The 115,343-nt window shown below is 50.0% G+C and carries 108 protein-coding genes, 4 tRNA genes and 1 pseudogene (2 of these 113 cut by a window edge); 37 read left to right on the forward strand and 76 right to left on the reverse strand.

Annotation, left to right across the window (positions count from 1 at the left end):
* The 9 genes from sthA to GILYN3_RS05665 all read right to left on the reverse strand — a co-directional run.
* Nucleotides 1-1,354, reverse strand: the 5' portion of a protein-coding gene (sthA, locus tag GILYN3_RS05625; protein ID WP_049721934.1) for a Si-specific NAD(P)(+) transhydrogenase. It extends 62 nt beyond the left edge of the window; the window shows 1,354 of its 1,416 coding nt (coding positions 1-1,354); it begins with the start codon at nt 1,352-1,354; its stop codon lies off the left edge, out of view.
* Between the two features lie 66 nt (nt 1,355-1,420).
* Complete coding sequence (gene nqrM / locus GILYN3_RS05630; protein ID WP_049721935.1) at nt 1,421-1,672, reverse strand: (Na+)-NQR maturation NqrM; 252 nt, start codon at nt 1,670-1,672, stop codon at nt 1,421-1,423.
* A 35-nt stretch (nt 1,673-1,707) separates the two neighbouring features.
* Nucleotides 1,708-2,625 carry an FAD:protein FMN transferase gene (locus GILYN3_RS05635; protein WP_232305511.1) on the reverse strand — a complete coding sequence of 306 codons (918 nt, stop codon included), beginning with the start codon at nt 2,623-2,625 and terminating at the stop codon, nt 1,708-1,710.
* A gap of 145 nt (nt 2,626-2,770) precedes the next feature.
* On the reverse strand, nt 2,771-3,991 hold the full coding sequence (nqrF, locus tag GILYN3_RS05640; protein WP_049721937.1) for an NADH:ubiquinone reductase (Na(+)-transporting) subunit F: 1,221 nt from the start codon (nt 3,989-3,991) through the stop codon (nt 2,771-2,773).
* Nucleotides 3,992-4,006: 15 nt separating this feature from the next.
* On the reverse strand, nt 4,007-4,615 hold the full coding sequence (nqrE, locus tag GILYN3_RS05645) for an NADH:ubiquinone reductase (Na(+)-transporting) subunit E (RefSeq protein WP_049721938.1): 609 nt from the start codon (nt 4,613-4,615) through the stop codon (nt 4,007-4,009).
* 2 nt (nt 4,616-4,617) lie between these two features.
* Nucleotides 4,618-5,280, reverse strand: a complete 663-nt coding sequence (locus GILYN3_RS05650) for an NADH:ubiquinone reductase (Na(+)-transporting) subunit D (protein WP_049721939.1) — start codon at nt 5,278-5,280, stop codon at nt 4,618-4,620.
* A gap of 4 nt (nt 5,281-5,284) precedes the next feature.
* Nucleotides 5,285-6,067, reverse strand: coding sequence for a Na(+)-translocating NADH-quinone reductase subunit C (locus GILYN3_RS05655; RefSeq protein ID WP_049721940.1), 783 nt, complete (start codon nt 6,065-6,067; stop codon nt 5,285-5,287).
* Nucleotides 6,060-7,265 carry an NADH:ubiquinone reductase (Na(+)-transporting) subunit B gene (locus GILYN3_RS05660; protein WP_049721941.1) on the reverse strand — a complete coding sequence of 402 codons (1,206 nt, stop codon included), beginning with the start codon at nt 7,263-7,265 and terminating at the stop codon, nt 6,060-6,062. The genes GILYN3_RS05655 and GILYN3_RS05660 overlap by 8 nt, the downstream gene beginning before the upstream one ends.
* A 2-nt stretch (nt 7,266-7,267) precedes the next feature.
* On the reverse strand, nt 7,268-8,611 hold the full coding sequence (locus GILYN3_RS05665; RefSeq protein ID WP_049721942.1) for a Na(+)-translocating NADH-quinone reductase subunit A: 1,344 nt from the start codon (nt 8,609-8,611) through the stop codon (nt 7,268-7,270).
* Between the two features lie 448 nt (nt 8,612-9,059).
* Here GILYN3_RS05665 and mfd point away from each other — a divergent pair, with 448 nt between their 5' ends.
* Together mfd and GILYN3_RS05675 are read left to right on the forward strand one after the other, a co-directional pair.
* Nucleotides 9,060-12,524 carry a transcription-repair coupling factor gene (gene mfd / locus GILYN3_RS05670; protein WP_049722580.1) on the forward strand — a complete coding sequence of 1,155 codons (3,465 nt, stop codon included), beginning with the start codon at nt 9,060-9,062 and terminating at the stop codon, nt 12,522-12,524.
* Nucleotides 12,525-12,606: 82 nt separating this feature from the next.
* Nucleotides 12,607-13,515: a peptidoglycan binding protein CsiV gene (locus GILYN3_RS05675; RefSeq protein ID WP_049721943.1), complete on the forward strand. Its 909-nt coding sequence runs from the start codon at nt 12,607-12,609 to the stop codon at nt 13,513-13,515.
* Between the two features lie 96 nt (nt 13,516-13,611).
* Here the strand turns inward: GILYN3_RS05675 and GILYN3_RS05680 are convergent, their stop codons facing one another.
* Together GILYN3_RS05680 and GILYN3_RS05685 are read right to left on the reverse strand one after the other, a co-directional pair.
* The gene (locus GILYN3_RS05680) at nt 13,612-14,172 is read right to left on the reverse strand and encodes a hypoxanthine-guanine phosphoribosyltransferase (RefSeq protein WP_049721944.1); all 561 of its coding nucleotides are present in this window, start codon (nt 14,170-14,172) and stop codon (nt 13,612-13,614) included.
* Nucleotides 14,169-15,299, reverse strand: a complete 1,131-nt coding sequence (locus GILYN3_RS05685) for a mechanosensitive ion channel family protein (RefSeq protein WP_049721945.1) — start codon at nt 15,297-15,299, stop codon at nt 14,169-14,171. The genes GILYN3_RS05680 and GILYN3_RS05685 overlap by 4 nt, the downstream gene beginning before the upstream one ends.
* A gap of 214 nt (nt 15,300-15,513) precedes the next feature.
* On the opposite strand from GILYN3_RS05685, the gene lexA reads away from it, so the two are divergent.
* A complete protein-coding gene (lexA, locus tag GILYN3_RS05690; RefSeq protein WP_049721946.1) occupies nt 15,514-16,116 on the forward strand; it encodes a transcriptional repressor LexA in 603 nt (200 codons plus the stop codon).
* The gene (locus GILYN3_RS05695; RefSeq protein WP_049721947.1) at nt 16,109-16,528 is read left to right on the forward strand and encodes a hypothetical protein; all 420 of its coding nucleotides are present in this window, start codon (nt 16,109-16,111) and stop codon (nt 16,526-16,528) included. Before lexA ends, GILYN3_RS05695 begins: the two co-directional genes overlap by 8 nt.
* Before the next feature lie 207 nt (nt 16,529-16,735).
* On the opposite strand, the gene GILYN3_RS05700 is transcribed toward GILYN3_RS05695, so the two are convergent.
* The 4 genes from GILYN3_RS05700 to GILYN3_RS05715 form a co-directional block, all read right to left on the reverse strand.
* On the reverse strand, nt 16,736-16,996 hold the full coding sequence (locus GILYN3_RS05700) for a hypothetical protein (protein WP_049721948.1): 261 nt from the start codon (nt 16,994-16,996) through the stop codon (nt 16,736-16,738).
* A gap of 272 nt (nt 16,997-17,268) precedes the next feature.
* A complete protein-coding gene (locus GILYN3_RS05705) occupies nt 17,269-17,787 on the reverse strand; it encodes a DUF6586 family protein (protein ID WP_049721949.1) in 519 nt (172 codons plus the stop codon).
* Between the two features lie 20 nt (nt 17,788-17,807).
* Nucleotides 17,808-20,432, reverse strand: a complete 2,625-nt coding sequence (gene topA, locus GILYN3_RS05710) for a type I DNA topoisomerase (RefSeq protein WP_049721950.1) — start codon at nt 20,430-20,432, stop codon at nt 17,808-17,810.
* Nucleotides 20,433-20,906: 474 nt separating this feature from the next.
* On the reverse strand, nt 20,907-21,377 hold the full coding sequence (locus tag GILYN3_RS05715) for a hypothetical protein (RefSeq protein ID WP_049721951.1): 471 nt from the start codon (nt 21,375-21,377) through the stop codon (nt 20,907-20,909).
* Between the two features lie 80 nt (nt 21,378-21,457).
* On the opposite strand from GILYN3_RS05715, the gene GILYN3_RS05720 reads away from it, so the two are divergent.
* Nucleotides 21,458-21,901: a universal stress protein gene (locus GILYN3_RS05720; protein ID WP_049721952.1), complete on the forward strand. Its 444-nt coding sequence runs from the start codon at nt 21,458-21,460 to the stop codon at nt 21,899-21,901.
* A gap of 45 nt (nt 21,902-21,946) precedes the next feature.
* Here GILYN3_RS05720 and GILYN3_RS05725 read toward each other — a convergent pair whose 3' ends face one another.
* Nucleotides 21,947-23,893: an ATP-binding cassette domain-containing protein gene (locus tag GILYN3_RS05725; RefSeq protein WP_049721953.1), complete on the reverse strand. Its 1,947-nt coding sequence runs from the start codon at nt 23,891-23,893 to the stop codon at nt 21,947-21,949.
* Nucleotides 23,894-24,227: 334 nt separating this feature from the next.
* On the opposite strand from GILYN3_RS05725, the gene GILYN3_RS05730 reads away from it, so the two are divergent.
* A complete protein-coding gene (locus GILYN3_RS05730; protein ID WP_084005135.1) occupies nt 24,228-26,222 on the forward strand; it encodes a transglycosylase SLT domain-containing protein in 1,995 nt (664 codons plus the stop codon).
* 188 nt (nt 26,223-26,410) lie between these two features.
* Nucleotides 26,411-27,643, forward strand: coding sequence for an EAL and HDOD domain-containing protein (locus GILYN3_RS05735; protein WP_049721954.1), 1,233 nt, complete (start codon nt 26,411-26,413; stop codon nt 27,641-27,643).
* Nucleotides 27,644-27,710: 67 nt separating this feature from the next.
* On the opposite strand, the gene GILYN3_RS05740 is transcribed toward GILYN3_RS05735, so the two are convergent.
* Nucleotides 27,711-27,959, reverse strand: coding sequence for a glutaredoxin family protein (locus GILYN3_RS05740; protein ID WP_049721955.1), 249 nt, complete (start codon nt 27,957-27,959; stop codon nt 27,711-27,713).
* Between the two features lie 71 nt (nt 27,960-28,030).
* On the reverse strand, nt 28,031-28,906 hold the full coding sequence (locus GILYN3_RS05745) for an FHA domain-containing protein (RefSeq protein ID WP_049721956.1): 876 nt from the start codon (nt 28,904-28,906) through the stop codon (nt 28,031-28,033).
* Between the two features lie 295 nt (nt 28,907-29,201).
* Between GILYN3_RS05745 and cmoA the strand changes: the two genes are divergently transcribed.
* Both cmoA and cmoB read left to right on the forward strand, forming a co-directional pair.
* On the forward strand, nt 29,202-29,936 hold the full coding sequence (gene cmoA / locus GILYN3_RS05750; protein WP_049721957.1) for a carboxy-S-adenosyl-L-methionine synthase CmoA: 735 nt from the start codon (nt 29,202-29,204) through the stop codon (nt 29,934-29,936).
* Nucleotides 29,933-30,904 (forward strand): tRNA 5-methoxyuridine(34)/uridine 5-oxyacetic acid(34) synthase CmoB, encoded by a 972-nt coding sequence (cmoB, locus tag GILYN3_RS05755; protein WP_049721958.1) that lies wholly within the window; start codon nt 29,933-29,935, stop codon nt 30,902-30,904. Before cmoA ends, cmoB begins: the two co-directional genes overlap by 4 nt.
* Nucleotides 30,905-30,932: 28 nt before the next feature.
* Here the strand turns inward: cmoB and GILYN3_RS05760 are convergent, their stop codons facing one another.
* Nucleotides 30,933-31,466: a flavodoxin gene (locus GILYN3_RS05760; RefSeq protein ID WP_049721959.1), complete on the reverse strand. Its 534-nt coding sequence runs from the start codon at nt 31,464-31,466 to the stop codon at nt 30,933-30,935.
* A gap of 217 nt (nt 31,467-31,683) precedes the next feature.
* On the opposite strand from GILYN3_RS05760, the gene GILYN3_RS05765 reads away from it, so the two are divergent.
* The 3 genes from GILYN3_RS05765 (at nt 31,684) to GILYN3_RS05775 (ending at nt 35,025) form a co-directional block, all read left to right on the forward strand.
* Entirely contained in the window at nt 31,684-32,409 is a 726-nt protein-coding gene (locus tag GILYN3_RS05765; RefSeq protein ID WP_049722582.1) for a response regulator, read from the forward strand.
* Complete coding sequence (locus GILYN3_RS05770) at nt 32,406-33,818, forward strand: ATP-binding protein (RefSeq protein WP_049721960.1); 1,413 nt, start codon at nt 32,406-32,408, stop codon at nt 33,816-33,818. The genes GILYN3_RS05765 and GILYN3_RS05770 overlap by 4 nt, the downstream gene beginning before the upstream one ends.
* 253 nt (nt 33,819-34,071) lie before the next feature.
* Complete coding sequence (locus GILYN3_RS05775) at nt 34,072-35,025, forward strand: GGDEF domain-containing protein (protein ID WP_049721961.1); 954 nt, start codon at nt 34,072-34,074, stop codon at nt 35,023-35,025.
* Between the two features lie 63 nt (nt 35,026-35,088).
* Here the strand turns inward: GILYN3_RS05775 and rluB are convergent, their stop codons facing one another.
* From rluB to GILYN3_RS05800, 5 genes are all read right to left on the reverse strand, one after another.
* The gene (gene rluB, locus GILYN3_RS05780; protein ID WP_084005137.1) at nt 35,089-36,006 is read right to left on the reverse strand and encodes a 23S rRNA pseudouridine(2605) synthase RluB; all 918 of its coding nucleotides are present in this window, start codon (nt 36,004-36,006) and stop codon (nt 35,089-35,091) included.
* Nucleotides 36,007-36,041: 35 nt separating this feature from the next.
* Nucleotides 36,042-37,022: an SMC-Scp complex subunit ScpB gene (scpB, locus tag GILYN3_RS16455; protein ID WP_084005139.1), complete on the reverse strand. Its 981-nt coding sequence runs from the start codon at nt 37,020-37,022 to the stop codon at nt 36,042-36,044.
* Nucleotides 37,022-37,858, reverse strand: a complete 837-nt coding sequence (locus GILYN3_RS05790) for a segregation and condensation protein A (RefSeq protein ID WP_049722584.1) — start codon at nt 37,856-37,858, stop codon at nt 37,022-37,024. Before GILYN3_RS05790 ends, scpB begins: the two co-directional genes overlap by 1 nt.
* Nucleotides 37,859-38,068: 210 nt before the next feature.
* Nucleotides 38,069-38,695: an L-threonylcarbamoyladenylate synthase gene (locus GILYN3_RS05795; protein WP_049721962.1), complete on the reverse strand. Its 627-nt coding sequence runs from the start codon at nt 38,693-38,695 to the stop codon at nt 38,069-38,071.
* A 100-nt stretch (nt 38,696-38,795) separates the two neighbouring features.
* The gene (locus tag GILYN3_RS05800) at nt 38,796-39,650 is read right to left on the reverse strand and encodes a PHP domain-containing protein (protein ID WP_232305512.1); all 855 of its coding nucleotides are present in this window, start codon (nt 39,648-39,650) and stop codon (nt 38,796-38,798) included.
* Between the two features lie 207 nt (nt 39,651-39,857).
* Here GILYN3_RS05800 and GILYN3_RS05805 point away from each other — a divergent pair, with 207 nt between their 5' ends.
* The 6 genes from GILYN3_RS05805 (at nt 39,858) to GILYN3_RS05830 (ending at nt 44,055) form a co-directional block, all read left to right on the forward strand.
* Nucleotides 39,858-40,616 (forward strand): VC0807 family protein, encoded by a 759-nt coding sequence (locus tag GILYN3_RS05805; RefSeq protein WP_049721964.1) that lies wholly within the window; start codon nt 39,858-39,860, stop codon nt 40,614-40,616.
* A 16-nt stretch (nt 40,617-40,632) separates the two neighbouring features.
* A complete protein-coding gene (locus GILYN3_RS05810; RefSeq protein WP_049721965.1) occupies nt 40,633-40,932 on the forward strand; it encodes a YciI family protein in 300 nt (99 codons plus the stop codon).
* A gap of 82 nt (nt 40,933-41,014) precedes the next feature.
* A complete protein-coding gene (locus GILYN3_RS05815) occupies nt 41,015-41,716 on the forward strand; it encodes a TIGR04211 family SH3 domain-containing protein (protein WP_049721966.1) in 702 nt (233 codons plus the stop codon).
* 53 nt (nt 41,717-41,769) lie between these two features.
* Nucleotides 41,770-42,405, forward strand: coding sequence for a peptidylprolyl isomerase (locus GILYN3_RS05820; protein ID WP_049721967.1), 636 nt, complete (start codon nt 41,770-41,772; stop codon nt 42,403-42,405).
* A complete protein-coding gene (locus GILYN3_RS05825; RefSeq protein ID WP_049721968.1) occupies nt 42,402-43,187 on the forward strand; it encodes a pyridoxine 5'-phosphate synthase in 786 nt (261 codons plus the stop codon). The genes GILYN3_RS05820 and GILYN3_RS05825 overlap by 4 nt, the downstream gene beginning before the upstream one ends.
* Nucleotides 43,188-43,290: 103 nt before the next feature.
* Nucleotides 43,291-44,055 (forward strand): TrmH family RNA methyltransferase, encoded by a 765-nt coding sequence (locus tag GILYN3_RS05830; RefSeq protein WP_049721969.1) that lies wholly within the window; start codon nt 43,291-43,293, stop codon nt 44,053-44,055.
* 86 nt (nt 44,056-44,141) lie between these two features.
* Here GILYN3_RS05830 and GILYN3_RS05835 read toward each other — a convergent pair whose 3' ends face one another.
* From GILYN3_RS05835 to leuC, 21 genes are all read right to left on the reverse strand, one after another.
* Complete coding sequence (locus GILYN3_RS05835) at nt 44,142-45,449, reverse strand: ammonium transporter (RefSeq protein ID WP_049721970.1); 1,308 nt, start codon at nt 45,447-45,449, stop codon at nt 44,142-44,144.
* Between the two features lie 277 nt (nt 45,450-45,726).
* On the reverse strand, nt 45,727-47,718 hold the full coding sequence (locus tag GILYN3_RS05840; protein ID WP_049721971.1) for a transglutaminase TgpA family protein: 1,992 nt from the start codon (nt 47,716-47,718) through the stop codon (nt 45,727-45,729).
* A complete protein-coding gene (locus GILYN3_RS05845) occupies nt 47,715-48,686 on the reverse strand; it encodes a DUF58 domain-containing protein (RefSeq protein ID WP_049721972.1) in 972 nt (323 codons plus the stop codon). Before GILYN3_RS05845 ends, GILYN3_RS05840 begins: the two co-directional genes overlap by 4 nt.
* Before the next feature lie 57 nt (nt 48,687-48,743).
* On the reverse strand, nt 48,744-49,616 hold the full coding sequence (locus GILYN3_RS05850) for a hypothetical protein (RefSeq protein ID WP_049721973.1): 873 nt from the start codon (nt 49,614-49,616) through the stop codon (nt 48,744-48,746).
* A 94-nt stretch (nt 49,617-49,710) separates the two neighbouring features.
* Nucleotides 49,711-50,640, reverse strand: a complete 930-nt coding sequence (locus GILYN3_RS05855) for an AAA family ATPase (protein ID WP_049721974.1) — start codon at nt 50,638-50,640, stop codon at nt 49,711-49,713.
* A 29-nt stretch (nt 50,641-50,669) separates the two neighbouring features.
* Nucleotides 50,670-51,878, reverse strand: a complete 1,209-nt coding sequence (locus GILYN3_RS05860; protein ID WP_049721975.1) for an O-succinylhomoserine sulfhydrylase — start codon at nt 51,876-51,878, stop codon at nt 50,670-50,672.
* A gap of 31 nt (nt 51,879-51,909) precedes the next feature.
* Nucleotides 51,910-53,451 (reverse strand): amidophosphoribosyltransferase, encoded by a 1,542-nt coding sequence (gene purF, locus GILYN3_RS05865; RefSeq protein WP_049721976.1) that lies wholly within the window; start codon nt 53,449-53,451, stop codon nt 51,910-51,912.
* Between the two features lie 30 nt (nt 53,452-53,481).
* Nucleotides 53,482-53,976, reverse strand: coding sequence for a CvpA family protein (locus GILYN3_RS05870; RefSeq protein WP_049721977.1), 495 nt, complete (start codon nt 53,974-53,976; stop codon nt 53,482-53,484).
* A 70-nt stretch (nt 53,977-54,046) separates the two neighbouring features.
* Nucleotides 54,047-54,679 (reverse strand): SPOR domain-containing protein, encoded by a 633-nt coding sequence (locus tag GILYN3_RS05875; RefSeq protein ID WP_049721978.1) that lies wholly within the window; start codon nt 54,677-54,679, stop codon nt 54,047-54,049.
* Nucleotides 54,676-56,016 (reverse strand): bifunctional tetrahydrofolate synthase/dihydrofolate synthase, encoded by a 1,341-nt coding sequence (gene folC, locus GILYN3_RS05880; RefSeq protein WP_049721979.1) that lies wholly within the window; start codon nt 56,014-56,016, stop codon nt 54,676-54,678. Before folC ends, GILYN3_RS05875 begins: the two co-directional genes overlap by 4 nt.
* A 14-nt stretch (nt 56,017-56,030) precedes the next feature.
* On the reverse strand, nt 56,031-56,897 hold the full coding sequence (accD, locus tag GILYN3_RS05885; protein ID WP_049721980.1) for an acetyl-CoA carboxylase, carboxyltransferase subunit beta: 867 nt from the start codon (nt 56,895-56,897) through the stop codon (nt 56,031-56,033).
* Nucleotides 56,898-56,965: 68 nt separating this feature from the next.
* On the reverse strand, nt 56,966-57,775 hold the full coding sequence (gene trpA / locus GILYN3_RS05890; RefSeq protein ID WP_049721981.1) for a tryptophan synthase subunit alpha: 810 nt from the start codon (nt 57,773-57,775) through the stop codon (nt 56,966-56,968).
* Between the two features lie 25 nt (nt 57,776-57,800).
* On the reverse strand, nt 57,801-59,027 hold the full coding sequence (gene trpB, locus GILYN3_RS05895) for a tryptophan synthase subunit beta (RefSeq protein WP_049721982.1): 1,227 nt from the start codon (nt 59,025-59,027) through the stop codon (nt 57,801-57,803).
* An 8-nt stretch (nt 59,028-59,035) separates the two neighbouring features.
* Nucleotides 59,036-59,683: a phosphoribosylanthranilate isomerase gene (locus GILYN3_RS05900; RefSeq protein WP_049721983.1), complete on the reverse strand. Its 648-nt coding sequence runs from the start codon at nt 59,681-59,683 to the stop codon at nt 59,036-59,038.
* Nucleotides 59,684-59,757: 74 nt separating this feature from the next.
* Nucleotides 59,758-60,657: a tRNA pseudouridine(38-40) synthase TruA gene (gene truA, locus GILYN3_RS05905; RefSeq protein WP_049721984.1), complete on the reverse strand. Its 900-nt coding sequence runs from the start codon at nt 60,655-60,657 to the stop codon at nt 59,758-59,760.
* A gap of 130 nt (nt 60,658-60,787) precedes the next feature.
* On the reverse strand, nt 60,788-63,727 hold the full coding sequence (locus GILYN3_RS05910; protein ID WP_049721985.1) for a FimV/HubP family polar landmark protein: 2,940 nt from the start codon (nt 63,725-63,727) through the stop codon (nt 60,788-60,790).
* A gap of 339 nt (nt 63,728-64,066) precedes the next feature.
* On the reverse strand, nt 64,067-65,176 hold the full coding sequence (asd, locus tag GILYN3_RS05915; protein ID WP_198147326.1) for an aspartate-semialdehyde dehydrogenase: 1,110 nt from the start codon (nt 65,174-65,176) through the stop codon (nt 64,067-64,069).
* Between the two features lie 116 nt (nt 65,177-65,292).
* Complete coding sequence (gene leuB / locus GILYN3_RS05920; RefSeq protein WP_049721987.1) at nt 65,293-66,375, reverse strand: 3-isopropylmalate dehydrogenase; 1,083 nt, start codon at nt 66,373-66,375, stop codon at nt 65,293-65,295.
* 42 nt (nt 66,376-66,417) lie between these two features.
* Complete coding sequence (locus tag GILYN3_RS05925) at nt 66,418-66,729, reverse strand: VOC family protein (RefSeq protein ID WP_049721988.1); 312 nt, start codon at nt 66,727-66,729, stop codon at nt 66,418-66,420.
* 36 nt (nt 66,730-66,765) lie between these two features.
* On the reverse strand, nt 66,766-67,416 hold the full coding sequence (leuD, locus tag GILYN3_RS05930; RefSeq protein WP_049721989.1) for a 3-isopropylmalate dehydratase small subunit: 651 nt from the start codon (nt 67,414-67,416) through the stop codon (nt 66,766-66,768).
* Nucleotides 67,417-67,428: 12 nt separating this feature from the next.
* Nucleotides 67,429-68,856: a 3-isopropylmalate dehydratase large subunit gene (leuC, locus tag GILYN3_RS05935; protein ID WP_049721990.1), complete on the reverse strand. Its 1,428-nt coding sequence runs from the start codon at nt 68,854-68,856 to the stop codon at nt 67,429-67,431.
* Nucleotides 68,857-69,013: 157 nt separating this feature from the next.
* Between leuC and GILYN3_RS05940 the strand changes: the two genes are divergently transcribed.
* Both GILYN3_RS05940 and GILYN3_RS05945 read left to right on the forward strand, forming a co-directional pair.
* Nucleotides 69,014-69,892, forward strand: coding sequence for a LysR family transcriptional regulator (locus GILYN3_RS05940; protein ID WP_049721991.1), 879 nt, complete (start codon nt 69,014-69,016; stop codon nt 69,890-69,892).
* 79 nt (nt 69,893-69,971) lie between these two features.
* Complete coding sequence (locus tag GILYN3_RS05945) at nt 69,972-70,676, forward strand: TIGR04219 family outer membrane beta-barrel protein (protein WP_049721992.1); 705 nt, start codon at nt 69,972-69,974, stop codon at nt 70,674-70,676.
* Between the two features lie 60 nt (nt 70,677-70,736).
* On the opposite strand, the gene GILYN3_RS05950 is transcribed toward GILYN3_RS05945, so the two are convergent.
* The 8 genes and pseudogenes from GILYN3_RS05950 to prmB all read right to left on the reverse strand — a co-directional run bounded on the left by GILYN3_RS05950 (nt 70,737) and on the right by prmB (nt 78,130).
* Nucleotides 70,737-72,086: an ATP-binding protein gene (locus GILYN3_RS05950; RefSeq protein WP_049721993.1), complete on the reverse strand. Its 1,350-nt coding sequence runs from the start codon at nt 72,084-72,086 to the stop codon at nt 70,737-70,739.
* A gap of 5 nt (nt 72,087-72,091) precedes the next feature.
* Nucleotides 72,092-72,796, reverse strand: coding sequence for a response regulator transcription factor (locus GILYN3_RS05955; RefSeq protein ID WP_232305513.1), 705 nt, complete (start codon nt 72,794-72,796; stop codon nt 72,092-72,094).
* Nucleotides 72,781-73,236, reverse strand: a complete 456-nt coding sequence (locus GILYN3_RS16460) for a DUF3019 domain-containing protein (protein ID WP_084005141.1) — start codon at nt 73,234-73,236, stop codon at nt 72,781-72,783. The genes GILYN3_RS05955 and GILYN3_RS16460 overlap by 16 nt, the downstream gene beginning before the upstream one ends.
* Entirely contained in the window at nt 73,184-74,182 is a 999-nt protein-coding gene (locus GILYN3_RS05965; protein ID WP_049721995.1) for a MipA/OmpV family protein, read from the reverse strand. The genes GILYN3_RS16460 and GILYN3_RS05965 overlap by 53 nt, the downstream gene beginning before the upstream one ends.
* 146 nt (nt 74,183-74,328) lie before the next feature.
* Nucleotides 74,329-75,090 (reverse strand): rhamnogalacturonan acetylesterase, encoded by a 762-nt coding sequence (locus GILYN3_RS05970; RefSeq protein WP_049721996.1) that lies wholly within the window; start codon nt 75,088-75,090, stop codon nt 74,329-74,331.
* A gap of 51 nt (nt 75,091-75,141) precedes the next feature.
* Nucleotides 75,142-75,939, reverse strand: a complete 798-nt coding sequence (locus GILYN3_RS05975) for an amidohydrolase (RefSeq protein ID WP_049721997.1) — start codon at nt 75,937-75,939, stop codon at nt 75,142-75,144.
* 54 nt (nt 75,940-75,993) lie between these two features.
* Nucleotides 75,994-77,094 carry a chorismate synthase gene (gene aroC / locus GILYN3_RS05980; RefSeq protein WP_049721998.1) on the reverse strand — a complete coding sequence of 367 codons (1,101 nt, stop codon included), beginning with the start codon at nt 77,092-77,094 and terminating at the stop codon, nt 75,994-75,996.
* 144 nt (nt 77,095-77,238) lie between these two features.
* Nucleotides 77,239-78,130, reverse strand: a pseudogene (prmB, locus tag GILYN3_RS05985) (50S ribosomal protein L3 N(5)-glutamine methyltransferase).
* A gap of 200 nt (nt 78,131-78,330) precedes the next feature.
* On the opposite strand from prmB, the gene folE reads away from it, so the two are divergent.
* A complete protein-coding gene (gene folE, locus GILYN3_RS05990; RefSeq protein WP_049721999.1) occupies nt 78,331-78,870 on the forward strand; it encodes a GTP cyclohydrolase I FolE in 540 nt (179 codons plus the stop codon).
* A gap of 59 nt (nt 78,871-78,929) precedes the next feature.
* On the opposite strand, the gene GILYN3_RS05995 is transcribed toward folE, so the two are convergent.
* The 6 genes from GILYN3_RS05995 to GILYN3_RS06020 form a co-directional block, all read right to left on the reverse strand.
* The gene (locus GILYN3_RS05995; RefSeq protein WP_084005143.1) at nt 78,930-79,568 is read right to left on the reverse strand and encodes a DUF4892 domain-containing protein; all 639 of its coding nucleotides are present in this window, start codon (nt 79,566-79,568) and stop codon (nt 78,930-78,932) included.
* Nucleotides 79,555-80,400, reverse strand: a complete 846-nt coding sequence (locus GILYN3_RS06000) for an alpha/beta fold hydrolase (RefSeq protein ID WP_049722001.1) — start codon at nt 80,398-80,400, stop codon at nt 79,555-79,557. Before GILYN3_RS06000 ends, GILYN3_RS05995 begins: the two co-directional genes overlap by 14 nt.
* Nucleotides 80,401-80,494: 94 nt before the next feature.
* Nucleotides 80,495-80,953: a phosphohistidine phosphatase SixA gene (sixA, locus tag GILYN3_RS06005; protein ID WP_049722002.1), complete on the reverse strand. Its 459-nt coding sequence runs from the start codon at nt 80,951-80,953 to the stop codon at nt 80,495-80,497.
* 55 nt (nt 80,954-81,008) lie between these two features.
* Nucleotides 81,009-81,428, reverse strand: a complete 420-nt coding sequence (locus tag GILYN3_RS06010) for a DUF4389 domain-containing protein (protein WP_049722003.1) — start codon at nt 81,426-81,428, stop codon at nt 81,009-81,011.
* A 181-nt stretch (nt 81,429-81,609) separates the two neighbouring features.
* Nucleotides 81,610-82,647: an NAD(P)H-dependent glycerol-3-phosphate dehydrogenase gene (locus tag GILYN3_RS06015; protein WP_049722004.1), complete on the reverse strand. Its 1,038-nt coding sequence runs from the start codon at nt 82,645-82,647 to the stop codon at nt 81,610-81,612.
* Nucleotides 82,648-83,212: 565 nt separating this feature from the next.
* Entirely contained in the window at nt 83,213-83,713 is a 501-nt protein-coding gene (locus GILYN3_RS06020) for a flavin reductase family protein (RefSeq protein WP_049722005.1), read from the reverse strand.
* Nucleotides 83,714-83,995: 282 nt separating this feature from the next.
* Between GILYN3_RS06020 and GILYN3_RS06025 the strand changes: the two genes are divergently transcribed.
* From GILYN3_RS06025 to GILYN3_RS06060, 8 genes are all read left to right on the forward strand, one after another.
* Nucleotides 83,996-84,072 (forward strand) — tRNA-Pro (locus GILYN3_RS06025).
* Nucleotides 84,073-84,107: 35 nt separating this feature from the next.
* Nucleotides 84,108-84,184, forward strand: a tRNA-Arg gene (locus GILYN3_RS06030).
* A 141-nt stretch (nt 84,185-84,325) separates the two neighbouring features.
* Nucleotides 84,326-84,401 (forward strand) — tRNA-His (locus GILYN3_RS06035).
* A 268-nt stretch (nt 84,402-84,669) separates the two neighbouring features.
* Nucleotides 84,670-85,521, forward strand: a complete 852-nt coding sequence (gene folD / locus GILYN3_RS06040) for a bifunctional methylenetetrahydrofolate dehydrogenase/methenyltetrahydrofolate cyclohydrolase FolD (RefSeq protein WP_049722006.1) — start codon at nt 84,670-84,672, stop codon at nt 85,519-85,521.
* A gap of 70 nt (nt 85,522-85,591) precedes the next feature.
* A complete protein-coding gene (locus GILYN3_RS06045) occupies nt 85,592-85,888 on the forward strand; it encodes a hypothetical protein (protein ID WP_049722007.1) in 297 nt (98 codons plus the stop codon).
* 5 nt (nt 85,889-85,893) lie between these two features.
* Nucleotides 85,894-86,685 carry a pseudouridine synthase gene (locus GILYN3_RS06050; RefSeq protein WP_232305514.1) on the forward strand — a complete coding sequence of 264 codons (792 nt, stop codon included), beginning with the start codon at nt 85,894-85,896 and terminating at the stop codon, nt 86,683-86,685.
* Nucleotides 86,672-87,397, forward strand: a complete 726-nt coding sequence (rsuA, locus tag GILYN3_RS06055; RefSeq protein WP_049722008.1) for a 16S rRNA pseudouridine(516) synthase RsuA — start codon at nt 86,672-86,674, stop codon at nt 87,395-87,397. Before GILYN3_RS06050 ends, rsuA begins: the two co-directional genes overlap by 14 nt.
* A complete protein-coding gene (locus tag GILYN3_RS06060; protein WP_049722009.1) occupies nt 87,394-88,467 on the forward strand; it encodes a methyltransferase in 1,074 nt (357 codons plus the stop codon). The genes rsuA and GILYN3_RS06060 overlap by 4 nt, the downstream gene beginning before the upstream one ends.
* A gap of 6 nt (nt 88,468-88,473) precedes the next feature.
* On the opposite strand, the gene GILYN3_RS06065 is transcribed toward GILYN3_RS06060, so the two are convergent.
* Nucleotides 88,474-89,199, reverse strand: coding sequence for a methyltransferase domain-containing protein (locus GILYN3_RS06065; protein WP_049722010.1), 726 nt, complete (start codon nt 89,197-89,199; stop codon nt 88,474-88,476).
* The gene (locus tag GILYN3_RS06070) at nt 89,186-89,785 is read right to left on the reverse strand and encodes a DNA-J related domain-containing protein (RefSeq protein WP_049722011.1); all 600 of its coding nucleotides are present in this window, start codon (nt 89,783-89,785) and stop codon (nt 89,186-89,188) included. Before GILYN3_RS06070 ends, GILYN3_RS06065 begins: the two co-directional genes overlap by 14 nt.
* A 233-nt stretch (nt 89,786-90,018) precedes the next feature.
* On the opposite strand from GILYN3_RS06070, the gene GILYN3_RS06075 reads away from it, so the two are divergent.
* Both GILYN3_RS06075 and ppnP read left to right on the forward strand, forming a co-directional pair.
* Nucleotides 90,019-90,094: transfer RNA gene (locus GILYN3_RS06075), tRNA-Asn, on the forward strand.
* A 196-nt stretch (nt 90,095-90,290) separates the two neighbouring features.
* Nucleotides 90,291-90,572, forward strand: a complete 282-nt coding sequence (ppnP, locus tag GILYN3_RS06080) for a pyrimidine/purine nucleoside phosphorylase (protein WP_049722012.1) — start codon at nt 90,291-90,293, stop codon at nt 90,570-90,572.
* A gap of 39 nt (nt 90,573-90,611) precedes the next feature.
* On the opposite strand, the gene GILYN3_RS06085 is transcribed toward ppnP, so the two are convergent.
* Entirely contained in the window at nt 90,612-92,126 is a 1,515-nt protein-coding gene (locus GILYN3_RS06085; RefSeq protein WP_049722013.1) for an alpha/beta hydrolase, read from the reverse strand.
* On the reverse strand, nt 92,111-92,785 hold the full coding sequence (locus tag GILYN3_RS06090; protein WP_049722014.1) for a pseudouridine synthase: 675 nt from the start codon (nt 92,783-92,785) through the stop codon (nt 92,111-92,113). Before GILYN3_RS06090 ends, GILYN3_RS06085 begins: the two co-directional genes overlap by 16 nt.
* A gap of 413 nt (nt 92,786-93,198) precedes the next feature.
* On the opposite strand from GILYN3_RS06090, the gene GILYN3_RS16615 reads away from it, so the two are divergent.
* Complete coding sequence (locus tag GILYN3_RS16615) at nt 93,199-93,381, forward strand: hypothetical protein (RefSeq protein WP_198147289.1); 183 nt, start codon at nt 93,199-93,201, stop codon at nt 93,379-93,381.
* A 26-nt stretch (nt 93,382-93,407) separates the two neighbouring features.
* Here GILYN3_RS16615 and GILYN3_RS06095 read toward each other — a convergent pair whose 3' ends face one another.
* From GILYN3_RS06095 to cysM, 4 genes are all read right to left on the reverse strand, one after another.
* Nucleotides 93,408-94,187: a general secretion pathway protein GspB gene (locus GILYN3_RS06095; RefSeq protein WP_049722015.1), complete on the reverse strand. Its 780-nt coding sequence runs from the start codon at nt 94,185-94,187 to the stop codon at nt 93,408-93,410.
* A gap of 2 nt (nt 94,188-94,189) precedes the next feature.
* Nucleotides 94,190-95,803, reverse strand: coding sequence for an ExeA family protein (locus tag GILYN3_RS06100; RefSeq protein ID WP_049722016.1), 1,614 nt, complete (start codon nt 95,801-95,803; stop codon nt 94,190-94,192).
* Nucleotides 95,804-95,919: 116 nt separating this feature from the next.
* Nucleotides 95,920-97,299 (reverse strand): 23S rRNA (uracil(1939)-C(5))-methyltransferase RlmD, encoded by a 1,380-nt coding sequence (gene rlmD / locus GILYN3_RS06105; RefSeq protein ID WP_049722017.1) that lies wholly within the window; start codon nt 97,297-97,299, stop codon nt 95,920-95,922.
* Nucleotides 97,296-98,198, reverse strand: a complete 903-nt coding sequence (cysM, locus tag GILYN3_RS06110; protein ID WP_049722018.1) for a cysteine synthase CysM — start codon at nt 98,196-98,198, stop codon at nt 97,296-97,298. Before cysM ends, rlmD begins: the two co-directional genes overlap by 4 nt.
* A gap of 224 nt (nt 98,199-98,422) precedes the next feature.
* Here cysM and GILYN3_RS06115 point away from each other — a divergent pair, with 224 nt between their 5' ends.
* Nucleotides 98,423-101,134, forward strand: coding sequence for a response regulator (locus GILYN3_RS06115; RefSeq protein ID WP_198147290.1), 2,712 nt, complete (start codon nt 98,423-98,425; stop codon nt 101,132-101,134).
* On the opposite strand, the gene recO is transcribed toward GILYN3_RS06115, so the two are convergent.
* The 6 genes from recO to lepA all read right to left on the reverse strand — a co-directional run bounded on the left by recO (nt 101,109) and on the right by lepA (nt 106,593).
* The gene (gene recO / locus GILYN3_RS06120; RefSeq protein WP_049722020.1) at nt 101,109-101,804 is read right to left on the reverse strand and encodes a DNA repair protein RecO; all 696 of its coding nucleotides are present in this window, start codon (nt 101,802-101,804) and stop codon (nt 101,109-101,111) included. The genes GILYN3_RS06115 and recO overlap by 26 nt on opposite strands.
* A 4-nt stretch (nt 101,805-101,808) precedes the next feature.
* Nucleotides 101,809-102,711 carry a GTPase Era gene (era, locus tag GILYN3_RS06125; protein WP_049722021.1) on the reverse strand — a complete coding sequence of 301 codons (903 nt, stop codon included), beginning with the start codon at nt 102,709-102,711 and terminating at the stop codon, nt 101,809-101,811.
* Between the two features lie 2 nt (nt 102,712-102,713).
* Nucleotides 102,714-103,391, reverse strand: a complete 678-nt coding sequence (gene rnc, locus GILYN3_RS06130) for a ribonuclease III (protein ID WP_049722022.1) — start codon at nt 103,389-103,391, stop codon at nt 102,714-102,716.
* A 4-nt stretch (nt 103,392-103,395) separates the two neighbouring features.
* On the reverse strand, nt 103,396-103,785 hold the full coding sequence (locus tag GILYN3_RS06135) for a DUF4845 domain-containing protein (RefSeq protein ID WP_198147292.1): 390 nt from the start codon (nt 103,783-103,785) through the stop codon (nt 103,396-103,398).
* 94 nt (nt 103,786-103,879) lie between these two features.
* Nucleotides 103,880-104,773, reverse strand: coding sequence for a signal peptidase I (gene lepB / locus GILYN3_RS06140; protein ID WP_049722024.1), 894 nt, complete (start codon nt 104,771-104,773; stop codon nt 103,880-103,882).
* 17 nt (nt 104,774-104,790) lie between these two features.
* The gene (gene lepA / locus GILYN3_RS06145) at nt 104,791-106,593 is read right to left on the reverse strand and encodes a translation elongation factor 4 (protein WP_049722025.1); all 1,803 of its coding nucleotides are present in this window, start codon (nt 106,591-106,593) and stop codon (nt 104,791-104,793) included.
* Nucleotides 106,594-106,750: 157 nt separating this feature from the next.
* Here lepA and dapE point away from each other — a divergent pair, with 157 nt between their 5' ends.
* Nucleotides 106,751-107,893, forward strand: a complete 1,143-nt coding sequence (gene dapE / locus GILYN3_RS06150) for a succinyl-diaminopimelate desuccinylase (protein ID WP_049722026.1) — start codon at nt 106,751-106,753, stop codon at nt 107,891-107,893.
* Here dapE and GILYN3_RS06155 read toward each other — a convergent pair.
* Entirely contained in the window at nt 107,882-108,754 is an 873-nt protein-coding gene (locus GILYN3_RS06155; RefSeq protein WP_049722027.1) for a substrate-binding periplasmic protein, read from the reverse strand. The two genes, dapE and GILYN3_RS06155, sit on opposite strands and share 12 nt — an antisense overlap.
* Nucleotides 108,755-108,958: 204 nt before the next feature.
* Between GILYN3_RS06155 and GILYN3_RS06160 the strand changes: the two genes are divergently transcribed.
* From GILYN3_RS06160 to GILYN3_RS06170, 3 genes are all read left to right on the forward strand, one after another.
* Nucleotides 108,959-110,173, forward strand: coding sequence for an MFS transporter (locus GILYN3_RS06160; RefSeq protein ID WP_049722028.1), 1,215 nt, complete (start codon nt 108,959-108,961; stop codon nt 110,171-110,173).
* Nucleotides 110,174-110,237: 64 nt separating this feature from the next.
* A complete protein-coding gene (locus GILYN3_RS06165) occupies nt 110,238-110,984 on the forward strand; it encodes a lipoprotein intramolecular transacylase Lit (protein WP_049722029.1) in 747 nt (248 codons plus the stop codon).
* Between the two features lie 9 nt (nt 110,985-110,993).
* Nucleotides 110,994-111,731, forward strand: a complete 738-nt coding sequence (locus tag GILYN3_RS06170; RefSeq protein WP_049722030.1) for a dienelactone hydrolase family protein — start codon at nt 110,994-110,996, stop codon at nt 111,729-111,731.
* Between the two features lie 285 nt (nt 111,732-112,016).
* Here the strand turns inward: GILYN3_RS06170 and GILYN3_RS06175 are convergent, their stop codons facing one another.
* Nucleotides 112,017-112,352 carry a DUF805 domain-containing protein gene (locus tag GILYN3_RS06175; protein ID WP_049722031.1) on the reverse strand — a complete coding sequence of 112 codons (336 nt, stop codon included), beginning with the start codon at nt 112,350-112,352 and terminating at the stop codon, nt 112,017-112,019.
* Between the two features lie 543 nt (nt 112,353-112,895).
* Nucleotides 112,896-115,343, reverse strand: partial view of an efflux RND transporter permease subunit gene (locus tag GILYN3_RS06180; RefSeq protein WP_049722032.1) — the 3' portion only. Its footprint extends 621 nt past the window's final position; the window shows 2,448 of its 3,069 coding nt (coding positions 622-3,069); the start codon falls outside the window, past its right edge; its stop codon occupies nt 112,896-112,898.

The following is a 115,343-nucleotide window of genomic DNA, read 5'->3' on the forward strand; positions in this document are numbered from 1 at the left end:
GATATGCCTCGGCCATCGTTGGGTAGTTAAAGGTGGTGTTTAAAAAGAAACTGATATTATTGTTTTCACCCGGCTGGCTCATAATCGCCTGACCAATATGAATAATCTCAGCCGCCTCGGCGCCAAAACAATGAACCCCTAACAGCGCGCCAGTATCGACGTTAAACAGCAGTTTAAGCATCCCCACGTCTTCGCCGCTAATTTGTCCGCGAGCGGTATTTTTAAACAGACAGCGACCCACCTCATAGGGAATACGTGCCTCGGTCAGTTCGCGCTCGGTTTTACCTACCGAACTAATCTCGGGCAACGTATAGATACCTGTAGGCACTTCGCTTACGTCATTCGGCTGTTCCCCTAAAATAACGGCAGCCAATGCCCGGCCTTGATCGTATGAAGCGCTGGCCAAACTCGGCCAACCCACTACATCCCCCACGGCATAAATATTTTTCACATCCGTTTCATAGTGCTCATTAACGGTAAGGTTGCCACGATGATCGGGCGCCAAACCGACGGCCTCAAGATTTAGCTGATCGGTATTGCCGCTACGCCCATTACACCAAAGAAGCGCGTCGGCTTTAATGCGTTTGCCCGACTCTAAGTATAAGATAACACCGCGATCGGTGGCCTCAATTTTATCGTAGGTTTCACTGTGGCGGACACGCACACCATTATCGCGCAGGTGATAACTTAACGCATCAGAGATTTCATCATCTAAAAATGATAACAATCGATCACGGTTATTAACCAAGTCGACCTTCATCCCTAAACCTGAAAGTATTGAAGCGTACTCACAACCGATAACACCAGCACCATAAATTAGAATATGACGCGGGGTATGCTTCATTTCTAAGATTGAATCGGAGTCATAAATACGCGGATGGTTAAAATCAACATCGGCTGGCTGATAAGGGCGCGAGCCGGTGGCAATAATAATGTGACTGGCGTGAATTGTTTCTGTCGAACCTTCGCTAAATTTTATCTCGATCGTATTAGCATCAACAAACGAGGCAAAACCGGAATACATCGCGACACGATTGCGAACATAAAAATCGGTGTGTAATTCGACCTGTTTAGGAATCACCTGATTTGCCGCCGCCAGCACGCGCGGGTAAGTAATACGCCAGCTCTCGCCATTTTCACGGAACAGGCTACTGGTTTTAAACTGAATAATTTGTTTAACCGTATGGCGCAACGATTTAGACGGAATGGTGCCTTTGTGGGCGCAATTGCCCCCCATTAGACCCCGATTTTCAATAACAGCTACTTTTTTACCTGCTTTGGCCGATGCCATCGCCGCACTTTCGCCCGCCGGACCCGATCCAATAATTACAACATCATACGTATAAGTTGCCACAGTGTGCCCCCAATTATCCTACATCTCTCCCAGCCGATTTCACCATCAAATCGTTAGAAGTACAGGTCAATCACGCGATTGTTTCGCCGTTGCATCTATTGCCAGATCTGCCGCCACATTAGTGCTTGTGCCGTTTTTAAGACTTTCGCATTTTTGCTCGTCACCACCGCACAACTCGCAGCTGTAGTCTTTTTCGCCCAGCGCTTTACCAACGCCACCACACGAGCCAGTCAAGGGTTTACGTCCAAAAATAACGCCAACCGACATGCCAACTATAACCATTAGCATCGCAACAAACACCACTAAAAATACCGTCATTTCTTTACCCTCCCGTGCTGCACCGCAGTTACCGATTAGTGCAACAATTGTGAAAAAGTTACCGACTGGCTATCAACAAACCCGTCTTTTGTTTTGACGATCATATACACCGCGAGCTGCTCGGCATTGGCCAGCTCCATACCTTTTTTAGGCCCCAACACATTTAACGCAGTAGCCCAAGCATCGGCCCTTGCGGCGGTCTCAGCCACCACGGTTACCGAGGCCAAGTTATGCTTAATCGGCCGGCCTGTTACCGGATCAATGGTGTGCGAATAGCGCACGCCATCGACTTCAAAATAATTACGGTAATCGCCCGAGGTTGCCACTGCGTGGTTATCCACACTTAACGCTAACCTAGCACCACCGGCCAACACCGAAGGCTGCTCGATGGCAATACGCCAAGGAGTGCTGCGCGGGCTTTGGCCCACAACACGAACCTCACCACCGATTTCGACCATAAAATTATCAAAGCCACGATCGGCCAAAAAGTTTGCAATCCAGTCGACGCCGTAACCTTTTGCCACCGCCGATAAATCAACACCTATATCAGCAGTGCGACGTGCACGATTGACATCCAGTTGCAGATGTTTGTGCCCAGTGCGAGCCAATGCCGCAGCTAAGGCGTCAGCATCTGGCACTTGATCTGGCTTCATCTCGGGGCCAAAACCCCACAGATTTACCAGCGGACCAACGGTAATATCAAAGGCGCCATTAGAGCGCTGACTGATATCCTCGCTAATATTGAGCACCTCCATCACCGGCTCAGATAGCTCCACCCATTCGTTTACAGCAACGCTATTAAAGCGCATTAGCTCAGAGTCACTGATGTACGTCGACATCATCTGATTGATAAGCTGCAACTGCTCTTCAACCGCCTGCTGCAACGGCTCGACATTAATATCAAACTCACCTGACACCGGCCCTACCACGGTAATATGGTAATCCGTGCCCATAGTTTTTCCCGAGAATTTTATACTCGGGCGCCCTGTACTGCTGGGCGAACAACCGCTTATCAGCAGGCATAAAAACAAAAAAGAGGCTGACAACAATGCCAGCCCCTTTTTTATTATCATTATGTTAGGCGTTGGTATTTTGCGTTTAACCACCAAAGTCATCCAGCATAATGTTTTCATCTTCGACGCCTAGATCGTGGAGCAATTTAATAACCGCCGCGTTCATCATTGGCGGCCCACACATGTAAAACTCACAATCTTCTGGGGCTGGGTGTGTTTTTAGGTATTCTTCAAACAGTACGTTGTGAATAAAACCTGTCAAACCTTCCCAGTTATCTTCGGGCTGCGGATCAGACATAGCTACGTGCCAAGTGAAGTTGTCGTTCTCACGGGCTAGCATGTCGTAATCTTCTTTGTAAAACAGCTCTTTTAATGAGCGCGCACCGTACCAAAAAGATATTTTACGCGTCGAGTTAAGACGTTTGAGCTGATCAAAAATGTGCGAACGCATAGGCGCCATACCCGCACCGCCACCCACAAACACCATCTCGGCATCGGTATCTTTGGCAAAAAACTCACCAAATGGCCCAAATACGGTGATTTTGTCACCCGGCTTCAGGTTAAAGACATAGGTCGACATAATGCCTGGCTGAATATCCGTAGAGCGCGGAGGTGGAGTCGCAATACGAATATTGAACTTAACCAAGCCTCGTTCTTCGGGGTAATTCGCCATCGAGTAAGCGCGCTGTACAGGCTCGGGGTTTTTAGTTTCAAGTTTAAAGAAACCAAAGTGCTCCCAATCACCACGAAACTGCTCTTCGATATCAAAATCAGAGAACTTAATGTGGTAAGCCGGACACTCAAGCTGCACATAACCACCGGCACGGAAATCTACGTTTTCGCCTTCGGGTAGCTTTAATGTCAGCTCTTTAATAAAGGTGGCCACATTGGGATTGGACTCAACAGTACACTCCCATTGTTTTACACCAAAGACATCTTCTGGCACTTCAACAACCATATCCTGTTTAACCGGAGTTTGACAGGATAAGCGCCATCCCTCTTGCGCCTCACGCTTGGTAAAGTGACTTTCTTCGGTGGGCAACATAGAGCCACCACCATCGGTCACCACACAGCGACATTGGGCACAGGTGCCACCGCCGCCACAAGCCGATGGCAGGTATAAGCCTGCGCCCGACAATGTTTGCAGCAACTTTCCACCGGCGGGTACAGTAAGCTTTTTCTCACCGTTAATATCGATGGTGACATCACCTGTCGATACGAGTTTTGCGCGTGCGCTCAAAATTACAACCACCAGCACTAGCACGATGACCGTAAACATGACTACGCCAAGAATAATTTCGTTCATGTGAATCCTCGCTGATTACAGATCAATGCCGCCGAATGACATAAAGCCAAGCGACATCAGGCCCACGGTAATAAAAGTAATACCCAGGCCACGAAGCCCTTCAGGCACATCACTGTATTTCATTTTCTCGCGAATACCGGCCAGTGCGGTAATGGCTAACGCCCAACCGACACCAGAGCCAACACCAAATACAACACTTTCACCAAAGTTGTAATCGCGCTCTACCATAAACAGCGAACCACCTAAGATGGCGCAGTTAACAGTAATAAGCGGCAAAAACACACCGAGTGCGTTGTACAGCGCTGGAACGTATTTATCGAGCACCATTTCTAGAATCTGGACCAGTGCGGCAATGACACCAATGTAAGAAATCAGCCCCAAAAAGCTTAGATCTGTATTGGGTAAACCCGCCCACGCCAAGGCGCCATCGGCTAACACGTAGGTGTACAGCAAGTTATTCACGGGCACAGTTATCGTTTGCACCACAATAACAGCAATACCCAAACCAAACGCTGCACCGATTTTTTTCGATACCGCCAGCAAGGTACACATGCCCAAGAAAAATGCTAGGGCCATATTGTCGATAAAAATCGACCTTACAAATAAGCTTAAATACGCTTCCATGATCAGGCCTCCTTAGCTTGCGGCTTGGTGTTAGGGGCTATTTTAAAATCGGCGCGCTCAACTTGATCTTTCTTCCAAGAGCGTAAGCCCCAGATGAACAAACCAATCAAAAAGAAGGCGCTAGGTGGCAACAATAACAAACCGTTTGGCGTGTACCAGCCACCCTCTGTTGCCAGCGGTAATAACTGCGTACCAAACAAGCTACCAGAACCTAACAACTCGCGAACAAACGCCAAAGCCAACAACATAGCGCTGTAGCCCAAACCGTTACCAACGCCATCTAAAAAGCTGGCGATGGGTGGGTTTTTCATGGCGAATGCTTCGGCACGGCCCATAACGATACAGTTGGTGATAATCAAACCAACAAATACCGACAGCTGCTTACTGATCTCAAAGGCGTAAGCCTTCAGGAACTGATCAACTACGATCACCAAAGAGGCAATAATGGTCATTTGTACAATGATACGAATACTGCTCGGAGCATGATTACGTATTAACGATACAAACAGGTTAGAAAACGCCGTTACCGTAGTTAGTGCAATACACATAACCACTGTAACTGACAGTTTGCTGGTTACAGCCAAGGCCGAACAAATACCCAAAATTTGCAATGCAATTGGGTTATTGGAGAATATCGGCGCAAACAAAAGCTCTTTAAGTTTCATGGAATCAAGCCTCCCCGTTCTTCAGATTTGTGAGGAAGGGCTTGTAGCCATCTTCACCCAGCCAAAAATGAATCAGATTCGCCACGCCACGACTGGTCAGAGTTGCACCCGACAAGCCATCAACTTGGTGATCTGCATTTTTAGATTGCGGGTCAACTTTGCCTTTAATAACCGTCAGCTCAACTTCGCCTGCGTCATCATAAGCTTGCTTGCCTTCCCACTGCGCTTTCCAGGCGGGGTTATCAACCTCACCACCAAGCCCGGGTGTTTCTCCGTGCTCATAAAAGCCCAAACCTCTAACGGTATTTAAATCAGAGTCCAACGCTAAAAAGCCATACAAGGTCGACCACAAGCCGTAACCACGAACCGGTAACACTAGAGTCTCTAGACCCGCGTCGCCCTCGATCAAGTACACCAGTGCGTACTCTTCACGACGAGAGATTTTGGCGATGTCTTCATCCGCGTTTAGATCTATCGAACGCGACGGATCTTTACTGGCTTTGCGCTGATCGTAATTAGCAGGCTCAACCGCTTCTGTGAACTTGCCCGTTGCTAAATCTACAACCTGCGTGCTAACGCGAGATTCAAATAGACTCTCGACACTGGCTTTATCGGTTTTTTCTAACAAACCGGCCGCCGCAAGAATGTTGCGTTTAAAATCCAACGACTTATTAACGTCTTGAATTGGGCGCAGAAGTACCGCCGCGGTGGACACTACCACTGAACAGACAATACACAGCAACAGCGTTACTATGATTGTTTTCTTAATGGAATCATTACTAGCCACGTGCCAACCTCCGCTTGATATTTGCGCGAACTACTAAGTAATCAATCAACGGAGCAAACAAGTTAGCAAACAAAATTGCCAACATCATGCCTTCTGGGAAGGCGGGGTTTACGACCCGAATAATGATCACCATAAAGCCAATCAAAGCACCAAACCAGTATTTACCGGTATCGGTCATAGAGGCAGAAACAGGATCTGTTGCCATAAAGATCATACCGAAGGCAAAACCACCCACAACCATGTGCCAATACCAAGGCATTGCCATAGCGGGGTTAGAAGTTGCATCGCCGGTAAAGTTAAACAGTAAAGCGGTCGCGATCATACCCAGCATTACGCCGGCCACAATACGCCAGGAAGCAATCCCCATAACCAACAGCACAGCGCCACCAATAAAAATGGCTAAGGTTGAAGTCTCACCGATACTGCCCTGCATAAAGCCTAAGAAGGCATCCATCCAGCTCAACTGACTTTCCAGTGCGGCCAAGCCATCTTGTGCCACAACCGATAACGCAGTCGCGCCGGTGTAACCATCAACAGCAGTCCATACGGTATCGCCCGACATGCTCGCGGGGTAAGCAAAGAACAAAAATGCACGACCCGTTAATGCAGGGTTTAAGAAGTTTTTACCGGTACCGCCAAACACCTCTTTACCCAACACAACACCAAAACTAATACCCAGGGCTGCGTACAGTAACGGTAAGTCTGGCGGGCAAATTAGGGCAAAAAGTATCGAGGTAACAAAGAAACCTTCGTTAACTTCGTGTCCGCGAACCATGGCGAATAAGACTTCCCAAAAACCGCCGACGATAAACACCACAGCATAGATAGGAAGAAAGTACGCCGCGCCGTGTACCAAGCAATCCCAAATACTGTTGGGATCAAAGCCGGCAATAGATGAGATAAGCGCGATACGCCAGCCTTCGGCACCCGCCATACCAATATCAGCCAAAATTATATTGGCGTTATGGCCGACGTTGTACATACCAAAAAACATCGCAGGGAAGGTACACATCCACACGGTGATCATGATGCGTTTAAGGTCGATGCCATCGCGTACGTGAGAGGTGGTTTTCGTCACATCGGCAGGACGATAAAAAACGGTATCAATCGCCTCGTACAAGGCATACCATTTTTCGTGCTTGCCGCCCTTGTGAAAGTTTGGCTCGATTTTATCAAGGAAATTTCGTAATGCTTTCATGGTTAGCCCTCTCGCTCGATCATGGTGAGGTTGTCGCGCAAGATCGGGCCATATTCGTACTTACCCGGGCAGACAAACGTACACAACGCCAGATCTTCTTCATCGAGCTCTAGGCAACCTAGCTGCTGCGCCGTCTCACCATCACCCACAATTAACGCACGCAACAACTGCGTGGGTAATATGTCCAACGGCATGACTTTTTCGTAGCTGCCTACCGGCACCATGGCGCGCTCACTACCATTAGTAGTAGTGGTAAAGCCAAAGCGTTTTGCTGGCATCAACTTGGACAGATAGATACCCATTACAGAAAACAAATTAGCACCGGGACGCAAGTAATGCAGCATCGGGCGATCATCACCCTCTTTAAGTACACTAACTTGAGTATGGTAACGTCCCAAATAGGCGTAAGACCCAGTCGCCGTGCGACCACCGAATACCGAGCCAGATATAACTCGATTGCCATCGCCAATTAATTCATCAGCGGTTAGCTCTTCTAGGCTTGCACCAATACGAGTACGAACTAAGCGGGGCTGGTTAACAGCGGGGCCAGCCAATGCGACTACTCGGCGAGTATCGATTTGGCCGGTGCTCACAAACGCACCAAATGCGGCTACGTCTTGGTAGTTAATTGACCAAACGGTTTTGCTTGCACTAACGGCATCCAAGCAATGGATATGAGTGCCCACATTGCCAGCTGGATGCACACCACCAAATTCATTCACCGAGAATTGCTCGCCAGTGGCGACTGGAATATCGGCACCCGGTGCTTTGGAGATATAAACTTTGCCCTCGGTTAACCGAGCCAGAACTTTTAAGCCGGTAACAAAATCATCGGCGCGCTCTTGCAAAACAATCTGTGGATCAGCGGCTAACGGATTGGTATCCATGGCTGCAACGAATATCGCATGGGGTGCGCTATCGAGGGCTGGAACCTTACTGTAAGGGCGGGTGCGCAAAGCAGTCCACAAGCCAGCCTCATTGAGCAGCTTGCACAGGCTCTCGGCGCTAGCCGCACTCAGCTCAGCATCGCTCAAGGCACTAAATGTTTCAGACTCGTCGCCCTCAACATCAATCACAACCGATTGCAGCACACGGCGCTCGCCGCGATGAATCGCAGCTACAGTACCCGCGGCCGGTGCGGTATAACGCACGCCTTCGGTTTTTTTATCGGTAAACAACAGTTGTCCGAGCTTAACCTTATCACCTACGGCTACCGCCATAGTTGGCTTCATGCCGTGATAATCTGGGCCAACTAAGGCCACAGAGCGGGCCGCGGGCCCATCAGCGATCGCCTGCTCGGGCGCACCGGATATAGGTAAATCCAATCCCCGACGAATCTTTATCATACGTCTCTGCCTAATCACTCGTTGGATTAATAAGTAGTACGACCCAATCGCTGAGCCGCCATGTCGCGGTGTTGACTGTGCGCCAACCACTTCTATTGCTTGAAGTTTATTGATTGTTGCGGCCCGGTTTGGTGCATCCATTGCTGCAGGCACTAACCTGCAAGGAGCTCATTTGAGGCATTACCATTAAAAACTGCCTTACCTATGAAGATAAAAGCAGATTTTGACGCAAAAGAACAAACCGGAACCTACTAAAAAATCGCGGCAATTATAAAGATCAAGGCCGCTGATGACTAGTGGCGCGACACATTTTTAGCGCATCTTTGCTTAAAACGGCCGGCTCTGGGGATAAGCGTCACCTACAGAGCGCAAAAAAACGGGTACAATGCCCGCCTCACGCTCGCGCAGCAGCCAACCCTTACACACAAGCAGCAAGCACAAAACCGTTATGACTCAACTTGATCCTCGCCACCCTGACATCACCGATCGCCCCGGCGAACGCCGCCACTGGGGGCACCTTTATGGTGCAGCGCAAGCGCTGACCCTTGCATCGGCGGCACAACAACATCCGGGATTAAGTTTAGCGATTACCAGCGACACCGCCAGTGCCCAGCGGCTGGAGATCGAGCTGCGTTTTTTTGCCGGCGCCGAACTTAATATTTTACACTTGGCCGATTGGGAAACCCTGCCCTACGACACGATCTCCCCACATCAAGATATTATCTCTGAGCGCCTGCGCACCCTATATCATTTACCCAGCACACACCACGGTATATTAGTCGTGCCGGTTACCAGCCTGCTGCAGCGACTGATGCCCAAAGATTATTTGGTGCAAAACAGCTTGTTATTGCAAGTCGGCGAGACGCTGGACCTTACTACTTTACGCGGCAACCTTATTCAAGCCGGTTACCGTGTGGTAGACACAGTATACGAGCATGGTGAATTTGCGGTGCGCGGCGCGCTGATTGATATTTTCCCCATGGGCAGCGACCTGCCCCTGCGTATAGATCTCTTTGATGATGAAATCGACTCTCTGCGAACGTTTGATCCAGACACGCAGTTAACTCAAGACAAACTTGACAACCTAGAGCTGCTGCCGGCTCGGGAATACCCGCTCGATAAAGCCGCTATCAGCCATTTTAAAAATCGCTGGCACCAGCGGTTTGATGTCGACCCCAGCGCCTGCTCAACTTACCGCGACGTCAGCGATGGCATTGCACCGCCCGGCATTGAGTACTACTTGCCGTTATTTTTTGACCACAGCAGCACGCTGTTTGATTTTTTACCCAGCAATACCGTCATCTACTCGCTAGGCGATATTCAAGGTGCCGCCACTCGATTTTTACAAGAGTTATGGGCGCGCTATGAATCACGCGGGGTCGACCCCACCCGCCCCTTGTTAGCACCGCACGAGATCTACCAACGCGAAGAAGAATTGTTTGCCAACCTTAAAGCGATGAGCCGCACCCAAATTAGCGCCGAACAGCTTCCCAGCAAAGCCGGCCAGTTCAACTTTGACTCAAGCATCCCGCCATCGCTGCCTATACATGCCCACGCCGAAAACCCACTGACCAGTATCGAGGCCTTTTTATTACAATTTAACGGCCGCGTACTGTTTTGTGCCGAGTCCGCTGGGCGCCGTGAAACGCTATTAGAGCTGCTCGGCCGTATTCGGGTAAAACCGGTAAGCGTCGACAACTGGCAGCACTTTGCCGACTCAGATGAACGTATCGGCATCACCATTGGCGCTATTGATCAGGGCCTGGTGATCGCTAATGGCTCGATCGCACTGATTGCCGAATCGCAATTATTTGGCGAGCGAATCCAACAAACTCGACGCCGTCGCCAAGGCCAAGACAACGCCGAGAACGTCGTCAAAAACCTCACAGAGCTTAAAGTTGGAGCACCCGTGGTCCATATCGATCACGGCGTGGGACGTTATCGCGGCCTAGAAACCATTAGCGTCGAAGGCGAGACCAACGAGTTTTTAATGCTCGAGTACGCCGACGAAACAAAGCTTTATGTTCCGGTCACCAGCCTGCACCTGATTAGCCGTTACAGCGGCGCCGATGCAGAAACCGCCCCGCTACACCGATTGGGCTCCGAGCTGTGGCAAAAAGCTAAACGCAAAGCTGCCGAGCAAGTACGCGATACCGCCGCCGAGCTTTTGGATATTTACGCACGCCGTGCCGCGCGTAAAGGCTTGGCGTTTGCCGACCCCAAGGCCGACTATCTAAGTTTTTCGGCTGGCTTTCCGTTTGAAGAAACCCCAGACCAACAAACCGCGATCGAAGCTGTGGTGAAAGACATGTTATCGCCGCAACCCATGGACCGGCTGGTATGTGGTGACGTCGGATTTGGCAAAACAGAAGTCGCTATGCGTGCGGCCTTTATCGCCGCCCACGCTGGCAAACAGGTGGCGATACTAGCCCCCACCACACTCTTGGCCCAACAGCACTACGAATCACTTAAAGATCGCTTTGCCAGCTGGCCATTTGAGATAGAAGTATTAAGTCGGTTTCGCACCACCAAAGAAGTCGAAAACGTTAAAACACGTTTAGCCGACGGCAAAGTGGATATTGTCGTAGGCACCCACAAGCTGATTCAGCCCGACATTAAATACAAAGATATCGGGCTGCTCATTATCGACGAAGAACATCGCTTTGGCGTACGGCAAAAAGAGCAGCTTAAAAAGCTTCGCGCTGAAGTCGATATATTAACCTTAACCGCTACGCCGATACCGCGCACCTTAAATATGTCAATGGCAGGGATTCGCGACTTATCGATTATTGCCACGCCACCGGCCCGGCGACTATCGGTGAAAACGTTTGCCCGACAACACGACGACGCCGTTATTAAAGAGGCGATACTGCGTGAAATTTTGCGTGGCGGTCAGGTTTATTATTTGCACAACGAGGTAAAAAGCATCGAGCGCACAGCCCGCGCCCTGCAAGAGTTAGTGCCCGAGGCGCGCATCGGTATCGGCCACGGTCAAATGCGTGAGCGCGAGCTGGAAAAAGTCATGTCCGATTTTTACCACAAACGCTTTAACGTCATGGTGTGCTCGACGATCATCGAAACTGGCATCGACATCCCCAGTGCCAACACCATTATTATTCACCGCGCGGATAAATTTGGCTTGGCACAACTGCACCAATTGCGCGGTCGTGTGGGCCGCTCGCACCACCAAGCTTACGCATACTTGCTAACCCCCGAACGACGTGCCATGACCGCCGACTCGATCAAACGCCTAGAGGCTATCGCCGCTGCCGAAGACCTCGGCGCGGGATTTACGCTGGCCACCCACGACATGGAAATCCGCGGCGCAGGAGAGCTGTTAGGCGACGATCAGAGCGGTCAGATTCACACGATTGGCTTCTCACTGTATATGGATATGCTCGATCGCGCGGTAAAAGCCATGCGCGCCGGAAAAGAGCCCAATATAAATCAGCCGTTAGAAGACAATACCGACGTCAATTTACGCGTGCCGGCCCTGATCCCCGACGATTACTTACCCGATGTTCACTCGCGCTTGGTGATGTACAAACGCCTTGCCGGAGCCAGCAACAATGAAGCGCTGCGCGAGCTGCAAGTGGAGATGATTGACCGCTTTGGACTCTTGCCAGAACCGGTTAAAAACCTAGTGCGAGTCACCGAGATCAAACTCCTAGCGGCAAGTTTAGGCATCAAAAAGCTCGAGGCATCCGCCAGTGGCGGCAAACTAGAGTTTGGAGCCGAGACCAGCGTAGACCCATACAACATTGTGCAGCTGGTGCAAAATCAGCCACGGGTATTCCGCCTAGAAGGCGCCAATTTATTAAAATTTACCCTGCCAATGATTGATGCCGAAGCTCGCCTAGAGCACGTAAATGATTTGCTGCAAATGTTAAAGCCGACTAACACCAACGCGTAAAAAACGCTAGACTCAAGCAATAACATCAAGCCGCCCGGTGAACCGACCCGGCGCCGCTTAACCACTGGAACTGAATAACATTATGAAAGTACGCGCCATCGCATTGTTTACCACCTTATTGCTTAGCTGCAACCTTTGCGTTGCACAGGGCACATTTGAAGGCTGGTACCAAATTGAAATGATCGTTTACAGTCGTCCGCAGCACAACAGCGTAGAGATCTGGCCTAACGACATCAACCTAAACTACCCGCTTAACTGGCAACAACTACACGACCCAAACGCTGTATCTAACGAGCCGATCGACCGCGCAGAAACGCAAGCAGTAGAGCCCGACCTGGACCGCACGCCGTTTTATAAACTACCAAAAGATGCGCGCAACCTAAACGCTGCAAGTGATCGGCTGAATGCCCAAGCGGGGTTCAATGTTTTGTTTCACGAAGCTTGGCGCCAGATCGTTGTCAATGAAAACAACTCACCGTCTATTTTAATATTTGGCGGCCAAAGTTTTGGCGATCATAACGAGCTTGAGGGCAGCGTTACGATTCATGTATCGCGCTATTTGCACATCAACACCAACCTATGGCTAAGCCAGTTTCAAACCAATGCGGGACAAAGCCGCAACCAATGGCCGGCACTACCACAACAACCACAAAAGCGCTTAGAGCAACAAACTAACGATTACGCGAACCACAGTTTATTGGGTCGTCAAAGTGATGCGTTGAGCACGATAAGCGCATTTGATTTTGCCGATGGCAGCGATATAGATTCTGCACTAACCGACTTCTTGGCGGCCCCTTACGTACCGCGCGAAATTATCACCATGACACAAACACGCAAAATGCGGAGCGATGAACTGCATTATTTGGATCATCCAAGAATGGGGATTTTAATTAAGATTCTTCCCTACACGCCGCCCAAACCAAGCTCACTGCAAGTGTCGCCAACAGAGCTAACAATACCTGCAATGGTGCCTGGCGAAGTTAATCCTTAACGAGGCACGGTGGCCTTGTTTGCTCATCATTAGAATGATCCACCGAGTATGCCACACGGCATAGCCTTGTAACGATCTCAGCCTAACGAACCGAGATCAACAAGGCAGAGCAAAAATCCCCGGCGCATTACGCAGTCGACCACGATAGTCCATCCCCCAACCATAAACATACCGATCGGCGATCTCAAAGGCAACATAATCGGCGGCTATAACGGCCGGCGTTGGTGTGTGTTTATGCAGCAACACAGCCGAGCGAACCTTAACGGCACCAAGTTGATAGCAGCGCTCGGCTACCGCAGCAAGCGTAACGCCTGCGTCTAAAATATCGTCCACCAATAACACCTCGCGCCCACTCACCGACTCCGGTGGCGGGCGCTGCCAAGTAAGCGCATCGGTTGCCTGATCGTCGCGATAGCGACTGGCGTGAACATAATCAAGTTCAACATCTAGCGCCAGCGCCGGTAGTAAATCACCACCAAACACGACCGCACCGTTCATAACCAGCAACACCACTAACGGCTCTTGCAGCTCGGCATAATCGGCACTAATACTGGCTCCCAGTGCGGCTGTAGCCGCACGTATAGTCGCCGCATCTAATAAGCACTCGGCGCCAGCGACAAGCGGTGAATGACGGTCTGCGTCAGCGTTGTCGCTCAACGCTCTGCCTCAATACTCGGTGATGCTTGAGCCGCGCCAGCTTGTGTCGCCATCTGCAACTGATCGGGTATATGCAGTGTCCGTGTTGGGAAGGCACACTCTGCACCGTGGCGTTCAACAATAGCCATAATCTTAAGCAATACATCTTGCTTAACTTCGTGGTAATGCGCCCAATTAACGGTTTTGGTGAATGTGTAAACAAAAAAGTTTAATGATGAACTCGCAAACTCATTAAAGTTAACCATCAAGGTTTGGGTGGTATCAATTTCATCGTGGGCTTCCAACATGGCCTTTACATCCGCGACAATTGCCACCACCTTATCTCCGTCTTGATAACGCACACCAATCGTTTCGTAGATACGACGGTTATACATGCGCGAGGGGTTTTCGACAGATATTTGGGTAAATGTTTGGTTAGGCACATAAAGTGGGCGCTTATCGAAAGTGCGAATACGAGTTAAGCGCAGGCCAATTTCTTCCACAGTACCTTCGATATTCTGATCGGGAGAGCGAATCCAATCCCCCACTTTAAATGGCCGATCCATATAGATCATCAAACCGCCAAAGAAGTTAGCCAGCAAGTCTTTGGCCGCAAAACCTACGGCAATGCCGCCTACACCGCCAAACGCCAACACCCCAGATATGCTATACCCGAGTGATTGCAGCAAGACTAAACCTGCGGTAATGATGATAGCGATACGCAACAATTTACCCACAGCCATCACTGTCGTTGGGTCTGAAGGCTTACCCTCGAGCGGCTCAAGAAAATTGCGCTCGCTGTACTTAACCAGTCGTACTAAGAACCAAGTCAGTAAAACCACGACACCGACACGCAAGATAGTATCGGCAAAGTCTAACAACGACTGCTCACTAGCGTCTTGCGCCAGCTCGGCGGCCAGACATAGCCCCACCAACCAAATTAAACAACGCAGCGGCCTAAGCGCTGCCTCGGCTAATATGTCATCCCAACGGTTGCGAGTTTTTTCCGCATGTCGTACCACATAATTAAGTATCACCCGCGCTAAAGCGGCGGTAATTAAGGTTATCAGCACTACCGTAAACACCTGAAGAACCCATAGGTGCTCATAAGTAATCAGCGCTGTGTACCAGCCTTGCAACTGCTGCATCGATATTTCTCCTGCGGCATCAAATTTATTAAGCCGCCAGTATAACCAACCGCCTTAGCGCTTGCCACGATAACAACTGGATACTTGCACAGTAGAATTAACTGTATATAATCACAGATACTGTACAATCAAACAGTGTGAAGCTAACCCAGCGGAATACGTATTGCTGCGATACAACAACACTATTACCACACAACGACACAAGGTAAGCGATATGCAAAACCTAACGGCGCGTCAACAACAGGTTCTGGAGTTAATAAAAAGCTACTCCGACGAAACCGGCTACCCACCCACCCGCGCAGAGATTGCCCGCATGCTCGGCTACAAGTCGGCCAACGCCGCCGAAGAGCATATAAAGGCACTTGCTCGCAAAGGCGCTATCGAACTAATCCCTGGCGCCTCGCGCGGCATTAAGCTACCCGAGGGGCAAGAAGGACTGCCTATTGTTGGGCGTGTTGCCGCCGGCAACCCAATTCTCGCCCAAGAGCATATCGAGAGCTACTGCGATATCCCGCCCAGCTTTTTTCGCCCGCAAGCTCACTACCTTCTGAGCGTACAGGGCATGAGCATGAAGAACGCCGGCATCCTCGATGGCGATTTACTTGCCGTGCACCGCACCGATCAAGCTCGCAATGGCCAAATTGTAGTAGCCCGCATCGAGGATGAAGTGACCGTTAAGCGCTTTAAACGCGAAGGCAACCACGCTCAGGTTGAGCTATGGCCCGAAAATCCCGATTTTGATGTCATTCGCGTTGATCTGCGCGACCAGAGTTTTAGCATCGAAGGTTTAAGCGTAGGAGTAATTCGCCGTGAGTAATTTTAATAGTGCCTCCCAGGTACAGCAGCAAAACTTAGAGCAAGCTTCTAGCCATAACGCAGGCCTCACCGAGCTAGTTTTAGCCCACGGCGCCGCAAGCAGCTGGAGTATGATATTACCCATGGTTGCCCACTTGTGCCGCCAAGACAGTCAACGCTGGCTGACCTGGGTTACCTCAGAGCCTCTACCTGCGGCCCTACTGATCAGTTTTGGCATAGATCCACTACGGCTGCGCCAAGTGCACTGTCGTGACAGTGAGCAACAATTATGGGTTACATGGGATGCGTTAGAACTTGGCAATAGCCATACCGTTATCGCTAGCCCCGGCACCCTTAGCCAAGCACAAGAACGCCACCTTGAGCAGGCCGCTTATGCCGGCAATAGCCAAGCATTGATTTTGCGCTACCGCTAATCAACGATACTCAGGAGAAAGCCAACCTAGGGAGGGGTAGAACTGGCGTGAAAAAGATAAAATACACAAAATGGCAAGCTGTAATAACAAGCTTAAAACTTCAAGATAATGGATGAAAGGTTAACCAAAAAAGCAGCCCAATGGCAATAAACTCTGAACTGCTACGCACATAGCCTAAACGACTACGAAGCACCCCGACAAACCGGTCTAGTGCAAGGTTTGATTACCGTATAGCTCCATATCGGCCTCTTCTGCCCAGTCGTCTGAAGGCATCTCGGCTAAGTCGCCGGCCACTTCCATACCCGCTTCGATCATCGCCTTTGCTACATCAAATTTGCCATCGCGCATAAATGAAAGTGATTCCGCCGAAAACCGAATACTCACCAAAGGTTCGCCATTTTCATCGGCGCGCTGCAATACAACCTCGCCATTAGATAGCTCAACAATTTCATACAAAGAGGCTGACATGAAGTCTCCGCCGGGCAACGGCCCGAATATTTAATGGATTAAACCGGATAATCTGAGGTTATTCTAACACTTTTGAGCCGCGCATTAAATGCGCAAGCAACAAACCGACAACGACGGCTGTATTTTTATTAGCCAGCAAACTCTAGAACTACAGGCTTCAATTGAGGTAAAAGTAAGCTCGACAAACCTTTTGTGAGCGCTTAGATAAACACAAAACGCAGACTTACTGCGCTAAAGAACAACACCGCATATTAATTTGAGAGGGGTAGTTTTTAACATTCGGTAGACGACTGCCGATGCCGCATTATCAGAGTCTGAGCTTCGTCAAGCCACTCGGCTAAGCTCGAGCGAGTTAACTGAACCTGCACCACATCATCCAACCGTTGCGTCGGAATCAAATTATTTGGCGCCGCCCCGGCAACAATCTCAGGTGCAGCAACCGCAGAATCCGACACCCAGCAGGACCGATAACCGGCTACTACTTGGCTGACCCAAGAGTCTGGGCGCTCGGCTAACTGACGCAGCTCAGCAAGCTCGGCAGGCTGCTTATCAAGCAGCTCTAATGCTTTGCGCGCCTCGGCCTCAGTATTAATGGCAGCGACATACTTAACGCCATAATAAGCGCACAGTTCGCGCAAATAATGGGTATAACCACAACGCAGGTGAAACAAACCCGCCTCAAGCAAAGCCTGCTCGGCAAAAGGCGGGCGTTCGGGTACCGCTGCCAACTCTGTCAATATGACCCGAGCGCTGGCGAGTCGACGGTTAACCTGCGCCGTTAATGAAGCCACTGTGTATACCTCGTATTGGCCTACTTATTAGGCACCCATTTGCCGCCTTGATAAAACGCCTTCCAGCCACTCGCCTTGCCGTCCACCTCAGATTGCACATACTGCTCTTTGGTTTTTCGCGAAAAGCGAATCGTTGTAGGCACACCATCGGGGTCAGCCACGGGGGCCGAAAACAAAAAGGTATATTTAGGGTCTATCTCTTTTTTGTGAGGTAGAATCTCTGCCACCAAAGGCGCACGTGTTTCACGGTTTTTAGGGAAACCACTGGCGGCCAAGAATAAGCCCGATGCACCATCACGCAAAATATAGGTGTCATCGACTTTTTGGCAGGCAAGCTCGGGCATCGGTACCGGATCCATCTTCGGTGGCGCCGCTTCACCACTTTTTAGCAGCTTGCGGGTATTTTTACAGTCGTCGTTCATACAACCAAAATACTTGCCAAAGCGGCCGGTTTTTAACTGCATTTCACTGCCGCATTTATCACACTCAAGCGTTGGACCTTCGTAGCCTTTTAGCTTAAACGTACCCTGCTCTATTTCGTAGCCGGCACAATCGGGATTGTTACCGCAAATATGCAATTTGCGTTTTTCGTCAAGCAAGTAATTATCCATCGCAGCATTACAAAGCTTGCAGCGTCGCTTGGCTCGCAATTGCCGAGACTCTGCATCTTCATCACTTTCTACGTCTACCGCTTCATCGCCCGACACCAAGTTCATCGTGTGCTTACAGCGCTCTTTAGGCGGTAAGCTGTAACCCGAACAACCTAAGAAAACACCCGTTGAACCGGTGCGTATTTGCATAGGCCTGCCGCATTTTTCGCACTCAACATCGGTGTTGGTTGGATCGTTATGACGCATACTGCCCGGCTCTTCGCCTTGAGCTTTCTGTAGCTGGCCAACAAAATCTGCGTAGAACTCATCCAACAGTTCGCGCCAATTCTTTCCGCCCTCAGCGACCACATCCAGTGATTGCTCCATATTGGCGGTAAAACTATAGCTCATTAAATCGGCAAAACTTTCGCTTAATCGCTCGGTGACAATATCGCCCATTTTTTCGGCGTAAAACCGGCGATTTTCAAGCCGCACATAACCGCGATCCTGAATAGTCGAAATAATAGAAGCGTAGGTCGACGGTCGCCCAATACCTTGTTTTTCTAACTCTTTTACTAAACTGGCTTCAGAGAAGCGCGCCACAGGCTTGGTAAAGTGCTGCGATGGATCAAGCTTTTCAAGCGGCAACAAATCGCCAACGCTGACCTCTGGTAATACTACGTCTTCTTCTTTTTTACTGATTTGCGGCATTACCCGAGTAAAACCATCAAAACGAATAACGCGGCCACGAGTACGCAACTCAAAATCGGCAGCTTCGATAACAATCGAAGTGCTGGTGTATTCGGCATTACTCATCTGGCAGGCCAAAAACTGCGACCAAATAAGCGTGTACAAACGCTCTGCATCACGCTCCATACCATTAAGGTGAGCGGTAAGCACGGTAACGTTAGAGGGGCGTATCGCTTCGTGCGCCTCCTGCGCCCCCTCTTTGCTCGAATAGCTCTTCGCGCTCTCGGGCAAATAGCGATCGCCATAAGTCTCTTGTATATAGTCACGACATGACTCTACCGCCTCTTTGCTGAGGTTGGTGGAGTCGGTACGCATGTAGGTGATGTAACCCGCCTCGTACAACCGTTGCGCCAACATCATGGTCTTTTTAACCCCAAAGCCTAACCGAGTGCTGGCAGCTTGCTGTAGGGTGGAGGTAATAAAAGGGGCTGATGGTTTAGATTGCGTAGGCTTATCTTCACGCTGCGCCACCTTAAACTTAGCGTCTTTAAGCTTGGCAACCGCTGCCATTGCGTCGGTTTCATTGTTTGGCCGAAACGCTTTACCGTCGTGCTTTTTAACTTCAAAACGGATCTGATCGCCGCCTTTAGCAATTAAATCGGCAAACAGGTTCCAATACTCCTCGGGAACAAATGCGCGAATTTCCCGTTCACGCTCGACCACCAACTTAGCCGCAACAGACTGTACTCGCCCAGCCGAGAGGCCTCGGGCTATTTTTGCCCATAACAGTGGCGAGACCATGTAACCCACCACGCGATCCAAAAAACGGCGCGCCTGCTGAGCATTTACGCGATCTATATCAATCGGACCGGGTTTTTCAAAGGCTTTTTGAATGGCAGTTTTAGTGATTTCATTAAACACCACGCGCCGATAGCGGCTTTCATCACCCCCTATCGCTTCACGTAAGTGCCAGGCAATCGCCTCTCCCTCGCGATCCAAATCCGTCGCGAGATAGATAATGTCGGCATCGGCAGCCAGCTGTTGAAGCTCGGCAACCACTTTTTCTTTGCCGGGTAGAATTTCGTAATGCGCCGCCCAATCATGGGTAGGATCAATCCCCATACGACTAATCAGCTGTTGTTGGCTTTTTTCGGCCTTATGGCGAGCTTTATCCTCGGGCGACAGTTTACGAGTGATGGCCGCTTGGCGAGCTCGCTCTTTGGGGTCGACTTTTTTGCCACTGCCACTGGTGGGCAAATCGCGGATATGACCAACACTGGACTTAACAATATAGTCACGTCCCAGATATTTATTAATGGTCTTCGCTTTAGCCGGTGATTCTACAATAACCAAAGATTTACCCATAAGCGCTCTACTTTCCTTCCATTATTTCGGCAACTGTCGGTACCCAAGTCACGGTAACTACTTGGGTGCTGGTGGCGCTGGCACACTTAATTAAGAGCAAATTACGCCTTTAAGGTGGGCATATATAAGTCCTGTGTCCAGTCCGGTCAAGCACGAACACTCGTCAACGGCGCCAAAGCTGGCCTATATATATGGCTACCACCGGGCTAATTCAAGCTTGCAAGCAATAAAAAAGGACTCAAGAAAATACACATAAGCATTTGTTTTTATTGGCTTTTCAAGGAAACCCAAACAGTTTCTTAGGCACCTGTGACGAGCACATCAGATTCGCAATAAAAAAAACATTGAAAAAAATCTGATTTCTTACTGTAAGCGCATTTGATCGAACAGCTACTACTTACAACTGTAGCATTACTTTTTACGCCCCCCAGATATAAGACGCAACAAAAAGCCCACCAACCGATTAATGAAATATTATGCAGTGAGGCAAGCCATACACTTCAACAATTGCTCAAGGTCGTGTTCATCACCCTGCTCTTGCCAAAAAATATCTAACTGACGCCCTCCTGCCCGTAGACCTACAACACCGCTAGGTAACATATCCAACGCATTCTCGATCTGACGTTGAACCGGCTCAGGGGGCTTAGCCCCGACAAACTGCCACCACTGGCGCAGGTGGCTTTCATGTGCGTAACGCGCTCGCATCAAAGTCCAGCTTAGGTGATGAGCGTCTACCACTTTAGAATAAACCGGCAGCGCAGCGGGGGCCTGAGTATCGGTGGCCAACTGTGGTGGCGGCAATAACCTAACCGATAGGCCGGCCTCGCGGGCGTAACGTCGTAATTTCTCGCGCCGACGCTGAGATTGACTAGGTTGCATCATTGTCACCGGGCCAACAATCATAGCAACGACAAGTACTATCACAATAATGACAATGGGGTTCATGGTATTACTCACTGGCGAAATTAAGAAAAATCATCCATGCTTAAGATACTAATCACGAGTAGAGCAGCAAGGAGCTTGGTATGTCGTCATATCAACATATATTAGTGGGGCTTGACCTAACCCGCGAGAGCTCAGATATATTACGCAAAGCTATTAACTTGGCCCAAGCCTGTGGTGCCAAACTAACGGTGGCACACGTTATCGAACCACTGACATTTGCTTACGGTGGCGATATGCCCATCGATCTGTCAGAAGTGCAAGATCAACTACAAATCAAAGCCGAGCAAGAGTTACTGCGACTTATTGGTCATATCGACTACCCGGTAGAACAAGAGCACGTACTGCTAGGCCAGCCGGCAACCGAGTTGCATTATTTAGCCAAGCAGATCGAAGCGGATTTAATTGCCGTTGGCAGCCACGGCCGTAAAGGCTTTGCCTTGTTACTCGGATCCACGTCCAACAGCGTACTGCACGGTGCCAGCTGCGACGTCCTCGCTATTCGTGTCGAGCGTCAAGAAAGCTAAACGCTGGGGTTAATTCGCCCAGCGTTTAAAAACACAGCAGGACGTTTAAGCGCCCTGCTCTTCCAGCTCGGCCCAGCGCTCAAAGCAATCATCCAACTGCTGCTGAAGGTCACTCACTTGACGCAGGTGGGCATCAACCTGGTCGGCCGGCGAACTGTAAAAATCGGGCTCGGCCATTTGTAGTTGTAATGTTTCGAGTTGCTCCTCAAGTTTTTCAATCTTAGACGGTAAAGCGTCAAATTCTCGCTGTAACTTATAAGACAGTTTCTTTTCTGGGCTAGACTTAGCTTTATTTACCGCAGGCTTCTGCAAATTACCACTTGGCGTGGCGCTCTGGGTGGCGCCACCACCGGCGGCAGCACCAGGCTCGACCCACTTGCCACCTTGACGCAACCAATCATCGTAGCCGCCAATGTATTCTCGCACTTGACCGTGCCCTTCGAGGGCGTAAACACTGCTAACCAAGTTGTTCAAAAAAGCCCGATCGTGGCTTACCAGTAGCACCGTCCCATCAAACTGCGCTAAGACCTCCTCTAGCAACTCCAAAGTCTCGACATCGAGATCGTTGGTCGGCTCATCGAGTACTAAAATATTGGCGCTTTTACTAAACAACTTGGCCAACAATACACGATTGCGCTCGCCGCCCGACAAAGCTCGCACTGGCGTTCGGGCGCGCTCACCCGAGAACAAAAAGTCGCTTAAATAAGAAATAACATGCTTCGATCTGCCGTTAATTTCAATACTGTCACGTCCTTCCGAAACGTTATCGACCGCACTTTTATTTAAATCGAGCTGGTCGCGTAACTGATCAAAATAAGCCACGCTTAAATTAGTCCCCAACTTTACCTTTCCACTGTCTGGGGTCAACTCACCCAACACCAGCTTAAGCAGTGTACTTTTACCCGCACCATTAGGGCCGACCAAGCCAATACGGTCGCCGCGAATAATGCGTGTGGTGAAATTATCAATAATCGTGCGGCCGCCATAGGCAAAGCTTACCCCTTCCAGCTCGGCCACCAATTTTCCCGACAACCCCGCCTTGCCTAAATCAAAGCTAGCATTGCCCTGTTGCACACGGCGCTCGCGACGCTCGTCACGCATATCTTTAAGCGCCCTAACCCGCCCCTCGTTGCGAGTACGGCGCGCTTTAATACCCTGCCTAATCCACACTTCTTCTTGTGCCAGTTTTTTATCAAACAGCTCATTGTGACGCGCCTCTTCGGCCAAGGCTCGCTCACGGTACTCCAAAAAGCTTTGATAATTGCCCGACCAAGTGCGCAAGTGGCCGCGATCAAGCTCGGCAATATGGGTTGCCACCGAGCGCAGCAATGCGCGGTCATGAGTAATAAAAATAAGCGCTCCGGAGTAAGCGATAAGTGCTTTCTCCAACCACTCAATAGCCGCAATATCCAAATGGTTAGTGGGCTCGTCCATTAATAAAATGTCGGGCTCAACCACTAATGCTTGCGCTAGAGCCACACGACGGCGCCAACCACCGGATAAAGACGCCATGGGTGCGCTGCCGGTCAAGTCCAGACGGGTTAAAATAGCCTCTACTTTCTGCTGTAATGCCCAGCCATCCAACGCCTCAAGCTCCCCTTGTATTCGGGTTAGCTCTTCAACCCAAGCATCCGATGCGGCCGCATCGGCCTCTGCGCTAAGCTGTCCAGCACCTTCTGTCAGCTGATAGTAACGCGCCAACAACTGCCCCACCCCAGGCAGACCTTCGGCCACCACATCAAACACACTGCGGCCGTCAGCCTCGGGCAGCTCTTGCTCTAAACGAGCCACTCGCACTCCGCGATCTACCTTGACACTGCCGCCATCCAACGTAACCTCGCCAGTCAATACCTTCATAAAGCTGGATTTGCCCGCGCCATTGCGACCAATTAGGCACCAACGCTGGCCTCGTTCAACGACAAAATCCACTTTGTCGAGCAATATCTGCAAGCCATAATTTAACTGGGCGCCATCTACCGTCAGCAGTGCCATATATGTCCTTTCACCTGTAGGGTTAGTGCGTGTTGCTTATTCCGACTTATTAGCCAAAAAAACAAACTCTTATGGATTGTCGTTTAAGGTAGGAAATAAGAACGGAAACAGTTGCAATTGAGATCCAAAAAGTGGCAGCATGATACCTGTAAAAAGCACCGACAGACAGGTTTCTGCGGGCAAATACACTATAATAATGAGCGATCTAGGCCAATAGAATTCACTTTTGGGGGTCGTAAGCGATAGATGTGTCAATTCCGCTGCCACACACCTAAAATAGGCCACTGTAATAGTCGCCTATAACCGCAGCGATTTGACATCACGAGGAACCGCAATGCAGTTTTTGCGATCAAGTTTAACTTTAAATGCCGGCGCACTAACAACCGGGCGAATTGCTGGCATAGTAACGTTGGCAATACTGCTCGGTTGTAACCATGCTCATGCCGCCACTACAAGTATTGCCGCCCCACCGTCAATTGCCGACAAAACCGAACAGCGCAAGCTTTACAATCAGGCGCAAAATGCCATTCGTAACGGCCGCAATAGTGAATACCAAGAACTGCTGGCCGAGCTGGAGCATTATCCACTCAAGCCTTATCTCGAGTACAACTACATCAACCGCCGCTTTTCGCGCTTGCCCGCCGCCGAGATCGCCAAATTTGAACGCGATTACCCCGGTTCATACTTGGCTGACAAGCTCAATCGCCGTTGGGTCGAAAAATTAGCCGAAAAAGGTAAATGGGCCGATGTAGTTACTCAGTATCGTGCTGATAACGCCACCACAGAGCTCACCTGCTTTTATTTACGCGGCCGCGTTATTACCGGAGACAGTACGGCCTACAATGAAGTCGCCGATATTTGGAGCGTCGGCCACTCACAACCCAAAGCTTGCGACCCTTTATTTGCCAACTGGATAAAACAAGGTGGCGTAACAGACGCAATCGCTTGGCAGCGATTTATCAAAGCCATAGACAACCGACAGCGCTCATTGGCGCGCTACGTAACAAAATTAATGTCACCCGAAACCAAGCAGCTTGCCAACCTGTACGATGAGGTAGACCGCAACCCGCGCGCGTTACGGAATATGGAGCGTTTTGGTAAACAAAGTGCCGACATGCAACAGCTTATCTTGCATGGTTTGCAGCGGCTTTCGCTGCGCGATGCCGAACTTGCCAACGACTTATGGCATCGCTACGATGCGCAACAATTATTTGCCGATAACGCGCGCCTAGAAACCCAGCGCTATATTGCCGTGCGACTGTTGCGCCAAGGACACACCGCTGAGACCGAAGCGCTCATCAAAGCCACCCCCGCTCTTAGCTCAGAAGATCTTGCCGAATGGTTAGTGCGCGATGCCCTGCGCAACCTAGATTGGCATCGAGTCAACAAGTGGATCGCCATGTTGCCAGCAGAGGCGCGCGCCACCGAGCGCTGGCGCTACTGGCAAGCTCGCGCACTCGAAAACACCGGCGGCGCACCAGAGCAAATCAAGGCGTTGTATAAGCAAGTAGCTCAAACCCGCAGCTTTTACGGCTTCCTATCGGCCGACCAGCTAAACATACCTTACGAGTTAGTCGACAAACCCGTCGTTGTCCCCAGCGTTACTCGCGATGAAGTCGCGTTAATTGGCGGCGTCCAGCGCGCGCGCGAGTTATTTATTTTAGGTAAATCCCTCGATGCACGCCGCGAGTGGTACCACACCACGCGTGAACTTAACGAGGCGCAAGTGTTTGCCGCCGGCAAACTCGCCGAAAGCTGGGGCTGGCACCGCAATGGCATCCAAGCCATGATTCAAGTGCGCTATTGGGACGATCTCGAGCTGCGTTTTCCTCTAGCCTACCAAGAGCACGTTAACACCACCGCTAAAGATCTATCGGTGGCACCGCATTTGTTATTCGCCATCGCCCGCCAAGAAAGTGCGTTTACCGCCGATGCTCGATCCTCTGCCGGTGCGCTTGGCTTAATGCAATTATTGCCCTCAACCGCCAAACAAACAGCGCATCGCTCGGGCATGAGCTTCTCAACTTATGACCTGCTCGAACCTGCGACCAATATCGCCTTAGGCGGTCGTTACTTAAATCAACTGCTTAATCAATTTGATGGCAACCGTATTCTCGCCGCTGCCGCTTACAATGCAGGGCCTAATCGCGTTAAAAAATGGTTGAGCAAAAACAGCAGCCTACCTTACGATGTGTGGATTGAGACCATCCCTTATCGTGAAACCCGCGGCTACGTCCAAAACGTTCTATCTTATTCGGTCATTTATGGTTATCGATTGGGTGAAGCCAAGCCGTTTATTACCGCAAGTGAAGCCGGCAGCTCGCTGTAACTTGCGCGGCCTCGGCCACTCAACTCGTATGAATATTACAATTTGTTACTTAAATGTAACTTTACATGCCATTTAATGTGATTTGTCCTACAATGATAATGCTAAGCTTGGCAGTTTTATAGGCTGCCTTTACTCATTCGCTATTTTATTCTAGGGCATACTGCCCCTAAGGCTTGTCGGTCGCTGTCATGCTCCAAGAACTTCCGCTACTGGCTCGACAACCAATATTTAATTGCAGCATGGAGGTAATCGCTTACGAGCTGCTCTATCGCACCGACAATAAAAACTGCGCCAATATCACAGACAGTAATTCAGCCAGCACCCAGGTCCTACTCAACACCTTTGTAGAGTTATCAATTGAAAAAGTTGTTGGGAAACGTCTAGCCTTTATAAACTTTACCGCCACACTAATGGAAACACGATTTCCGTTTGATACATCGCAATTGGTTATCGAAGTTTTAGAAAGTGAAACCATTGATGCAAGCTTGCTCCACAACCTAAAAAAACTCCGTGAAGAAGGCTTTTCTATCGCCCTAGATGACTTTGTTTTAACCGAACAAAGTGCCGCACTTGTCCCCTATGCTGATATTGTCAAGCTTGACGTTCTAGACTTAACCGACGCTCAACTGATTGCCCACATCAATTATTTAAAACCTCTAGGCGTACAACTTCTTGCCGAAAAAATTGAAACATTCGAAATGCTAGAACACTGCCGGGCATTAGGGTTTGATTTATTTCAAGGCTATTTTCTAGAGCGACCACAAATCATCAAAGGCCAGCGCTTAACTGAAAGCAAGCAAGCGGTGTTGCAACTACTGGCGCAACTTAACGACCCTGACGCAGCATTTGAAGATATTGAAACTATTATCGCGCGCGACCCAGTACTCAGCTATAAACTGTTACGATTGGTTAACTCTGCCGCCTTTGGCTTACCGCGCATTATCGAATCACTACGTCAAGCACTCACCTTGCTCGGACTTACCATTATCCGTAACTGGATAGGCTTACTAGCGATGGCCAAACTTGGTGACAAGCCTGCCGAGCTATCAGTTAAAGCTCTTAGTCGCGCTAAATTGTGCGAACTAATTGCCAGCCAAACTCGACCACAAATTCAATGCGGCACTTTTTTTACGGTAGGCTTATTATCGACGCTTGGAGCGTTTATGAACCTGCCGTTAATAGAGGTTCTGGACGACATTAAATTAAGCGATGCCCTGCGCTACGCGCTGCTAGATCACACTGGGGTTGAAGGGCAAATACTCAGCAGTGTTATTCACTACGAGTATGGCGAATGGAATGCGATTGACTGGGATTTTTTAGCCACGCTGCAGTTAAATCCACATACGTTGTCGGCTTTGTATTTAGAAACGCTAGAGTGGGTAGATCAAACCATGTCGGCACTACAGACCGATACCAACTAGCAGCACCGAAGAAACACAAATCACTCACCTACCAATGGCTAATGCCCTGCTTTTTATCCAACCTTTTTTACTGGGCTTTCTTTGAATCAAGCAACCAGGCATTCAACCGCTCGGCATCAAACGGCCAATCCAGTTCACTACCGGTCGATGATCGCAATACAGGAATCCGAACACCATAGCGTTCAATCAGGGCATCGTCTGTTGCGATATCGATAGTGCTCAGCTGTAAAAAATCTGCGTGAACGGCTAGCAGCTCCTGCGCATTTTCACACAAGTGGCAACCGGCTGTTGTTAGCAAAATAATAGATTGATCCATAACATACCAGCATCGTCAGCCTCGGGCTTTAACTTAAGGCCCCAGGCTGACTTATAAGCACTTCGCCGCAGTTAACTGCGGGTTAGATATAAAGCCACAACGACAATCACCGTCAAGACTCCCAGCACCAATAGGCCAGCAGCACCATAGCGGGGCTTATCTGTCTCGGTGTTTGTATTTTCTCGCGACTCACGAACCTCACCCGTCGACGCGGGCTGCATCGACCGCGGGCCATGTGACTTACCGGCATTAAGAGCAGGCTTTCCTGGTTGGCGCACGGTCGTTTGCGACATTTCATCAGAAGGACCAATTACGCCAAAACTTAAAGTATCAAAACGTAAATCATCGCCGCGCTTAACCCGCGATTCTGTCACCTGCCTGCCATTTAAAAAGGTACCGTTAGCAGAGCCCAGATCTTTGACATAAAGCACACCATCGATAACATTTAGCTCGGCATGACGACGTGATAAATGTGCCGCAGCAAGGGAGATATCACAGTCGCTCGAACGGCCCACAATGTTGGCAGTGCGCAGCGGGAACACCCGGTTTTGCAATGCAGAGTGATTGGCTTTAAGGGCCCAACCGGTCGATTTTGGCACCCGGATACTGGTCTTCTCTGCCTTAGCCGCTACTTTCGCTGTACTGGCCGCTGCCGTTCCGACTTTCGGGTCAATGACCTCAAGCTCTATACCCGCTAAGGTAATGATGTCGCCTGGAATCATTTTTCTGGGGGACTTTACTTCTTTGCCGTTTAATAACACTTCACTGCTAGGAACTAAGTTCACCAGCTCAAGTTGCTCATGCTCGACATTAATTTTAAGATGTCGATCCGCCACATCAGGCGCATCAACCACTAACTGATTGTTTTTATCACGACCTATTTCGACGCTGGGCTCGACAAGCCATACCGCACTGTATTTTTTGTTTTTAAAGCGGATTTTCAGCATATTCAGATCCTTTTATCTGCCAGTCAAGAAGTCATTGATAATGCTACACAGACACGAAGTTTTCAAGCAATACAGCGTTTAATCAACTCTGCGAGTGCGCTTTTACGCAAGACACTGCGGCTTAATGATCGGCCCTGACTATAAAATTGCCCAACAACATCGCCAAGCCAGATAGCCACTATTGGTGTTAACGTTAAATGTGGATATAGCGAGTAATTGAGCCAAATCGTCGAGCAAGCTAGAATGCGCAGCTACACCAAACGCCCCACATGATTTTTACCGGATCTGGACGCCAATGACTGAGCAAAAAGACACTCTGTACGCTAACCCTTTGGCTCAGGTAGATAGCTTCAGCTTTGATCAACAAGTAGTCGATGTATTCCCCGATATGATCAAGCGATCAGTGCCGGGCTACCCGACTATTGTGAATATGATTGGCTCACTGGCCGAGCGTTACGTAACCGCCAGCAGCCATTGTTACGACCTTGGCTGCTCACTAGGAGCGGCAACACTGGCCATGCGCCACCGTATTCAAACGGCAGGCTGCCGGATTATCGCCGTAGACAACTCACCGGCCATGATCCAGCGCGCCCGGCAAGTCATTGCCGCCGATAGCCAAGAAGAGATTCCGGTAGAGTTTATCGAGGGCCGAATTCAAGATGTGGCCATAGACAACGCGTCGATGACAGTACTGAATTTCACCCTACAGTTTATTGATATTGCCGAGCGGCCGACTCTGCTCGATAACATCTGCCGTGGGCTAAATCCCGGCGGGATACTGATCATGTCCGAGAAGGTCGCCTTTGACGACCCACCGCACCAAGAGCTAATGACTCAGCTACACCACAATTTTAAACGCGCCAACGGCTACAGTGATCTTGAAATTGCTCAAAAACGCGCCTCTATCGAGAACGTGCTGGTTCCCGAATCTCTCACCACCCACCGCAATCGTCTGCGCGCGGCTGGATTCTCTAGTGTCGATGTATGGTTTCAATGCCTTAACTTCGCTTCAATAATTGCCATTAAATGATCAAATTTAACGCTCTATTAGCCTTTATCAAAAATCATGATTCGCTCTCCCCTTGGGCAGAAACCCTTGAGCATGACATCGCTCACGGGCTCGACACCCAGCGCTTTGGCGACCTTCCCGGCTGGCTCGAAACGCTAAAAAAACTCCCCCACATTACACCCGACTCGATAACCTTAGATGAAAACGTCAGCGTCACCGGTGCGCTCGAGCAACAAAAACTAACGGAGGCCAATGATGCGCTGCGAGCGCTTATTCCATGGCGCAAAGGCCCTTACGATATTCACGGTATAAAGATCGATACTGAGTGGCGCTCGGACTGGAAATGGCAGCGCATTCGCAAGCAAATAGCACCACTGAAGCATCGGCTAGTGCTTGATGTTGGCTGCGGGAATGGCTACCACGGTTGGCGCATGCTGGGCGATGGCGCCAGCCGCGTTATCGGTATAGATCCCTCGCCACGTTTTGTGGTGCAGTTTCAAGCCATCAAACATTTTTTAGGTGCGCACCACCCCATCGATGTATTACCGCTGGGAATCGAACATTTACCGGCAGAGCTTGGCGCTTTTGACACCACCTTTTCGATGGGCGTGTTTTATCACCGCCGCTCACCTATGGACCATTTACGTGAGCTAAGAGCGACGCTGCGCCCAGGCGGGCAGCTGGTATTAGAGACGCTGATCATTGACGGTAAAGATGGCGAGGTTTTAGTACCCGAAGATCGTTATGCGATGATGCGCAACGTATGGTTTTTACCTAGCGTCCCCAGCATGCTCAGCTGGATGCGTAAATGTGGTTTGCGCAACCCACGGGTTGTCGATGTTTGCCCCACTACACTTGACGAGCAACGCAGTACCGATTGGATGCACTTTCACTCACTGGATAAATTTCTTGACCCTGAAAACCCACAACGCACGGTTGAAGGCCACCCGGCTCCGGTGCGCGCTGTATTTTTAGCCGAAGCGCCTTAAAGCAGGCGCGCCAACAATACCGAGCGATTCAGTCGCCCAAAGAGAGCGATGAATCTAAACCGAATTCGCGGTGGATCTGCTCACACCAGCGGTCAAGTCGCTCGGCGGTAAAATGCTCCTGCTGATCTTCATCGATAGCTAGACCAACAAACTGCCCATCAATTTCCGCCTTAGAGGCCTCGTATTCGTAACCTTCTATTGGCCAATAACCAATTCGCTCTGGGTTATGCCGGGCAATCACCTCATGCATCATTCCCATCGCATCTAAAAAGTAATCGCCATAACCAAACTGATCACCTAGGCCAAATAACGCAATGGTTTTATCGCTAAAATCAATATCACCCAAATCGTCCCAAAACTCTTCCCAATCGGACTGGATCTGACCAAAATCCCAAGTGGGAATACCCAGAATAATCCGCTCATACTGAGTAAATTCCAGCTGTGAGACGTCGGCAATATCATAAACATCAACCACGTCGGCACCTAAACGTTTTTGAATTCGCTGTGCAACCGCCTGAGTATTACCCTCATCGCTGCCGTAAAAAAGCCCTATAATGGCCACAGAAGTACCCTTATTAACAAACGTTTTGATGAAAAATTGAAGCGGATTTTCCCAGCTATTTCAAAGTGGTGCAAGCGCCAAGCTTACTTGCAATAGAGGTTAAGAAAGGTTAATAGTGAGAGTTAGCCATGACAGCACTGCTCCACTGTTGCACACTTGCGGCGGCGCTCATGGCGCCATGACTCCAAGCGCTATGATTAAACAGCATGAGGTTACGATGACAGCTATTTTACTGATTGACGACGACAAAGAACTCTCGGAGCTACTCCAGGAGTACCTCAGCTCAGAAGGCTTTAAAGTCAGCGCTGCCTACGATGGCGAGCAAGCATTGCTAATGGCTCGAGACAATCAGTACGACGCCATGATTCTTGACGTGATGCTGCCACGCCACAATGGCTTTGACGTCTTAAAAAAGCTGCGCCAAGAGCCTGATTTAGGCCAGCAAAATACACCAGTCATTATGCTAACCGCCAAAGGCGACACCATCGACCGCGTGATTGGCTTAGAAATTGGCGCCGATGACTACCTCCCCAAACCTTGCGACCCTCGCGAGCTGGTGGCCCGTTTGCGCGCCGTATTGCGGCGCGTGACTAACAGCGCAAATAGCTTACCCGAAACCAGTGATCTGGAAGTGGACAACCTGCTACTGCAAATAGGGAGTCGCTCGGCTTTTTGGCAAGACGTACAACTGCCGCTAACCGGTACCGAGTTTAGCGTCTTAGAGCTATTAGTCCGTCAGGCCGGCCATGTTATTAGTAAGGATGAGCTGACCGAACAAGCATTGGGACGAAAATTAACCCCGTACGATCGTAGTATTGATGTTCACGTCAGCAACATTCGCAAAAAACTTGCCAATGCCGGTGCTGCTAAAGATCAAATTATCAATGTCCGTGGTGCAGGCTACATGCTAACCCGTATGAGTGAAGTAGCACCACGCCCATGACTCGGCTTTATCTACGGGTTTTTCTCACGTTCTGGTGTATCACTGCGGTTATTATTGTTTCGACCAACGTGATCGTTTATTGGCGTGGGGACAACTCTGAAAACCCCCTACAACAACTGCGTGGCGGTCAAGAATACGAACCGGCGCAACGCTTCTTATTTCAAATGGCGGGCTCTATTGTCAATCGCAACTCGGCGCAAGTGCTGGCCGATATGCGCGCCATGCCGGAGTGGAGTCGACAATATTTTTATATAGTCGACTCGCACAACGAAGACCTACTAGGACGTACTCTGCCCGACGGAGTGCAGCACTTAATCCCTAAAATTAGCCCGACACATCCATTTAATAAAATAGTGGGCGACAACAATAAAACTTGGGGCCGGCACGTCACACTAAACGACGGCAAGAGCCTCAAAGTATTTACGATCTCCTCCGGTCACGGCTCCAAGTCTTCTGTCGACATTCTTTGGCAGTTGTTTATTAATAATATCTGGCCGTTATTACTGGCCTCTATTTTAGTCAGCGGCACCGCTTGCTTTTTTCTTGCCCGACATTTTGCTCACGGCTTATCCACCCTACAAAAAGCCACTCGCAGTATCGCCAAAGGCGATTTAAGCGTGCGTATTAGCCAGCGTTTTAATAATCGGCGCGACGAAATTGCCTCGCTGGCGCACGACTTTGACCACATGACCGAGCGACTGCAAAAGGCCATGGCGGAACAAAAGCGGCTCATTAAAGATGTCTCTCATGAACTGCGCACACCACTGGCCCGCCTACAGGTAGCACTCGCGCTCGCCCAACAACGCAGTACCGGTGAGGTAGATCGCGAGCTCGCCCGTATTAAACAGGCGGCCGACTATCTTAACGACGTAATCACCGACATTCTTGCACTCCCAGTGCTGGATGACGGCGGCTGGACGCTCGATGACACCACCGACATTGTCGCCCTACTTAATGCAGTGCACGACAGTCTGCAACAAGAGGCAAGCCGGCGGGGAGCAACCCTACGGCTACAGCTATCGGTTGCCGACGCATTACTCGCGACCCACGGCAACATGCTGTATGGCGTGTTTGATAACGTTATTCGCAACGCCTTACGCTACACCCCTCATGGCGGTGTCATCAGCACCGAGCTGACGCTAACCGAGACCGAATATTGGGTGCAAATTAAAGATACAGGCCCGGGTGTCCCAGAGGACCAACTCAGTGACATATTCCAACCCTTTTATCGTACCGATCAAGCCCGTGATCGAGAAAGCGGCGGTTACGGCTTAGGGCTCGCCATAGCGCAACGCACGGTCGCCCTACACAAAGGCAGTATAAAAGCCGAAAACCTTACCGAAGGCGGTTTATGCGTCACAATTATGCTGCCCTTGGGTTCGGCAAACATCGATACTGCCGATTATTAACCTCGCGCACCCTCCTCGCAATACTGGCGGCAAAGATTTGACTTACGGCAACAATCTGCCGCCAAACTTTAAAATTACTGACAAAAAACCGACACTCAAAACATGCTTTGCCACCCCAAAAACACGCTAAGCAACTGTTTTATATAAAAATAAATTAATGTTTTAATCTCTGGCACAAAAATCGCAATAACCGTCACAGTAACCATTAACGGCAAGCTAGGCACATCGCTTAGCAGGAACTGGGCGCACAATTATGCGAGATCTGTCCTCAATCGGTAGTACCGAGGCACTGACCAACAGCTCACAGATCGGCGATCTCGCCAACGAGCTGCTGCAGCTGCGTACAAAGCTGGCTCATGCACTCCAGACTTCACTGGACACCAGCACGCTCATCGGTTTGTTTTTCAAGCATTCGCAAAACATGATCGCCTATAACGGGCTACGTTTTGTCAGCCAGCTCGAAAACGTTGAACCTATTAATTTTGGCCGTCATGCCACCCACCAATGCCATTACACTATGCGTTTACCCAATCACTACTTGGGTGACATAACGTTCTACCGGCGCCATCGCTTTAGCGACGAGGAACAGCAAACCCTTGAAACGCTACTGGCCTCCCTCGCATTTCCATTGCGTAACGCTCAGCAGTACCACGATGCTCTAAAGCTTGCACTTATCGACCCACTGACCCATGTTGGCAATCGATCAGCGCTTGATACCGCGCTCGAGCGGGAGCGACAGCTATTAATGCGTAAAGGTGAGCCGTTTGCTCTAATTTTGCTCGATATTGATCTTTTTAAGCAGATTAACGATCGACATGGTCATCGCCGAGGCGATGAAGTCATTTGCGCTGTGGCTGACACAATAACCCAAGTCAGTCGTGGCACCGATATGACGTTCCGCTACGGTGGAGAGGAGTTTGCGCTACTGTTGAGTGGTACCGGTGCTGCCGGTGCATTGATTACCGCCGAGCGGTTAAGACGAGCAATAGAAGCAATTTGTATTGCCCACGACGAGACGGTTATTCGACCAACGGTAAGTTTAGGTGTGACGGCTTGCTTGGATGCCAACGAAGCTGTTGGCCGAGTGATTGATCGCGCGGATCTTGCCTTGTATCGAGCCAAAGCTGCCGGCCGTAACCGCAGTAGCTGCGAGCCACCCAACCCCGAGATGTCAGCGCTAATGAGTGTCGCCGAGTGCCAACACTAAAGAAACTTACGCAGCAGTTGTCTGCGTAAGTGCGTCTCTTAGCTTGCGCCTGTTAATTGTTGCTTAGCGACGCGGGCCTTTCTTTAAACGAGATGGCTTGCGTCCTTTACCCGCACGTAATTTACGCTCGTGGCGCTCACGTACAGCCGTTGCTTCACGACTCGATTTGGGTTTAGTGATGCGTTCAGACTCGAGCCCTGCGGTCTGGCACAAGTCGGCAATTTCGCGGTAATCGAGTTCCAACCATTGCCCTACACGCACGTGTGATGGAATAAAAATATTACCGTATCGAACCCGCTTTAATCGGCTTACACGTACGCCCTGGCTCTCCCACAAGCGCCGCACTTCACGATTACGCCCTTCCATAACAACGCAATAAAACCAGCGATTACGCGACTCACCCGCACCATCAACAATGTCGGTAAAGCGCGCCACACCGTCGTCCAGCATTACCCCATCGATTAAACGCTTACGCATAGCATCATCGACATCGCCCTGAATTCGTACCAGGTATTCACGGTCAATAACCGACGAAGGGTGCATTAATTTATTAGCCAAATCACCATCGTTGGTAAATAACAGTAACCCGCTGGTATTAAAATCCAATCGACCGACCGATATCCAGCGCTCACCTGAAATTTTAGGCAGTGCTTGATAAACCGTACGACGGCCTTCTGGGTCTTGCCGTGAACAGATTTCGCCTTCGGGCTTGTTGTATAAAATAACACGTCGTTTGGATGTGTCTTTTTGCCCTGATACGGGCTTGCCGCGCAGCGTGATTTTATCGCTCTCAGTGACCCGATCGCCCAGTGATGCGGTGCGGTCGTTGACACTCACCTCACCCGCCGATATTGCGCGCTCCATTTCACGGCGCGAACCACAGCCGGCACGAGCCAGCACTTTTTGCAGTTTTTCGTCGACCGGCGGTGCTGCAACAGCGTCCGCCTCGGGTGGGATCTGATCTGGTGTTCGTTTTGCCATAATTAATTCGCTGGGTAGGCGCCGCAGGCTTAAGCCTAGTGGTCGCGCTCTTGTGTGTCAGTAAAATCGGTATGTACGCTATCGCTCGTCTCATCGTCGCCAACCTGCTGCTGATTTACATCTGCAAGGTCATCATCCGACTCATCTATAATGGCTGCATCAGCTTGCGGCATTAGCGTTTGCGCAAACTCTTGATTGCTATCATCGTTGTTTTCTAGATCCCTACTGAGATCATCGTTTTGAACGATTTCTTGCTCAGCAGTACTTGCGTCCAACTCGTTTGACTCAAAGTCGCTCAAACTAGATTCGTTTAAGTCAGAATCACTCGACTCAAATGCACTCGCTGCAAAATCATCTTCCGCATCAAGATCCGCCAGAGCTTTATCTTCGCTGTCAATTTCATTTTCATCAACTAAATCGTCAGCGTCTTCGGCTGTAATCGACGCGCCCAATACTTCACCTAAATCTAGCTCGCTGTTTAACTCGTCTAAATCGCGAATCTCACTTAAGGTTGGTAATTCATCCAAACTTTTTAAATTAAAATAATCAAGAAATCCACGTGTGGTTGCGTACAGCGATGGCCGGCCCGGAACGTCCCGCTGCCCGACCACCTTTACCCATTCGCGCTCAACTAATGTTCTAATAATGTGCGAGCTGACCGCCACACCTCGGATCTCTTCAATATCGCCACGGGTAATCGGTTGCCGGTAAGCAATAAGCGCTAAAGTCTCAAGCGAAGCACGCGAGTATTTTTGCGCCTTTTCTTCCCACAAGCGGTTAATCCAAGGGGCCAACTCTTCACGCACTTGCAAGCGCCAGCCACTGGCCACCTGTTTAAGTTCAAACCCACGACCGCCGCACGCTTCGGCAATGGCTGCTAACGCCGCGTCAAAGGCTTCATTATCCGGCATTTCGTCTTCGTCAAACAGACTCATCAAGCGTTTGACGGTAAGCGGCTCGGTGGCAGCCAACAAGGCGCCCTCTACGATCGCTTGTAATTGTTCGTTCGCTATCATTATTGTGTTCTTGCCTTAACGTGTATCGGGCCAAAGCTTTCACTCTGGACGATTTCAACCAGTGATTCTTTAATCAACTCCATAATAGCCAAAAAGGTTACCACAACCCCCAGCCGGCCTTCCTCTACGGTAAATAGACTTACAAAAGGCATAAATTTTTGCCCCGCAAGTCGCTCCATCACTTGGGTCATACGCTCGCGAGTAGAGAGCCGCTCTTTTTCTACATGGTGACTTTCAAACATATCGGCACGACGCAACACTTCAGACAGGGCCAATAGCAACTCTTGCAGTTCAACCTCTGGATCTGGCCGAGTTAGCTTGCGATCGGGCGGTTCGGCATTGGCAACAAACACATCGCGACCAACCCGTGGCAATTCGTCAATATCTTGGGCTGCTGTTTTAAAACGTTCGTATTCTTGCAGGCGACGAATCAGAGAGGCGCGCGGATCTTCACCCTCCTCCTCTTCAATAACGCTGCGCGGCAGCAGCATGCGCGATTTAATCTCGGCCAACATGGCGGCCATTACCAAATACTCGGCGGCCAGCTCAAAATGGTCGGCGTCCATTAAATCGACATACGCCATGTACTGAGAGGTAATCTCAGACACATCGATTTCCAAAATATCTAAATTCTGGCGTCTAATAAGGTACAGCAGTAAATCTAGCGGTCCCTCAAATGCCTCGAGAAACACCTCAAGAGCATCCGGCGGGATATAAAGATCTTTCGGCAGCTCGGTATAGGCTTTGCCTTGCACCATGGCAAAGGGCATTTCGGTTTGGTTGGGGGCCGCGCTGAGCGTCTCATCGGCCGCCAATAATTGGGGAGTTTCAGGCACCGCTCCGGCTGAAACCGCGCCACTATCACGCGACTCGACATCTTGCGTTTGTGGGTCTTGGGCTTCGAGCAGTTCGGGATCTTGGTTTTGGTTATTCACACAAGCCTCCCCTGTGTCCGGCAACGATATTGCACGCGGTTACCAACCCGAACGCAATGTTTGCGGCATTATAGAGAGGAACCGACGCGGTGGACAGCGACATTAGCACACTCAATCGGTTAATAGGGTCGAAAAATCGCCCTTACCTTGCCGAATAAGCTCAGGAGTACCCTCGGTTAGATCGACTACGGTGGTCGGCTCTAGACCGCAGTAGCCGCCATCAATAATCAACTCGACCTGATGCTCCAATAAATCGCGAATATCATATGGGTCGGTTAACGGGTACTCATCGCCAGGCAATAACAATGTACTGCTCATGAGCGGCTCGTTGAGCGCCTCTAATAATGCTAGCGCGATGGGGTTATCGGGCACACGTAAACCAATGGTTTTACGCTTAGGGTGGCGCAAACGCCTAGGCACCTCTGCGGTGCCCTCTAAGATAAAGGTGTAAGGGCCTGGAGTGTGCGCTTTAAGTAAACGAAACACTTGATTATCGACCCGTGCGTAAGTGGCGATTTCTGATAAATCGCGGCACATTAGGGTGAAGTTGTGGTGCTTATCAAGTTGACGCATCGCGCGAATACGATCGATGGCGGTTTTATCGCCAATATGGCAGCCCAGCGCATAGGCTGAATCGGTTGGGTAAGCCACAATTCCGCCACGCTGAATAATATCGACCGCCTGAGAAATTAATCGCGCCTGAGGCGTTTCGGGGTGTATCTGAAAAAATTGTGCCACTGAACTGTCCTTTGTTGCTAACGATGGGGCCTCGCGGCTCGATCCTGTGTCATTATAATTTTCACTGCTGTAACTTACAAATATCTCATTCGCACTCGCGTTACTCGCCGCCGGCGGCACTTGCCAACTCAGGCCACAATGACCAAATCGGGCGCGCATTAACGGGCATAGACTCAAACCGCCCCAGCTCTTGCCAAATACCACCGGGGCGATGAAAATCGCTACCGCAAGAACTAGTCAAGTCTAAATCATTGGCAAGTGCGGCCAAATCGCGCGCTAAACCAGAGGGTTGATAACCGCTTATCACCTCAATAGCCTCGCCGCCTGCGGCCGCAAAATCGGTCGCTAAGGCCCGCAGTTTAGTACGCGTTAAACGGTATTTAGCCGGATGAGCTAACACCGCCACCCCACCCGCGGCACGTATAATAGCGATAATTTCATCTAAAGGCGGCCACTGCTGTTTAATATCGCCAACTTTGCCTGCGCCTAAATATTTTTTAAAAGCGCTGGCAACAGATTTAACCAGACCATCGTCTACCAGCAACTGAGCAAAATGCGGGCGGCCAATTTGTGCCCCGCAAGCAAGCTCGGTGGCACGCTGATAGACATCCTTAGCCCCAAGCTTTTCTAGACGACCAGCAATAGTCAGATTGCGATCTATCCGCGCCTGTTGTTGTGCCGCAATGGCTTGCAGTAGCTCAGGGCTAGCGGTATCTAACCCCAGCCCCACAACATGTACACCGATTTTGCCCCAGCGGGTAGAGAACTCAATGCCATTAATCAGTGTCATACCTTCGCGCATGGCCGCGCATCGCGCACGCGCCAAACCTTCTATGGTGTCGTGATCGGTCAGCGCTATAACGTCTAACCCGGCCTCTTTAGCGCGACTCACTAGCGCCTCTGGCGTCAATTCGCCGTCGGAGCAGTTGCTGTGCATGTGCAAATCAATCTTCAAGCCGAACCTCGATCAACATTAAGAGTATGAATACCGTATAATCGCATTTTTAAGCTTTGACCGCTGCATATATAAAGCGGTTACAACACCAACACTGTGGCCATAACACCACAGTATTAACAACAGACATTGGCGCTGGCACTCTAATAGTGCTTAGCAACCTTATTTTTAGCAGCCCACAATCGGCAAAAGGCGGACACTTTTAGTATGAACGATTCAGCCCCATCTAATGACGAACAACGCCGCCTCCAGACCGACACCCAACAAGAAGTAACAGCAACAAAACCGCAAAAGCGCGAGAGCCTGTTGGGCAACATACTGCTGAACATTGTTATTCCAACCTTAATACTCACCAAACTCAGCGGCGATGAATACCTAGGCACGCGCTGGGCCCTAGTAGTGGCGCTGGCGTTTCCGCTGGGCTACGGCTTGCGAGATTTCTTAGTCAGACGTGAGTTTAACGTGTTTTCGGCGCTTGGTGGGGTCAGTATCCTGCTTACCGGCGGCATCAGCCTGCTAGAGCTCGACCCTCAGTATATCGCAATCAAAGAAGCCGCTATTCCCGGCCTGATCGGCATTGCGACGATCATATCAATGAAAACCCGTTTTCCACTGGTTAGAACATTTTTGTACAACGACAAAGTGTTAAAGGTCGACTTGATCGCCGAACGCCTAGAACATCATAACAACACCGCTGACTTTAACGTCGCCTTACGCAATGCCTCGTATTTAGTTGCCGCCTCTTTCTTCTTATCATCATTTCTTAACTATGTACTGGCCAAATGGCTGCTCATCAGCGAGCCCGGCACAGTGGCTTTTAACGAAGAGCTGGGTAAAATGACGGCATTAAGTTTCCCCGTTATCGCTCTACCCGCCACTATCGTTATGGCTATCGCGTTAATGTACTTATTTAAGCGCATAAAGCAGCTGACCGAGCTCAGCTTTGAAGAAGTCGTCAACAGCTAACAAAAGGATCCAACCTATGCTCTACGCCATCATTAGCGAAGACGTCGCCAACAGCTTAGCAAAACGTAAAGAGGCCCGCGCCGATCATCTAGCACGGCTCAACTCATTATATGAAGCTGGCCGTCTGGTTATCGCCGGCCCGCATCCCGCCATCGACAGTAATGAGCCGGCCGAAGCCGGTTTTACTGGATCGCTAGTCGTAGCTGAGTTTGATTCATTAGAACAAGCTCAAACTTGGGCCGATGCCGATCCATACATCAGCGCAGGAGTGTACGCTAAGGTCAGCGTAAAACCCTTTAAACGGGTCTTACCCTAAGCCGTGATCCGGTTGACACGCACCGGCACACGCATAATGTACAATAATCCGCTTTTGCAACTTAGATTCAAAAGGTACTCCAGTGACAACACCAACCACTTATTTGAAGACTCTGGTAACTGCAGCCATCTTCAGTGTTGGCCTAATCGGCATACAGGCTAATGCCGAAACACAATACATTGCCGACACTTTACAGGTACCACTGCGCAGCGGCATGGGCAATCAGTATCGTATCGTCCATCGCGGGCTGCCAAGCGGCACTAAGCTTGAACTCATTAAACGCGATAGCGATGAGTCCGATGGCCACTGGGCACTGGTGCGCACTAAGGATGGACTAGAAGGCTGGGTGCGCGAACAATACCTACTTAGCGAGCCAACCGCCGCTATAAAGCTTGCTCATCTTGAGCAAAAAATGGGACAGCTCGATGGCGACCAAACCGAGCTACTCGACGCCAATGAAGCGCTTGAAAACAACAACAAAGAACTCGCCCAGTCTTTATCTGAACTGCAAGATCAACATCAAAAAACCACAAGTGAATTCGCCGAACTGCGCAAACTATCGGGCAATACCATTGCCTTAAATGAACAATATCAAAAGCTCAATGAAAACTACCAATTACTGCAAACTCGGGCCGAAGTATTAAAAACCGACAACGAGCGACTAAAAAATAATTTGCGCTATAAAGAATGGCTTATAGGCGCTGGCATATTGCTCAGCGGAATTATTTTATCGTTAATACTGCAGTCTTTTGGACGCAGAAAACGGCGCTCCGAATGGGGTTAAACCCTCACTAAAAACAATCACGCCAACCGTATTATTTTTTAGGATATGCCACCATGACACAACAGTTGTTCAAATTCATCGCCGCTATAAGCGTTTTTGTTATTTTATTAAGCAGTAACACCAGCTTCGCGGCCAATAAAGACAGCGACCAATACGTCACCTTTGAAACCGATTTGGGCACCCTGATTATTGAACTGTACCCAGAAAAGGCACCCGTAACCGTAGCCAACTTTTTAGCCTATGTAGACAACGGCTTTTATAATGGCACCATATTCCACCGTGTTATTCCGGGTTTTGTGGTTCAAGGTGGTGGCTTTACTTTTGATTTTAACCGCAAAGAAACACTCCCACCCATTGTTAACGAGTCTGACAATGGTCTAAAAAATCAGTACTTAACGCTATCAATGGCACGCACTAGCGCTATAAACAGCGCCACCAGCCAGTTCTTTATTAACCTTCAGCACAACCTTTCACTCGATGCGACAGAAGGTAAACTAGGTTATGCGGTATTCGCCAAAGTGATTGAAGGGGAAGCCGTTATCGAAAAGATAGTAGCCGAACCTCGTGGCGCATTCCGAGCCTATCGCGATGCCCCCAATGCTGCCGTTCGAATTTTAAAAGCAAGCCGAGGCAAAGTAAAAAAAGCCGCTAGCTCAGGTTCTAAATTAAAGGAGATGATTGCCCAGTGAGCACTGCGTTAAGTGTGAACCTCAACAAAATTGCCTTACTGCGTAATTCACGTGAAGGTGACTTTCCCAGTGTTCTAACCCACGGAAAAATATGCCTCGATGCCGGCGCCGACGGCTTGACCGTACACCCACGCCCCGACCAAAGACATATTCGCCCCCAGGATGTGTATCAACTAGCCGAACTAGTTGCCAATCACACAGGCATTGAATTTAACATCGAAGGTAATCCGTTCGCTCAAGCGCTCGGGGATTACCCAGGACTGCTCACTCTGGTCGAAGAAACCCGCCCACATCAATGTACTTTAGTGCCCGATGCCGACAATCAACTGACATCCGATCACGGTTTTGACTTAACCACCAGCCGTGATCAACTGCAGCCTATTATTGCTCGACTGCATCAACTTGGCGTTCGTATCAGTCTGTTTATGGATCCAGATCCAGAGCAAATTCGTCTCGCGGCGGCGCTTGGGGTCGAGCGTATCGAGCTTTACACTGGTCCCTACGCACAGTGTTTTTCAGTGGACAATGAGCAAGCAGAGCAGCAGCTGGCCCGCTATCGCACTGCAGCTGACATCGCCCAGCAGTGCGGCCTTGAAATTAACGCCGGACACGATTTAAACCTAAAAAATCTGCCAACCTTTCTCACCATACCCAACATTGCAGAGGTATCGATTGGTCACGCATTAACGGTAGACGCCCTTAACCTAGGGCTTGCTAACGCCGTTGCAGCCTATCGCAACATCTGCCAGCATAAAACCGCAGCCGGGATACACTTAATGTAAGCATTAATGGGCCTGCTAGCGATCGACGCCAGTTTTATATCAAACTACACACCGGCCAATAACAATAATTGTTACGGCAACGCCTCATCAGTGGAATATCATCATGCAGCGTGACAGCGACGCCTATCTTACCAAAAAACAATTTTTTAACACTCTGCTTACCGTTTACGGACGTAAGCCTGTGCTTGAAGCACTGCAACAACCGGGTATCGAGGTGTATCGCTTACACTTGGCGCAAAGCAACAAGCGTGGCGGTATTATTGATGAGATTTTAATGGCAGCAGAAAAACGTGGTGCCGAAATTGCCTATCACGATCGCGCAGCATTGGCCCGAATTTCTAAAAATGCAAAACAAGATCAAGGCGTTGCGGTTGATTTAATCTGTCAAAAATTTACCACCACAAACGATTTCTTGGCAAAACACAGCAAACAAAACTGCAATTTACTGGCGCTAGATGGCATCACTAACCCTCAAAATCTTGGCATGATTATTCGAAGCGCTTGCGCCGGTAATATTGACGGTATTATTTTGCCAGAAAAGGGCTGCGCGCAAATAGATCCACTGGTGATTAAAGCCAGCGCTGGAACTGTATTTAAGGCTCCCATATTACGTACAACAGAGCCATTAGCGACGACTCTTAGAAAGTTTCGCGATGCCCACTACAATGTTACGGGGCTTTCGTCACACGCGGACCAAAGCCTCAAGAGTTACACTGGAAATCAAACCATTTTTGTCTTAGGTAACGAGACCGACGGCGTTTCTCGTGCTGTGCAGGATGCCTGTAATAACTGGGTCAAGATTCCCATGAACAACCAAGTCGAATCACTCAATGTTGCGGTTACAGCGGCTTTGATCGCGTTTCGCTAAGGGGCTAATGACGGCTAGCCAAAACGCCACTCTAAAGTGGCGTTTTGGGGCTTTAGAATAAACCAGCTACAACGAAACTCTTAGCCTTACAGCTTGTAACCCTCTTCTTCATGCATGGTGATATCAAGCCCCTGCAATTCGTCTTCTCGAGAAACACGCAAACCAGAAGTTAATACCCCCGTCAGCTTTAAAATCAAATAGGTGATAACCGCCGTATAACCAAAAGTAATGATCACTCCGAGAAATTGCACCCAAACTTGACCAGACATGCCATCGACCACCGAAGAAAAACCATGTCCACTAAACACACCCAAATTAGGCGAAGCAAACACACCGGCGAGTAATGTACCCAAAATACCGCCCACACCGTGCACCGGAAAAACATCCAGTGAATCATCAATTTTCCAAACCCGTTTTACCAGCTGGGTCATAAAAAAGCACACCACACCAGCCAGCAAGCCAATCACCAGCGCACCACCTGGCCCAACATATCCCGATGCTGGGGTGATAGTACCTAGACCTGCCACCATACCGGTTACGATCCCTAGAACGCTGGGCTTTCTAAATTTAATCCATTCGATGGTCATCCATGACAACGAGCCGGCCGCTGCCGAAATATGAGTCACCAACATTGCCATAGAGGCGTCACCATTTGCCGCCAACGCACTGCCACCATTAAAACCAAACCAGCCCACCCACAGCAACCCCGCCCCGGTTACCGTCATGGTCATATTGTGGGGCGGCATCGGGACGGTTTCAAAACCATTGCGATTACCCAACACCAAAGCTGCCACCAACGCAGCAACACCCGCAGTAATATGCACCACGGTACCGCCAGCAAAATCCAACAGTCCCCAACGTCCAAGAAAACCGCCACCCCATACCCAATGGCATACCGGCACATAAACGAACAACAACCATAGCGCCGAGAAAATCAGCATCGACGAGAACTTCATCCGCTCGACAAAGGCACCCACAATAAGCGCCGGAGTAATAATCGCAAAGGTCATCTGAAACAATGCAAAAAGCGACTCGGGGATATCGCCGGCCAACGTATCCTTGTCGATACCGCTAAACATAGCGTGGCTAAAGTCGCCAATAAAAGCATTACCTTCACCAAAGCTTAAGCTGTAACCCACAATCATCCATAGCAGTGATGCTACACAGGCAACAGCAAAGCACTGCATCATCACCGATAAAATATTCTTACTGCGTACCAAACCACCGTAAAACAACGATAAGCCTGGCAACGTCATAAACAGTACCAGCGCGGTAGTGGTTAAAATCCACGCGGTATTAGCGCCGCTGAGCTCTTGAGAAAATGCCGCCGGCGACGCCAACAGCAAAGCGGTAAGCGGCGCTACCCACAGCCACTTGCGAGTTAAAAATGTCATGGTATTCCTATTATTATCAATGTGCGGCTATCATTATGATGGTGCGCAATTAATTAAGGCACGTAAAGAGGCACTGTAACATGCCACTTTTAACAAACTGCAACAGTATCGTACCTGCGCACAGAAACATGCACTTTTTATGCCCCCAATAAAAAGCTATTTATTTCAATGGGTTATGATTGCCAAGCGGATATTTCAGCAGAAAACAAGCACTACGAGAGGGCAGCAATTTTATACCGGACTCTTTTTGGTGCGCCAGAGCCCCGGTAGTGGGCAATTATTGCTCGCGCGGATGAAAACGCCGAATAGCGTCTTTTAGACGTACCAGCGCCTCTGCTGAGTTGGCATAACTGGCTCGCTCAAACAGAGCGGTTAAAGTATCAATATCGGCGCTTAAATCTGGACGTTCACGAGCAACCCGGGCGGCGTATTGCCGCGGGGCTTCGCCCATATTACGCGTCAAACCTATACGCTGTAACTTGCGGCACAGTTGAATATAGGCCAATTCAGCTGGAGGTAAATTAGGCTTATGCCGGCGTAATAAAGGCAACAACAACAAAATCGCCACACAAGCCACCACTGCGATCACCAGCAGCGCCAATTGCCAACCACGAATTTGTCCAAACCATTTACTTAATAACGCTTGTTGGGCACTGCTATCGTAGCCCATAACCCACAACTGCCAACGATAATTGAGCGCATCCCAGCGCAGCTGTAAGCTGCCTAAAAACTCAAAACGACGACCAAACGAGTTACCCAACAGCCTACTATCATCTTCGCTAAGTGAGTACTCCACACCCTGCTCAATACGCTCGGGAGCAACTGCAGCGGTAGGGTCTATCCTTACCCAACCTTTACCCGCCAACCACACCTCAGCCCATGCGTGAGCATCGTACTGGCGCACAACCAAATAGTCTTCATCGCTATTAATCTGTCCACCTTGGTAACCCACGACAACTCGCGCGGGGATGCCCGCCGCTCGCATAAAAAACACAAAGCTACCGGCAAAGTGCTCACAAAAACCTGCCTGTGACTGCCACAAAAACTCATCCACGGTATGCTCACCTAAACGTGGCGGCTGTAAGGTGTAATGGAATCGTTGATGATAAAGATCTAACAGCCGTTCAAGTAGTGCCTCTGCACTTGTGGCCTCGGCGCGCCACTGTTGCGCCAAACGCTTAGTTACCGGATTAGCTTCGGCAGGCAAAGCTGTATTCATTTCTCGCTCTTTGTCAGAGAGCCCCTCAGCCTGCAGTTGGTAATTAAATGCCGAGCTTACACTGTATTGTTTGCGCTGATTCACTGCCCGCGTATTGTAAAGCGTTAACCCTGGGCTCACCCGAGCATCAGCGGGAACCTCGGCAAACGCCGCCAACACATACAACCAATTTTTAGCTGTAGGTTCAAGTAACACCTGATAATCCAAGCGCTCATCCCCCAAAGTCAGTGCCTCGCGCCAGCTTTGCCATTGTGTACTCGCCCTGCCCCGCTGAACATCCTGAAACCCACTTTGACTCCAAGTTCTACCATCAAAAGCGTCAAACACCAGTGCACGCCAATACAACTGACGCGAAGAGGGAATCTCGCCATTAAAGCTCACTCGAAATGCCAACTCACCAGAACGCATTAAGTTACTAAAATCGCCCGGTGCCATTGAGTCGCTAACCCCAGTAAGACCTGCTGATTTATTTAACGGCACAGTCCACAGCGCACCAAATCTTGGTACCACTAAAAACAGCACTAACATAATAGGTAATGCTTGCAGTGCTAACACGATAAGTCGCTTGCACTGCGCAACAACCGTCACCGGCCCCGCCGAACCATTAATGGCCAACAAAACACCAGTAACCGCTAACAGCGACACCAAACCATATAATGAGCTTATCAACGATGCGGCAAATAACAGCTGCGTACCGGTAACAAAATAAGCGAGATAGCCGAGCAAATAAAAATCACTGGGGCGCTTAAGTTCGATTAGCTTAAGCACAAACCCCGCGACCAACAGACTCAACATCGCCTGCATGCCAAAGCTGCCCTTAAAACTTAACAACAGCCCCACACAGACAACCACCACCAATAAAAAACGCACTGATTTATTGGGAAACGACCAATCTCTTACGGCAATCCCCCAGCGCCAACCCCCAACCACAACTGCCAGCGCCATCAACCAAACGGGCACCTCAAATATCAACGGCAACAGAACGATCAGCTGAGCGATCAACATCCAAAGTAAACTTTGATGCGATATCCGATTGGCAGTTTGATTCATCGCGGGGTACTCTCTAATTCAAACAATGCCAATGCTCGAAGTACCTGCGACAAGTGTGTTTGTCCACTTGCCGGTTCAATACAGTGATCAAGCAGTCGCAAGCCAAACGTCCGCCCCGCTCGATGCCAGTCCAAGGCGAGATAACACAAGCCCGACAAACGAGCTTCGCGCTCGCCAGACAAAGCACGAAAATCCAGCCACAGATCATCCAAAGCCACATCGGCATATTGCTTAACCTGTAGACCAGCACCTCGGGCGTATAGCTTCCAGGCAATATGAGCCAATGGCGCACCAGGCTGATAGCGCTTAAAACCCTCAAAGTCGTCACCGCGTGCAATCAAGGACTGTTTTTCGCCATGACTACGGTTAAGTAAAGGTGGGGCAGCTACGGGGATGGGGTGCGGATAGACCAATAAATTTACGTCAAATCTAACCCACGACCAAGTTCTTACCAAACCTAAGGGAAAATAGCTTTTCACTAAAATACGCTCGGGGGTAAACCAACCTCGACGTAGTGTTTGCACACTTAACGCTACCTGCGTCTCCCCTCCTGCGGCCACATCCGTTAGCACCGAGTGCTCGGTATCGCAGGCCAGTTGTAACTGACCTGCACGCGCACGACCTTTTGCCTGAATGCGCACGGGCATTACTAATCGCTCACCAGCAAAAACAGGTACAGCTGCGAGCGCGGTTAGTTGCAAGCCAGCTAAATTGCGAAATGCGTGAATAATGGCAACAATAAACAAGCTAATTAAAAAAAAGCTTGCCGCCAACACTAAATTATTTTCGTAATTGGTGCCGAGCAGCCAGAGCAAGCTCACCGCGAAAAAAAAACCAAGCCCTGCTCTACTGGGCAACACATAGATCGCACGATGGCGTAAAACAACAGACTTTTGTGGTGTTATTCGACGCTTTGCCCAGCGCCAAAACCATGCTTCTGCACGCTTACTGAAAATGGAACTTGTCATTTAAAACGTCCGCCAAAGATCACGCGAGGCGTAAAAGAACATCCAAACAAACAACGCTTACGAGGCGAAAAAATAAACATAAAAGAGCTCCCCCTCAAGACTATAACTACAACGCAAACACTCTTGTTCGAAAGGTGCAGCACCCACTAACGCAGTATTAGCCGTCCCCACCAGAGTTAACTCATCGCCACCGATATCGAGCAATAAAGTCTGCAGTAGATAGGTAAAAAACTGAACTGGCGAGACAGACTTGGGAAGCCCCCTCAAGTCTGTGTCGGACACACAGGATAACTCGGACAAATGCAGCGAATCGATCAAACTCGCGCGATCAAGTAAGTGCGCGACGCCCCCCTCAACATTTGGAATAAAAACGTTTAAGCAGTATTCGGCCAAGTTGATCTGCCAATGCCAGGCAGGAGTGTTGGTTAGCACCTTACGATCGGCGCAGTCAGGTTTTACGTGCAACCCATAGACTTTTAACATTTGTTGCGTAAGAATGAAGCTAAAAGCATCTACCTCGTGCGCAAACTCACTGGTGGACACTTGCGCACTAAATTGCTGTAAGTTGCGTAGATTCCAATAATGATAATCTGTGAGTAAATTGGCTAAAGTTTTATCGTTTAAATAACCGCAGGTTACCAGCGCCTCTCCCAAGGTCAGTTGCGCCTTACGCTGCTGTGCGTGCAAAGCTGCAAGTGCCGCATTACTTAGCCAGCCTAAACACGATAGTATTTGATAAAACAGTGCGTCGTTTTCACAATCGGAGAAGGGTAATTCTTGTCGCTGTTGCGGGGTTAATACGCCGGCCGCCAGAGTGATTTGCGCCAAGGTCTTATTGGTGTTGTGTTGCAGCGTTACCGCCTCGTGTAACTGAGTGCGACCTACAATCCCCTTTAGCTGTAGATATTGACCAAAAAAGCTTGTCGTCATGCAAACTCCCAATAAAAACCTATATTCAAAGGCCTAGGTTGTTTTATGGCATTTATCGACAGGCAGCTCGCAGCAAAGATTGCTATGGGCAACCTCAGCTATTAGTGCCACCGGCAACGACGTCAACACGCTCAAGCAGCTCTGCAATTAAACGTTGCGAGCCTCCGGTCACATCCGCACCACTGACACGATGAGTGATTACCGCAGGGGCCACCGTCTGTATGTCCTCTGGTATCACGTAATCACGCCCTTCAACATAAGCCCACGCTTTGGCCGCTTGCAACAGCGCTAACGCCCCACGCGGAGATAGGCCGTGAGTAAAGTCTTGCTCAAAGCGCGTGGCATAAACCAGTCGTTGCAAATAATCTATCAGGCTATCTGAAGCCGTTAATGTGCGTATCTGACGTTTCAGATCAATAAGCTGCTCAGCGCTAATACAGCGACTTAATGTGGGAATATACTGACGTGGATCACCACCGGAAAAAATCATTCGCTCCGCTTCGGGTGATGGATAACCTAGGCTAATACGCATCAAAAAGCGATCGAGTTGTGACTCAGGCAGCGCGAAGGTGCCCATTTGCGATTCGGGATTTTGCGTAGCGATAACAAAAAATGGTTGCGGTAATGGCCGCGTTTCACCATCAATACTGACTTGCTGCTCTTCCATTGCCTCAAGCAATGCGCTTTGAGTTTTTGGCGTGGTACGGTTTATTTCATCGGCCAATAACAATTGGGTAAAAACCGGGCCGGAATGAAAGCTAAACTGACTGGTATTGGCGTCGAATATCGACACACCGATAATATCGGCCGGCAACATATCACTGGTAAATTGCACCCGTTGGTAATCAAGCCCCAACACCTTAGCCAAAGCGTGTGCCAAGGTTGTTTTTCCCATGCCAGGTAAATCTTCTATCAGTAAATGCCCGCCTGCCAGTAAACAAGCAAGCGCCAGCTTTACCTCGTGTTCTTTGCCCAGTAATACTTTGCCAATTTCAGTACAGGCTTTGCTTATATTGTCACGCATAACGTTCAATAACCGCCGATATATTTCACTTAAGCGATGGCGCTAAGGCCGCGAGCCAAGTCTGCTTTTAAGTCAGCTATATCTTCCAGCCCAACTGCAACTCGGATAAGGTTTTCGGTAATACCTGCGGTCAATTTTTGCTCATCATCTAACCGACCGTGAGTAGTGGTTGCTGGGTGAACAATGGTTGTTTTCGCATCGCCAAGATTAGCCGTTAACGACATAATACGAGTCTCATTAATGACCCGCCAAGCTTGTTCGCGGCCGCCTTTAACACAAAACGACAACACTCCACCAAAGCCTCGCTGTTGCTGCGCGGCCAATGCATGGCCGGGATGACTAGGCAGACCTGCGTAATAAACCTTTTCTACTTGCGGCTGCTCATACAGCCATTCGGCCAGTGCTTGTGCGCTAGCCGAGTGAGCATCCATTCGCAGGCGTAATGTTTCCAGACCTTTTAAAAACACCCAAGCATTAAAGGCACTTAAAGTCGGGCCTGCGCTGCGAATAAAACCCAACACCTCATTAATTAAATGTTGTGGCCCCGCAACCAAGCCACCTAAACAGCGGCCTTGCCCGTCGATGTATTTAGTCGCTGAGTGAACGATTAAATCGGCACCAAATTTTATAGGCTGCTGTAATGCGGGGGTACAAAAACAATTGTCGACCACAAACAGTGCGTCGTGCTTGTGAGTTAAATCAGCCAAGCGTTGTAAATCTATAACATCGCACAGTGGGTTGGATGGGGTTTCGACAAAAACTAAGCGAGTGCTACTGGTAAACGCTTGCTCCCAAGCAACAAAATCTATCGGATCGACAAATGTTGTGCTGACACCAAAGCGAGCCAAATATTTAGTAAATAATACTGTGGTGGTACCAAAGACACTGCGTGAGCATACGATATGATCGCCAGACTTTAATAACCCCATACAGACGGATAGGATTGCCGCCATACCCGAGGCTGTAGCAACCGCGCTCTCGGCACCCTCCATGGCGGCCATGCGTTCTTCAAAGGTGCGCACTGTAGGGTTGGTGTAGCGCGAATAAACATTGCCCTGTTGCTCACCGCTAAAGCGTGCAGCGGCTTGTTCTGCGCTGTCAAATACAAAACTTGAGGTTAGATACAAGGCTTCGGAATGCTCGCCCTCGGCACTGCGCACTTGACCGGCACGCACTGCTAAAGTATCAATGCCGGCACCTATTAGTGCTTGTTTACGCAGCTCTTGTAAGTCGCTCATAACCGTATCCGTTGCTTAACCTTTTAATGGTTTAATGTACATGCAGGTCTTCAGAGTCATTATGTAAGCCTATTGGGCTCTCTTCCTCTTTCTCACGTCGCTCTTTTTTCTGACCACCCTCACCTTCTTGCCGAGCGTTTTGAATTCTGTCTAGATACTCTTTATCGACGTCGCCAGTAATATATTTACCATCGAACACCGCACAATCAAATTCTGATACGCCATCGGCGCCCTCTGCCGAGGCTGCCACCAAGTCATCTAGCTCTTGATAAATAAGCCAATCCGCACCAATTTCTTTGCACACTTCGTCCTGAGTGCGACCATAGGCGATTAGCTCTTTGCTCGTTGGCATATCAATACCGTAAACATTGGGGTAGATCACCGCTGGGGCTGCCGAAGCAAAGTACACCTTAGCTGCGCCCGCCTCCCGAGCCATCTGAATAATCTGCTGGCAAGTGGTACCACGAACGATAGAGTCATCAACCAATAGAACGTTTTTACCGCGAAACTCTAATTCAATAGGGTTGAGTTTTTGGCGTACAGATTTTTTACGCAGTTGTTGGCCAGGCATAATAAAAGTGCGGCCGATATAACGATTTTTAATCAAACCTTCGCGGAATTTAACACCTATTTTATAGGCTAATGCTTGACCCGCCACCCGAGAACTATCGGGAATCGGAATCACCACATCTATGTCGTGATCAGGACGCTCGGCAAGAATTTTTTCAGCAAGCTTTTCGCCTTGACGCAAACGCGCCTTATAAACCGACACGCCATCCATGATCGAATCGGGGCGCGCGAAATAAACATGTTCAAAAATACACGGCATTAGTCGAGTATTTTGGGCGCACTGCTTGCGGTGCAACTCGCCATCAAAGGTTATATAAATTGCCTCGCCGGGTGCCACATCGCCGATCAGTTCAAATCCGAGTACGTCCAGCGCCACACTCTCGGAGGCGACCATATACTCCTCGCCCTTATCGGTATCGCGCTTGCCGTACACTAGCGGACGAATACCATTGGGGTCGCGGAACGCAACAATACCGTAGCGAGCAATAAGAGCAACCACCGCATAGCCACCGCTAACGCGTTTATGTACACCTTCGACTGCGGCAAAGACATCGTCTTGGTTGGGAACTAGCTTACCTTGCAGCTGCAACTCGTGGGCAAATACATTGAGCAGGACTTCAGAGTCAGAGTCGGTATTGACATGCCGCAAGTCAGTTTTAAATAACTCTTCGCTAAGACTATCGGCATTAACCAAGTTGCCGTTGTGGGCTAAAGCGATACCGTAGGGAGAGTTGACGTAAAACGGTTGGGCGAGCGCGGGGCCGGTACTACCTGCCGTTGGATAACGCACATGCCCAATACCCACATTACCCACCAAGCGCTGCATATGACGAGTACGAAACACATCGCTCACTAGGCCATTGGCCTTTTGTTGTGTCATTTTGCCACCTTGGCACGTCATAATACCGGCTGCGTCCTGACCGCGATGTTGGAGGATGGTCAGCGCATCATAAAGTTGCGTATTGACATCACGTTTACCTACTATACCAACAATCCCGCACATAATTGCCTCACCTTCGTGTAATGCCAACCATTAAAAAAATGATGTTATCCATTCGAGCGCTTGATCTGTCGTAGTGCGCGCCCAAGTTTCAAATACTAAAAAACGTGGAATCAATACTGACTCTTGCCACCAGGCGTCTTCGTTTACAGGTACTAACGAGGGCAGCAAGATAACAATGGCCAGCACTACCAGTGCACCGCGGACCAAGCCAAATACCATTCCAAACAAGCGATCGGTGCCGGACAATCCGGTCATACGCACCAACTCACCAATTAAGTAATTCACCATGGCGCCAATTATTAGCGTTGCGGCAAATAAAATCGCAAACGCAGACATAGCCCGTAATGAGGGAGTGGGAATCAAGTCAGTCATTAAAACGGCCAAACGATCATCAAAGATCGAGGCAATAACAAACGCAGCAACCCACACGACCAGCGACAAAGCTTCTTTTACAAAGCCACGCTTGATACTGATTAAGCAGGACACAGCCAATATGCCGGCGATAGTCCAATCTGCCCAATTCATGGGTTTAAATGACTCCGGTTTTCAGAAGGCGCTGATTCTAACAGAGCTGTCACTGTGGGAATACCCCGACTCAAGGTTTGAATGGCAACACCATAGAATTGACTTTAAGCACCGGGTCCACCTCTTGCTTAACCTCTAATGCAAGCGCCTTATCGAGCTTAGGACCAATAAACACTCGACTGACCTCACCCTGGGAAGTTTTAGCTGAGCGCACATAGGCTTTATAGCCGCGCGCCTGGAGCTTCTTACGCAATGTTTGGGCTGACTCCGACGAGCGCAAGCTCGCCACCTGCACCACCCAAGCACCGGCAGTTAAGGCCTCTTCGGTAGCCTGCTGAGGTTTTTCAGCCGGAGCCGGAGCCGCAACTGGCGTTGATGTGACAACTTCGGGCTCAGGCTCTTGAACCTCTGGGCTTACCGCGACGGGCTCAGCAGACGAGGTACTGGCAGCACTACCTGATTCGCTAAGCGGTTGTTCATTGCTCGGCAAAAACATTGTTTCGGGGGCGGGCGCTGCTGGCGTTATTGTCGTAGCGCGCGGTTTATCAATCACGACTGGTGTTATGTTGGGACGCTGGGGAATCTGACTATTGGTGTCTACCTGATATTGCGCATGCTGTTTAAAGAAGCTCGGTAAAAAAATAACCGCAATACCTGCCAATACTAAAGCACCAATTAATCGTTGTTTTAATCCGCCGTTCACTTAGCCTCTCCCAGCTGGTCAGCATTGGGCTCTTGCGCCCTATCTGGCATCAAAATAGCCAATGCGGCGGCTACGGTAAAAAATGATCCAAACACCAATAACAGATCATCGCCACACAAAGCGGTATGCGGATTGGTACTCAGTTGGGTCAAGGCATCATTGATACTGGGATAGCTTGCCACCTGAGCACCGCTTTGAGCAATAATGGCCGCTAGCGCGGTTGCTTCTGCTGCGCGCGGCACATCAGTCAAACCAACAGCCAGCCAGGCATCAACGAGCCCAATCAGCGGCTGTATTGATCCGGCAATATCTTTATCAGCCATCATCGCCACCACGGCCACTACTCGGCCGGAAGGTTTTTGCGCCCGTACTTGCCGTGCTAAATATGTTGTGGCTGCGGGGTTGTGAGCGACATCAATTAATACCGGCACAGAACCAAACTGCACACGCTGCATTCGTCCCGGCAAGCTGAGCGGGCCCAACACATCGGCTAGGGGTAATGCCGCAACATCAACACCTAACGCTTTAACGGCCAAGATCGCGGCGACAACACTAGTTTCCACCAAAGACACTGGCGGCAACAAAAGGGATGAGTCATCTAATGCATCAGAAAGACACCAAGGTTGCTTTGATATTAAACCAAAAACAGTACCGCTCGCCGGTGAGGCAGTATGAATGGTAAAGTCGCGCCCCAGCAAATGCAGCTTAGCGCCGATATCATCGGCGTGTTGCAGTAATGTCAGCGGCGGGTCAGAATCGACACAAATGGCGATCTTTCCTGAACGCATAATGCCAGCTTTTTCACGGCCGATGCTTTCACGGTTATTACCAAGCCAAGCCTCATGATCAATCGCGACACTGGTGATCACGGCGACATCGGCATCAACAATATTCACCGCATCCAAACGACCACCCAAGCCGACTTCCAGCACCATCACATCGACTGAATGCTGGCAAAATAAGACCAGTGCGGCGAGCGTACCAAATTCAAAATAAGTTAAAGAGATTTCACCACGAGCGCGATCAATAATATCAAAGGCGCGACACATATCAGCATCGCTTACAGGCGCGGCATTGATGCACACCCGCTCGCAGTAATGATCAATGTGAGGAGAAGTATAGCTACCTACGCGAAGTCCAGCGGCTTGCAACAAAGCAGTGGCAGCAGCCACACAAGAGCCTTTGCCATTGGTACCTGCAACCGTAATTACCGGCGCAAAGACCGGTAGCTCCATGCGTGCCAGCACTTTATGTAACCGGTCGAGACCAAGATCAATCTCGTTAGGATGCGCCTGCTCAAGCCAGCTGAGCCAATCGTTGAGTTGAGTAAAACGCATAGTGCCGGTGCCGTTTAGCCAGCCTCTGCTTGACGGGTAAATTTAGCCAACAAGCCGGCTAATTTATCGCGTATTTGAGCGCGGTGGATAATCATATCAATGGCGCCATGCTCCAATAAGAACTCAGCGCGCTGAAAGCCCGGCGGCAATTTTTGGCGAATAGTTTGCTCAATGATAGCGGGGCCAGCAAAACCTGCTCGCGAGCCCGGCTCGGCAGCGTTGATATCCCCCAGCAATGCCAGCGATGCCGACACGCCGCCATAAACGGGGTCTGTCATCATCGAGATATAAGGCGTGCCCTGTTGCTTTAAACGCTCAATAACCGCTGAGGTTTTAGCCATCTGCATTAGAGAGATTAGCGCCTCTTGCATACGAGCACCACCGGTGGCCGAAAAGCACACCAACGGGATATCTTCGTCTAAAGCGATTTTAGCCGCACGTGCAAAACGCTCACCGACTACATAGCCCATCGAACCGCCGTGAAAAGCAAATTCAAAAGCGACGGCAACAACCGGCATGCCTTTTAGTTCACCTTTCATGGCAACCAACGCATCTTTTTCGCCAGTAGCTTTTTGTGCCGCACTTAAACGGTCTTTGTATTTTTTAACGTCTTTAAATTTTAACCGATCAACCGGCTCAACATCAGCGCCTATCTCATGGCGCCGATCTTCATCAAGAAAAATATCCAACCGCCGGCGAGCACCAATACGCATGTGGTGATCGCACTTAGGGCAGACATCAAGGTTTTTTTCCAGCTCTGGACGATACAATACCGCAGAACACTTAACGCATTTTTTCCAAAGGCCTTCAGGGACTTTACTTGAACCTTTTTTGCCATCGGCACGCACAACGCTGGGAACCAGTTTCTCTAGCCAACTCATGGTTTTATCTCTTAATTGGGTTGCTTACTAGCCAGCCAAAGCCGGCACGTTCGAGACTTCGCACACCTTTAAAGGGTGTCTAAGCCTCTGCGAATATCACTAATAATAGCACCAACGGCAGCGGCAATCTGCTCGGGCGGCTGACCTACGTGCTTGCCCATTGCATCAACCAGCACACTTCCGATAACTACACCATCGGCCAAGCGAGCAACGTTGGTAGCCGTCTCGGCATCTTTAATACCAAAGCCGACGCACATGGGCAGAGAGGTCAACTCACCAAACTGATCGAGCTTAGCTTTAACCGCATCAACATCCAGATGCCCAGCACCAGTAACACCCTTGAGCGATACGTAATACAAAAAGCCACTGGCATTGCTCGCTAAAAGGCGAGCGCGCTCGGGAGCGGTAGTAGGCGCCAACAAAAAGATATTATCAATATCACGCTCGGCTAATTGCGTTTTTAAATCGCCCAGCTCTTCTGGCGGCAAATCAACAGTTAATAATCCATCAACACCTACCTCTAAGGCGCGCTCAGCAAATTGCTGATACCCCATACGCACAACTGGATTGGCGTAGCCCATTAATATAACCGGGGTGGTGTTATTGGTTTTGCGAAACTCTGCCACTAGATCAAGCGTGCCGCGCAAGCTAGTGCCCGATGCCAAAGCTCGCTCATGACCTTTCTGAATCACGGGACCTTCGGCCATAGGGTCAGAAAAAGGTACACCCAACTCTATAATATCGGCGCCAGCCTCTACCATTTTATGCATGGTTGGCAAAGTGGCCGCGGGGCTTGGATCGCCATTAACGATATAGACAACCAGCGCCTTGCGGCCTTTCGCTTTTAATGTTTCAAATTGTTGACTGATTCGGCTCATTAAACATTATCCAATTGCGTTTTAATCACACCGTAATACCGTCAATTTCGGCCACAGTGAGGATGTCTTTATCACCGCGACCCGACAGGTTCACAATGATGATCTGATCTTTATCCATGGTAGGCGCAAGCTTTTCGGCGTAGGCCAAGGCATGCGAGCTTTCGAGCGCGGGCATAATGCCCTCAACTTTAGTCGTATTGCGAAAAGCGCTCAGGGCTTCTTGGTCATTAATCGGGACATATTTAACACGACCAAGATCTTTTAACCAAGAATGCTCTGGGCCGACACCTGGGTAATCGAGCCCGGCCGAAACTGAGTGTGTTTCAATAATTTGACCGTTTTCATCTTCCATCAAATAGGTGCGATTACCGTGCAAGATACCAGGGATACCATCGTTTAACGGTGCGGCGTGACGGCCAGTTTCAACCCCATCACCACCAGCCTCAACGCCGTACATAGCCACCGAGTCATCGCTCAAAAACGGATGAAACAAGCCAATAGCATTTGAGCCGCCGCCGACACAGGCAACCAAGGCATCGGGCAATCGACCGGTGCGCTCTAAACATTGTGCGCGTGCTTCGCGGCCAATAATAGACTGAAAGTCGCGAACCAACAGCGGATAAGGATGCGGGCCAGCGACAGTGCCAATGATATAAAAAGTATCATCGACATTAGTGGCCCAATCGCGCATAGCCTCATTCATAGCATCTTTCAGAGTTTTTGAGCCCGACGTAACAGGAATAACCTCTGCCCCGAGGAGTTTCATACGGTACACATTAAGCGCTTGGCGGCGAACATCTTCTGCCCCCATATAAACTTGGCACTTAAGCCCAAGACGGGCAGCAACGGTGGCTGTAGCAACCCCATGCTGGCCTGCACCAGTCTCGGCGATCACTCGGCTTTTACCGGTTTTTTTTGCCAACAGAGCTTGACCAATAGTGTTGTTAACCTTGTGCGCACCAGTATGATTTAGGTCTTCACGCTTATAATAAATTTGTGCACCACCTAGCTCGCGACTCATCCGCTCGGCATGATACAAGGGAGACGGCCGCCCGACATAGTGAGCCAGATCGCGATCAAACTCGGCCTGAAATTCGGCATCATCTTTTAAGTTACTGTAAATTTCTTGCAGCTCATCCAGTGCATAAATCAAAGTTTCGGAAACAAAACGTCCCCCAAACTGGCCGAAGTGGCCCGTTGCATCGGGAAATGCGCTGTAATCTACCGCAGCTTTCTGCTCTTTATCACTCACAGTTCAACTCACTTTTTACAAGGCGCCAAGATTGGCGCTAGATGTTTGGCGTTGGAAATAAACTCTGCAACTTTAACCGGATCCTTTATGCCTGGGCTCGCCTCTACACCACCACTGACATCCACTGCACAGCAACCTGTAGCAGCAATAGCCTGTGCGACATTAGCTGGAGTCAATCCACCAGCCAATATCACAGGGCTTGGCGGGTTGGCAGGCACCCGCTGCCAGTCAAAGGTAGCACCAGTACCACCAGGAACTCCCGGCTGGTACGCATCGAGCAACAAGCCCACCGCATTAGCATAAGGCTTCATGGCTGTATCGAGGTTTAAATCCGGACGCATTCTAATCGCTTTAAGGTAAGGCCGCTCAAACTGCTCACAAAACTCTGCCGTTTCATCGCCGTGAAACTGCAAAAGCTGCAGCGGTACCTCCCGCAATATCTGGTGTACTCTGGCCGCAGGTGCGTTAACGAACAAGCCCGTAATCGTTACCAGCGGTCCTGCCGCATAGGCGATCTCACGAGCCTGTGCGACGCTGACCGCACGTTTACTAGGCTCGTAAAACACCAAACCAACGGCATCGGCACCGCATTCGACCGCGTGCTGGACATCGACGACCCGAGTAATACCACATATTTTTACGCGCGAACTGCTCAACCGGATTACCTGTATGCAAACCTTAACCGGCCAACTACAGATGAGTGGCCGCAATGGACGAATATTACCAGATTTTAATCATTTTTGCTGTAGCCTACCCTTCCCGCCAACTCACCGACCGGATCGGCAATAAATAATGGGCCCGGACTATTCTGCATCAAGCCAAAGCAACTGGGGTAATCAACCGCCACTAAATATAACCCATTAGGGCGCGCGGTTGCTGCGCCCGCCGAACGATCTCTGGCCGCTAAAATCTCGGCTGGCCAATCTAGCGCGCGGGCACCTCTACCAACCTCAAGTAAGGCACCAACGATATTGCGCACCATATGATGTAAAAACGCATTGGCTTTAACCTCTAAAATAATGAGATCGCCCCGCCGGGAGAGGTGCAAATGCTCAATGCAACGCACTGGGCTACGAGCCTGACACTGTGAAGCTCGGTAAGAGGTGAAGTCGTGCTCTCCAACTAATGCCTGCGCGGCGTATGCCATAGCATCGACATCAAGCTTGTGGCGCACCCACGTCACCTGATCATGTAAAAGTGCCGGACGCGAGCTGGAATCGCTCAGTAAATACCGGTAAGCCCTGGATCTAGCACTAAAACGCGCATGGAAATCATTGGTCACCAGCTGCGCCCAACACACACCCACACCGTCCGGTAAATGTGGACGTGCACCGAGCATCCAAGCCTTGGCTGGGCGAGTTGCCAGCGTATCAAAATGCACAACTTGCCCAGTAGCATGCACGCCCGCATCGGTTCGCCCTGCGCACACTAAACTAATAGGCTCATTTGCCACTTTAGATAACGCCTGCTGCAAGTAACCCTGTACCGTCGCCACACCACCCGGCTGCAATTGAAAACCATGAAAATTCCGACCATTGTACTCAACCCCCAACGCTACCCGCTGCATACCTTCGGGCCACGGAGTGCCGGGGGAGATTTCACAATTGCGGGTATAGTATCGTTCTTGCATAGCGTGGATCTATTATATGAAATGAACAAAAGTGTTATTTAGACCAATGCTTATCGGGCCAAACTATCTCTCTAAAATAAAAAAGGCCCTGCTCACTTAAGCGAGCAGGGCCTTAAAAACAGCCGAGAAATTAGCCTCGGGCTTTATCTAGCAAGCTAAGCGCCTCTGCCTTTTGAGCTTCATCGCCCTCTTCGGCAACTTCAGACAAAATATCACGAGCACCGTCTAAATCACCCATATCGATATAAGCTCGAGCCAAATCAAGCTTGGTGGTCACTTCATCGCTGTCCGCCAGAAAATCGAGATCTTCATCTTCGGAATCAGCATCGCCGCCCTGCTCGGACAAAGCATCAAGTTCTGCAGTTGCTTGATCAGCAACGTCGGTATCCAAACCACTTAACGCCTGCTCAAAATCATCATCGTCATCAAACATTCCAGACTCAACGGCAGTCTCGCCCGCAGCCGGCTCACTGGCAGCGTCCAAGCCAGCCAAGTCTTCGTCCATTGAGGCTAAATCAAAATCATCCATAGCCTTATCTAGATCAAAGTCATCCGCATCGTCGTCAGCCAAATCCAATGTTGGAACTTGCTCTTCTACGCTCTGCGCTAACTCTGCAGCAACATCCTCAGAGGCCGGTATATCAGCCTCTAAGTCTAACGGAGCATCGAAAGAGAAATCTTCGTCTAGCAGTGGCGTCTCATCCAGTAAGGCCGCATCCGCATCCGCATCCTCAGCCTCGCCGCCAGAACCTAAATCAAAGTCTAAATCATCCAGCTCATCGACACTGCTCGACTGACTGACTTCAGGCTCAGCAACAACGCCAACCGAATCTTCATCGTCGTCTAGACTAAACTCAAGATCATCCAACATCAGGGAGTCTTGCTGATCATCTGCCATCCCAGTCAGCTCCTCAGCTTCGGGCTCCGCGACGGCAGTATCGTCATCATCTAAATTAAACTCGAGCAACGACTCGTCAGTGCTGTCATCTTCTTCCAAGTCAAACGATAGATCATAGCTAGTCGTCGACTCATCTAGTTCGACTTCATCGCTAACGCTACTGACGTCATCCATCTCGTCTAAATCATCAGACAGATCGAAGTCAAAGTCATCATCTAAAGCAGTATCTGCTGACGGTGCGTCTTCTAGGTCCAAGTCAAATGCCTGGCCATCATCTAAAGCATCGCCCTGCGCTGGACTTAATGCCGCGCCTGCCGGAGCAACAAACTCGACCGCACCGGGAAAATGCTGGGTACGTAAACTATAAGCTCGGGCAACACTACTCTCATCATTTTGCTCAACGATGCTAGTAAGACGCGCATCGAAGGACTCTAAATTATTACTCTCACCGTACACCTCAAGCAGCTTAAGGTTGATCGGCATTGAATTCGGCTCGCGCTCAAGACCAGACAACAACATCTCTTCGGCTTGCTCATATTTACCCAGAGCAATATAGATGTCAGCCTCACCGACAACATCACCGGTTTCAGCCTCGACACTCTCGTGGGCTGCCACATCGGCCTCATCAAATAAAGCCTCATCTAACTCGCCATGCTCAGCCTCGCCATCCGAGTGATCCGCCTGAAACTGATCATCGTCCTCATCAAAGGCAATTGGATCATCGTAATCATCGGGTGAAAAATCATCGCCATCGTCATCATTAGAGGCTCGCTTACGCAACACAACCACAATCACAACAACTATCAATACCAGTGCCAAAACAATCCACAGCAGATTGTCCATCAGCTTATCCATCAGCGTGGGCTCTGGAGCGCGACGTATAACCTTGCTGGTGTTACGAACAGGCTCCTGCACCTCAGGCTCAACCGGAGCAGGCTCGACTGCCGCTACAGCTTCCTCAGCTTCGGCCGCACTCTCGACCACAGCAGAAGATTCAACACTCCCTGACTGAGCTTCCGCGTCTGCTTCAGCGACAGCACTTACGCCGTCTTGAGCATCGACACCATCTTGCTGTGCAGCGACTTCTAATGCACGCATTTGATCATTACTAACAGCTAGCAAGCGCTCCATGGTCTCGATTTGATCTTCCAAATCACCCACTCTCGAGCGCAGCTCGGAGTTTTCACCACGGGTACGGGCCAACTCGTCTTTAGTATCGGTTAACTCACGCGTTAACTGCGCACTGCCCGTATCACCAGCACCCGCATTGCGGCTAGACTCTTCCGAGCGATCACTGCCAGAGGCCAAACGCAGACGACCACTAACTTCAGTTGGACTACCTGTATTTGCTCTATTGCGACCGGAGCCGTCAAGTTGAGCGCCCATTGCGTTGCCAGACCACTCACGATTTTGCTCAGCTACCTGGCTTATGGCTTGGCGATTATTAAGCTCACGAACTTCATTTTCAGATGGGATACGCAAAACCTGACCTTTGCGCATCAGGTTTATATTGTTGCGTATAAATGCCTCAGGATTAGCCTTTTGGATAGCCAGCATTGTTTGGTGAATAGACGCATTACCTGGACGGTGATCACGAGCTATTTCCCACAGTGTGTCATTGGCTTTGACCGGGCCATATACATCGCCTCTGGTAGCATCACCCGATACGGCGCCGGAGTCATCGCGCTGCCGTACCGGCTCGCTCTTTGCTGGCCGGCTTTTAGATTCAATGGTGGTGACACTGCCCTGCACTGGCGCAGCACGCTCACCGGAGAAGGTAGGTAGGTCTAGCAACAGCGTATATTCACGCATCACCCGACCACTGGTCCAGCGCATATCTACCACAAAGCTTAGATAAGGCTCGCGCACAGGATCACGGCTAGTTACTGCTACAAATGGTCCATTAGGGCCATCGGCTATAACGTTAAAGCGCAATTGCGTATAAAAGAACGATCGCTCAAGGCCGACTTTCTCAAAGTCTTCTTGCGTTCCCAATTTTATGATGATCTGGTCAGCACTCAAATCACCAAGATCACGCAGACTAATATGGGCGTCAAGCGGCTGATTAAGAGACGAATTTAGCGATATGTCACCGAGCCCCAACGCCAATACAGAGCGCGAAACCAACAGTGATAAAACCCCAAGCAGTATTACCAGCTTACGAAGATGCATAGCATTTTCCTTTTATTGTCTCCCCCGGCCTCCTGACGACCACCCGCCATTGGACATCCTGTCAGCCACAAAGCTGTGGCGCGGCATTCCCGAAATTATTGTAATGAGGTTTTGCAACCTCGAATGTTTCTTCACTAATAGCCGTAAGTATTCATTATAAATAGCTTTTTATCAATACTTAACCCCATAGTGCACCCTGCTATTCGGTTGCTTTTTGGACAAAATAGGCTGTGTTTTAATAAAAAGCGTAAAAATGCGACAGCGTTCAACAAAAAAGCCTCAACCCACAAGGGCCAAGGCTTGATGCAAACGAGCCCACGACAATGAATATCGGCTCGATTACGCGTTACGCAACACTTGCAGCATACGGCGCAAAGGTTCTGCCGCACCCCACAACAATTGGTCGCCAACAGTAAAGGCATTAAGGTATTCACCACCCATACTAAGCTTACGTAAACGCCCTACCGGTACAGTTAAAGTACCTGTTACCGCGGTAGGTGTCAGATCACGAATTGTGGCGGGCTTATCGTTAGGTACGACTTTAACCCACTCGTTATGACTGGCTATCATTTGCTCAATTTCATCTAGGGGTACATCTTTTTTCAGCTTAATGGTTAACGCTTGCGCATGACAACGCATGGCACCGATCCGCACACAAGTACCATCAAGCGGAATTGGATTGCCACCTGTTCCCAAAATTTTGTTGGTCTCAGCCTGCGCCTTCCACTCTTCACGACTTTGGCCACTCTCAAGCTGGCTATCAATAAACGGCAGCACACTACCCGCCAACGGAGCACCAAAATTTTCGCTAGGGAAATCGGCCGAGCGCATAGTGGCCGCCACTTTGCGATCAATATCGAGGATCGCCGAAGCCGGATCTGCCAGCTCGCCCGCTACGCCATCACGAATGGTGCCCATTTGCTCAATCAACTCACGCATATTGCGTGCACCAGCACCAGAGGCTGCCTGGTAAGTCATAGAAGTGGCCCATTCAACCAAGTCGTTGGCAAACAAACCGCCCAGCCCCATCAGCATCAAGCTAACAGTACAATTACCACCAATGTAGTTTTTAACACCGCGCGCCAAACCATCTTGAATCACGTTAAGGTTGACCGGGTCGAGTACGATCAAGGCATCATTATTCATGCGCAAGCTAGATGCCGCATCAATCCAGTAACCATCCCAACCTGCGCCACGCAAGTCAGCAAACACGGCTTTAGTGTAATCACCCCCCTGACAAGAGATGATCACATCTAGCTGCTTGAGGTCGTCAATAGAGAAAGCATCTTTTAGCGGTGGCAATCCTGCGGCCACGTTAGGCGCTGCACCACCAACATTGGAGGTGGTAAAAAATACCGGCTCAATGCCGTCAAAATCGTTCTCGGACTGCATGCGCTCCATTAGGACAGAACCGACCATACCACGCCAACCTACAAAACCTACTTTCATCATTGACTCTCTTTAACTCTTTGGATTGAGTGAATTAAGGCTTTTATTTAGCGCCTCGTGAGCGCTGTTAAAAAGCCCTATTATCTTGCCGCAAATAGTGACTGGCTGCAAACGGATCAAGCCTGATAAAGCGCGGCCAATACCGCATCGCCCATCTCACAAGTGCCGACCTTAGTCGTCCCTGGAGTATAAATATCGGCTGTACGTAAACCTTGATCCAACACCACGCCAACCGCCGCATCAATAGCATCGGCACTTTTGGTCAAGCCCAACGAATAGCGCAGCATCATCGAAACCGACAAAATCGTTGCCAGCGGGTTAGCGATGCCCTGCCCTGCGATATCTGGCGCTGAACCATGACACGGCTCATACATACCGCGACCATCTTTATCTAGCGAAGCCGACGGCAACATACCAATAGAGCCGGTTAACATCGCCGCTGCATCTGACAAGATATCGCCAAACATATTGCCTGTAACCAATACATCAAACTGCTTAGGCGCCCGCACCAGCTGCATCGCGGCGTTATCGACATACATATGTGACAACTCAACATCTGGATACTCAGGCGCCAAGCGATCCATCACCTCACGCCATAAAATAGTCGCTTCTAGGACATTGGCTTTATCAACTGAGCAAACTTTCTTGCTGCGCTTACGCGCCATTTCAAAAGCAGTACGGCCAATCCGCTCGATCTCACTCTCGGAATACTTGTAAGTATTGTAACCTTCACGCTCACCGTTTTCTAAAGTGCGAATCCCACGCGGCTCACCAAAGTAAATACCACCAGTTAACTCGCGCACAATCAAAATATCCAAACCGGAAACCACCTCAGGCTTTAAGCTTGAGGCCTCAACCAGCTGTGGATATAACAACGCTGGACGCAAATTCGCGTACAAGCCTAACGACGAGCGAATTTTTAACAAACCACGCTCGGGACGAATCGCGCGATCAATGGTGTCCCACTTGGGGCCGCCAACGGCCCCCAATAAGATTGCATCGCACTCGCGTGCACGGGCAACAGCCGCATCGGTAAGCGGCTCGCCATGCACATCGATAGAGGCACCACCAATCAGTTCACCGATAAACTCTAACTGCAAATCATCGTGCGTATTAACGGCATCAAGCACACGACGCGCTTGAGCAACAATTTCCGGGCCAATACCGTCACCCGGCAAAATCATAATTTTTTTAGTCACATCCACTCCTAATTATTTCAATAGCGCAGGTCGCAATAAAACTTATAAACTCGGCACGCCATACATCTCGACAATTTTTTCATCTTGTGCCGCAGGCGAAAAACTTTCCCACTCAACACCATTAACATCAAAATCGCTCGCAAAACCATCCACACTGTCATCTTCAAAACCGAGATGACGCATCTGACCGGCCTTAGCAGGAATTTCATTAATTGAAAAATTCAACGTATCGGTACGCCACATTGCATATTTTTCTGGCACAACAACAGTTGGCGGCCCACCTAAGCGCTGCGAATAATCCGCAATCGAACTGGTTAATTCCTTTACCGCCAAAGCAATATGAAATCGCTTCATGCTATATTTCCTTATTTAAAGCTCTAGGGTATTCGATTAATTCTTTACCGCATCAAACAACCATGGCGCACTTTCACGCTGTTTAGATTCGTAAGCATTAATGGCATCGGCCTGCTCCAGCGTTAAAGCAATATCATCCAAGCCATTCAACAGGCAATGCTTGCGAAACTCATCCACTTCGAACGAAAAGGCCGCACCCGATGGCGTCAGTACTTTTTGACTAGGTAAATCGATAGTCAACTCATAACCTTCATTAGCGTACAGCTCGGAAAACAATTGATCCACCTCAGCTTCGCTAAGCACTAACGGCAACAAGCCATTTTTAAAACAATTATTGTAAAAAATATCGGCAAAGCTCGGCGCGATAACACAGCGGAAACCATAGTCATCCAACGCCCAAGGAGCATGCTCACGGGACGATCCGCAGCCAAAGTTTTTACGCGCCAACAGCACACTAGCGCCTTGATAGCGAGCTTGATTTAACGCAAACTCTTGATTCAGAGGCCGCCCTGTACACTCTTGATCAGGTTGCCCTTCATCTAAATAGCGCAACTCATCAAACAAATTTTTACCAAACCCCGTGCGTTTAATCGATTTTAAAAACTGCTTGGGGATAATCATATCAGTATCAACATTGGCCCGATCCATAGGCGCCGCAATACCGGTAACTCTATTAAAACTTTTCATATTTCTCTCCGGTTAACTGCGCACAAAATCACGAACATCAACAAAATGGCCAGCAATCGCAGCGGCCGCCGCCATCGCAGGGCTCACTAAATGGGTTCGTCCACCGTAGCCTTGACGCCCCTCGAAATTACGATTTGAAGTCGATGCACAATGCTCTCCTGCACCTAGCTTGTCGGCGTTCATGGCAAGACACATAGAGCAACCAGGCTCACGCCACTCAAACCCAGCGGCGACAAAAATTTTATCCAACCCCTCAGCCTCAGCTTGGGCTTTTACCACCCCAGAGCCAGGCACCACCATTGCTTGCTTAACACTGCTGGACTTTTGACGCCCCTTAACCACCAAAGCCGCAGCACGAATATCCTCGATCCGAGAGTTAGTGCAAGAGCCAATAAACACTCTATCAAGCTTAATGTCGGCAATTTTCTGGCCCGCCTCAAGCCCCATATACTCCAGCGCGCGCAACATTCCCTCACGCTTAACCGCGTCCGGCTCATCGGCTGGCGCTGGCACTGTGGCATTAATATCCGCCACCATATCGGGTGATGTACCCCAGCTAACTTGCGGCAAAATATCGGCACCATTTAACTCAACAACCGCATCAAAATGAGCCCCTTCATCAGAGGTTAACTCACGCCATGCGGTAACAGCCTTTTCCCAGTTTTCACCCGTGGGCGCGTAAGGGCGCCCTTTTACGTATTCAATTGTAGTGTCATCTACCGCGACCATACCCGCGCGTGCACCCGCCTCAATAGCCATATTGCACACAGTCATTCGGCCTTCCATGCTCATATCGCGAAACACATCGCCGGCAAACTCAACGGCATAGCCGGTGCCGCCAGCCGTGCCGATTTTACCGATAATGGCAAGCACCACGTCTTTGGGAGTGACGCCTTCGCCCAACTTACCATTAACATCAATGCGCATATTGCCCATTTTTTTAGCCACCAAACACTGGGTCGCCAAGACATGCTCTACTTCGCTAGTGCCAATACCATGAGCAAGCGCACCAAGCGCACCGTTAGTGGCGGTGTGGGAATCACCGCACACAATGGTCATACCCGGCAAACAAGCACCCGACTCAGGCCCCACCACGTGCACAATACCCTGGCGAAGATCGTTAATTTTGTATTCGACAATACCGTACTCATCGCAGTTATCGTCTAATGTCTGCACTTGAATCAAAGACACCGGATCTTCGATACCACTAACACCTGAGGCACGCTCTTTAATTGTGGTTGGAACATTGTGATCAGGTGTGGCCAATATAGAGTCGACGCGCCAAGGTTTACGTCCCGCGATACGCAGCCCAGCAAAAGCTTGCGGTGACGTCACCTCGTGAACAATATGCCGGTCGATATAAATCAATGCCGAACCGTCGTCGCGCTGCTGCACAAGGTGAGCATCCCAAAGCTTGTCGTAAAGAGTTTTTGCGGTCATGTTGCCCTCGCTGGTGATTTGGCGATGTCATATCACGCCGAAATGACATCTATTTACCAATATATTTTGTGGAGCCAATAATATCGCGGGGCAACAAATAAAACAAATTCATATTTTTCATCTTTTCCATTCCGAACAGGAATGATACTCTAACCCCATGGACACTCAACACTTAACCACGTTTGTCACCGTTGCCGAGACCGGGTCTTTTTCCGACGCCGCCATTAAGTTGCACCTCACCCAACCGGCAATCAGTAAACGCATCGCACTACTCGAGCAACAACTGGCAAAGAAACTGTTTGATCGATTTGGTAAGAATATCCACCTGACCCCAGCTGGACGCTTATTACTGCCGCACGCGCGGCAGATATTACAATCAGTCACTGACGCCGGACGCGCACTGGCCGATCTTGACGGTGATATTAGTGGCCCGCTCAGCATTGCCACAAGCCATCATATTGGGCTACACCGCCTGCCGGCAGTATTGAGTGAGTTTTCTCGCGCCTTTCCCTTAGTGCACCTCGATTTACATTTTTTAGACTCAGAGAAAGCCTTGCTCGCCGTCGAACAAGGTGAATTTGAACTAGGTGTTATAACACTCGGTGAGTATGCAAGCGCGCACATTGCCGAGATTCCCGTCTGGCAAGACACCTTAGAGTTTGTCTGTGCTGCAAACCACCCACTGGCTCTACGCACACAGATTCAACTCAGTGATTTATGTAATTACCAGGCGATTGCTCCTGACAGCAACACTCACACCACACGACTAATGCAAAAGTTATTTGACCGACAGGATTTAACTTTGGATGTTTCAATGGTCACCAACCACTTAGACACCATCAAAATGATGGTGTCTATCGGCTTGGGCTGGGGCGTTTTACCCCGCTCGATGATCGATACCAAACTCACCATTCTCGATTTAAAAACACCACCACTGACACGTGAACTAGGTGCGGTTTTTCACACCAAACGCAGTCAAAGCAACGCCGCGCGAAAATTTCTAAATGTTTTACAAAACGCCTCGCAAGCGGAGTAACCAAGGCTGTTTTAGCACTTAACACAATGCTATGATCGCACTCATAATTTAGCCCCTCTGTTACCGCAAGGAATTTACCATGAGAGTTATTTTTGCCGCACCTTTTGTCGCGGTGTGTCTCAGCGCCATTAGCACCACAGCTCAAGCCGACTTTATTGGTGTAAAAGGCGACATCGGTTTCTGGCGCTCCGACTATGCAGGCAGTGTTGGCCGTGCAGAAATCCCCGTAGGAACACTTGGCTACACCGATGAAGGCAACAGATTTTTACACCTTTCGGTAGAACACCCAGTACCGCTAATACCCAACTTTCGGCTAGCTTATAGCGATATGGTTGCCGGTCGGTCAGTACCGTGGTCGGGCGGCAGTGCCAGCTCCACCATCGAGCTAACCCACGCGGATGGAACCGTGTATTACGAAATTCTAGATAACTGGGTCAGTCTCGACTTAGGCTTCTCTGTGCGCATTTATGATGGCAATATCAGTTTAGTCACGCCAGCATTAACAGAGAACATGGAGATAGATGAGATTTTGCCAATGGGTTATGCATTAGTCGAAGCAGAGCTACCTTTTACCGGCTGGTCAGCTGGCGTCGAGGGCAATTACACCAACTTTAATGATCATCAAATCACTGATTACACCTTAAAGTTACGTTATTTATTTGACTCATTAGTGGACTTGGGGGTCGAGATTGGTTACCGAAACCAATCGATTAATATCGACCAAGGTATGCGTGCCGACCTAACCCTAGACGGCCCTTACGCTGCGTTTGCATTTCACTTTTAACAACGTGTGAGACAACTTACCGACCGCCTAAACCCCATGCAAACAAACACGGTATGGGGTTTAGTGAGAGACGCTGTTACACGAAGGCTCGTCGGGTATAGGCCAGCTTAGCGTAAAGCACGCGCCGCCCAACATCTGACTGCGACTCACCGTCACCGTGCCGCCATGCCAACCCATAATTCGTTTCACAATGGCCAAACCTAAACCAAAACCCTGACCATCTCGTGCCGGCTCTTGATGCAGGCGCACAAACGAATCAAATACCCGCCCCCAATCTGCCTCGGCAATACCGGGTCCATCATCCTCCACTGACACTCGGTAGCTATCATCTGCACAACTGAGACTCACATGGACACGGCTTCTGGCGTATTTGGCGGCATTACCTAATAAATTTTGCATCACACGTTCAAATAAACCCCATTCACAATAAACGCGCTTTTCGCTCATCGCATCGTCAAGCGTAAATGTTGGCAACGATATCGGCAGAGCTTCTGCGGCCGTCGTCGCGCGCTTAATTAAGCTATCCATTAAGCCTTGAACTAAAGCGCCAAGCGCTCCGGAGCTACCCGCCTGCAACGTAAGTGTCTGTGATTGCGTTTCAAAACCAGCATAATTAAGCAGCTGAGTAATTAACGTCTCCATTTGCGCGACATCGGTGCGTAAATTAAGCATCTGCCGCTGCCGCTGTGCGGGGGCAACATCTCCCTCGGCTAATTCTAGCGCAAATTTCATGCGCGCCAGAGGCGTACGTAACTCGTGCGATACGGCATAGGTCATCTCGCGATAAGACGCCAACAACTCATCAATCCGCTGCTGCATCCGATTAAATTCTAGCGATAAACTGTACACCGCCGAGCGTGAACTTATACAAACCCGCGCACTACTATCGGCCCGACCAACCAGTCTCGCCTGTGCTTGCAATGACCGCAAATCGCGCACCAGCGGCCAGATCCAAAGATAGATCACCAACGCCAACAATAAATAAAAAGCCAACAGCAATAACCGATACCATAAACTCTGACCAGAATCTGCCGGCAGCACCAGTTGCACCACCAGCTCTGTATCGCGCAAACGATAATAAATGTGTCGCTGCCGATCAGTGAGTAACACCACCGGCTCACCGGCAAGAATTTCTTGCCTAAGGCTTGAAGATGCAAAATCCGACAACTGATAAACTTGCGCCGATAACGCCAGCTGATCTAATTGATTCTGTATTTTTTTTTGTTGCTTTAGAGGATCGCTATTCACTGTGACTACATTTGTTTCAAGCAAGGTGAAAAATGCACGATTAACCGGATCGGAAGATTCCGGATTGGCAACAGATAGGTACAGACGATCGAGCCCCCAACCGGCACCCAAAATGACCAACACAACAAACAAATACAGCGTTAAAAAAGCTCGACCGAGCAAAGCAGCTACTCCCAGGCGTCGGCTACCAACATATAACCGCGCCCCCACACTGTTTTAATCCGCGAAGGGTTATCACTGTGATCACCAAGCTTTTTACGCAGGTGCGACACCCGCACATCAACGGTACGATCAAGACCATCGTATGGGCGTTGACAAATAGTTGTAAATAAATATTCGCGGCTTAACACCTTGCCCGCTTGGCGTGCCAAGGTCAGCAACAAATCGTACTCATGGCTAGATAAAGGCACGACCACGCCAGCTAGTTTTATTTCACGGGCGCTAGCGCGCACCTCTAGCTGACCAATAGTGATACCCCCCGCCTCTATCGGCTCGCGATTACTACGACGCAACAAGGCATGAATGCGGGCCAGCAACACTCGTGGCTCAGCGGGTTTAATCACATAATCATCCGCGCCAACATCAAACCCTAAAACCTGATCGGCATCGCCGTCACGCGCGGTTAACATCAATACCGGCCCATCGTATTTCGGGCGAATTTCTTTGCAAATACTAATGCCATCTTTACCCGGCAGCATTAAATCTAAAATAACGATATCTGGCTGCAAATTTTGTACTTGACGCGGCACATTAAGACCGTGAGATTCCACCACCACCGTAAAGCCATTGGCCTGTAAGTAATCTTTCACCAATTCAGCTAGGCGCTCATCATCTTCAGCTAACAACACTACATTCATCAAAAAAAGCTCCATGGATTACGCCGACGACGGCGATAACGCTTGGCATCGGCAATCACCTCAAACGCGCTACTGGCAACTACCTGTTGACCACTCAACTCAATCAGCTGAAACTGAACATCACTTTCGGTTTCTAACATTGAAGTATGACTGCCCGAGCGGGATTGTTGCCAGCAATCAAGCGGATCGGGTTCACCTTGCTCATAAAGACATAGCGAACGGTTGTGATCGGCGCGCCAGTTAACCCTCACCCGATCGCGACACACGTTCTCCCCTTCACCTAACACACACAAATTAGGCTGAACGGTTAACTTTACAGTAGAGTCTTCTGGGGCAGCATACGCCGGTATTGTCGCCCACAGTACGACTCCAGCGACGATAAAACATCCCAGCCTATGCGGACTAAAAATGATAAACGCCCCCGATAAAAACAGTCGTCGAGCCTCTTTGATCAATCAAAGGACTGTCTTTAATACCTTCGCCAAACCACTTTTGATGCAAGGTCGCCTGTAGCGTCCAATGCTTCGCCAGTGGACGGCGCCAATCGAGGCGAACATAGGGCGTTACGCTATCACCCGCCCGATACACTAACTCCGGGTCCTGCCCCACCTCATCAGTATCAAGCCCGTAGTAGTAATCGACCAAGGCATCACTCTGCCAGACAAACCCACCGGCCAAGGTAAACTCATTGCGCCCGTAGCGCAGACGCTGATCGACACCGGCGCGTAACTCTTGCCCACCGTGAACATCAATCAAATCATTTAATAACTGTAAGCTAAGCCCCGTGTTTTGATAATAAAGGCTGTACTCCAAGCCACCGAGCAGCGCCATTCGACGCGGACTTAGATCATCCAAGGTGACCGCCGCTTGAGTTTGTTCTGCGGCAAAATTGCGCTTATGGAAAAACTCACTGGGGCCATCTTTGTCGGTAGTATTTGGGGTTTTGGTCGTATCTTCTACGGTTTCCGTATCGCCTACAAAACCCTGCCCATCGCTTGGCACCATACTGATGGTGTGGCTGCCGCCTGCCCCCTCGATGACAAAGTTACCCAATGACAAATCATTAAAGTAGGTTTGATCAAGTCCCAACGTTGTGACTACCGCGACTGTTTGATGCTCGCTCTCAAACAGTGAATAACCTAACGTTGTGGTATCAAAAAAGAACCGCTCACCATAATAGCTAGCCTGAGGTAACAATAAGACAGGAATATCATCACCGCCCACCAGCGGATTGGTACGGCCACCAAGGCCAACGCCCAACGAAACCTGCCACTCCCCAATGGCGACGCAATCACTCGGATGCTCCTGGCAGTGAGAATCGGCAGCGCTTAACGGTGACGACACAGACAGCGCACACAGCAACCACGCCGCTCTGGATATACCCCGTATTTGATTTAACATTACACTCACAAAAGCACCTTAACTTACATTAATCGCCAGAATATCTCAGGCTCTCCTGGTCATCCCACCTTCACTATAGAAAAATTAGGCCACCCTAGGCTAGTAAATCACCCTGGGGTTTTGTAACAGATTGTAATAACTCAAAATTAAAGCGTTAAATGCTTCGGATCGGGTATCCGTAAACGCGAGACCAATGGATGCTGTTGGCGCTTTAATTCGGTCAAAACCAACTGTGCCACTTCACGCGCTCCTAGGTGATTAAGGTGTGTGTCATCAGTCACGCCCAGAGGGTAATTAGGATGCAAGTTAGCAGCAATATGCATAAAACGCAGTGCCGACAGCTCATCGCCCAGCGCGCCAAAATAGTTGCGAGTAATGGCCTCCATATCCACCAAAACAACCTTTTGTACATGAGCAAGCTCGCGCACAAGATCCGGATAAACACCATGAGTCGGCGTGATCACACCCTGCTCGTTAAAATAACGACGCGTGATTGGCGTTAATAAAATAGGCTCGGCCTGTTTAAGGCGCACATCGGCAACAAACCTAGCAAGGTTAGCTTTATAGTCCTGGGGCGGCGTGTAACGGTCTTGCTTATGCTCGGATTGATCGTTATGACCAAACTGGATCAGTACATAATCGCCTGGTTGCAACGCTGCCACAATTTCACCCCAGCGCCCCTCGGTAATAAAAGTGCGAGTACTGCGGCCATTGCGGGCGCGATTATCCACCACAATATTCTCGTCAAAAAAGTAACTGAACGGTACACCCCAACCGGTCTCGGGGTAATCTTTCACCTCTTTAATCGACATGGTCGAATCGCCAGCCATAAATACCCGCGTTATTTCGGTGCCATAACTGACCAAGCTCATCAACAACAACACACAAACCATAAAAACGCGGGACATAAGCAAACCTCCAAGATGAATTATTAATCATCGTGCCTTTAGCAAAAAGAATCAGCCGAGTGGTAAAGTAAAATCATCGGCATCTAAATGTGCAGGAAAGCCCGCCCGATACGCTTTAAGCTCCGCACCATCCAACAGCGCATTAATCACAGTGACATCGGCTCCCGCATCGGCAAGCAATTTACCCTCGGGTGAGTAAACCACACTGCCGCCGGCATAATCTTGCTCATAAACATCGCGACCAACGCGGTTAACGCCAATGACATACGTTTGATTTTCGATTGCCCGCGCCTTTAACAACGTACGCCAATGATCTTGTCGCGCCGCCGGCCAATTAGCGACATAAAGTGCTAGGTCATAATCGCCGCGATTACGACTAAAAACCGGAAAGCGCAAGTCATAACACACCTGCACCAGTACTCGCCATGAACCGATACTAAACACTTGGCGTTTATTACCCGCGCTATAGCGTTCGTGCTCGCCGGCCATACGAAACAAATGCCGCTTATCGTAATAAGCCAATGGCTGGCCTGGAGCGGCCCACAGTAGACGATTAAAATGAGTAGGATGAGAAGTCGTTGAAGCTGAAGCAAAGACCACCGAGCCGGTGATAACTGCGTTATAGCGGGAGGCTTGCCGTATTAACCACTGACTTACAGCTCCTGCTTCGGTTTCGGCATGTTGCCGCGCACGAGGATGAAACCCGGTGGTAAACACCTCTGGCAGGACAATCAAATCGAGCTCGGCGTGACAATGCGCACTAAGTTGCTGTTCAAAGGCGGCCAAATTAGCCGCACTGTCATCGGGGATAATATCGCTTTGAACTAGAGCTACACGTAAATCGGACATATAAAGGCCTATTGAGCGCGCTCAGGCAGCCAAACGACAAACCGCTACGAGTTGTTAGTCACACTGTGCGGGGATATGCGGGATCGAATGCTCGACACCGCCGTTTTGGCCGCGCTGGCGTAAAACGTGATCTATTAATACTAGCGCTAACATCGCCTCGGCAATGGGCGTTGCGCGAATCCCAACACAAGGGTCATGACGACCGGTAGTCACCACCTCGACTGGGGCACCGTGGACATCGACACTACGACCGGGAATACGCAAACTGGAGGTGGGTTTTAACGCCATATGCGCAACAATATCTTGACCTGTTGAGATGCCCCCCAAAATACCGCCGGCATTATTTGAGACAAATCCTTCGGGTAATATTTCATCGCGATGCTCGGTACCTTTTTGCGCAACACTGGCAAAACCGGCACCTATCTCGACGCCCTTAACGGCGTTAATGCTCATCAAGGCATGGGCAATTTCCGCATCTAAACGATCAAAAATGGGCTCGCCTAAGCCTGCCGCAACACCACTGGCCACCACGGTAATTTTAGCGCCGACAGAGTTGCCCTCTTTGCCCAGCGCTTGCATATAGGCTTCCATTTCCGGGACTTTGCTGGCATCGGGGCAAAAGAAGGGGTTGTTGGCAACTTCGTTCCAGTCAACCGATTCAATCGCAATAGGCCCCAATTGCGATAAATAACCACGTATTTCAATGGCAAAGAATTCTTTTAGGTATTTTTTCGCAATCGCACCAGCGGCCACACGCATCGCGGTTTCGCGGGCCGAGCTACGGCCACCGCCACGATAATCGCGCACACCGTATTTATGCATATAGCTGTAATCGGCGTGGGCGGGGCGAAACTGATCTTTAATATTAGAGTAGTCTTTCGAGCGCTGATCGGTGTTTTCAATTAACAGGCCGATAGGTGTGCCGGTGGTTTTACCTTCAAACACGCCCGATAGAATCTTGACCTGATCGGCCTCACGTCGCTGCGTGGTATAACGCGACTGGCCGGGCTTGCGCCGGTCTAAATCCAGCTGGATATCGTCTTCGGTAAGAGCTAATCCTGGCGGGCAGCCATCAACGATACAACCTAAAGCCAAGCCGTGGCTTTCACCAAACGTTGTGATTGTAAAAAGCTTGCCAAAACTGTTGCCAGACATAACGGTTCCATTACTGTAAACGAATAATAAGGGGCGATTATACGCATATTAAATCGCGATGTATCGCCAGCTAGATTCAAAGTATCGCCACTTAGATTCAAATTTGAAGCACTGCAGCCAGATAACCACCGGCCTAGCAATCCGCTACGCCAGCAACGCCTCACGCGTTATGACAAATACGCCGTGACCACCGCGCTCAAACTCTAACCACTGAAAATCAAGCTGTGGGTAAGCTTGCTCTAACGCTAAAGCGCTATTGCCTACCTCAACCACCAACACCCCGCCGTCGTTTAAATGATCTGGTGCCTCGGCCAGTAAGCGGCGGGTAAAATCCAAACCATCAGCACCCGAGCCTAAGCCAATTTCTGGCTCGGCGTGAAACTCGGGCGGCATTGCGGCTAGGTCATCGGCGTCTACATAGGGTGGGTTACTAACAATCAAATCGAAACAGCGCCCTGCCACCGAGGCAAATAAATCGCCTTTGGCACACGCCACTCTTGGCGCTAAGTCATGCTCTTTAATATTGCTCTCGGCCACCGCCAAAGCATCGGCGCTAATGTCACTCAGGGTGACCTCCGCATCAGGAAACTGATAGGCACAAGCGATACCGATACAGCCGCTGCCAGTACATAAATCCAACACATACTCGGGCGCATCCGTCAGCCAAGGGGCAAAACCGGCCTCAATGAGCTCGGCAATGGGCGAGCGCGGCACCAGCACGCGCTCATCGACGTTAAAATCTAAACCGCAAAAACGCGCCCGCCCGGTTAGATACGCCGCCGGCACAACGCTTTTCGACCCGTTGGCGCAGCAACTCTAACACTCGGATTTTCTCATCGTCGGTTAAGCGCGCATCCAACACATGGGGGTTCTCAAACCCCAGCAAGTAAACGCCTGCCAGCACCAGCTGCGCCGCCTCATCCCAAGCGTTATCAGTGCCGTGACCAAAAAATAGCCCCGCCTGATTAAAGCGACTAGCGCCATAGCGAATAAAGTCTCGAACAGTGACAAGCTCGGTGCGAGCTTGTGTTTCTATAGATTGCTGCACAGCGTAATTACTCGTAAAGGGTGACAAAGGCGCCATTGTACCGGCAATTAAAGCCAGAGGAAGCCTTTACCGACCGCAGAGTTTGGCGTAATGTTGCCGCCTTTTCATAAAACATGAATACTGTGGCTTTATTGCCCCAGATTCACCCGGCTGGCGCCGAGCGTCCGTCTTAGACAGGATACCAACAGATGCAGGAATATTTTGCCAAAATTATCGAGGGAATCGGCGAAGATTTAGAGCGCCCAGGACTGATAGACACCCCTAAGCGCGCCGCCAAAGCCTTCCAGTTTTTAACCAAAGGCTACCACCAATCTCTTGATGAAGTTGTTAATGGCGCGCTTTTTCCGTCCGACTCAAACGAGATGATTATGGTCAAAGACATCGAGCTCTACTCGATGTGCGAGCACCATATGCTGCCGTTTATTGGCAAAGCGCACGTTGCCTACATCCCCACCGGCAAAGTTGTGGGCTTATCCAAAATTGCTCGGATTGTCGATATGTTTGCCCGTCGCCTGCAAATTCAAGAGCAATTAACAGTACAAATTGCCGAATCGATTGCCGAAATAACCGGTGCGTCGGGTGTTGGGGTGATTATCGAGGCGAAACACATGTGCATGATGATGCGCGGCGTTGAGAAACAAAACTCGAGCATGAAAACCTCGGCTATGCTCGGCACTTTTCGCAGCAATCAAGCAACTCGTACTGAGTTTTTATCGCTGCTGCGTTAGGCCTCTACGCACTGTCCTCGCCATTGACCTCAAAACAATGGGAGGACAGCCTACAGCGACTAAGGAGCCGCTGTTAACACTTCCAGCTGAAGATAAACCCGCTTGTTGCCGCGCAACACGGCATAAATCGTGACGTAAACCCCATTAGTACCAGGCAACATCACCTCATAGGCACCGTAATACTGGTACTGGTCCAAGCCGTACAACTGCAATATATTAAAGTGGTTATTGGCCCAATTATTAGATTCTCCGCAGTCGCGCGATTCGCATACAAACAACTCACGCAACGGGTACTTTTGCAGCTGGCGAGCATAATGCAAAAAGCCATCACGAGCCGTGTGATTGTCAGGTAAACGAAAGGTTCTACGCTGTAAATCACCGCTTAAGCGCAGCTCATCGACACGCCATAAGCCGCGAATTTTACGGTAGGTGCCAAGCGCGACCAGATAATCGCGAATGTACTCGCTAGAATACGATTCAAGATTCGCACCGGTGAACCCATCAAGTTGCAGGCTTACACCCTCGCCTGCCACGCTTACAAGTGTCTCATCAGCCGGCGCACTGCCTTGCCCCGAACTCGCTGCCGTCACACTGACCGAGCGCTCACCTAAGGCCCAAGCCGGCGATACCAGCACCAATAAAACGACTAGGAAGCAAACACTATTAGCCGCCGGACTTACCGCTCTAAAGAAAGTCATTAATGTAACTTGCCACCGTTTCAGCTTGTTCTTCCATATGCAAATGATGGCCGCCGGCCAAACTAATCACTTCTAGTTGCGGATACTCCAGCGCAGCCTCTTTAAAGCCTGGGAAAATTTTCGGCATACCGGCATCGCCGAGCAATACTCTAGCTGGCGATGTAATTGCCGAGATAAAAGCGTGAATCTGACCGCGAGTTAACTTAAACGATGAAGGTGCCAATAAACGTTGATCGGTGCTCCAACTGTAACCACCCGCAACCGGTGTTGTACCGCGCTCGGTAAGTGCTCGGGCAGCGGTCTCACTAAGCGGAAACATGCCTCGTGTACGCGCCTTAACCGCTGCGTCTAAATCGGCAAAAACACGTAAAGGCTTATCGGCTAACTCGCGATTCTTACGAATAGATTCGGCCAGTTGTTTGGGGGCATCTTCCGAGCTTACCGGCTCGGGAAACAATCCCTCTATCAACACCATTTTTTCGATTCGCTCAGGAAAAGCCCCGGCTAATAATGCCGATATAATGGCACCACGAGAATGCCCCAACAAACTAAAACGCTGCCAACCCAAAGCATCCGCGATGGCCAATACGTCGGCCACGTCATCCCAAATATTGTAAGGCGCGCTGCCTGGGCGGTGATCGCTCTGACCATGACCGGCCATATCTAGGGCGATGATATTTAAACCCTTTAATTGTGCGGCGAGACGGGTAAAGCTGGCGCAGTTATCGAGCCAACCGTGCAGCGCTAACACTGGACGCCCCGTCTCATCGCCCCATTGCTCGGCCTTGTAGTTCAGGCCCGCAATTTCAAACTGTTGCTGTTTGGGGGTCATACACACTCCAAAGGTAGGCGGTGAAAATAATCATTAGCTAAATAACAATAAAAAACTAAGTACGCTTAAAACAAGCGATTACAGTGGGTTACATTTACGGATGCAGCAACCACTGCAAACGCCCCATATCGGCGGCGACAACATCCAGCTCGACCGCCGCCAATGATGCTGTCCTCATATCGTGAGCGGCGCTCGAGCCACATAGCGTATCTAATAATGTAGATGCTAGCGGCTGATGACTGACCAGCAACACTGATTCAAGCCCAGACTCATACAAAGCATCAATAAGATGGCCAACACGAGCCTCAGGCACAATCAAATCGCTTACTCGCTCGCATTGAGCGGACAAGCCCAGCACATCAAGGGCAATCTCCGCGCTCTGGCGGGCGCGCACATAAGGGCTAACCCAAACATCCGTGACCGCAGACATTGCATCCCGCTTGCGAGTTAAAATATTACGCACATCTTCACGCCCAGAGGCCACTAATGCACGGCTGGCATCATTCGCTAAAAAAGGCTCGGCGCGACCGTGGCGCAATAAAAATAAACGCACAAGTTAATCCTCCTTAAATACAGAGCTTATCCTTAATATCATCCTAACTGAATGCTTACTCTGACTTGGGTTTATCGTCATCGCCGCTAGCTACATCGACAACTTCAGGCTCAATAACTTCAACTTCTGGCGCGCTCGCTTCGGCCGCCGGAGCCGGTGCGGCATCGGCCTCGGGCTCTACAACTTCGACTACTGGCGCAGGCGTAGGCCAATCGGCAAAAGGAAACGGCTTGTCATCGCTGTTGTAGGTTAAAAACTGTAGGGTTTGAGCAATAAACTGCGTAAGCGAGTCACCCAGCTGACGCAACTTAGTGTTGTCGTTGCCGGTAATTAAGGCAAACAAAAACTGCACTAATACCAACACCCCAACCACAAAACTGGCCACATATAAAATAAACGCAAACAAAATGATAAACACCAACCGAATCCAATGATCGGGCGAGGTGATATTAGACTTTATCTTTTCGTTATCCATAAAAATCCCTTAGTTCATACTAGCTTAACTGAAAGTGTACTGATCGCTCAGTGTATCATTATGCCGCTCAAGTACCATTGCGCGAATAAAGCGCCACGATAATCGAGCCACATATTTACACCAAACAAACAGCTGTGATTAAAAAGTGTACAGGCGGTACAACTACCCGGCTTAAGTTCGATTACAGCTTACTGGAAAATCCGGCCCCACCATTGTATTCAACATCGTTACTTTGCTCTCCCAGCATCAGCTCGCGCACCACATCGGCTACCGCACGACGCTCAAACAAAATACTGTAAAGCCCGCTAACCAGCGGCATATAAACACCCAACTCGTCGGCTTTTTGTTTGACTTGCTGCAAGGTATTAACGCCTTCGGCCACTTGCCCCAGGCCCGACACTACCGCATCCAGCGGCTCACCTTGACCTAACTGAAACCCCACACGGTAGTTACGGCTCAGATCAGAGGTACAGGTCAAAATCAAATCGCCAACCCCGGCCAAGCCCAAAAAAGTCATTGGATTAGCACCCATCTCACCGGCAAAACGGCCCATCTCGGCTAGGCTTCGGGTCAATAACATAGCTTGGGCGTTTTTGCCCGCCCCCATCGCCGCAGCCATACCGCAAACAATCGCATAAATGTTTTTAAGGGCACCGCCCAATTCAACGCCACCTCTATCGGTATTGGCATACACTCTAAAAGTCTCCGAGCGCAATATCTGCTGTACCGCTTGGCAAACGCGCGGACTTTCGCTCGCGATCACGCTGCCGGTATGTTGCATCGCAACAATCTCTTTGGCGAAGTTCGGCCCACTCAGTACGCCTATGTCGTGATTAGGCAGCTCTTGTAGCAAAATATCGCTCATTAGCGTAAAGCCTTCGGGCTCGATACCTTTAGCGGTACTCACCACTATCGCGTCATCTTTTAAGTATGGCCGCAACTTTCGCGATACGGCCCGAAACGAATGACTGGGAATTGACACAAACACCAAATCGGTATCAGCCACCGCGCGCTCCAAATCGGCTGTAACCTCCAATCCATCGGTCAAACGAACACCAGGCAGATAACGCTCATTTTCGCGCACATTCTGACAATGTTCGGCATTCGCTTGATCGCGCATCCACAAAAAAGTCTTGTGGCCATTGGTTGCCACTATATTCGCAATCGCCGTGCCGAAGCTTCCACCGCCCAACACTGCGACCTTTTGTTTGTTACCCATGAGCTGTAAACCCCTTCACCTGCACAGCCAAACCATTGGTCTGGCTGTGCATATTTAAAATACTTATTTAGCCGTTACTGCTATATAACCACAAATGTAGCCACTAACGACCACGGCAAAAACCAGCAAACTCGTTAAACCGTAACCATTGTGTGCAATTTATCAGCGCTAAAATTTTTTCCACACTTTCTGTGGATAACTTGGTGGATTGTTTTTGTGAAGAGCACCCTAAACCCCGTATTTACTGGCCAGAGCACAAATTGAACACTTTTTAACCTTTATAATTAATCCCTTTAAAATCAACACCTTACAACCTTAAGTAAGTGCTTTTTGAGGTTTTAATGGCATTTTTAAGCGACTCAAAGCGATACTCGCGATAAATGTGCATAAAAAGTTAGTGACCATTAACCGTATACTTGGCGAAAACTCAAAACTTTAAAAAATCCAGTATAACTTCACTAAAAAATCAGGATAATTTAACCGCCGAGTAAGCCCCTCAAAACACGCCATTCAAAAACATAATTTAATCTAAGCTACACACGGCTTTAATCATTAGCTTGCGTGGCTAGATTTCACTGATCCGCTGATAACCACCACTGTGGTACAACAACGGGTCAGAATCCTGCTCGCTGACTAACACGTCATTGATTTTGGCAATCACGATATGGTGGGTTCCGTAACTCACCACTTTATCTGTCTGGCAAAAAAACACCGCCTCCGAATCTGTCAGGTAAGGAACCGCATCTGGCCCTTCTAGCCAGCTCCCCACACTAAAGCGATCGTGGACTGGCTCAAAGCCTGCACACACATTAGAGACTTGCTGTTGATGATGGCTGAGTACATTGACAGCAAAATTACACCCCAACAGCTCCAAGTGGCCTTGTAGTGATATCTGCTTATTTATACACACCAACAGCGATGGTGGGTTATCTGACACCGATGTTACCGACGATACGGTCATCGCAAAGCGTTGCTCATGGTCAATCCGTGTCGATAGAACACTGACTCCAGAGGCTAAACGTCTCATCCCCTGCTTCATGGCTAGGGCCACGTTAGTATTATGCATAGAACCTCCACATTCTTAAGATCGCTATTTTGACCATCCACGCCTAGAGACACAAGCGTACACCCACCTTCTTTGCTCTCAAATATCGTCAATGACGAGCTTTTAGCCAATTTGGCTGCACCGCAAGCAAATTGGCTAGCGCGCAAACAGCCGCCATCATACACAAGCTAACTCTTTGGTTTTTTTTACAAATTGATCAGTTTTTTCGTTGACGACACGGTAATGCGTGGGTATTATGCGCACCTCTTGAATCGCGACAGCAACATGAACGCAGCAAGACATCGGAGTGTAGCGCAGCCTGGTAGCGCGTCTGCTTTGGGAGCAGAATGTCGGGGGTTCGAATCCCTCCACTCCGACCATTTTACCGAGCCACCCGGCTCAATGCTCCAGCCATGCGCCCGTAGCTCAGCTGGATAGAGCATCCGCCTTCTAAGCGGATGGTCGCAGGTTCGAGTCCTGCCGGGCGCGCCATACCTTGCCTACTTAAATCTAGCTTGGTTAGGCAAAGCGCTGATCCGCACCGCTCTTACCTTTAGAGCAACGGTTAAAAGCAACTGTTAAAATCAAAAAAACAGGCGCTTGAGTTAGTAACAGGCAATGCCTGACACAATGGTGGCTGTAGCTCAGTCGGTAGAGCCCTGGATTGTGATTCCAGTGGTCGCGGGTTCGATCCCCGTCAGCCACCCCACTTCTTCCCCCTCTCCAATTTTTCATCAATTAATCTAAGTACTCTTTATTGTTCTATACTTAATATGCTTAGGCTTAATATAGCCTACACCTCTACCCTTTAAGTCTGTGCCCTATACTCGTAACAAAGCTTGCCTAAGCCGCTAAAAAAATCTTAATTTTAACGTTTAGTACCTTGGCCTAACGCCTCGGCTATGTGAGAATACCGCCCCTTTCTTTATGCACCGCAGCGCGCTTTTATCGCGCCGCCAACTAAGGTACTGCTCTCCATGTCTGCACTGCTTCTCGATGGCAAAGCCCTTGCGGCAAAAACCGAACAAGAACTGTCGGCTCGCATCAGCGATCTTAAATCCGGTGGCAAGGGTCAAACCCCTATTTTGGCCACTATTTTAGTGGGCGACGATCCAGCATCGGCAACTTATGTCCGCATGAAAGGCAATGCTTGCGAGCGTATCGGTATGGAGTCGGTCAAAGTCGAAATGGCTATCGATACCACCACCGAACAACTGCTGGCTAAAATCGATGAGCTAAACAACAACCCTAACGTGCATGGCATTTTGCTGCAGCATCCGGTACCCGAGCAAATTGACGAGCGCGCCTGCTTTGATGCTATCGCCCTTCAAAAAGATGTCGATGGCGTAACTTGCCTAGGCTTTGGCCGCATGAGCATGGGCGAAGAAGCATACGGCTGCGCCACGCCTAAAGGTATTATGCGTTTACTTGAAGCTTACGATATCGAGCTTGCCGGAAAACACGCCGTTGTGGTTGGACGCAGCCCAATTTTAGGAAAACCGATGGCCATGATGCTGTTGGGCGCTAACGCCACCGTCACCATTTGCCATTCACGCACCAAAAACTTGGCGGATCATGTTCGTCAGGCCGATATTATCGTGGGGGCCGTGGGCCGCCCAGAGTTTATCAAAGCCGAGTGGATTAAAGATGGCGCCGTGGTGATCGATGCCGGTTACCACCCAGGTGGTGTTGGCGACATTGAGCTGGGCCCATTGGTTGATCGCGTTAGCGCTTACACCCCAGTACCCGGCGGCGTTGGCCCTATGACCATTAACACCCTTATTTACCAAACGGTAGACTCGGGTGAAAAAGCTATTGCAGGAAAATAAAAAATTGCGTCTAACACAAGTCCCTAAAACAAGCTTTATTGCTTGTACTGTATGGTTTTCAAGCGTGCTAATGACTATTAGCACGCCCAGCTTGGCCGGATCCACAAACAACTACACCTTCGCCTGTCAGCTTGAAGGCAGCACACGCCTAGTCGAGGTGGTGTATCTGCTGCCCGACCAAAAAGTCCCTTGCGAAGTGCGCTACCAAAAAGATGATGAAGAGATAAAAGTATTGTGGCGCGCCGACAACCAAGAAGGGTTTTGTGAAAGTCACGCACAACAGCTAATAAAGGAACAGCGCGACTGGGGCTTTGATTGCGATAGCGATGACCCTGTACCCCGCTCGACTGCCTCTAATCTTTATTAAGTGACGTGTCTACCCCTACAAACGCGCCACCCAAGCAACCCGAATTAAGCATTCTGTATCGCGATGAACACCTCATCGCGATCAATAAGCCCAGCGGCTTGTTGGTGCACCGCAGCCCAATAGACCGCCACGAAACGCGCTTTGCCATTCAACTCTTACGAGATCAAATAGGTCAGCGAGTTTATCCGGTACACCGACTCGACAAACCTACCTCTGGAATACTTTTATTTGCCCTCAACAGTGACACCGCCCGCGCCGTGAACGAATCTTGGCAGGCCGGCAACGTCAGTAAACATTACGTCGCCTTAGTGCGCGGTTATTTTGATACGCCCTGCTTAGTCGATCACCCCTTGCGCTACCAACCCGACAAGCACGGTGATGCCCCAGGCAGCAGCCAGCCACTGCAAAGCGCGCAAACCATGTTTAACCCACTGGCGCGTATCGAGCTACCAGAGGCGGTGGATCGTTACCCCACCAGTCGCTATTCACTGGTACACTGCCGCCCGATAACCGGACGCAAACATCAGCTTAGGCGCCACCTTAAACATTTACACCACCCAATTATCGGCGACCCTAAATACGGTAAAAGCGTACACAATCATTTTTTTGCCGATCGCTTTGGCGCCAATCGCCTGCTGTTAGCGGCCACCGAACTACAACTGCGCCACCCTATCACCGACGCGCCACTCATCATTAGCGCGCCCATCAGTGGCCGGTTTGCAACAACCATAAACGCCCTAAACTGGCACACATCACTGCCAAGCAACTGGCGCGAGGCTAACAATGCGACTGGATAAATACATTGCCCACTGCACCGGCGCAGGCCGCAAAGAAGTAAAACGTTGGCTACACGCCGAGCAAGTCACCGTAGCCGGTACAACGGTTAAAAATTCGGGACAAAAAATAACGCCCGAGCAAACTGTACTGTTAAATGGTCAAACATTGCAGTACCCAAGCCCGCGCTATTTAATGCTTAACAAACCAGCCGGCGTTGTCTGCGCTAACGATGACGGCGAACACCCCACGGTTCTCGATTGCTTGGGCGATACCGACACCCGCGACTTACAAATTGCCGGACGGCTCGACAAAGACACCACCGGACTTGTGCTAATAACCGACGACGGCCAGTGGAATCACAAAATCACCGCTCCGCGAGCCGCAAAAGATAAAGTTTATTGGGTCACTACTGCCGAGCCTATTACCGAACTATGCATCACGCAATTTGCCAAAGGCTTGCAACTTAAAGGCGAGAGTAAACTGACCCTCCCGGCAACCTTAGAGTTGATCGGTGAATGCGAAGCGCGGGTAACGTTACACGAGGGGCGCTACCATCAAGTAAAGCGTATGTTTGCCGCTTGCGGTAACCATGTTAGGCGCTTGCACCGTGAATCGGTGGCGGGCATAGTACTTGATGCAGCGCTTGCTCCGGGCCAATTTCGCTCACTAACCGAAGCCGAGATTGCCCAAACCCTAACCCCGAACAAAACCATTACCAGTACTGATTTATGAACGATCCCGCGCTAAATTGGCTGCTAAACGATTATCAAAACTCACCTGAGCGCAACAATACAGTTTGGTTATGCGATGAAGCCGCGCGTGAGTTTAGCGAGCAGCTGCCGGTTCGTGAACAGACACAATTCATCAGCAATCGCTGGGATGTCTACACACGCTTAAACGCCAAACAGCACCGCGTCTGCTTTAACGATTTTGATTTCAGTGCTATTGCCGACAATTCACAGGCACAAGTTTACTATCGCATTTCAAAAGAAAAGCCGGTGGTGCATCACATTATTAACGCCGCCGCGCGAGTGCTGCAACCGGGCGGTGAGCTTATTATTGCCGGGTTAAAAAACGAAGGGGCAAAAAACTTTTTAGATAAAGCAGCCAACGTTTTAGGTTGCTCTAAAGCCACCAAAAAAAATGGCTTGGCCTACAGCGCACGCCTAATGAAACATGACATCTCGGCGCTGCTCGACGACAGTCACTATTCGCATTTGCGCGCCATCGCCCAACTAACAACCACCCGCGGCAATGAATTTTCGCTGTGGAGCAAACCCGGACAATTTGGCTGGCAAAAAATCGATGCTGGCAGTGAATTTTTATTGGCCACCTTGCAACAATCGCTCTCGCCTACAGATGCGAAGCTGGCGGTTTTAGATCTAGGCTGCGGCTACGGTTACCTAAGCTGCGGCGCGGCGCAAAACCTATTCAACCCGCAAACCACTCAATTCACCCTAACCGATAACAACGCCGCCGCACTGCAAAGCGCACAACACAATTGCCAGCAGCTAGAGCTAAACGCCAATGTAGTTGCCGCTGATGCCGGAGCGGAAATTTCCGAGCGTTTTGATATTGTATTGTGCAACCCGCCCTTCCATCAGGGTTTTAACGTCAGTGATGATCTGACCGAACGATTTATTGCCAGCGCCAGCGCACACCTAAAACCCGCCGGTCACGCTTACTTTGTCGTCAATGCTTTTATTGGCGTCGAGCAAAAATCTAAAGCGCATTTTAAGACGTGCCGCGAGCTTGCCAATAACCGCCAATTTAAAGTGTTGCAGTTAAGCGCCCCATACTAGCCATACCTAGAGCGCCCGCACGTAAATATTTTCACCTATAGCACTAGGCATAAAGCTACACAGCCTATCCTGCCAGTCAGCCACATAGGCCTGCCGATAAAACGCCCCTATACGGTTGTCGTAACGTTTGTGCGACCACTCCAGCGTAGCCGCAAAAGGCGTGCTGCCATCAAGTAACACCTGCCAGGCGGCGCGAAACTCCGAAACGGCGGTAAAATTAACCAACAATAAGCCGGGCGAGCTTAACGCCCGACTCAAGCGATGTGACCATTTAGGTGTTAGCGCCACCACGCGGGATGGCTCGCCATTTTCCGAGGCAAATAAATCATCGATAATCAAATCAAACGCGGGACCGCGATAAAACTCCATAAAGGCCAATGCGTCAGCTTCTAACAATAATGTATTCGGCCCATCGGCACGAAAAAAACGCCGCGCAATGGTTAAGTGTACAGCGTTAATATCAACCCCAATAATTAACGCCTGTGGGTAGCGCTTGCGCAGCGCACAAATTACCGCTCCACCACCAACCCCCAGCACCAAAATACGCCGTACCGCTTGGTTGGCTAAAACAATACTCGGCAGCCACAACAAATCCCACAAGCTGCCATCAAAATCCCGCGTAGGGTGATGCTGAGTATGAAAAATACCGTTGGTATACAAACGCAAGCTGGCACCGGCGCGGCACACACGGTAGTGGTGCCCCTCTTTATCGCGATGGTTAAACAGTTCCATTAGCTGCTAAATCTCTGCGCAGTAGCGCCATTGCCCAATTAATATCTTGCTGCTGTTGTGCGTCACCGCCACGATCTGGGTGTGCCGTCATTGCCAATCTTCGGTAGCGCAGCTTTACCTCCTGCAAAGTCACCGGCGCCTCTAAGGACATAATTGCCAGGGCGCGGGCGCGGTCGTCGCTATTGACTTGCACGCTCGCGGCCTGCCGCCAAAAATCATTTAGCAGGCCCTCAACGCTGCTTTGGGTGGCGGCGTGATAATGTGACCAATCGAGGTAGTAATCGCGCAAGTTAGCCTCCCTAGCACCGCCAACGGCCTGCTCTGTGGCCTGCTCCAGCGTTCGCACACGCACATCCAACAAACCTATATCAAGATCCAGCCCTTGGGTTAACAACTCATCACGCCACAGATACAAGGCGTTAAACAGCGCAAAGTGGGTCTGAAACAACAGCAGCGGGTTAGCACTATAATCTTTGGGCAATAGCTCTTGAGCAACCAAAAGCTTTATCAAGCTTTGCTCACTATAAACTTGGCCGGCCTCATTCAGCAGCAGCTGCAGTGGCTCTAGTAACGGATTAGTCGACATATCTCCCCTGCTGTACAGTTGCTGCACATCTTGATCAAGCTCTCGAGTATAGCGATTTAGTCTTAAGTTGACGAACAACCTCACCAGCTATCTCTTTGAATTGTTTAGAGTTAATACAAATTGAGGGGTATTTGTTCAAGTGCGATAAATTATTAAGTTTTTTAAACGTAGGGGTTGACGAAATTGGGGAGGCTCTATAATATGCGCCCCACTTCCAGCAAGGAAGTTACTACTCCGCTTTAGCTCAGTTGGTAGAGCAAATGACTGTTAATCATTGGGTCGCTGGTTCGAGCCCAGCAAGCGGAGCCAAATAAGACAAAGGGGCTACTCAGAAATGGGTGGCCCCTTTTTCGTTGCGTAACACAATAATAAGTACTTTAAGATAAGCGCTGAATTAGATCACATCAGCCACGGCATTAAAGATGGCGATGGTGCTGTGCAGAGACAGGTAGCCTGTTTGCCTGCTATTTAAATATACGACCACAACCACACTAAAGGTCCCGCTATGTTTGATGTAAATAACTATTTTGAAGGCAACGTTGCCTCTATCGCTTTTAAAGGCGAAAAACTGCCCGCCACCGTGGGCGTTATGGCGCCCGGCGATTACGAGTTTGGCACCAGCCAAAAAGAGTATATGAGTGTTATTAGCGGCGCCCTAACCATTAAGCTACCCAATAGTGATGAATGGGTCACTTATCGCGCAGGCGAAGCCTTTGAAGTGGAAGCCAACCAAAAGTTTGGCGTTAAGGTTGCGCAAGATACCGCTTATATGTGTTTGTACGAGTAAAAACTTCGCAACCAATGAAGTAAGCGAATAGACCGTCAATCAACGCGCAGCGCAATCTTCCCAGCGCTCGCGTTGATGACTTAAAAAATCCTCTAACTGCGCCAGTGCGCAGCTTTTACTGCCCAATACGTGGTGCCCTATTGCTTTAAATTCGGTCAATTGGCTTGTAGGCCAACGGCTGTGTAATTGGCGTGCCCAACTGACTGGGGTGATGGGGTCAAACTCGCCGGCCAATAATGCCACCCGCGCGGGCGGCCTAGGCAGTGTTAGCGGTGGGCCGGCGGGCCACTGGTGGCAGATTTGCCCCTGCCACATACCCTCTAGGTACGGCGCCAGTTGCGGCTGACGGGCTACCGCGGCGCGATATTCTTGCTGGCTGCCTAAACGGTTATCGCGGCAATCGACGGCCATAAAAGTAAAGCTGGTTACCGCGTCGGAAAAAGCCTGCGAGACAAACAGTTGCATCAGCCGTGCGAGCGGTGCTCTATCACGTGACTCTATTGCCGCCAGCGCATGGATAACATCGGCCCAGCGGTGGCGATGGTAGCTGGCGGCAAATACCGCGGCGAGTAAGCGGTGATCATTAACCACCACGCGGCGGGGTAAACCTGCCAGCCGCACATCCACTTGCATAGGTGTTTGCCGCAACAGTTTTAAGCTGGCAAATAATGTAGCTTGGATAGCATCGGCATGAATGGGGGCGGTAAAGCCTTGGGCTTGCCAGGCGTCCTGGCAATCTTGATCGCCACTGCAGGCGTGGTAAAAACCGTTTAGGGCGCGAGCCAAGGTGTCGGGCCAGTCTATTAGGCCGCCTTGCTGTGGTGGATAAACAGAATCTAGCACGAGCGAGGCGATAACCGGGCCGCCCTGCCCGCTGACTTTAACGGTGTCTAGGGCTAGAGCTAAACGCGAACCGTAGGACACGCCAAGCACATGCCAACGTTTGATACCCAAGGCGAGGCCTAACTGATTAATATCGGTGGCGCTTATAACGCTGCCATAATGCGCAGGGTTAAAGCTGGGCATGGCGGTTAAGCAGGCATTAAGTACGGTTTGCGCCTCGGCCCACTCTTGCTGCAAGCTGAGGTTGCGCCCTAGGGCTTTACGGCTAAAGCTCTCGTAGCCGTGGCACACTGGGCGCGGTTGGCTGGCGCCGGTGCCGCGCCGATCCAATAAAATCAAGTCGCGCCGCAAGCCGGCATAGTCGCGCCAAGCGCGCCAGCGCTGTAACCCAGCGCTGTTATTAATGTCGGCACCAGCGCCTGGGCCACCCTGTAAATACAGTAGCGGTGTGGCTTGTTTGTCTTGTGCTTGGTAGCGAATAATCACCACTGGTAGGTTAAATTGGCCATCGGTGGTATGCCACAGGCCACAGGTTAGATCGGCAGCATCTGACTCACAAGGCTGCGGTTGCCACGAGCCGGGCATTACTTTGTTGGACGCGGCAGTAGGCGAATCAAGCGTGGCGAGCGTTAATAACCACCAAGCTGTTAGCAAGGCTGCAATACCTATCGCCAAGCCCCAAACAACACCGCGCTTTAGCAGGCGGGCCATGCCAAACTCCACGGCTCTAGCATTGCTGGCTCGGCCATTAGCTGGCTAAAGGTTTCATCGCCAAAATAACGGCCAGTGCTTGGCAACCGAGTAAAGCGCAGGTACTGTCCATCAATAACAAAGCCTATGGAATAGGCGTGCAAATACAGGCGGTCGGATGCTTGGGCACCATATAAAGTATCGCCTAAAATGGCTGAACCAACGCTTTTAAGGGCGACACGGATTTGGTGGGTACGGCCAGTGGCAGGCTTAACCATAAACAATCGCCGACCTTCGCCAAGACTGCGACTGATAAAAGCGGTGCGCGCCGGGTTGCTACGCTCGCGGGTTAACATCCAAGCGCCTCGGCGGGCATTGCTCATGTCCCCCACGACTGCCCCCTGTTTTTTACGAGGTTTTTTAGCGCTGATGGCTAGATAGTATTTGTCGACTTGGCTATCGCGAAACTGCTGGCACAGTTGTTTGTTGGCCTCGGCGGTTTTAGCCATCACCAACAGGCCCGAGGTGGGTTTATCCAGTCGATGTACCGGGTACAAGCCTGGGCATGTCTGCGTTAACGTGGCAAATAAGCCAGCCTCGCCCTGCTCTGAGTGAAAGTTCGCCCCGGCGTGTTTATCAATCACCACTACCTGATCAGACTGCCAGACAATATCAAACATAGTTATCCTAACTGCACGGCAAGCTCAAAAATAGCCCACAAAAGAGGCCCATATTACCGTAAAAAGTATAACGACGCTGGTTAAGAGCGAGATCAACTAAGCAGCCCATAGCCATAGAAACTGATGCTGCTACACTAAGTGCAGGTGTTCGCCGCCAACATAACGGGATACGCTCGGCCGCAGCGTTAGCATAGAGGGACCTAGTTACGTTGCTAAGCCTGAGTTACCTGTGAGTGTTCACTCGATACTCCACCACGATCCGACTATGCACGCCCTAGCTCCGCGTGTTTCGGTGCACAAAATACCGGCAGCGTTAGACGCTGCAATGACGGCGGCGAACACCTCTCCTTCTTATGCTCTAAGTTTGTTCTTACTTGTCGCAACTGTCTTGTCGCAACGGTGCAACAGCCATTTTGCTAACCTCTTTACTACCCCTTGCGGCAAGCTTTATTAGCCACTACGCAAACCTTCTTGGCTTTGTAGGTATCGAGGCTGCGGGTTATTGGCGCTTGAGTCGTAGAGGATGGGGATGGGATGGGATGGGGATGGGGATGGGGATGGGGATGGGTGATATGCAAACCACTTGCGAGGCTTAAAGCAAGCGACTTTGCACCTGCCGCCATTACATATTAACCCAGCTAGATAACGCGGTAAGCTGAAAACGATGTTCGCCTTTACGCATAATAACGCCGCTTTCGGTGATGGTTTCTAGGGTTAAATCGCCTAGCTTTTGCCCCTCGCGCAGCGTCTGATTGTTAATCATAACCTCGCTTGTATCGTTGCGGCGAAACGTGTGCGCGGTATAGATCAAGGTCGGAATGTCGTTTTGTACTGCCAGGGGTAAATCGCGAATCGTTGCAATATTAGGCTGCGCTGCCGCCGTGATTTGCGCTGGCGTCACTTGTACACGGGGGGCCACTGTCTCTGGTGGTTCGTCGGGCGGCGGCGTGCGATACAACTGCGCCACTTCATCATCGACCACTGGTTTTTTAGCACTCGCAGATGGCGCGAGCTCGGGGCGCTCTGCAACGCTTAGTGCAGATGACGCCTGACTACTAGACGCCTGAGTACCAACCGTTACTTGAGCTTTTGCAGCATTTTCCTTAGCAGCTGGTGCGCGAGCAATAGCCGCCGCAGATATGGCGCTGGATTGAGCCGAGCGTATTTGTACCGGCTCCGTGACATTGGTTATAACCGGTTCAACGTCATTACGCTCAAGTATCAGCCAGATTAGCGCCATTAACAAAACCAATAGCAATAACACGCTGGCGCTTATCCAGGGCCATAATTTTTGGACCGGAGCCTCCGCTGGCGAGTGCAGTGCATCAATCCCCGGCACGCCATGCGGTTGTTGTTGGCGCTCGTGATCGGCTTTGCGCAGTGCATCAAGAATTAACGACATGCTTAAAACTCCTGCACAGGTTTTAACGTGGCATCAATACCCAATCGCTCGTTAAGTTTAAGTAATGTTTGCCGGCCAAGTATGCCATCGGCGGTTAGCCCCGCCTGGCGTTGAAATATTTTTAATCTTTGGGTTAATGCCTGGTTAAAGCGGTCATTGGTTAAGCCGCGCGGCTGACCATCTAGAGCGGCAAACTGCTCGGCCAACCAGCTGACCATTTGCCCTTGATCGCCTTGACTGATGGCACCCACATAACCGGCTGGCTTGTGCCAAACATAAAATACCGCACCACTCCAACGCCTGCCAAGCTCGCTTAAAGGTATAAGTACTTGCTCGCCATCGGCGGTTATAAGCATCGCGTTGTTTTTGCCAATCCCTGTTAATACCGCATAAGCGGTGAATTTATCGGGAGTCGTTAAGGTTAATACCAACGGCCGATTTAACTCGCGCAACTCGGACCAAGTATTCAATTTATGCGCTTCGCATTGAACATTAGTAACCTTAGTTTGCCAGCAGGGATTACCGTCATCGGTGGCCACACCTAAGTGTTCAAAAAGCGTTTGTTGGGCCTCTTGCAGCCGTGCAAATTCGGCAACGGGGGTTTCTGCTGCAGCGCTAAGCTCGAGCTGGCTTTGAGTGACCTCTGTATTTACAGCGCTGTTACTGTTATGGCTGACATTACTGTTATCACGATTGCTGGCCGAGGCTGGCCACAGCAGCCACAATAGCACGCTAATAGTCGCCACCAACGCCAATGCCAACCCCCACACCAGCCAACGGCGTAAGTCTTTTGTCGGTTCGTCCAAACTACCGACAACTTCACGCCGCGCCAGACGAAAAGTTGCGTTATCGACGCGCTGCTTATTGTGTCCGTACAAGCCAACCAGCGCGCGCTCGCAAAGAATATTAATACGCCGAGGAATACCGCCGCTAAAGTGATGGATTTTTTTAACCATTGGACGCGGGAAGGGATTGCGATCTTGCGTTAACCCGGCGACTTTTAAACGGTGCGCAATGTAGGCTTCGGTTTCGGCCAGGGTTAACGGTGATAAATGAAAGCGCGCGGTAATACGCTGCGCCAATTGACGCAAGCGTGGCTGCGATAACAGCGTATTTAACTCGGGCTGGCCAACTAAAATAATCTGCAACAGCTTTTTAGTGTTGGTTTCAAGGTTGGTTAGTAGACGAATTTGCTCCAGCGCATCGGCCGACAACAGTTGCGCCTCATCAATTAACAGTACCGTGCTGCGGCCTTTTCGGTGGTTGTCCAGCAGATATCGATACAGTGCATCGGTGAGCGACTTAGGGGTGCTTTCACCGGCCGCACACTCAACACCAAGCTCATCGCAGATCATGCCCAGCATTTCTGGCACTTCGGCCATGGGGTTAAACACCATGGCAATATCGGTAAGCTCGGGTAATTGCTCCAGCAGCGAGCGAATAATAGTGGTTTTACCGGTCCCCACCTCGCCGGTTAATAATACAAAGCCGCCGCCACGCACACCATAAAGTAAATGCGCCAGCGCCTCTTTGTGCTGATCGCTCATATACAGGTAGCGCGGGTTAACTGCGATAGAAAACGCGGGCTCTACCAAGCCGAAGTATTGATGGTACATAAAAACCTATTATGTTGGCTTAATATCGAGGCCTGATCATACCTTGTCGCATCCGCTGTGCCTATCGCCTGAGGCTACCCCTTAACCACATGGGTCTAGCCCTTAACCACCTCGGTCTAGCCCTTAACCAGTAGCGCCATGGTTTCTAGGTGTGCGGTTTGCGGAAACATCTCCATCACCCCAAAACGCTGTAACCGATACCCGCGATCAACCAAAATTCGTGCATCACGCGCAAAGGTAGCAGGATTACAAGAGACATAAACGATACGCGCGCGCTTAAGTGTGCCCAGCTGCTCGCATATTTCACGAGCACCATCGCGCGGTGGGTCCAATAAAACGGCATCGGGACGGCCAGCTTTGTGTATCAGCTTATCAATCGACGATTGACTCAAGTCGGCGGCGATAAAATCTAGATTGTTAAGGCCCGCAGCAGTGGCGTTTTCGCGCCCACGCGCAACCATTGCCTCTATCGCCTCGACCCCGACAACCCGACCGGCCAATTGCGCTGCGGGTAGCGAGAAATTACCTACGCCACAAAATAAATCCCACATTAACTCGCTTTGCGACAACCCCAGCCAATCGATTACCTGGGCCACCATTTTTTGGTTAAGCGCTGGATTTACCTGCGTAAAATCGGTGGGGTGAAAACCAATAGTCAGTGGCTCCTGATCGGCTGTAGCCGTTTCTAATTGATAATATAAACGCGGATCCACTGGCGCATTATTTAAATCGGTGAGGGATTTTTTATCGCTGCTTGGCTGTAAAAATACCTGCCAGTGATGTTCATCGGCAATTTTTTGCAGTGCCTGACGGGCATCATCGGTTAATGCGCGAATCACCCGTAAAACCAGCGCGCAGCGCTCAGCCGCCGCCACTAACTCAACGTGGGTCACGGCTAGCACTTTAAAATGCGTCAACCAAGTGGCCAAAGGGGCCAGCGCCGTCTGCAGCGGTGGCTGCAGCACAGGACACTCGGACAGAGCTACTAATTGCTTGTCTCCTGCACGCCGAAACCCCAAGCTTAGCTCGCCATTTTTGGCAAACTGCACCCCAAGTCGTGCTCGGGCACGATAACCAAATTCGCTTGCGGTTAAGGGCGCGACAACTTGCTCGGGCGCGAGGCTGGCAAAGCGCCGCAACTGATCGAGCACTGTGTACTGCTTAGCGGTTAGCTGATCGGGCCCACTTAAATGCTGCAACTGGCAGCCACCGCACTGACCAAAATGGACACAGGCGGGAGCTTGACGCTGCTCACTGGGGTTAAGCACCTCGAGCAACTGGGCCTCACTGTAGCGGCTTAACTGCTGCACCACTTTGGCAACTACACGCTCGCCAGGCAAGGCGCCACTGACAAAGATGATCTTGCCCTGCTGCCGGGCAATACCGCGACCGTCGTGAGCCAAGGAGTCGATCTCAAGAGTGAGCGGCGGCCCCAGTGGTACTTGGCGCTTGGGTTTAGGCCGTTGTCGACCGCGTGCGGGGGCTCGCCGGCTCATTGCGGGGTTACTGCAGCAAATAGGCCCGACGACAAATAGCGATCACCGCGATCACAAATAATAGCCACGATCACGGCGTTTTCTATTGTTTGGGCCAACTCTAAGGCTGCCGCCACAGCACCACCCGATGATACGCCGCAAAATATCCCCTCTTCACGGGCTAGCGCCCGCATGGTTTGCTCGGCCCGGAATTGGCTCATACTCACGATCTGATCCACTCGTGAAGCATCGTAAATAGAGGGTAAATAAGCTTTTGGCCAACGTCTAATGCCGGGAATGCTGGCGCCATCATCAGGCTGTAAGCCGATAATATTAACCGCTGGATTTTGCTCTTTTAAATAACGCGAGCACCCCATAATAGTGCCTGTTGTGCCCATAGAGCTGACAAAGTGGGTAATGCGCCCGCCGCTCTGCTGCCAGATCTCGGGGCCTGTGGTTTGGTAGTGCGCTTCGGGGTTGTCCAAGTTGCCAAACTGATCGAGCACTTTGCCCTCGCCACGGGCTTGCATCTTCAGGGCTAAATCGCGCGCGCCCTCCATGCCCTCCGCTTGGCTCACTAAAATCAAGCGGGCACCATATGCTGTCATAGACGCCTTGCGCTCGGCGGTGCTGTTATCTGGCATGATGAGGGTTAAGGGGTAGCCTTTAATCGCCGCCACCATCGCCAAGGCGATGCCGGTATTGCCGCTAGTCGCTTCAATTAAACGATCGCCGGGGGTGATATCGCCGCGCGCTTGGGCATTTTGAATCATCATTAATGCTGCGCGATCTTTTACTGAGCCGGCGGGGTTATTACCCTCCAGCTTTAGCAGTAACGTATTGCTACTCTCGCCCAGTAATCGCTGAACCCGCACCATTGGGGTATTGCCCACGTACGTTTCAATGGTTGGGAAATTCATGCTTACCTCGCCGCTAGACAAAACTCTCGAGCGCCGCGCTTGCAGCAGCCCATAAAAGCCGTCTATTCTACTCGGCAAATGAAACTCGGGAAACAGGTGTTAATCCTCCTTTAAGCCCGGCCGCCCACAAATTTGACGAATTACAGCTCTCAATGAAAACAAGCAGCATTAAAACCGAGATATGGCGGCTTATCTTGCTTCCCACATTCTGCCTCGCGATGCTATTGTCTGCGACATTAAGCTTTTTTTATGTCGCCAAAGTTAATGATTTTGTTGCACAACACGGGCTGTTACTGAGCGAGAAAACAGCGCATCTGGTACATATTGCTTTAAACAATAACCAACCGGAGGTACTTGAGAGTTTAATTCAGGCCACTTTAGACGAGCCGATGGTACGTGCGGTTCATATATACAACGCCAGCACCGAGCAACACCTGCATCGTGGACCACGATTTAATATCGACAACACGGCATTACTCGCCAACACCTCTGACAATCAAATGATCCAAACCCGCGAGGGCTACCGGTTTCGTCATCCGATTATCACGGGAAGTAAGCAACAAAACTTAGGCTGGCTAGATATAGAGCTAACACTCAGCTCATACCAAGTAAATATTTATCAAATATTATTTATTATTTTTGCCACCACAGCCAGCGGCTTACTGCTTGCGGGGTTTCTTGCTAAAAGGCTGCTGCGCAATATTGTTGAGCCGCTCACCAACATTCAGCAAGTGATTGATCGGCTGAGCAAAGGCCATTTGGATGTTCGCCTAAAAGACAATATTGCCGCTGAATTTAAGCAGCTGGGCGACACCGTAAATACCATGGCCGATGCACAAGAGCATGCGCAAAAAAATATGCAGCTGCACATTGATGAATCAATGGAAGAGTTACAAGAGACATTAGAAACCATTGAGATACAAAATGTTGAGCTCGATCTAGCCCGTAAAGAGGCACTGGCAGCAAGTCATATTAAATCTGAGTTTTTGGCAAACACCAGCCATGAGATTCGCACACCATTGAACGGCATTATTGGATTCACCAACCTTGCACTAAAAACCGAGCTCAATGACGATCAAAAGAAATATTTACAAACCATTCACAACTCCGCGCAAAATCTGACAAGCATTATTAATGATATATTCGACTTCTCTAAAATAGAGTCAGGCAAGCTCGAACTTGACTACACATCAATGTCATTACGCGCTCTAGCCGAAGCCTCTGTTGCTACGTTTGCATTTGAGACGCAAGAAAAAAACCTGCAAATTGTCACTATTATCGACAACAATATACCGCCTCAGCTTATGGGCGACCCACAGCGCTTTAACCAAGTACTGGCAAACTTATTAAGCAACGCAATTAAGTTTAGTCAGCGCGGCACCATTTGTATTGAGTTTACACTCGAAAACTTTATTGAAAACCAAGTCACCATTAAGGCATCGGTTAAAGATGAAGGTATCGGCCTTAACCAAGAACAACAAGCACAACTATTCTCGGCATTTTCTCAGGCAGATTCATCAAACAGCCGCAAACACGGAGGTGCCGGTCTTGGGCTTGCCATATGCAAAGGTTTAGTAGACCGTATGCAGGGCGAGATAGGTGTCGAAAGCCAACCCAATAAAGGCGCACAATTTTGGTTTACCGCGATACTGGGGGTAGACCCTAATTATGCCGCCAGCGAACAAAACACCTTAAAAAACAAACGCATCCTGATCTGTTGCGAAAACCCATTATACTATCGCCAGATCGAGAGCTTAGTGGGCAGCTGGCAAGCTAAAACATTATGGCTCAATGCAATACACGATATTTTTACGCACCTTCGTACCGAGCATTTAGCCGGCAGAGAGCAGAACTTAGTTATTATTGATATCGCCCCCGACGAACGAAAATTTCCACCGGTATTACTGGGCAACATCGCAGAACAATTGGCTTTAGAGTTCTCATGCAAAGTGATAGTTTGCTGTAGCAACGCTCATCTAGACATTTTTAGCCAGTACGACAACAGTAAATCGATTGAATTTGTGACTAAACCAATTATTCAATCAAACTTATTAAACGCCATAAGCCACAGCTTAGATGTCAGGCTCGAAAGCGAAAAACTGACACAAGACGAGGCCGCCAGAGCACAAACAAAAATCTTACTGGTTGATGACAACAATGCAAACTTACAACTTACCACTGAGCTTCTGCGTGATTTAAATGTAACAGTCACCCAAGCCAGCAGTGGCGAACAAGCCGTTAGTTTATTTTCCGCCGGGGAGTTTGATTTAATCTTTATGGACATTCAAATGCCAGGCATAGACGGCATGGAAACCACCCAAATCATCCGCGAGCGCGAGACAAATCACAATCGGCGCACTCCTATTATCGCCCTAACCGCCCACACCCTCAGCGAATATAAAACCGATCTATTAATAGCCGGCTTAGATGACTGTATTCGAAAACCGGTTTCCGAATCCCAGCTGGCACAAATGCTTAACCGCTGGACCGGTTTAACTTTTTCTCAACATCGACCAACACCTGCTCCAACAACCGAAACAAAATCATCCGATGAGCCCAGCAGCCCGGTCAACATTGCGCAATGTTTAGCTCTAGCCAATCACAAAAAAGATCTAGCCCGCGACATGCTGGCAATGCTGATTGACAGCTTAGAGGCTGAACAACTAGCGTTCAATTCCGCCTATAAGGCGCAAGACTTGGCAGCACTGCAAGATCAGGCCCATAAACTTTACGGCAGCAGTTGCTACACGGGGGTACCACATTTACGCAGCATTACCGGCTTGCTAGACAAACTCCTAAATACCGGACAAACCCATGATTTAGAGCCAACGATGATCTGCTTAAACAACACAATAAACCAGTTAAAACAGTGGGCTAAGGACCGAGATATCGACGCTGCGTTTGGGCTTACTAAGAGAACAACTGACGAGACTTAAGCGGTTGATCGCCTAACAGTGGGCGCAATAAAAGTCGGCAAATTTGTTTTGCGGTTTTTTTTGTATCTGGCAACAGGTACTGATCGTTGGCAATATCCAACAAACAAGCACCAGAGTATAAATTGTCTGTCGCTCCGGGGGCCGCCGAAATAAACCCCTCTTGTACATCAAGGCGATACCAAGCATCGGCCTCGAGTGTCGCGCCACTGTAAGCATCGCAATGCCAATCTATACCGTACCCCAGCTCTTGCAATAATTGTTTTTCAAACCGCCGTAAGACCACCTCAACATCAAGGTCACTGGCAAGGGCGCGAAGCGCATCAGTATAATTTCGAAACAAATCTGGACAACTATCCCACTCGGACAACACCCGCACCAATAGCTCGTTAAGGTACAAGCCAGAGAAGAGCCTTAGACCCACCAAATTTAACCGATACTCGGTACTTTCAAGGGCAACTAACAACTTGAGTGACCCTTTACCCTGAAACGAGACGAGCAGTGGAATAAAAGGATTTATAAGTGGACGCTGATTGTTTTTACCCCGACGAACACCTCGCGCCACTACGCACACACGACCGTAATCGGGGGTAAAGCAATCAACCAGAAAACTAGTATCCCGATACGGGCGGGCATGCACAATGAAAGCCGGCTGCAACTCTACACGCTGCATCAGTTTAAAGGTCGTCGTAGCCTAGACTGCGCAGTGCGCGGTCATCATCCGACCAGCCAGACTTGACTTTAACCCAGAGATTAAGCATGATTTTAGTGTCGAGCAATTTTTCCATATCGAGCCGAGCTTGCTGCCCAATCTGCTTAATACGGTCACCTTTATTGCCAATCAAGATACGCTTTTGCCCTTCTCGCTCAACTAAAATAACCGCGCCTATATGCAAGGTTTTACCTTGTTGCTCATACTGTTCTATTTCTACCGCCATTTGATGCGGTAATTCATCACCGAGTTGACGGGTAATTTTTTCACGGACAATTTCGGCCACCATAAAACGCGCCGAACGATCGGTAAACTGATCCTGATCGAACATATGCATCCCATCTGGGATGTATTTCAAAATAATGGTTTCCAATCGGTCAAGGTTAGTGCCACGCAATGCCGACAACGGAATAATCTCGGCCACACCTAGCCGCTCAGATAACGATTGCAAGTGCGGTAGCAACTGATTTTTATCTTCGATCATATCAATTTTATTAACCACCAGAATGATGGTCGAACGAGAATTTTCTAGCTGACGTGCAACCAGCTCATCCTCTTCATTCCACACCAGTCGGTCAACCAGAAACAGGACCAAATCAACGTCCTTCATGGCGGCGCCGGCGGCACGATTCATATAGCGATTAATAGCGCGAGGCTCGTGCTTGTGCAGCCCAGGGGTATCGACAAAAATAATCTGATCGGCGCCTTCGGTTTTTATACCGGTAACATTATTACGGGTCGTTTGCGGCTTGCGCGAGGTAATACTGACCTTTTGCCCCAGCATATGGTTCAACAGGGTTGATTTACCCACGTTAGGTCGACCAACAATGGCGACATAGCCACATCGGGTTACAGGTTGGTCACTCATGGTTAAACTCCAAGACGCTTAAGGGCCTGTGCGGCAGATTTTTTTTCGGCGACTCGGCGGCTACTGGCCCGCGCTCGCTCTGGGGTATCCAATAAAGATACGTGACACTCGACGGTAAATACTTGCGCGTGCGCCTCACCTTCTACCTCGGCAACGCGGTAATCAGGCAAGGGGGCTTGCCGGCTTTGCATGTATTCTTGTAGTCGAGTTTTTGCATCTTTAGCTGGGGTGTCAAGCGACAACGCATCGAGTCGCGGCTGATACCAAGCCAGCACTCGAGCACGGCAGGTTTCCATACCCGCCTCTACATAAATTGCGCCGATAATTGCCTCTACCGCATCGGCCAAGATTGAATCGCGGCGCTGTCCGCCACTTTTCATCTCACCCTCACCCAGTAACAAGCATGGGCCTATGTCAAACTCGCGGGCGATCTCGGCTAACGTCTCGCCTTTTACCATTTGCGCACGCAGGCGGCTTAGCTGACCTTCACGCGCCTCGGGAAACATATCAAACAGCGCCTGACCAATACTAAAATTTAAAATCGAGTCGCCTAAAAACTCTAGCCGCTCGTTATTATGTGCGCCCACGCTTCGGTGGCTTAATGCTAAGCGCAAGCGATCGCTGTTACTAAAAGTATAACCCAGCCGCCGCTGCAGACGTTCAAATAGAATATCGTTCAAGTTACTATTCCGCAGCTTTACAGCAATCGTCGGGATTATCGCTGTCGAGTACATTCTTAAATCTCAAAACTAAATCGATGTTAGCGATAAGATTAACCCGTGATTCATACTCGTTAATCACCAACACATTACGACTATTGCGAACTACCTCTATCTGTTTAGACCCTTCACTCCGAACATTATTAATAGAGTAATAACGACTCATAGCTTTTTTTATTTCTTTCGTACTCATTTTAGCGAGATTGGGGTTGTCAGCCCCCAAGGCTTTTAAACCGGCGACATTGTAATAATTTTCCACATATTCCGGCACCACTTTAAAAGCAAACAGTGCTAAAAATGCCGAAATAATCAACACCATCAGCATCGATATAGCCGTAAGACCAGATTGCTTCATGTTTATTCGCATAACATTCCTCTGCGCGCAGCGCTTTGCAATTACACTATTTACGATCGACATCAAAAGCTCAACTTACCACCCTAACACCGTTTTAATCGATCGAGCCTGCCCGATCGAAACTTGGCAAACTCAGTAATGATTCCCAGTGCATCCAGATTACAACGGCCTTGCCGACAATGTTTTTCTCGGGCACGAAAGGGTCATCCCAGCCACGGCTATCAAAACTGTTATCGCGGTTATCACCCATCATAAAGTAGTGCCCCTCGGGGACAACCCAGGTGCCCCGCACACTGTAACGGCCAGGCCGAAGGTATTTACGGGCGGTAAACTCATGCTCGCCAATAGTTTCTTGTGTTAAGCGAAATTGCGGTTGGCCGGCCGGCAGCACCGCTTGCAACTCCTCAGAGATCGCTTCGCCATTAACCGTTAACTTATGATTAATATACTCAACTTTATCGCCGGGCAAGCCAATCACCCGTTTAATATAGTAAGTGTCAGGTAAGTGCGGTGGGAAAAACACCATCACATCGCCTCGTTCAGGCTTACTAACCGGTATGATTTGCTTGTTGATTACAGGTAAACGTACACCATAGGCGTACTTATTCACCAAAATAAAATCACCGATATCAAGCGTCGGCTCCATCGAGCCCGATGGTATTTGAAACGGCTCGACTAAAAATGAACGCACCACAAACACCAAAAGTAACACGGGGAAAAACGACTTACTGTACTCAACCAGTACCGGCTCACGGCTCGCTTGGCCAATGGCCTGCTGATAAAGCCCTTCGTCTGGGGTCGATTCAGCCTTCTCGGCATCAGCTTTCTCAGTATCCGTTTTATTGCTCTCATCGCGTTTGAATTGCGCATTTACTGCAGCAATCTTTTTTCGACGCGGACGCGCCAAAAAAACGATGTCGTAGAGCCAAATAATGCCGGTAATTAATACACCCAGCGATAAAATTAAAGGTAGATTTATATTATCCATAAGACAGCAGGTTCCGCTTAATTATCGACTTGCAGCACAGCCAAAAAGGCCGATTGCGGTATTTCAACATTGCCCACTTGCTTCATGCGCTTTTTGCCATCTTTTTGCTTTTGCAGCAACTTCTTCTTACGGGTGGCATCCCCCCCGTAACATTTGGCAGTAACATTTTTACGCAGAGCTTTAACCGTGGTACGCGCAATAACATGACCGCCAATAGCCGCCTGAATCGCAACATCAAACATCTGACGCGGGATCAACTCTTTCATTTTTTCGGTGAGGCTGCGACCCATTTTTTGCGCGTGATCGCGATGCACAATCAATGCTAGAGCATCGACCCGATCACCATTAATCAGTACATCTAAACGGACTAAATTAGCCTCCTGAAAACGTGTAAAGCTGTAATCTAGCGAAGCAAAGCCGCGACTGACCGACTTAAGCCGGTCAAAAAAGTCCAACACCACCTCGCTCATGGGCATGTCGTATTTTACTGACACTTGCTTACCCATATAGTGCATATCGCGCTGAATCCCGCGTTTTTCTGTACACAGCGTGATCACCGAGCCCAAGTGCTCTTGCGGCACTAAAATATTAGCTTCGACGATTGGTTCGCGCATTTCATCGATGATACCGATATCTGGTAAAGACGAAGGGTTATCGACGTAAATGATATCGCCATTGGTTTTAACCACCTCGTACACCACTGTGGGCGCGCTGGTGATCAGATCAAGATCATATTCCCGTTCAAGCCGCTCTTGGATGATCTCCATATGCAACATGCCAAGAAAACCACAACGAAACCCAAATCCTAAGGCGTCAGAGCTTTCGGGCTCAAAGAATAACGAGGCATCGTTAAGGGTTAATTTTTGCAGTGCATCGCGGAAATTTTCAAAATCATCGGAGCTGACCGGAAACATGCCGGCATACACCTGGGGTTTAACCTTCTTAAAACCGGGTAGCGCTGGCGTATCGGGGTGTGAACTGCTAATGATCGTGTCGCCCACCGGTGCGCCTTGGATATCTTTAATACCCGCAACAATAAAGCCTACTTCACCAGCTTTTAACTCTTTTTTCTTTTGCAGCTTAGGGTTAAAGACACCAACACTGTCCACCACATGCGCCCGACCAATAGACTTGGTAAAGATTTTATCTTTTACTTTTAACGTTCCTTGAGTCACCCGCACCAGCGATACAACGCCCATGTAGTTATCAAACCAAGAATCGATAATCAACGCTTGTAGCGGCGCATCGACATCACCCACAGGGGGCGGAACCAAACGCACCAGCTCTTCTAGCACCTCTTCCATGCCAAGGCCCGATTTCGCGCTACAGCGCACCGCCTCGGTGGCATCGATGCCAATAACATCCTCAATCTCTTGCGCCACTCGATCGGGCTCTGACTGAGGCAGGTCCATCTTATTTAACACTGGAATAACTTCCAAGCCCTGCTCAATGGCGGTATAGCAATTGGCCACAGATTGCGCCTCTACCCCTTGTGCGGCATCAACCACCAGCAGCGCACCTTCACAGGCAGACAGCGAGCGGGACACCTCATAGGAGAAATCCACGTGGCCTGGGGTATCAATAAAGTTGAGCTGATAGGTTTTACCATCTCGGGCCGAAGTGAAGCTTAACGAGACACTCTGGGCTTTAATGGTGATGCCCCGCTCGCGCTCGATATCCATAGAATCGAGTACTTGCTGCTCCATTTCACGGGAGGATAATCCACCGCACATTTGAATAAAACGATCGGCGATAGTGGATTTGCCGTGGTCAATATGGGCAATAATAGAAAAGTTACGTATATGGCTAAGATCAGTCACGAAGTTGCGGCACACCTTGAGTTAAACATGTTCGGGCTCGTGCCCATTAAAGGCGGCAAGTGTAGCTTATTTACCTGTGCCGTGCTACGCGCCGCGACGCGCTTTTACGCTACATTTTTGCTAGAATCGCTGCTTTGTAAAACAACCGAGACACACCATGCCCCTGACCTCACACTCCGCCACGGTGCAGCTAGCCTGCGATTTAATCTCCCGTAACTCTGTCACCCCAGAAGACGCCGGCTGCCAAGCCCTTATGATTAAACGACTCGAGCGTATTGGGTTTACCGTGCAGCATCTGCGTTTTGGCGAGGTAGACAACTTTTGGGCGGTACGCGGCAACAGCGGCCCAATTGTCGTTTTTGCCGGCCACACTGATGTAGTCCCCACTGGCCCCGAGCAACACTGGCAACACCCACCTTTTGAGCCTATCGTCCGCGACGGTATGATCCTCGGGCGCGGGGCGGCCGATATGAAAGGCTCACTGGCGGCCATGGTAGTGGCTTGCGAACGCTTTGTTGCCGAGCATCCCAAGCACACGGGCCGCATTGGTTTTTTAATCACCAGCGATGAAGAAGGCCCAGCCGCCAATGGCACCGTCAAGGTGATTGAATGGCTGCAAGAGCGCGGGGAAACTATCGACTGGTGTATTGTCGGCGAGCCCTCAAGCACCCACCTGGTCGGCGACATTATTAAAAACGGCCGCCGCGGCTCACTAGGCGCCGAGCTAACGGTAAAAGGTGTTCAGGGCCACGTCGCTTACCCGCACCTCGCCGACAACCCCATTCACGCCCTTGCCCCGGCGCTGGCCGAATTAGCTACCACCCATTGGGACGCGGGCAACGAGTTCTTCCCTGCCACTAGCTTCCAAGTATCCAACCTCAATTCGGGCACCGGAGCGACCAACGTGATTCCCGGTGAGGCGCGTGTTGTGTTTAACTTTCGTTTTTCGACCGAGCTGACCGAGTCCGACTTACGCACCCGCACCGAGGCGATTCTCGACCGACACGGTTTAAAGTATGAGTTGATTTGGAAGCTAAGCGGCCAACCATTTTTAACCGCGCGCGGCAGCTTGGTCGAGGCCGTAGTCAAAGCCGTGGCCGACACCACCGGTCGCACCCCCGAGTTATCTACCAGCGGCGGCACCTCAGATGGTCGTTTTATCGCTCCCACTGGCGCTCAGGTAATCGAGCTAGGACCGCTAAACGCCACAATTCACAAAGTAGATGAGTGCATTAGTGCCGATGATTTGGATACCTTAACCACAATCTACTGTGCCAGCCTAGTCAATTTACTGAGCTAACGCAGGCTCGGCGGGCCCTGCAGAGTTAAGGCGGATCACCTTGCGGCTATTAGCCTGCAACTGCTGCTCGGCCCAGCGGAAACGAGGAATCGACTGAAAAAGAGCCGTAAACTGACCGTTTTGCTGTGCTCTTTTTAGCCCAAGTGTAATACGCCGCGCCAGATGTTGATCACCCAAGCGGACAAAAAAGTAAGTGAAGCTTGGGTATTTAAGCAGTATATGAGGCTCAACCACGAGATCAAGATCGGAATAAAAGTCCAACTCTGAAGTAATCTGATAGATGCCGCGAGAAAAATAATCAAACCTGCCCGCCGCCAACATCCGAAACAACTGACTGTAACCTGCGACTGCCACATACGGTAGATTGTTGTCCGCCATCACTTGGGCATCAGCCCACTGCGAGTTCATACCTCCGGTAAGCGCTTGCAAGTCTTCTAAGGCTTGTACCTTGGCAAATTTAGCCTCATCGCCCCGACGAATTAAAAGCATTCGATAGTGATTTAACTCTCCCAGCAACGGCATGGGAATCGCCTGCATTTGCTGTTCATATACCTGATTGGTGGCGAGCCAAAGTACATCGACCTTGCCCTGCTGCAGCGCGGCTTTTAACCGATCATCGGAAAAATAAACCGCAGGCTGCTCCAGGCAATAAGGGCCAAAATCTGTGACGGTTAAATCGAGCGCTAAGGTGAGTAAATGGGTGAAATAGTATGCATCGTCGGCTGGTTCTTGGGCATTATAAGTTGGCGCGACAATCGTGCTGCAGCTAGACTCAGACATCGCCTTGCAAGGCGCGCCACAGCCTGCAACCGCTGACAGCTGTAAGCCAAATAAAACTAAACACGCCATAAGCTTTTTCATAAAGCATCGCCTCAACCTGTTTATGCATAAAATTGCACTTACACCATCTAAAATACGGTGTAATTAAAACCTCCTTAGTATAAGCCCAATCTTAGTCGATAGTCGGATTCTTACCAGCAAGACTCATAGCCACAAGCCAAAAGCGTTACAATACCTGCCACACTACCGTTTTTAACAGGCACTTACTTTTAACAAGGTATTCACTTGACGCTTTACTTGCAATTTATCCGGCGTAATTGGCCGCTGCTGTGCTTTGGTTTTGTCAGTATTTTTTGGGGCAACTTCGGCCAATCGTTCTTCGTTAGCTGGTACGGAGCCCACATTCAAGAGTCACTCGGCCTTAGTGCGGCACTGTACGGCAGCTTATACTCCGCCGGCACTTTAGGCAGTGCACTAACCATTATGGCCGTTGGTGGCCTGATCGACCGCTGGCCGCTACAACGCTTTGCCGCCGCCGCAGGTGCTGGGCTCATGCTGGCATGCTTAATCATGCTGCTCAGCTACCACGCGCTTACCTTACTGCTCGGCTTTTATCTATTACGTCTGTGCGGCCAAGGGCTATTACCGCACACGGCGCAAACCACCATGGCGCGCTACTTTGATGGCGATCGAGGCAAAGCCTTAAGCCTCTCGGCCAGCGGTGTCCCCTTGGGAGAAATCATTTTACCGCTGTTGGCCGTCGCGCTTATCGCCGCCGTCGGTTGGCGCGGCAGCTGGCTGGTATTTGCCGCCTCTGTACCGTTGCTATATATACCGCTTATTTTATATCTTTTACGCCGCGCCCCGGAGGACACGAACACTCCGCCGGCACAACAAACAAACGCCACCCACGACACCAGCAAAGGCCGCCGCTATATGCTGCGCGATTACCGTTTCTGGCTGGCGCTACCAACAGTCCTAACCGCACCTTTTATTGTCACCGGCATATTTATTCAACAGAGTTTTATTTTAACCGCCAAAAACTGGGACCCACTCTGGCTGGCCAGCTGTTTTATTATGTATGGTGCAGCCCACTGGCTGGCATCACTGTTCGCAGGGGTACTGGTAGATTTATTCAGCGCGCGGCGCTTGCTGCCATTTATGCAACTGCCTTTAATTGCCGCTTTGGCCGTATTGGCGCTGTATAACGGTCAGTGGGTAGCGCCAGTATTTATGATTCTTTTGGGCTCGACCATTGGTGTGGTCGGCCCGATCACCGGGTCACTCTGGGCCGAGGTCTATGGCATCGGCAAGCTAGGGTCACTGCGCTCACTATTAACCGCTTTTATGGTGTTATCTACCGCCATATCGCCAGTATTATTTGGCGTACTTATTGATGCGGGCATTTCTGTGGACGGTTTATTTGGTAGCTGTATATTAGGGGCTCTGGCCGCTAGCGCACTGGTAATTTTCTCCTACCCGCGACTAAAGCTCGACTAACCGACTTCTATCGTCTTGGGGCGGCTGTTATGATTCTCACAGGCTTTTATCAAGGACATAACCCGTGCCGCCTCTATTAAAAAAACTATCGCGAGTACTTTGGCCAATATTTCTACTGGGCCACTGGCTTAGCTGCGGCTTTGTTGCTTGGATGCTGTTAGCTCAAGTTAACTTTGCTTATCCGCTGGCGTATCAAGCCTTAAATATAGATCAACACATAGCCCAATACGGCCCCCAAAACCGCTATCGCGACAACTTTTCCGACACGTCCAAGCAACAACACATCGAGCTGTTTAGCCAAATCAATCTCGCTATTCATCACGATGCGAGTGAGCTTGCCAACATTACCTTTACGCCACGCACCGGCGATACCCAAACATTGTTGCGCGCCGATGAAGTGCTGCATTTAACCGATGTCGCGCACCTGATTGATGAGGTTTACCTGTTGGGTATTAGCGCTGTTATTGCCATGATTATCAGCGGCGTGCTTTTGCGCGGCAATCGCTCGCCCTTGCCGCGCCCCAAGCATGTGGTGTTTAGCGTCTGCGGCACCATTGCCATCCTAGTCGTTGCAGTATTGATTATCGGCTCAAAAAAAGTCTTTTATTATTTACACACTTGGGTATTTCCGCCCGAGCATCCGTGGTTTTTTTATTACCAAGATTCACTCATGACCACACTGATGAAAGCGCCCGACCTGTTCGGCTTTATCGCGGCGTTGTTACTGATCTTATGGCTACTGCTCTGGGGCGCCACATTATTTATAATCGCGCGACTCTGGCCTCGTTCACGCCTTAGCGCCAAAAAGTAAGGAACAAGCATGATTATTCAGCAAGAAACCGTCGACATCACCACCCCCACGGGTGTAATGCGCACCTACGTACACCGCCCACAAGCTGAGGGGCAGTTCCCCACCATTATTTTTTACTCTGAGATTTTTCAACAAACCGCGCCCATCGCTCGCTCGGCGGCAATAATGGCGGGCCACGGTTTTGTTGTGTTAGTGCCTGAAGTGTTTCACGAGCTAAACCCCATTGGCACCGTGCTCGGCTACGATGATATCGGCAAAGACAAAGGCAACGCCGATAAATTTACCAAGCCTCTGCCCGATCATGACAGCGACACCCAAGCAATGATCGATTTTATTAACAACGCTCCTTATACCAATGGCGAAGTAGGCAGTATGGGCGTCTGTTTGGGTGGGCACTTAGCGTTTAGAGCGGCTCTTAACCCCGCCATTAAATCGGCCTGCTGCCTGTACGCCACCGATTTACACTCCAACACCCTACCCACCGCTGCAGCTGACCAAACCCTAACCCGCGCCGCCGAGGTCAAAGGCGAGCTAATGCTCATTTGGGGCCGCCAAGACCCCCACGTACCCGATCAAGGCCGCGTCGAAATCAACCAAGCATTACGCAGTGCCGACTGCACCTTCACTTGGCACGAGGTAAACGGTCAACACGCTTTTATGCGCGATGAAGGTGAGCGTTATGACCCAGAGTTGGCGCTTAGCTGTTATCAAATGGCGGTGGGGTTGTTTCGTAGGACGTTGCGGTAGGGGTTATTGCCTCTAACGAGCCCAATAACAGTTAGAAGCGCTAGCCAAGCTAACTCTGCAGGCCTGGCTGCGTGGAACTTTGTCACTGCGCTATTTAGAGCGCCGCCTTAATGGTAAATCTAATGATAGAAATGCTCATAAAAATAAGGCGATTTCACGTTAGTATGTTTTTCACTGTTATTTCAATCGCTTTAATTCTTGGGGGAATAACAGCTAAAAAGGCTTATTTTGCGCCGCAAAACGAAGAGACAACAAAACAAGCCTAAATAGTTAGGTGATTTTTAGCTATTTCGGGCTGGGGCCGTAGGCATTTTCTGCATGGCTATCTTGAACTAAAAATACCAACAAAATGATTGCGCCAATCAGAGGAATCAACCCTATCAACTGCCACCAACCAGTACGGCCAGTATCGTGAAGTCGTCTTGCGGCGATACTGATACTCGGAACCAGCAACACAAGAGAAAATATTAACGTTAAGAACATTGTTCCCAAGAGCGAATCGACGACCAGAAATGCAATGTAAAAAATCAAATAAAACAATATAAACATCCAATACTCTTTGCGCCGAGCACGGCCCGAAAAGTCAGCATACTTTTTAAGTGCATCTATAAAATAATTCATCTAGCTCTCCTAATTATATATTATGTTTGATACCACGATTAACACTAAGAACCTTACGGCACTTTTGACATACACCATACAGATGCACATTCAGCAAAGCTGCAACTCAGCCACAGTAACTTTTTAACCTGCCGAGTTATCGCCTATTATAGCAACAGAACCCAATATAAAGACGAAAAACATTACATAACAACCAAGTTCCCACTCCCACGGCAAACTGTCTCCGATAAAGATTGGTTAAAGAAGCAGCAGGATATTTTTAACTAAAATGAGGAAATGGCATTTTCTGACGATTTCCTGCCTGAGAGAATTACGATAGGGATTATGTTTTCTGTAGAATATTACGCCACAGCGACAAACACAACTAAAAGCCTAACATCGGCCGGAGCGAGGATGGCCGAATAGCAACACGAATACTGTGTAGTAAAACAATGAGGAGAGCGATTACTTCTTTACCATTAAAGAAGTAATTCGCCCGCCCGGCGACTGTGGGCACACGGGCTGAAAGCTGCAAAAAAGTAAGTCGTATACAAGCGAACCACCCTACTCCCTAACCCGATAAAACAACGCAAACAACACCGGCACCACAATCAAGGTTAGGATTGTTGCAAAGCCCAACCCTGCCATAATTGTTACCGCCATGGGTTTAAAGAACACATCTCCCAGCAGCGGAATCATTCCTAAAATCGTCGTTAACGCCGCCATGCTCACCGGCCGCAAACGGCTTACTGCGGCAAGGGGGATTGCCTCGAACCAAGGCACTTGCTCTTCATCGTTTAACCGCTTGATCTCTTCAACCAACACAATACCGTTTTTAATTTGCATACCCACCAAACTGAGCACCGCAAGTAACGCGGTAAAGCTAAAAGGCGCACCGGCGATTAACAGCCCCCAAGCGACACCGACAATCGCCAGCGGTACGGTAAGCCAAATCACCAAGGTTTGCTTGATGGAATTAAACATCACGATATTGACGATGATCATTACCAGCACCCCCAGGGGTACAAAAGCAAAGACGGCTTTATTGGCTTTTGCTTGCGCCTCAAATTCGCCGCCCCACTCTAGATCGTAACCAAGCGGTAACTCCATTGCCTCAACGGGGACGCGCAACTCGGCGTGCAACTCAAAAGGATTGCTGTCGGCGGTCGGATCAGCCAGTATCGCCAGAGTACGCTTTTTATCGCGACGCATAATCAGCGGGTTTTCCCAGTCGAGTTCTACCGAGCGCACAAATTGACCGATATTCACGTAGCCTTGGCTCACCGGACTGTAAACTTGCACCCGATCGAGTTGATCAACACCGTGCCGCTCGTTGGCCGGCGGGCGAATAATAATAGGCAGTAAATCGGCGCCTTGGCGAAACACGCCAATGCTTACGCCCTCGACGTTCATTTTTATGGCTTGGTCTAAATTGGCTTGAGTAATCCCTAAACGTTGTGCCGCTGCGGCATCAAACACCGGACGTAACACTTTAGTTCGCTCGCGCCAGTTTTGCCGAATATTGGTGGCGTGCTTGTTATCGGTAAATACCGCAATCACTTGATCGCCCAGTTGACGCAGAATTGCTGGGTCTGGGCCACTAATGCGCGCCTCAATTTTGGCCGCCGTCGACGGGCCAACCGAAGGCCGGTTAATACGGGTAAACGCCTGAGGGTATTGGTCGGCTAACAGCTGCTCAACCGCCACAACTGTGTCATCAATTTGCGCAAAGTTGTCGGTCTCGATCATCAACTGAGCGTAACTGGCGTAGCTTTTTTCGGGGGCGTAGGTGAGCATAAAACGTTCGGCGCCACGGCCAATAGTGGCGGTTACTTGCTTAACGCCATTAAGCTTTAACACATCGGCTTCAAGCTTTTTAATATCGGCTTCGGTGGAGCGGATTGCACTGCCCTCGGGCAGCCAGTAATCCACCATAAACATAGGTAACGAACTATCGGGGAAGAACGCTCGATTCACCTGAGTAAAAGCAAACACGGCCGACATCAGCAGCGCCAGCATAAACACCATAGTCAGAGCGCGAAAGTGCAAACAAAAATGCAGCAGCCTGCGATACCCGCGATACATTTTGCCTTGGTACGGGGCATAGGGATCTGCCGGGCGAGAATCCGCTACCGCCGCGCTATCGTCGCCGCGCTTACCGAGCAATAAAAAACAAAAGAACGGCGTCAGCGTTACCGCCAATACCCAACTAAAAAATAACGAGATCAGCAGTACCCAAAACAAACTGCCGGTAAACTCGCCGCTGGCATCGGGCGATAAACCAATAGGCGCAAACGCGGTAATCGCAATCACCGTCGCCCCCAGTAACGGCCAGCGGGTGTGAGAAACAATTCGAATGGCCGCTTGGGCTTTACCCATCCCTTGGCGGACGTTAATCATAATGCCTTCGGTGATCACAATGGCATTATCGACCAACATCCCCAGCGCAATAATCAAAGCGCCTAGTGAAATGCGGTGCAGCTCAATACCGAAAATGCTCATAACAATAAAGGTGCCGGCAATAGTAAGCAGCAGTGTTGCACTCATAATAATGCCAGGCTTTAGGCCCATGGTGAACATCAACACCAGCACCACAATCACAACCGCTTGCAGTAGCCCCCATAAAAAGCTGTTAACCGATGCATCCACCTGCCCCGGTTGATCGTAAATGGCAGTGATCTCCATGCCCACGGGCTGGGCATATTGCAACGCTTGCAAGCGCGCTTTAATAGCGGTGCCCACTTCGACCACGTTAACACCGGAGCCAAACGATACCCCCAGCGTTAGCGCCTGACGGCCATTAAAACGATACAAGTGTGACGGCGGCTCGCGATAACCTTTACTGATCGTAGCTACATCAGTCAGATACACAAGCTGACCATTGGCGTTACCCAGTAACAGCGACCTAAGAGTTTCTAGCCCCTCGCCACCGTGCAGCACCGAACTAATGCGCAAGTACTCGCGTCCGACCTCTATGTGACCGGCATCCGACACTAAGTTTTGACCTTGCAG

The organism is Gilvimarinus polysaccharolyticus (assembly GCF_001187555.1).
Lineage (GTDB): Bacteria > Pseudomonadota > Gammaproteobacteria > Pseudomonadales > Cellvibrionaceae > Gilvimarinus > Gilvimarinus polysaccharolyticus.

Bases quoted from the DNA above. Each gene is read 5' to 3' on its own strand.
- GILYN3_RS05965 (WP_049721995.1), bottom strand. From the start codon at position 74,182: ATGTTAAATCAAATACGGGGTATATCCAGAGCGGCGTGGTTGCTGTGT.
- era (WP_049722021.1), bottom strand. From the start codon at position 102,711: ATGAGTGACCAACCTGTAACCCGATGTGGCTATGTCGCCATTGTTGGT.
- GILYN3_RS06045 (WP_049722007.1), top strand. From the start codon at position 85,592: ATGACTATTAGCACGCCCAGCTTGGCCGGATCCACAAACAACTACACC.
- GILYN3_RS05870 (WP_049721977.1), bottom strand. From the start codon at position 53,976: ATGAATTGGGCAGATTGGACTATCGCCGGCATATTGGCTGTGTCCTGC.
- GILYN3_RS05835 (WP_049721970.1), bottom strand. From the start codon at position 45,449: ATGACATTTTTAACTCGCAAGTGGCTGTGGGTAGCGCCGCTTACCGCT.
- GILYN3_RS05730 (WP_084005135.1), top strand. From the start codon at position 24,228: ATGCAGTTTTTGCGATCAAGTTTAACTTTAAATGCCGGCGCACTAACA.
- GILYN3_RS05765 (WP_049722582.1), top strand. From the start codon at position 31,684: ATGACAGCTATTTTACTGATTGACGACGACAAAGAACTCTCGGAGCTA.
- GILYN3_RS05955 (WP_232305513.1), bottom strand. From the start codon at position 72,796: ATGGAGCTTTTTTTGATGAATGTAGTGTTGTTAGCTGAAGATGATGAG.
- GILYN3_RS06070 (WP_049722011.1), bottom strand. From the start codon at position 89,785: ATGTCGACTAATCCGTTACTAGAGCCACTGCAGCTGCTGCTGAATGAG.
- scpB (WP_084005139.1), bottom strand. From the start codon at position 37,022: ATGATAGCGAACGAACAATTACAAGCGATCGTAGAGGGCGCCTTGTTG.
- rluB (WP_084005137.1), bottom strand. From the start codon at position 36,006: ATGGCAAAACGAACACCAGATCAGATCCCACCCGAGGCGGACGCTGTT.
- GILYN3_RS06020 (WP_049722005.1), bottom strand. From the start codon at position 83,713: ATGCATAATACTAACGTGGCCCTAGCCATGAAGCAGGGGATGAGACGT.
- GILYN3_RS06010 (WP_049722003.1), bottom strand. From the start codon at position 81,428: ATGGATAACGAAAAGATAAAGTCTAATATCACCTCGCCCGATCATTGG.
- purF (WP_049721976.1), bottom strand. From the start codon at position 53,451: ATGTGCGGGATTGTTGGTATAGTAGGTAAACGTGATGTCAATACGCAA.
- GILYN3_RS05820 (WP_049721967.1), top strand. From the start codon at position 41,770: ATGACACAACAGTTGTTCAAATTCATCGCCGCTATAAGCGTTTTTGTT.
- GILYN3_RS05970 (WP_049721996.1), bottom strand. From the start codon at position 75,090: ATGTCCCGCGTTTTTATGGTTTGTGTGTTGTTGTTGATGAGCTTGGTC.
- GILYN3_RS05635 (WP_232305511.1), bottom strand. From the start codon at position 2,625: ATGGGCACGGATTACCATATTACCGTGGTAGGGCCGGTGTCAGGTGAG.
- GILYN3_RS05745 (WP_049721956.1), bottom strand. From the start codon at position 28,906: ATGCTGAAAATCCGCTTTAAAAACAAAAAATACAGTGCGGTATGGCTT.
- ppnP (WP_049722012.1), top strand. From the start codon at position 90,291: ATGTTTGATGTAAATAACTATTTTGAAGGCAACGTTGCCTCTATCGCT.
- GILYN3_RS05975 (WP_049721997.1), bottom strand. From the start codon at position 75,939: ATGTCCGATTTACGTGTAGCTCTAGTTCAAAGCGATATTATCCCCGAT.
- lepB (WP_049722024.1), bottom strand. From the start codon at position 104,773: ATGGATAATATAAATCTACCTTTAATTTTATCGCTGGGTGTATTAATT.
- GILYN3_RS06090 (WP_049722014.1), bottom strand. From the start codon at position 92,785: ATGTTTGATATTGTCTGGCAGTCTGATCAGGTAGTGGTGATTGATAAA.
- GILYN3_RS05925 (WP_049721988.1), bottom strand. From the start codon at position 66,729: ATGAAGCGATTTCATATTGCTTTGGCGGTAAAGGAATTAACCAGTTCG.
- GILYN3_RS06175 (WP_049722031.1), bottom strand. From the start codon at position 112,352: ATGAATTATTTTATAGATGCACTTAAAAAGTATGCTGACTTTTCGGGC.
- GILYN3_RS06065 (WP_049722010.1), bottom strand. From the start codon at position 89,199: ATGGAACTGTTTAACCATCGCGATAAAGAGGGGCACCACTACCGTGTG.
- asd (WP_198147326.1), bottom strand. From the start codon at position 65,176: ATGAAAGTAGGTTTTGTAGGTTGGCGTGGTATGGTCGGTTCTGTCCTA.
- GILYN3_RS05725 (WP_049721953.1), bottom strand. From the start codon at position 23,893: ATGGCACTGCTGACGGTAGATGGCGCCCAGTTAAATTATGGCTTGCAG.
- folD (WP_049722006.1), top strand. From the start codon at position 84,670: ATGTCTGCACTGCTTCTCGATGGCAAAGCCCTTGCGGCAAAAACCGAA.
- GILYN3_RS05860 (WP_049721975.1), bottom strand. From the start codon at position 51,878: ATGAGCGACTTACAAGAGCTGCGTAAACAAGCACTAATAGGTGCCGGC.
- GILYN3_RS05845 (WP_049721972.1), bottom strand. From the start codon at position 48,686: ATGACAAGTTCCATTTTCAGTAAGCGTGCAGAAGCATGGTTTTGGCGC.
- nqrM (WP_049721935.1), bottom strand. From the start codon at position 1,672: ATGACGGTATTTTTAGTGGTGTTTGTTGCGATGCTAATGGTTATAGTT.
- nqrE (WP_049721938.1), bottom strand. From the start codon at position 4,615: ATGGAAGCGTATTTAAGCTTATTTGTAAGGTCGATTTTTATCGACAAT.
- cysM (WP_049722018.1), bottom strand. From the start codon at position 98,198: ATGAATTTCCCAACCATTGAAACGTACGTGGGCAATACCCCAATGGTG.
- truA (WP_049721984.1), bottom strand. From the start codon at position 60,657: ATGCAAGAACGATACTATACCCGCAATTGTGAAATCTCCCCCGGCACT.
- accD (WP_049721980.1), bottom strand. From the start codon at position 56,897: ATGAGTTGGCTAGAGAAACTGGTTCCCAGCGTTGTGCGTGCCGATGGC.
- GILYN3_RS06000 (WP_049722001.1), bottom strand. From the start codon at position 80,400: ATGACCCCCAAACAGCAACAGTTTGAAATTGCGGGCCTGAACTACAAG.
- GILYN3_RS05855 (WP_049721974.1), bottom strand. From the start codon at position 50,640: ATGCGTGACAATATAAGCAAAGCCTGTACTGAAATTGGCAAAGTATTA.
- folC (WP_049721979.1), bottom strand. From the start codon at position 56,016: ATGCGTTTTACTCAACTCAACGATTGGCTCAGCTGGCTTGAGCAGGCG.
- GILYN3_RS05810 (WP_049721965.1), top strand. From the start codon at position 40,633: ATGCTCTACGCCATCATTAGCGAAGACGTCGCCAACAGCTTAGCAAAA.
- folE (WP_049721999.1), top strand. From the start codon at position 78,331: ATGCAGGAATATTTTGCCAAAATTATCGAGGGAATCGGCGAAGATTTA.
- GILYN3_RS05770 (WP_049721960.1), top strand. From the start codon at position 32,406: ATGACTCGGCTTTATCTACGGGTTTTTCTCACGTTCTGGTGTATCACT.
- GILYN3_RS05665 (WP_049721942.1), bottom strand. From the start codon at position 8,611: ATGATAAAGATTCGTCGGGGATTGGATTTACCTATATCCGGTGCGCCC.
- rsuA (WP_049722008.1), top strand. From the start codon at position 86,672: ATGCGACTGGATAAATACATTGCCCACTGCACCGGCGCAGGCCGCAAA.
- GILYN3_RS05830 (WP_049721969.1), top strand. From the start codon at position 43,291: ATGCAGCGTGACAGCGACGCCTATCTTACCAAAAAACAATTTTTTAAC.
- cmoB (WP_049721958.1), top strand. From the start codon at position 29,933: ATGATCAAATTTAACGCTCTATTAGCCTTTATCAAAAATCATGATTCG.
- mfd (WP_049722580.1), top strand. From the start codon at position 9,060: ATGACTCAACTTGATCCTCGCCACCCTGACATCACCGATCGCCCCGGC.
- GILYN3_RS05775 (WP_049721961.1), top strand. From the start codon at position 34,072: ATGCGAGATCTGTCCTCAATCGGTAGTACCGAGGCACTGACCAACAGC.
- GILYN3_RS05940 (WP_049721991.1), top strand. From the start codon at position 69,014: ATGGACACTCAACACTTAACCACGTTTGTCACCGTTGCCGAGACCGGG.
- GILYN3_RS06155 (WP_049722027.1), bottom strand. From the start codon at position 108,754: ATGAAAAAGCTTATGGCGTGTTTAGTTTTATTTGGCTTACAGCTGTCA.
- cmoA (WP_049721957.1), top strand. From the start codon at position 29,202: ATGACTGAGCAAAAAGACACTCTGTACGCTAACCCTTTGGCTCAGGTA.
- GILYN3_RS05740 (WP_049721955.1), bottom strand. From the start codon at position 27,959: ATGGATCAATCTATTATTTTGCTAACAACAGCCGGTTGCCACTTGTGT.
- GILYN3_RS05700 (WP_049721948.1), bottom strand. From the start codon at position 16,996: ATGTCAGCCTCTTTGTATGAAATTGTTGAGCTATCTAATGGCGAGGTT.
- GILYN3_RS05840 (WP_049721971.1), bottom strand. From the start codon at position 47,718: ATGAATCAAACTGCCAATCGGATATCGCATCAAAGTTTACTTTGGATG.
- GILYN3_RS05945 (WP_049721992.1), top strand. From the start codon at position 69,972: ATGAGAGTTATTTTTGCCGCACCTTTTGTCGCGGTGTGTCTCAGCGCC.
- GILYN3_RS05715 (WP_049721951.1), bottom strand. From the start codon at position 21,377: ATGAACCCCATTGTCATTATTGTGATAGTACTTGTCGTTGCTATGATT.
- leuC (WP_049721990.1), bottom strand. From the start codon at position 68,856: ATGACCGCAAAAACTCTTTACGACAAGCTTTGGGATGCTCACCTTGTG.
- GILYN3_RS06095 (WP_049722015.1), bottom strand. From the start codon at position 94,187: ATGTCGTTAATTCTTGATGCACTGCGCAAAGCCGATCACGAGCGCCAA.
- topA (WP_049721950.1), bottom strand. From the start codon at position 20,432: ATGGGTAAATCTTTGGTTATTGTAGAATCACCGGCTAAAGCGAAGACC.
- GILYN3_RS05805 (WP_049721964.1), top strand. From the start codon at position 39,858: ATGAACGATTCAGCCCCATCTAATGACGAACAACGCCGCCTCCAGACC.
- rlmD (WP_049722017.1), bottom strand. From the start codon at position 97,299: ATGAGCCGGCGAGCCCCCGCACGCGGTCGACAACGGCCTAAACCCAAG.
- GILYN3_RS05675 (WP_049721943.1), top strand. From the start codon at position 12,607: ATGAAAGTACGCGCCATCGCATTGTTTACCACCTTATTGCTTAGCTGC.
- GILYN3_RS06060 (WP_049722009.1), top strand. From the start codon at position 87,394: ATGAACGATCCCGCGCTAAATTGGCTGCTAAACGATTATCAAAACTCA.
- GILYN3_RS05735 (WP_049721954.1), top strand. From the start codon at position 26,411: ATGCTCCAAGAACTTCCGCTACTGGCTCGACAACCAATATTTAATTGC.
- GILYN3_RS05850 (WP_049721973.1), bottom strand. From the start codon at position 49,616: ATGACGACAAGCTTTTTTGGTCAATATCTACAGCTAAAGGGGATTGTA.
- GILYN3_RS05660 (WP_049721941.1), bottom strand. From the start codon at position 7,265: ATGAAAGCATTACGAAATTTCCTTGATAAAATCGAGCCAAACTTTCAC.
- GILYN3_RS05650 (WP_049721939.1), bottom strand. From the start codon at position 5,280: ATGAAACTTAAAGAGCTTTTGTTTGCGCCGATATTCTCCAATAACCCA.
- recO (WP_049722020.1), bottom strand. From the start codon at position 101,804: ATGCAGCGTGTAGAGTTGCAGCCGGCTTTCATTGTGCATGCCCGCCCG.
- aroC (WP_049721998.1), bottom strand. From the start codon at position 77,094: ATGTCTGGCAACAGTTTTGGCAAGCTTTTTACAATCACAACGTTTGGT.
- GILYN3_RS05720 (WP_049721952.1), top strand. From the start codon at position 21,458: ATGTCGTCATATCAACATATATTAGTGGGGCTTGACCTAACCCGCGAG.
- GILYN3_RS06085 (WP_049722013.1), bottom strand. From the start codon at position 92,126: ATGGCCCGCCTGCTAAAGCGCGGTGTTGTTTGGGGCTTGGCGATAGGT.
- GILYN3_RS05910 (WP_049721985.1), bottom strand. From the start codon at position 63,727: ATGCATCTTCGTAAGCTGGTAATACTGCTTGGGGTTTTATCACTGTTG.
- dapE (WP_049722026.1), top strand. From the start codon at position 106,751: ATGCCCCTGACCTCACACTCCGCCACGGTGCAGCTAGCCTGCGATTTA.
- GILYN3_RS05995 (WP_084005143.1), bottom strand. From the start codon at position 79,568: ATGACTTTCTTTAGAGCGGTAAGTCCGGCGGCTAATAGTGTTTGCTTC.
- leuD (WP_049721989.1), bottom strand. From the start codon at position 67,416: ATGAAAAGTTTTAATAGAGTTACCGGTATTGCGGCGCCTATGGATCGG.
- GILYN3_RS06015 (WP_049722004.1), bottom strand. From the start codon at position 82,647: ATGGGTAACAAACAAAAGGTCGCAGTGTTGGGCGGTGGAAGCTTCGGC.
- GILYN3_RS06100 (WP_049722016.1), bottom strand. From the start codon at position 95,803: ATGTACCATCAATACTTCGGCTTGGTAGAGCCCGCGTTTTCTATCGCA.
- trpA (WP_049721981.1), bottom strand. From the start codon at position 57,775: ATGAGCCGAATCAGTCAACAATTTGAAACATTAAAAGCGAAAGGCCGC.
- GILYN3_RS06135 (WP_198147292.1), bottom strand. From the start codon at position 103,785: ATGAAGCAATCTGGTCTTACGGCTATATCGATGCTGATGGTGTTGATT.
- nqrF (WP_049721937.1), bottom strand. From the start codon at position 3,991: ATGAACGAAATTATTCTTGGCGTAGTCATGTTTACGGTCATCGTGCTA.
- GILYN3_RS05685 (WP_049721945.1), bottom strand. From the start codon at position 15,299: ATGCAGCAGTTGCAAGGCTGGTACACAGCGCTGATTACTTATGAGCAC.
- lexA (WP_049721946.1), top strand. From the start codon at position 15,514: ATGCAAAACCTAACGGCGCGTCAACAACAGGTTCTGGAGTTAATAAAA.
- GILYN3_RS06170 (WP_049722030.1), top strand. From the start codon at position 110,994: ATGATTATTCAGCAAGAAACCGTCGACATCACCACCCCCACGGGTGTA.